Source organism: Lactiplantibacillus sp. DA1, assembly GCF_032681335.1.
In the GTDB taxonomy this organism is placed as follows: Bacteria; Bacillota; Bacilli; order Lactobacillales; family Lactobacillaceae; genus Lactiplantibacillus.
On sequence record NZ_JAWHTQ010000004.1, the window covers coordinates 115,343 to 230,685 of the forward strand.

The 115,343-nt window shown below is 44.6% G+C and carries 100 protein-coding genes, 1 pseudogene, 3 CRISPR repeat arrays, 1 riboswitch and 1 other annotated feature (2 of these 106 running past the window's edge); of the genes and pseudogenes, 69 read left to right on the plus strand and 32 right to left on the minus strand.

The window, feature by feature from the left end; genetic code table 11:
- The 6 genes from RXV91_RS07675 to RXV91_RS07700 form a co-directional block, all read left to right on the plus strand.
- Positions 1–770, plus strand: the final stretch of a protein-coding gene (locus RXV91_RS07675) for a PBP1A family penicillin-binding protein (RefSeq protein ID WP_316439390.1). It extends 1,360 nt beyond the left edge of the window; the window shows 770 of its 2,130 coding nt (coding positions 1,361–2,130); its start codon lies off the left edge, out of view; it ends in the stop codon at positions 768–770.
- A 90-nt stretch (positions 771–860) separates the two neighbouring features.
- Positions 861–1,205, plus strand: a complete 345-nt coding sequence (locus tag RXV91_RS07680; RefSeq protein WP_003643106.1) for a YlbF family regulator — start codon at positions 861–863, stop codon at positions 1,203–1,205.
- 69 nt (positions 1,206–1,274) lie between these two features.
- Complete coding sequence (locus tag RXV91_RS07685; protein WP_316439391.1) at positions 1,275–2,495, plus strand: DNA repair exonuclease; 1,221 nt, start codon at positions 1,275–1,277, stop codon at positions 2,493–2,495.
- Positions 2,485–4,962: an AAA family ATPase gene (locus tag RXV91_RS07690; protein WP_316439392.1), complete on the plus strand. Its 2,478-nt coding sequence runs from the start codon at positions 2,485–2,487 to the stop codon at positions 4,960–4,962. Before RXV91_RS07685 ends, RXV91_RS07690 begins: the two co-directional genes overlap by 11 nt.
- Before the next feature lie 10 nt (positions 4,963–4,972).
- Complete coding sequence (locus RXV91_RS07695) at positions 4,973–5,953, plus strand: 3'-5' exoribonuclease YhaM family protein (protein WP_214417699.1); 981 nt, start codon at positions 4,973–4,975, stop codon at positions 5,951–5,953.
- A 364-nt stretch (positions 5,954–6,317) separates the two neighbouring features.
- Positions 6,318–7,547 (plus strand): hypothetical protein, encoded by a 1,230-nt coding sequence (locus RXV91_RS07700; RefSeq protein WP_316439393.1) that lies wholly within the window; start codon positions 6,318–6,320, stop codon positions 7,545–7,547.
- Between the two features lie 432 nt (positions 7,548–7,979).
- On the opposite strand, the gene RXV91_RS07705 is transcribed toward RXV91_RS07700, so the two are convergent.
- Positions 7,980–8,927, minus strand: coding sequence for a LysR family transcriptional regulator (locus RXV91_RS07705; protein ID WP_316439394.1), 948 nt, complete (start codon positions 8,925–8,927; stop codon positions 7,980–7,982).
- 344 nt (positions 8,928–9,271) lie between these two features.
- Here RXV91_RS07705 and RXV91_RS07710 point away from each other — a divergent pair, with 344 nt between their 5' ends.
- The 3 genes from RXV91_RS07710 (at position 9,272) to RXV91_RS07720 (ending at position 12,973) form a co-directional block, all read left to right on the plus strand.
- Positions 9,272–9,886, plus strand: coding sequence for an NADPH-dependent FMN reductase (locus RXV91_RS07710; protein WP_316439395.1), 615 nt, complete (start codon positions 9,272–9,274; stop codon positions 9,884–9,886).
- A gap of 2 nt (positions 9,887–9,888) precedes the next feature.
- Entirely contained in the window at positions 9,889–12,327 is a 2,439-nt protein-coding gene (locus tag RXV91_RS07715) for a flavocytochrome c (RefSeq protein WP_316439396.1), read from the plus strand.
- A gap of 85 nt (positions 12,328–12,412) precedes the next feature.
- Positions 12,413–12,973 (plus strand): hypothetical protein, encoded by a 561-nt coding sequence (locus tag RXV91_RS07720; RefSeq protein WP_316439397.1) that lies wholly within the window; start codon positions 12,413–12,415, stop codon positions 12,971–12,973.
- Positions 12,974–13,043: 70 nt separating this feature from the next.
- Here RXV91_RS07720 and RXV91_RS07725 read toward each other — a convergent pair whose 3' ends face one another.
- The 3 genes from RXV91_RS07725 to RXV91_RS07735 all read right to left on the minus strand — a co-directional run bounded on the left by RXV91_RS07725 (position 13,044) and on the right by RXV91_RS07735 (position 15,713).
- Positions 13,044–13,484, minus strand: coding sequence for a nucleoside 2-deoxyribosyltransferase (locus RXV91_RS07725; RefSeq protein WP_316439398.1), 441 nt, complete (start codon positions 13,482–13,484; stop codon positions 13,044–13,046).
- Positions 13,485–13,651: 167 nt separating this feature from the next.
- Positions 13,652–15,028, minus strand: a complete 1,377-nt coding sequence (locus RXV91_RS07730; RefSeq protein ID WP_316439399.1) for a HAMP domain-containing sensor histidine kinase — start codon at positions 15,026–15,028, stop codon at positions 13,652–13,654.
- On the minus strand, positions 15,021–15,713 hold the full coding sequence (locus RXV91_RS07735; protein ID WP_316439400.1) for a response regulator transcription factor: 693 nt from the start codon (positions 15,711–15,713) through the stop codon (positions 15,021–15,023). The genes RXV91_RS07730 and RXV91_RS07735 overlap by 8 nt, the downstream gene beginning before the upstream one ends.
- 719 nt (positions 15,714–16,432) lie before the next feature.
- Between RXV91_RS07735 and RXV91_RS07740 the strand changes: the two genes are divergently transcribed.
- Complete coding sequence (locus RXV91_RS07740) at positions 16,433–17,098, plus strand: phosphatase PAP2 family protein (RefSeq protein WP_316439401.1); 666 nt, start codon at positions 16,433–16,435, stop codon at positions 17,096–17,098.
- Between the two features lie 24 nt (positions 17,099–17,122).
- The gene (locus tag RXV91_RS07745) at positions 17,123–18,067 is read left to right on the plus strand and encodes a glycosyltransferase family 2 protein (protein ID WP_316439402.1); all 945 of its coding nucleotides are present in this window, start codon (positions 17,123–17,125) and stop codon (positions 18,065–18,067) included.
- A gap of 655 nt (positions 18,068–18,722) precedes the next feature.
- Here the strand turns inward: RXV91_RS07745 and RXV91_RS07750 are convergent.
- On the minus strand, positions 18,723–19,364 hold the full coding sequence (locus RXV91_RS07750; protein ID WP_316439403.1) for a VTT domain-containing protein: 642 nt from the start codon (positions 19,362–19,364) through the stop codon (positions 18,723–18,725).
- A 717-nt stretch (positions 19,365–20,081) separates the two neighbouring features.
- Between RXV91_RS07750 and RXV91_RS07755 the strand changes: the two genes are divergently transcribed.
- From RXV91_RS07755 to RXV91_RS07765, 3 genes are all read left to right on the plus strand, one after another.
- Positions 20,082–21,077 (plus strand): glycosyltransferase family 2 protein, encoded by a 996-nt coding sequence (locus RXV91_RS07755; protein ID WP_316439404.1) that lies wholly within the window; start codon positions 20,082–20,084, stop codon positions 21,075–21,077.
- Entirely contained in the window at positions 21,074–23,110 is a 2,037-nt protein-coding gene (locus RXV91_RS07760; protein WP_316439405.1) for a hypothetical protein, read from the plus strand. Before RXV91_RS07755 ends, RXV91_RS07760 begins: the two co-directional genes overlap by 4 nt.
- Before the next feature lie 120 nt (positions 23,111–23,230).
- Positions 23,231–23,644: an NUDIX hydrolase gene (locus RXV91_RS07765; protein WP_316439406.1), complete on the plus strand. Its 414-nt coding sequence runs from the start codon at positions 23,231–23,233 to the stop codon at positions 23,642–23,644.
- An 81-nt stretch (positions 23,645–23,725) separates the two neighbouring features.
- On the opposite strand, the gene RXV91_RS07770 is transcribed toward RXV91_RS07765, so the two are convergent.
- Positions 23,726–26,275, minus strand: a complete 2,550-nt coding sequence (locus RXV91_RS07770) for a YfhO family protein (RefSeq protein ID WP_316439407.1) — start codon at positions 26,273–26,275, stop codon at positions 23,726–23,728.
- 228 nt (positions 26,276–26,503) lie between these two features.
- Positions 26,504–26,634, plus strand: a riboswitch (FMN riboswitch).
- Between the two features lie 158 nt (positions 26,635–26,792).
- Between RXV91_RS07770 and ribD the strand changes: the two genes are divergently transcribed.
- From ribD to ribH, 4 genes are read left to right on the plus strand one after another with little or no spacing between them, the layout of a single operon-like run.
- Positions 26,793–27,860 (plus strand): bifunctional diaminohydroxyphosphoribosylaminopyrimidine deaminase/5-amino-6-(5-phosphoribosylamino)uracil reductase RibD, encoded by a 1,068-nt coding sequence (ribD, locus tag RXV91_RS07775; protein ID WP_316439408.1) that lies wholly within the window; start codon positions 26,793–26,795, stop codon positions 27,858–27,860.
- Positions 27,861–28,463, plus strand: a complete 603-nt coding sequence (locus RXV91_RS07780; RefSeq protein WP_316439409.1) for a riboflavin synthase — start codon at positions 27,861–27,863, stop codon at positions 28,461–28,463.
- 1 nt (position 28,464) lies between these two features.
- Positions 28,465–29,676, plus strand: coding sequence for a GTP cyclohydrolase II (gene ribA, locus RXV91_RS07785; RefSeq protein WP_316439410.1), 1,212 nt, complete (start codon positions 28,465–28,467; stop codon positions 29,674–29,676).
- Positions 29,676–30,143: a 6,7-dimethyl-8-ribityllumazine synthase gene (gene ribH / locus RXV91_RS07790; protein ID WP_033610625.1), complete on the plus strand. Its 468-nt coding sequence runs from the start codon at positions 29,676–29,678 to the stop codon at positions 30,141–30,143. The genes ribA and ribH overlap by 1 nt, the downstream gene beginning before the upstream one ends.
- Positions 30,144–30,297: 154 nt before the next feature.
- On the opposite strand, the gene RXV91_RS07795 is transcribed toward ribH, so the two are convergent.
- The 5 genes from RXV91_RS07795 to RXV91_RS07815 are packed head-to-tail and all read right to left on the minus strand — an operon-like array spanning position 30,298 to position 38,205.
- Positions 30,298–31,383: a family 20 glycosylhydrolase gene (locus RXV91_RS07795; RefSeq protein WP_316439411.1), complete on the minus strand. Its 1,086-nt coding sequence runs from the start codon at positions 31,381–31,383 to the stop codon at positions 30,298–30,300.
- 16 nt (positions 31,384–31,399) lie between these two features.
- A complete protein-coding gene (locus RXV91_RS07800; RefSeq protein ID WP_316439412.1) occupies positions 31,400–33,265 on the minus strand; it encodes an ABC transporter permease in 1,866 nt (621 codons plus the stop codon).
- Between the two features lie 22 nt (positions 33,266–33,287).
- The gene (locus RXV91_RS07805; RefSeq protein WP_316439413.1) at positions 33,288–35,126 is read right to left on the minus strand and encodes an ABC transporter permease; all 1,839 of its coding nucleotides are present in this window, start codon (positions 35,124–35,126) and stop codon (positions 33,288–33,290) included.
- 15 nt (positions 35,127–35,141) lie between these two features.
- Positions 35,142–37,127 carry a glycosyltransferase family 2 protein gene (locus tag RXV91_RS07810; protein ID WP_316439414.1) on the minus strand — a complete coding sequence of 662 codons (1,986 nt, stop codon included), beginning with the start codon at positions 37,125–37,127 and terminating at the stop codon, positions 35,142–35,144.
- Positions 37,120–38,205 carry a bifunctional glycosyltransferase family 2/GtrA family protein gene (locus tag RXV91_RS07815; RefSeq protein WP_316439415.1) on the minus strand — a complete coding sequence of 362 codons (1,086 nt, stop codon included), beginning with the start codon at positions 38,203–38,205 and terminating at the stop codon, positions 37,120–37,122. The genes RXV91_RS07810 and RXV91_RS07815 overlap by 8 nt, the downstream gene beginning before the upstream one ends.
- Positions 38,206–38,481: 276 nt before the next feature.
- On the opposite strand from RXV91_RS07815, the gene RXV91_RS07820 reads away from it, so the two are divergent.
- Positions 38,482–40,458: a hypothetical protein gene (locus tag RXV91_RS07820; RefSeq protein WP_316439416.1), complete on the plus strand. Its 1,977-nt coding sequence runs from the start codon at positions 38,482–38,484 to the stop codon at positions 40,456–40,458.
- Between the two features lie 77 nt (positions 40,459–40,535).
- Here RXV91_RS07820 and RXV91_RS07825 read toward each other — a convergent pair whose 3' ends face one another.
- Together RXV91_RS07825 and RXV91_RS07830 are read right to left on the minus strand one after the other, a co-directional pair.
- Positions 40,536–41,096 carry a nucleotidyltransferase family protein gene (locus tag RXV91_RS07825; protein ID WP_316439417.1) on the minus strand — a complete coding sequence of 187 codons (561 nt, stop codon included), beginning with the start codon at positions 41,094–41,096 and terminating at the stop codon, positions 40,536–40,538.
- 180 nt (positions 41,097–41,276) lie between these two features.
- Positions 41,277–41,840, minus strand: a complete 564-nt coding sequence (locus tag RXV91_RS07830; protein WP_316439418.1) for a hypothetical protein — start codon at positions 41,838–41,840, stop codon at positions 41,277–41,279.
- Between the two features lie 88 nt (positions 41,841–41,928).
- On the opposite strand from RXV91_RS07830, the gene RXV91_RS07835 reads away from it, so the two are divergent.
- Positions 41,929–42,570, plus strand: a complete 642-nt coding sequence (locus tag RXV91_RS07835) for a Crp/Fnr family transcriptional regulator (RefSeq protein WP_316439419.1) — start codon at positions 41,929–41,931, stop codon at positions 42,568–42,570.
- 135 nt (positions 42,571–42,705) lie between these two features.
- On the opposite strand, the gene RXV91_RS07840 is transcribed toward RXV91_RS07835, so the two are convergent.
- Positions 42,706–43,332: a TetR family transcriptional regulator gene (locus RXV91_RS07840; protein ID WP_316439420.1), complete on the minus strand. Its 627-nt coding sequence runs from the start codon at positions 43,330–43,332 to the stop codon at positions 42,706–42,708.
- 153 nt (positions 43,333–43,485) lie between these two features.
- Between RXV91_RS07840 and RXV91_RS07845 the strand changes: the two genes are divergently transcribed.
- Positions 43,486–44,802, plus strand: a complete 1,317-nt coding sequence (locus RXV91_RS07845; RefSeq protein ID WP_316439421.1) for an FAD-dependent oxidoreductase — start codon at positions 43,486–43,488, stop codon at positions 44,800–44,802.
- Positions 44,803–45,103: 301 nt separating this feature from the next.
- Here the strand turns inward: RXV91_RS07845 and RXV91_RS07850 are convergent, their stop codons facing one another.
- The 8 genes from RXV91_RS07850 to RXV91_RS07885 form a co-directional block, all read right to left on the minus strand.
- Positions 45,104–48,385 carry a WxL domain-containing protein gene (locus tag RXV91_RS07850; protein WP_316439422.1) on the minus strand — a complete coding sequence of 1,094 codons (3,282 nt, stop codon included), beginning with the start codon at positions 48,383–48,385 and terminating at the stop codon, positions 45,104–45,106.
- 5 nt (positions 48,386–48,390) lie between these two features.
- Positions 48,391–48,762 (minus strand): LPXTG cell wall anchor domain-containing protein, encoded by a 372-nt coding sequence (locus RXV91_RS07855; RefSeq protein WP_316439423.1) that lies wholly within the window; start codon positions 48,760–48,762, stop codon positions 48,391–48,393.
- Positions 48,763–48,821: 59 nt separating this feature from the next.
- Entirely contained in the window at positions 48,822–49,868 is a 1,047-nt protein-coding gene (locus tag RXV91_RS07860) for a DUF916 and DUF3324 domain-containing protein (protein ID WP_316439424.1), read from the minus strand.
- Positions 49,869–49,877: 9 nt separating this feature from the next.
- Complete coding sequence (locus RXV91_RS07865; protein WP_316439425.1) at positions 49,878–50,558, minus strand: WxL domain-containing protein; 681 nt, start codon at positions 50,556–50,558, stop codon at positions 49,878–49,880.
- A 19-nt stretch (positions 50,559–50,577) separates the two neighbouring features.
- The gene (locus RXV91_RS07870; protein WP_316439427.1) at positions 50,578–51,282 is read right to left on the minus strand and encodes a WxL domain-containing protein; all 705 of its coding nucleotides are present in this window, start codon (positions 51,280–51,282) and stop codon (positions 50,578–50,580) included.
- A gap of 630 nt (positions 51,283–51,912) precedes the next feature.
- Entirely contained in the window at positions 51,913–52,809 is an 897-nt protein-coding gene (locus RXV91_RS07875) for a peptidylprolyl isomerase PrsA (protein WP_316439428.1), read from the minus strand.
- 234 nt (positions 52,810–53,043) lie between these two features.
- Entirely contained in the window at positions 53,044–53,385 is a 342-nt protein-coding gene (locus RXV91_RS07880; RefSeq protein ID WP_316439429.1) for a hypothetical protein, read from the minus strand.
- Between the two features lie 10 nt (positions 53,386–53,395).
- Entirely contained in the window at positions 53,396–53,848 is a 453-nt protein-coding gene (locus RXV91_RS07885; protein ID WP_316439430.1) for an HIT family protein, read from the minus strand.
- 197 nt (positions 53,849–54,045) lie between these two features.
- Here RXV91_RS07885 and RXV91_RS07890 point away from each other — a divergent pair, with 197 nt between their 5' ends.
- From RXV91_RS07890 to trmB, 4 genes are all read left to right on the plus strand, one after another.
- Positions 54,046–54,783, plus strand: coding sequence for an ABC transporter ATP-binding protein (locus tag RXV91_RS07890; RefSeq protein ID WP_316439431.1), 738 nt, complete (start codon positions 54,046–54,048; stop codon positions 54,781–54,783).
- Positions 54,776–55,981, plus strand: a complete 1,206-nt coding sequence (locus RXV91_RS07895; RefSeq protein ID WP_316439432.1) for an ABC transporter permease — start codon at positions 54,776–54,778, stop codon at positions 55,979–55,981. The genes RXV91_RS07890 and RXV91_RS07895 overlap by 8 nt, the downstream gene beginning before the upstream one ends.
- Before the next feature lie 118 nt (positions 55,982–56,099).
- A complete protein-coding gene (locus RXV91_RS07900; protein ID WP_316439433.1) occupies positions 56,100–56,885 on the plus strand; it encodes a phosphotransferase family protein in 786 nt (261 codons plus the stop codon).
- Between the two features lie 83 nt (positions 56,886–56,968).
- On the plus strand, positions 56,969–57,613 hold the full coding sequence (trmB, locus tag RXV91_RS07905; protein WP_316439434.1) for a tRNA (guanosine(46)-N7)-methyltransferase TrmB: 645 nt from the start codon (positions 56,969–56,971) through the stop codon (positions 57,611–57,613).
- Between the two features lie 132 nt (positions 57,614–57,745).
- Here trmB and RXV91_RS07910 read toward each other — a convergent pair whose 3' ends face one another.
- Positions 57,746–58,069 carry a PepSY domain-containing protein gene (locus RXV91_RS07910; protein WP_003640256.1) on the minus strand — a complete coding sequence of 108 codons (324 nt, stop codon included), beginning with the start codon at positions 58,067–58,069 and terminating at the stop codon, positions 57,746–57,748.
- A 167-nt stretch (positions 58,070–58,236) separates the two neighbouring features.
- On the opposite strand from RXV91_RS07910, the gene ytpR reads away from it, so the two are divergent.
- From ytpR to murC, 3 genes are all read left to right on the plus strand, one after another.
- On the plus strand, positions 58,237–58,878 hold the full coding sequence (gene ytpR / locus RXV91_RS07915) for a YtpR family tRNA-binding protein (protein WP_316439435.1): 642 nt from the start codon (positions 58,237–58,239) through the stop codon (positions 58,876–58,878).
- Positions 58,879–58,910: 32 nt separating this feature from the next.
- Positions 58,911–61,856, plus strand: a complete 2,946-nt coding sequence (locus RXV91_RS07920; RefSeq protein WP_316439436.1) for a DNA translocase FtsK — start codon at positions 58,911–58,913, stop codon at positions 61,854–61,856.
- Between the two features lie 61 nt (positions 61,857–61,917).
- Positions 61,918–63,228 (plus strand): UDP-N-acetylmuramate--L-alanine ligase, encoded by a 1,311-nt coding sequence (gene murC, locus RXV91_RS07925; RefSeq protein ID WP_316439437.1) that lies wholly within the window; start codon positions 61,918–61,920, stop codon positions 63,226–63,228.
- Positions 63,229–63,513: 285 nt separating this feature from the next.
- Here murC and RXV91_RS07930 read toward each other — a convergent pair whose 3' ends face one another.
- The 3 genes from RXV91_RS07930 to RXV91_RS07940 are packed head-to-tail and all read right to left on the minus strand — an operon-like array spanning position 63,514 to position 65,909.
- Positions 63,514–63,678, minus strand: a complete 165-nt coding sequence (locus RXV91_RS07930; RefSeq protein ID WP_011101416.1) for a FeoB-associated Cys-rich membrane protein — start codon at positions 63,676–63,678, stop codon at positions 63,514–63,516.
- Positions 63,679–63,694: 16 nt separating this feature from the next.
- Positions 63,695–65,683 carry a ferrous iron transport protein B gene (feoB, locus tag RXV91_RS07935; protein ID WP_316439438.1) on the minus strand — a complete coding sequence of 663 codons (1,989 nt, stop codon included), beginning with the start codon at positions 65,681–65,683 and terminating at the stop codon, positions 63,695–63,697.
- 1 nt (position 65,684) lies between these two features.
- A complete protein-coding gene (locus tag RXV91_RS07940) occupies positions 65,685–65,909 on the minus strand; it encodes a FeoA family protein (RefSeq protein WP_316439439.1) in 225 nt (74 codons plus the stop codon).
- Between the two features lie 254 nt (positions 65,910–66,163).
- Between RXV91_RS07940 and sufC the strand changes: the two genes are divergently transcribed.
- The 19 genes from sufC (at position 66,164) to RXV91_RS08035 (ending at position 85,716) form a co-directional block, all read left to right on the plus strand.
- On the plus strand, positions 66,164–66,961 hold the full coding sequence (sufC, locus tag RXV91_RS07945; protein WP_316439440.1) for a Fe-S cluster assembly ATPase SufC: 798 nt from the start codon (positions 66,164–66,166) through the stop codon (positions 66,959–66,961).
- 11 nt (positions 66,962–66,972) lie between these two features.
- The gene (gene sufD / locus RXV91_RS07950; protein WP_316439441.1) at positions 66,973–68,274 is read left to right on the plus strand and encodes a Fe-S cluster assembly protein SufD; all 1,302 of its coding nucleotides are present in this window, start codon (positions 66,973–66,975) and stop codon (positions 68,272–68,274) included.
- Complete coding sequence (locus RXV91_RS07955; protein WP_316439442.1) at positions 68,258–69,496, plus strand: cysteine desulfurase; 1,239 nt, start codon at positions 68,258–68,260, stop codon at positions 69,494–69,496. Before sufD ends, RXV91_RS07955 begins: the two co-directional genes overlap by 17 nt.
- Positions 69,483–69,950, plus strand: a complete 468-nt coding sequence (sufU, locus tag RXV91_RS07960) for a Fe-S cluster assembly sulfur transfer protein SufU (RefSeq protein ID WP_316439443.1) — start codon at positions 69,483–69,485, stop codon at positions 69,948–69,950. Before RXV91_RS07955 ends, sufU begins: the two co-directional genes overlap by 14 nt.
- Positions 69,947–71,353 carry a Fe-S cluster assembly protein SufB gene (gene sufB, locus RXV91_RS07965; protein WP_003640267.1) on the plus strand — a complete coding sequence of 469 codons (1,407 nt, stop codon included), beginning with the start codon at positions 69,947–69,949 and terminating at the stop codon, positions 71,351–71,353. Before sufU ends, sufB begins: the two co-directional genes overlap by 4 nt.
- Before the next feature lie 366 nt (positions 71,354–71,719).
- Positions 71,720–72,058, plus strand: a complete 339-nt coding sequence (locus tag RXV91_RS07970) for a metal-sulfur cluster assembly factor (protein ID WP_316439444.1) — start codon at positions 71,720–71,722, stop codon at positions 72,056–72,058.
- 18 nt (positions 72,059–72,076) lie between these two features.
- On the plus strand, positions 72,077–72,964 hold the full coding sequence (locus tag RXV91_RS07975) for a helix-turn-helix transcriptional regulator (RefSeq protein WP_316439445.1): 888 nt from the start codon (positions 72,077–72,079) through the stop codon (positions 72,962–72,964).
- A 556-nt stretch (positions 72,965–73,520) separates the two neighbouring features.
- Positions 73,521–74,237 (plus strand): Bax inhibitor-1/YccA family protein, encoded by a 717-nt coding sequence (locus RXV91_RS07980; protein ID WP_316439446.1) that lies wholly within the window; start codon positions 73,521–73,523, stop codon positions 74,235–74,237.
- A gap of 263 nt (positions 74,238–74,500) precedes the next feature.
- The gene (gene polA, locus RXV91_RS07985) at positions 74,501–77,149 is read left to right on the plus strand and encodes a DNA polymerase I (protein WP_316439447.1); all 2,649 of its coding nucleotides are present in this window, start codon (positions 74,501–74,503) and stop codon (positions 77,147–77,149) included.
- 11 nt (positions 77,150–77,160) lie between these two features.
- Positions 77,161–77,985 (plus strand): bifunctional DNA-formamidopyrimidine glycosylase/DNA-(apurinic or apyrimidinic site) lyase, encoded by an 825-nt coding sequence (gene mutM, locus RXV91_RS07990; protein ID WP_316439448.1) that lies wholly within the window; start codon positions 77,161–77,163, stop codon positions 77,983–77,985.
- Between the two features lie 9 nt (positions 77,986–77,994).
- Positions 77,995–78,588, plus strand: a complete 594-nt coding sequence (coaE, locus tag RXV91_RS07995; RefSeq protein ID WP_316439449.1) for a dephospho-CoA kinase — start codon at positions 77,995–77,997, stop codon at positions 78,586–78,588.
- 41 nt (positions 78,589–78,629) lie between these two features.
- Positions 78,630–79,145 carry a transcriptional regulator NrdR gene (nrdR, locus tag RXV91_RS08000; protein ID WP_003640274.1) on the plus strand — a complete coding sequence of 172 codons (516 nt, stop codon included), beginning with the start codon at positions 78,630–78,632 and terminating at the stop codon, positions 79,143–79,145.
- A 21-nt stretch (positions 79,146–79,166) separates the two neighbouring features.
- Positions 79,167–80,570: a DnaD domain protein gene (locus tag RXV91_RS08005; RefSeq protein WP_316439450.1), complete on the plus strand. Its 1,404-nt coding sequence runs from the start codon at positions 79,167–79,169 to the stop codon at positions 80,568–80,570.
- 3 nt (positions 80,571–80,573) lie between these two features.
- Positions 80,574–81,509 carry a primosomal protein DnaI gene (dnaI, locus tag RXV91_RS08010; RefSeq protein WP_316439451.1) on the plus strand — a complete coding sequence of 312 codons (936 nt, stop codon included), beginning with the start codon at positions 80,574–80,576 and terminating at the stop codon, positions 81,507–81,509.
- Between the two features lie 332 nt (positions 81,510–81,841).
- Positions 81,842–83,806, plus strand: a complete 1,965-nt coding sequence (thrS, locus tag RXV91_RS08015) for a threonine--tRNA ligase (RefSeq protein WP_003644287.1) — start codon at positions 81,842–81,844, stop codon at positions 83,804–83,806.
- Positions 83,807–83,881: 75 nt separating this feature from the next.
- Positions 83,882–84,005: a sequence feature (ribosomal protein L20 leader region), on the plus strand.
- 44 nt (positions 84,006–84,049) lie between these two features.
- A complete protein-coding gene (infC, locus tag RXV91_RS08020) occupies positions 84,050–84,550 on the plus strand; it encodes a translation initiation factor IF-3 (RefSeq protein WP_003640278.1) in 501 nt (166 codons plus the stop codon).
- Between the two features lie 21 nt (positions 84,551–84,571).
- Positions 84,572–84,766 (plus strand): 50S ribosomal protein L35, encoded by a 195-nt coding sequence (rpmI, locus tag RXV91_RS08025; RefSeq protein WP_003638526.1) that lies wholly within the window; start codon positions 84,572–84,574, stop codon positions 84,764–84,766.
- Between the two features lie 36 nt (positions 84,767–84,802).
- Positions 84,803–85,159: a 50S ribosomal protein L20 gene (gene rplT / locus RXV91_RS08030; protein WP_003640279.1), complete on the plus strand. Its 357-nt coding sequence runs from the start codon at positions 84,803–84,805 to the stop codon at positions 85,157–85,159.
- A gap of 245 nt (positions 85,160–85,404) precedes the next feature.
- The gene (locus RXV91_RS08035; protein WP_316439452.1) at positions 85,405–85,716 is read left to right on the plus strand and encodes a hypothetical protein; all 312 of its coding nucleotides are present in this window, start codon (positions 85,405–85,407) and stop codon (positions 85,714–85,716) included.
- A gap of 171 nt (positions 85,717–85,887) precedes the next feature.
- Here the strand turns inward: RXV91_RS08035 and RXV91_RS08040 are convergent, their stop codons facing one another.
- Positions 85,888–87,150: a replication-associated recombination protein A gene (locus RXV91_RS08040; RefSeq protein ID WP_316439531.1), complete on the minus strand. Its 1,263-nt coding sequence runs from the start codon at positions 87,148–87,150 to the stop codon at positions 85,888–85,890.
- Between the two features lie 175 nt (positions 87,151–87,325).
- Positions 87,326–87,780: direct repeats of the CRISPR family, unit length 28 nt; unit sequence GGATCACCCCCGTATACACGGGGAACAG.
- Between the two features lie 225 nt (positions 87,781–88,005).
- Positions 88,006–89,037, minus strand: a complete 1,032-nt coding sequence (locus RXV91_RS08045) for a zinc-binding alcohol dehydrogenase family protein (RefSeq protein ID WP_316439453.1) — start codon at positions 89,035–89,037, stop codon at positions 88,006–88,008.
- Positions 89,038–89,198: 161 nt separating this feature from the next.
- Here RXV91_RS08045 and RXV91_RS08050 point away from each other — a divergent pair, with 161 nt between their 5' ends.
- Both RXV91_RS08050 and RXV91_RS08055 read left to right on the plus strand, forming a co-directional pair.
- Positions 89,199–89,546 carry a helix-turn-helix domain-containing protein gene (locus tag RXV91_RS08050; protein ID WP_316439454.1) on the plus strand — a complete coding sequence of 116 codons (348 nt, stop codon included), beginning with the start codon at positions 89,199–89,201 and terminating at the stop codon, positions 89,544–89,546.
- 383 nt (positions 89,547–89,929) lie between these two features.
- A complete protein-coding gene (locus tag RXV91_RS08055) occupies positions 89,930–90,679 on the plus strand; it encodes an amino acid racemase (protein WP_316439455.1) in 750 nt (249 codons plus the stop codon).
- A gap of 381 nt (positions 90,680–91,060) precedes the next feature.
- Here RXV91_RS08055 and RXV91_RS08060 read toward each other — a convergent pair whose 3' ends face one another.
- Positions 91,061–91,273, minus strand: a complete 213-nt coding sequence (locus tag RXV91_RS08060) for a hypothetical protein (RefSeq protein ID WP_316439456.1) — start codon at positions 91,271–91,273, stop codon at positions 91,061–91,063.
- A 38-nt stretch (positions 91,274–91,311) separates the two neighbouring features.
- Positions 91,312–91,888: a CRISPR direct-repeat array (repeat unit 28 nt; unit sequence GGATCACCCCCGTATGCACGGGGAATAG).
- 336 nt (positions 91,889–92,224) lie between these two features.
- On the opposite strand from RXV91_RS08060, the pseudogene cas1e reads away from it, so the two are divergent.
- The 8 genes and pseudogenes from cas1e to cas6e all read left to right on the plus strand — a co-directional run bounded on the left by cas1e (position 92,225) and on the right by cas6e (position 102,607).
- Positions 92,225–93,176: pseudogene (cas1e, locus tag RXV91_RS08065) on the plus strand (type I-E CRISPR-associated endonuclease Cas1e).
- Positions 93,173–94,063: a type I-E CRISPR-associated endoribonuclease Cas2e gene (cas2e, locus tag RXV91_RS08070; protein ID WP_316439457.1), complete on the plus strand. Its 891-nt coding sequence runs from the start codon at positions 93,173–93,175 to the stop codon at positions 94,061–94,063. Before cas1e ends, cas2e begins: the two are co-directional and overlap by 4 nt.
- Positions 94,064–94,163: 100 nt before the next feature.
- Positions 94,164–94,557: a CRISPR direct-repeat array (repeat unit 28 nt; unit sequence GGATCACCCCCGTATACACGGGGAATAG).
- Positions 94,558–95,055: 498 nt separating this feature from the next.
- The gene (gene cas3 / locus RXV91_RS08075; RefSeq protein WP_316439458.1) at positions 95,056–97,803 is read left to right on the plus strand and encodes a CRISPR-associated helicase Cas3'; all 2,748 of its coding nucleotides are present in this window, start codon (positions 95,056–95,058) and stop codon (positions 97,801–97,803) included.
- On the plus strand, positions 97,800–99,539 hold the full coding sequence (locus RXV91_RS08080) for a type I-E CRISPR-associated protein Cse1/CasA (RefSeq protein ID WP_396426756.1): 1,740 nt from the start codon (positions 97,800–97,802) through the stop codon (positions 99,537–99,539). Before cas3 ends, RXV91_RS08080 begins: the two co-directional genes overlap by 4 nt.
- A gap of 13 nt (positions 99,540–99,552) precedes the next feature.
- Positions 99,553–100,158 (plus strand): type I-E CRISPR-associated protein Cse2/CasB, encoded by a 606-nt coding sequence (gene casB / locus RXV91_RS08085; RefSeq protein WP_131509756.1) that lies wholly within the window; start codon positions 99,553–99,555, stop codon positions 100,156–100,158.
- The gene (cas7e, locus tag RXV91_RS08090) at positions 100,158–101,237 is read left to right on the plus strand and encodes a type I-E CRISPR-associated protein Cas7/Cse4/CasC (RefSeq protein ID WP_316439460.1); all 1,080 of its coding nucleotides are present in this window, start codon (positions 100,158–100,160) and stop codon (positions 101,235–101,237) included. The genes casB and cas7e overlap by 1 nt, the downstream gene beginning before the upstream one ends.
- Positions 101,218–101,925, plus strand: coding sequence for a type I-E CRISPR-associated protein Cas5/CasD (gene cas5e, locus RXV91_RS08095; protein ID WP_316439461.1), 708 nt, complete (start codon positions 101,218–101,220; stop codon positions 101,923–101,925). The genes cas7e and cas5e overlap by 20 nt, the downstream gene beginning before the upstream one ends.
- 13 nt (positions 101,926–101,938) lie before the next feature.
- Positions 101,939–102,607, plus strand: coding sequence for a type I-E CRISPR-associated protein Cas6/Cse3/CasE (cas6e, locus tag RXV91_RS08100; protein WP_316439462.1), 669 nt, complete (start codon positions 101,939–101,941; stop codon positions 102,605–102,607).
- 808 nt (positions 102,608–103,415) lie between these two features.
- Here cas6e and RXV91_RS08105 read toward each other — a convergent pair.
- Both RXV91_RS08105 and RXV91_RS08110 read right to left on the minus strand, forming a co-directional pair.
- On the minus strand, positions 103,416–104,729 hold the full coding sequence (locus RXV91_RS08105) for a glycosyltransferase (protein WP_316439463.1): 1,314 nt from the start codon (positions 104,727–104,729) through the stop codon (positions 103,416–103,418).
- A gap of 3 nt (positions 104,730–104,732) precedes the next feature.
- Positions 104,733–105,224 (minus strand): hypothetical protein, encoded by a 492-nt coding sequence (locus tag RXV91_RS08110; protein WP_316439464.1) that lies wholly within the window; start codon positions 105,222–105,224, stop codon positions 104,733–104,735.
- Positions 105,225–105,797: 573 nt separating this feature from the next.
- Here RXV91_RS08110 and RXV91_RS08115 point away from each other — a divergent pair.
- The 11 genes from RXV91_RS08115 to RXV91_RS08165 all read left to right on the plus strand — a co-directional run bounded on the left by RXV91_RS08115 (position 105,798) and on the right by RXV91_RS08165 (position 113,177).
- Positions 105,798–106,328, plus strand: a complete 531-nt coding sequence (locus tag RXV91_RS08115; protein ID WP_316439465.1) for a YqeG family HAD IIIA-type phosphatase — start codon at positions 105,798–105,800, stop codon at positions 106,326–106,328.
- Positions 106,325–107,461, plus strand: a complete 1,137-nt coding sequence (yqeH, locus tag RXV91_RS08120; RefSeq protein WP_316439466.1) for a ribosome biogenesis GTPase YqeH — start codon at positions 106,325–106,327, stop codon at positions 107,459–107,461. Before RXV91_RS08115 ends, yqeH begins: the two co-directional genes overlap by 4 nt.
- Positions 107,462–107,541: 80 nt before the next feature.
- Positions 107,542–107,856 carry a ribosome assembly RNA-binding protein YhbY gene (yhbY, locus tag RXV91_RS08125; RefSeq protein WP_316439467.1) on the plus strand — a complete coding sequence of 105 codons (315 nt, stop codon included), beginning with the start codon at positions 107,542–107,544 and terminating at the stop codon, positions 107,854–107,856.
- A gap of 12 nt (positions 107,857–107,868) precedes the next feature.
- Positions 107,869–108,504, plus strand: a complete 636-nt coding sequence (locus RXV91_RS08130; protein WP_316439468.1) for a nicotinate-nucleotide adenylyltransferase — start codon at positions 107,869–107,871, stop codon at positions 108,502–108,504.
- Positions 108,488–109,105 carry a bis(5'-nucleosyl)-tetraphosphatase (symmetrical) YqeK gene (yqeK, locus tag RXV91_RS08135; RefSeq protein WP_316439469.1) on the plus strand — a complete coding sequence of 206 codons (618 nt, stop codon included), beginning with the start codon at positions 108,488–108,490 and terminating at the stop codon, positions 109,103–109,105. Before RXV91_RS08130 ends, yqeK begins: the two co-directional genes overlap by 17 nt.
- 17 nt (positions 109,106–109,122) lie before the next feature.
- Entirely contained in the window at positions 109,123–109,479 is a 357-nt protein-coding gene (rsfS, locus tag RXV91_RS08140) for a ribosome silencing factor (RefSeq protein ID WP_021731716.1), read from the plus strand.
- Positions 109,476–110,210 (plus strand): class I SAM-dependent methyltransferase, encoded by a 735-nt coding sequence (locus tag RXV91_RS08145; protein WP_316439470.1) that lies wholly within the window; start codon positions 109,476–109,478, stop codon positions 110,208–110,210. Before rsfS ends, RXV91_RS08145 begins: the two co-directional genes overlap by 4 nt.
- 18 nt (positions 110,211–110,228) lie before the next feature.
- Positions 110,229–111,380: a nucleotidyltransferase gene (locus RXV91_RS08150; RefSeq protein WP_316439471.1), complete on the plus strand. Its 1,152-nt coding sequence runs from the start codon at positions 110,229–110,231 to the stop codon at positions 111,378–111,380.
- 124 nt (positions 111,381–111,504) lie between these two features.
- A complete protein-coding gene (locus tag RXV91_RS08155; RefSeq protein ID WP_003640295.1) occupies positions 111,505–112,059 on the plus strand; it encodes a DUF177 domain-containing protein in 555 nt (184 codons plus the stop codon).
- 59 nt (positions 112,060–112,118) lie between these two features.
- On the plus strand, positions 112,119–112,298 hold the full coding sequence (gene rpmF, locus RXV91_RS08160) for a 50S ribosomal protein L32 (protein WP_003638547.1): 180 nt from the start codon (positions 112,119–112,121) through the stop codon (positions 112,296–112,298).
- Positions 112,299–112,592: 294 nt separating this feature from the next.
- Positions 112,593–113,177: a PepSY domain-containing protein gene (locus RXV91_RS08165; protein WP_316439472.1), complete on the plus strand. Its 585-nt coding sequence runs from the start codon at positions 112,593–112,595 to the stop codon at positions 113,175–113,177.
- 125 nt (positions 113,178–113,302) lie between these two features.
- On the opposite strand, the gene RXV91_RS08170 is transcribed toward RXV91_RS08165, so the two are convergent.
- Entirely contained in the window at positions 113,303–114,277 is a 975-nt protein-coding gene (locus tag RXV91_RS08170; RefSeq protein WP_316439473.1) for a cation transporter, read from the minus strand.
- A gap of 370 nt (positions 114,278–114,647) precedes the next feature.
- Between RXV91_RS08170 and gndA the strand changes: the two genes are divergently transcribed.
- On the plus strand, positions 114,648–115,343 hold the 5' portion of the coding sequence (gene gndA, locus RXV91_RS08175; RefSeq protein ID WP_316439474.1) for an NADP-dependent phosphogluconate dehydrogenase. The gene runs 741 nt beyond the window's last position; only the first 696 of its 1,437 coding nucleotides appear in the window; the start codon lies at positions 114,648–114,650; its stop codon lies off the right edge, out of view.

Sequence of the window (115,343 nt, forward strand, 5' to 3'; positions counted from 1 at the left end):
TATCTCAAAGTATGAACATTCCAGCGGTCTGGTTATTGAACAAAATTGGTGTTAATAAAGGGTATCAATCCGTGAAAAAGTTTGGCTTACCCGTTACCAAGTCGGATGATAACCTGGCACTTGCCTTAGGTGGTTTGACGACGGGGGTATCACCCGCTCAAATGACCAGTGCCTATACAGCATTTGCGAATGGTGGTAAGAAAACGACGGCCCACTTTATTACGAAAATTGTCGATGCTAGTGGCAATGTCGTTGTCGATAATACGAAGACTAAGACGAAGAAAATCATGTCCGCCAGCGTTGCTAAAGAAATGACCAGTATGATGCTTGGTACGTACAATAGTGGGACCGGAGCTGCGGCCAAGCCGTATGGATACTCGGTTGCTGGTAAGACTGGGAGTACGCAGGCTGATTACAGTACGGGTTCCGGAACGAAGGATCAGTGGATGATTGCTTATACCCCGGACATTGTGGTCACGACTTGGATCGGATTTGATACGACGAATAGTACTCATTATTTGAAGAGTTTATCTGAAAATCAACTTTCCTCGTTATTCAAGAATGAATTACAAAATATTTTGCCTAATACGAATAATACGAGCTTTGGGACGAAGGATGCCGCCACTTTGGCAACTGAATCTGATAGTAACGATTCGGATAGCTCAGACAGTGGCTCATCAGTTTGGGATAACGTTGAGAAGGGTGCTAACGCAGTCAAAGACAAGGCTAAAGATTGGTTCTCCAAGGCGAAGAGCTTCCTTGGCAACTAGTAAAGCTAGCTTCTGAACGTACTAATGCTATTCAAGTTCAGTTAAAAATGCTAAAATAATGACGACACATACTTCGAGGAGGAACTCACGATGGCCGTAAACATTTACGATACTGCAAATCAGTTAGAACAAGAATTACGTCAGACTAAAGAATTCAAGGAATTGAAGGTCGCCTATGACACGATGAAGACCAATGACAGTGCCTTTTCACTGTTTAAAGATTTTCAAGAAGTGCAGATGCAATTATCACAAAAGCAAATGAATGGCGAAGAATTGACGGATGACGAAGTTCAAAAAGCCCATGATTTAGCCGATAAGGTTGGTAACGTTGACGAAATTAAGTCGTTAATGGGTAAAGAACGTAACCTGAACCAATTGATGAATGATTTAAATCAAATTATCACTAAACCAGTTCAAGAATTATACCAGAACTAAGTAAATTAAAAGTCGAGGGGCAATGACGGAATCTGTTCCGTGATTGCCCCTTTTTGGGTGGAGGATGTTATGAAATTTCTACACGCGGCAGATTTACATTTAGATACACCGTTTCAAGGCTTAAGCGGTTTAACGCCAGCGTTAAGAGAACAATTAGTGACGGCACCATTAAGGGTACTCACGCGATTAGTTGATTTAGCGGTAGCTGAGCGGGTCGATTTTGTTTTGCTGGTTGGCGATTTGTTTGATCAGCAGGGTCAAAGTGTTCAGGCCCAAGCTGCACTGATGGCAGCGCTCGAACGATTAAATACGGTGGCAATTCCCGTAATCTTATCGTTTGGTAATCATGACTTTCAAGCTGATCTGGGACGGTGGCACTTCCCAGCTAACGTGCACGTGTTTGGTTCGCAGGTAACCACGGTCACATTAACGACGGCAGCGCAAGAACGTGTGGCTATCAGTGGTTTTAGTTATGCACAACGATGGGTGACGACTGATCCGATCGCTGATTATCCGAATAAGGCGGCTACCGTCGATTATGAAATTGGCACTTTACATGGTCAGATTGGTGTGGCTGGCGACCACTACGCCCCGTTCAACGTTAGTGAACTACTAACGAAGCATTATGATTATTGGGCGCTCGGACATATTCATCAGCGCCAAACGCTCAATTCGCAGCCACCAGTCGTGTATCCCGGCAACTTACAAGGCCGCCATCGCGGTGAAACTGGGGCCAAGGGTTGCCTGATTGTGGATAGTCAGGCCGATCAGACGTTACAACCGGTATTTCATTCTTTAACTGATATTGAATGGACAGACTGGACGCCGAATATCACTAGTCGGGAAACCATCACTCGTTCAGATCTAGTTCACCAGTTGGCAGATCAGCTAACATTGTCCATGAATACGGGCTTAAAATTAGTAACGATTACTTTGCCGGCGAGTCTCCGCTTGAATGCGACGGTAGAATTGGCTCTAAATCAAGGTGCCATCCTAGCCCAATTACAGGAACAAGCGGGCGAACATTGGTGGCCCGTGGCGATTGAACAAGCGACGACCACTGAAGTGACACCATTGTTTGGGATTAACGCGGCGACTTGGCAACAAGTTGGCGATAAGGTCGTGACTGATCAAGCAGTTGCCGAACTTGCGGGGAAGCTGTTGGACGAAGACTTTTTGAATACAGCCTTACTAGAAGATATGTCATCCGCTGCTTGGCAGCAACAAGTGGTGCGGCTCTTAAATGATCAGTATCACCTAACGATGGGGGTGAGCGACGATGCAGATTAAACGGCTTGAAATTGCGGGTTTTGGTAAGTTTCAACAACGCCAATTTGAGTTTGGTGACGGCCTACAAGTGATTTATGGGTTAAATGAAAGTGGCAAATCGACGTTGCGAGCTTTTATTCTTGGGATGTTATTTGGTTTTCCATCCCGTCGCTATCCGCTTGAGCGTCGTGAGCCACAAGGCACTAATCAGTATGGTGGCACGATGGACTTAATTGTTGACGAGACAAATTACCGGTTGACCCGTTTAGGTGATGAACCCGCTACCTTGATGAATGTGGGAACGCAGGCGATGCAGCCACTGACATTACTTGATAAGTGGTTGGCACCTTATGATCGTGATCAGTATTTACGATTATTTACGTTTAACCAAGCCGAACTGACGGAACTTAAAACATTACGAGCCAGTGATTTAAACGTACAGTTGCAACAAGTCGGGTTAGTGGGCAGTGCACCGTGGCGAGAAACGGCGGCAACGTTACGGGCGGATGCGGAGACGCTTTATAAACCGCGGGGACGTAAACCAACGTTAAATCAAGCCTTGCAACGTTACCGGTTGTTGACGACACAAGTCAAGACGGCCAAACAACGCTATCCAGAATATGAGGCGTTACAAAATCAATTGCTAGATTTGCAGGCACAGCAGATGAGTAGTCAACGTGATTTAACTAAGTTGGATCAACAACAACAGCGGCTGGCTAATTTACGTAATCAGTGGCCAGTTTATCAGCAGTTGCAACAATTGCAGGCAACTGTTGCAAACAGCACGTTGACAGTGCCAGTCATGACACAGTACCGACAGTTAATCCAAAAACGGACCGAATTACAACACACGTTGGCTAGCGCCCGCCAGCAACTCAGTCAGCAGCCAGTTGATACACAGTCCCAAGGGCTAGTTGGTTTTTACGTTCAACATCAGGAGCAGTTTGACCAATTAGAAGCACAGTTGCCCACGTTACAGCGGGACCTAGGTCGGTATCAAACGTTAGCCCAGCAGGGGACGACCCTCAAAGCTGATTTTCAGGCACAAAGTAATGCGCATCCTGAACTTTTAGGTTGCTTATCGCCGCACAAACAAGCAGCAATCGTCACTTTAAAACAAACCTTGGCAACGACGGCAAACACGCGCAGCCAACGACCAGCATCCATGAGTTCAACGCTTGATTGGCGACTAGTCGGTGGTGCGGTGGGAATCATAGCCGGACTGTTGTTACCGTTAGGCGGTTTTAAGTGGGGCCTAGTTTTAGTGGGAGCAGCCCTATTCGGTTGGTTTGGTCTGACACGCGGTCAGGCAAAGCCGGCCCAGGAAAGCAATCAATTATCGGAGCAGCTAGTCGCAGCTGGCTTAGCACCGGATTTAACCGCCAGTGAAGCCCTACAACAGTTGGAACTCGTGGCGGCGCTACAACGAGCACAAGCAGCGGTAACAACTGCTGACCAGTCGCTCGCAACGCAGGCGACCAAACTCTGGCAAATGATTCAAGCTTATCAGTTTGCGGCGGGGTGGATTCCCGTTGATCAGGATCATTTGACGACGAGTGTTACCCGCATTGCCCAATTCTATGAGCAAGTTCATCAAGTGATGCAAAAGCAAACTATGGCGGGCCCTGATTTTGCCTTTGTTCAGCGCCAAGTGCAGCAATTGACGACGCAAGTTCGGGACCTAAGTGAACAGTTGCAGACGCTAGCGACAACGAATGGTTTAGCGGATGTGGCGGCGCTAACACAGGCTGTTAGTGATTCTGAAACACAAATAGCGAATGCTACGAGTGCGGAACAGTTGCAGCGTCAACTTAGCACAGCTGAGTTGACGGCGTTGAAGCAGTATGCAACGCTGGAAACACTGCAAGCAGCGATTGCCGAATTGCGCCAGCAACGCAGCCAAGCAGCTCAGCGGCTCACTCAATTAGCGGCGGATATTGTCACGGCGCAAACGCAGCTTCAACGATTAACGGCTGATGGCCAGTATGCGACTTTGCGTCAACAACAGGCAGATTTGCAAACGGAAATCACAGTTATGGCGCGCCAGTGGGTGACTCGGCAGCTGGGTGCGAACTGGATTGATATGGCGCTGCAGGCATTGACGCAACAGCAGTTACCGACTGTTTTAGCCGCGGCAACCACGATTTTCGCGCAATTAACGGCACAGCGGTATAATAAGATTGATTTAGACGGTGATGAAATGGTTGTGAAGACGACGACCACGCAGTTCATGGTTGCTGAGCTTTCCACGGCAACTAAGGAACAATTATACTTAGCTTTGCGATTGGCGTTAATCAATCATTTGGGTGCCGAAGCGCAATTACCATTAATGATTGATGATGGTTTAGTAAACTTTGATGATCAACGTAAACAGGCCACTTGGCAAGTCTTAACTCAGGTTGCACGTCACCACCAAGTACTCTATTTTACAAATGAGACAGCAGCACTGACCCAACTGAAGACAGCGACTGTACAGCAGTTAACCTAGGGGGGATAATATGGCAAAGAAATTATTTGATTATCAACTGGATGAAACCGTGGATGGGTATTTTTTGTTGAAAGATTCGGAAGTTCGCATCGCCAAGAACGGCAAGAAGTTTTTAGCTATTAATTTTCAGGATACTTCCGGCGAGATTTCCGGCAAGTTTTGGGATGCAAGCGACACAGATGTCGAAAACTTTCAGGCTGGTCGGGTCGTTCATCTGAAAGGTAAACGCGAAAACTATCAGGGTAATCCGCAAATCAAGATTCAACAAATGCGGCTCACTCATAGTGGCGAACCGCAAGAAGTGCAACAGTTTGTGGAACACGCACCACTAAAGACCGACACGATGGCAGACGAGATCAATCAGTTTGTCTTTGAAATTACTGAACCTAATTGGAATCGGATCGTTCGCCACATGTTAACGACATTTCATGACCGGTTCTTTAGCTATCCCGCGGCGAAAAAAAATCACCACGCGTTTGCCGGTGGCTTGGCTTATCACACGTTATCAATTTTGCGCTTAGCCAAGGCGGTTGCCGATCAGTATTCCCACGTTAACCGAGCCCTACTATACGCCGGCGCGATTCTGCACGATATGGGTAAGACGATTGAAATGTCGGGGCCGGTCTCAACGACTTATACGTTGGCAGGGAACTTGGTCGGTCACATTGTCCTGATCGATGAACAAATCGTGGAAACTTGTCAACAGTTGAAAATTGACGAGCAGTCGGAATCGGTTTTAGTCTTGCGGCATACGATTCTTGCGCACCATGGTTTGTTAGAATATGGGTCACCCGTTCGGCCCCATATTATGGAGGCTGAAATCTTACATGACCTGGACGAGTTGGACGCGTCAATTCAAATGATGCAAACTTCACTTGGCCACGCCGAACCGGGCACGTATACGGAGCGAATCTTTGCTATGGATGGTCGTAACTTTTACCGGCCAACTGGTGATCAAACGAAGGGCGAATTGCCAGACGAACAAAACTAACTTAATCGTCATCGCTGACGGGCAACCGTTGATGGGGATCACGGTTGTCTAAATTGATACGGTGTTTGAAAGAACTGTTGAAATCAATGATTTTAACAGTTTTTTTGTGACCTTTATTTTTGATGACGGATTCCATTGGGATGGGTGAGACGTTGCACCATTAATTAGCGTGGGCCGTCATTAAAGATTAAATAAAAATTTTAATTGCAATTAATATCCTGACATGATAAGTTACTACGAGTGATTAGTTGTTATCGTTGACCATTGCATACGTGTCGAATTAGGGCACGTTGAGCGGTATTGGCGTGCACGATGCGCGTAATCTAGCGGCCAGACTGATTGATTAAACGATAATCCGGCAACTGTGGCACGTGACGGGACCGTCACAGAGACAAATGATTTAAAATTGCACGCATTAGGGGAGATTATCGGGATGAACGAACACGAAGCATATGTAACGACATTTTATTGGCTCGCGGATTGTTGGTTGGAAACTAGCTATCTGGGACTTGAGGATGAATTTGACGACGATGAAATCGATGACGCCGTCAAGTCACTACTAAATCGAATGCAAGCCGGGGCAATTTATGAGGTAACGGCGGATGATACAATGTGGCAAGCATGGAAGCGGGCAGTTAGGGCCGTACTTACGCCCAATGATCATGCTGAACATGAAGCTGATGAGACCGACGGAGACGACGAATTAGTGCTGCCAGCTGGGGTACGACCAGAACGTCAATTAGAAGAAGTTCAAGCCTATGCAGCGATGAACGCGTTTTTGCAGGCACAAGATCAGGAATATCTGCAAGAAATTGGTAAACGGGCGGCCACTCAGGTCAGTGGTGCCGGGTGGCAAGTGTGGCGTGCACATCGTCAGAGTATGCATCCGGAGTCTGCCACCCCGCTGACGTTGACTGCTGAACAATTACCAGCCGTGATGTGGGCCTTTTTCGATAAGTATCAGGATACTGAGGACTCTTTTGAGATTTTTGAATTGGTTAACCAACTTGAACAGTGGCAAAAAAGTGCTGATCGAGATTTGGACGCGCAATGGTCACAGCTTGTGGTGAAAAGCCAGATTGATCCGGCCGCAATTACGCCCATGCAGGGCTTGTCGTTAGCTATTGAGTTCTTCAATCAGCTTGAGTGGGACGGTGATTTGACTGCCAAGGCAACTTTGCAGAATAAATTGATGCAACGCACGCTCGATGATACGCTCAATGATGAGACGACAGCCAACTGGGCGGATGCCTGGCAACACTGGGATTTAGCAGATCCGTTGACAACTGAACAGTGGGCTCGACGGTTTGATCCGGCGGACGACTATGAAGAAGAGAGCGAAGAAGATGATGCGGCTCGGCCAGCTTGGAAACTTGGTGCGAGTTATAGTACTGTTTTGATTGCAATGCGCTTAGTCGCTTACGGTGTGCTGCGGCCTGAGAGTGTACCTGGTATGGCAACTGTGAAGATGGCAAACCGCGCGCTGGCAGCCACCGTCAGTATTAGTATCGTGTTAGTTGCTTGGTTGGTCACAGCTATTCTGATTACAATTGTGATTTGGGGATGGCGGTGGCTGCGTAAGTTGATTTTTTAGTTCAGTTGAGTCGTTAGCTGTATGATGAGGTCGATATTCGTTGTATTGGTCAGACGGATGTAACGTTCGACCTGGTGAAGATTGGCGATGGTAAATGAATACGGATTTGTGGCATAAAGAATCTGATTCAGTTGAGCCAGTGACGTAATTTGATGGTCATGAATAGTCGGATGCAAAAAGACTAAATGCTAGGACTAGGAGAGCTAGGGACAACCGTCCGTAGTGGTATTTATTCGTCATTATGACAAGCCTTTCTTGCTTTTTCGTAATTAAGTTGGTACTTATCGGATACCGAAGTGCAATCGCAACACTGATATTTCACAACCAAAAGAGTATCATAACCGATAATTCTTTGAAATAATGGTTCACTGAAAAAATGCCCATCTACTTAGTCGTTCGCTTTAAGGTGACCAAGTAGATGGGCGTTTTTTGTTATGAAATCGTTGATGATTGTGCCAGATCGGCTTCTAACTGGGTTAAGAAGATCGTTACCAAGTCCTTTTCCACCTTATTCAGTGAATGCTCGGCTGGAAACGCAATGAAGTAATTCAGCGACATTAGCGCTTGGGGCAGGGGTAAGATGTTATAACGCTCCGGATCAGGTGGCGTATGGACACTGTCTGGTAAAAAGGTAACACCCAGTCCAGCGGTGGCGAGTTTGGTGATGGTGGCGGTATTCGTGCTCTCAATCACGATATTCGGTGTCACGTTGTGCTTTTGTAATAAGTAGTCAACTTGGCGTCGAATCGATGACCCGTGGGGAGACAAGACTAGAGGCGCTTGTAGCAGGTCGTTAAGGGGCAGCGCTCCCGGATTAATGAAGGCCTGATGGGGTTGATACCAGTTGACGGTGTTCGGGATAATCGCGTAGTACCCGTCCCGACCGCGGTCATAACTTTCAAGCCCCGGCGCGATGGTTTCCGGATTTTGACCAATTAAGAAGTCCAGCTCACCGTGGAGCACGCGCTGTTCGTTGCGACTAGCGATATCTTCGGTTAATTCGATCTTAGTGGCCGGGTGGGCTTTCAAAAAAGCAGGTAAGAATAGGGGCAATAAGTAATAGCCGAGGCTAGATAAGACGCCCAGCCGAATTACTTGCTGGTTGGCATGTGTGTATTGTCTAATTTGCTTATTAAAGTAATCCTTCTCGTTTTCGAGCGCCGTCAAATATTGATAATAAGTCCGCCCAGCCGTGGTCAGTCGCAGTGGCGTGACTTCACGATTGATGATGGTGACGCCCAATTCTTTTTCAACATTACGGATGCTTTGGGTGAGGTAAGGTTGTGAAATGTAGAGATCTTTAGCCGCCCGGGTAAAATTGCCGTGCTTGAGCAACACATCTAAAAACCGTCGCATTTCGCTGGAATCTGATTTTGGCATAAAGCGCCTTCCTCTCGCATTGTGATTAGGTGAGTATTCGTTTGATTGCTGATTTGGTCATGTTGAGTTAGTTGCCTAGCCATAAGGAGGTTCAAAACGTGTTCAGCAAGTTCTGTCAACGTCCTGACGATAGTAGCTAAATAAGCATTATGACTAATCATTTTAACATGCTTAATTTTAACGCGAATCATCGACATAGTAAATTTGTTATCGGAATATAGATAAATAAATATTTCACAAGTAGAACGCTTTCACGTACACTAATCAGTATTAAGAGTGGTCAATCATTCAGTAGCTACTCGTCGAAAACGACTGTTTAAATCATCCTGAAAGGATCTGAAATTATGAAATTTGTTGGGATTGTTGGGACGAATGCAACTAAATCGACCAACCGGCAGTTACTGCAATATATGCAACAGCATTTTCAGCAACAAGCCACGATTGAAATTTGTGAAATAAAAGATTTACCGGCTTTTAATGAACCGGAAGACCGAACGGCACCAGCGGCGATTCAACAGCTCAGTGATAAGATCAACGCAGCAGATGGCGTGATCTTTGCCACGCCGGAGTATGATCATTCAATTCCAGCCGTACTGAAAAGCACGATCGAATGGCTGTCATATACCACGCGGCCGTTAATTAATAAACCAGTGATGATTGTTGGGGCCTCTAACGGCTCACTGGGAACCTCACGCGCTCAAGCGCACTTACGTCAGATTTTAGAGGCACCGGAATTAAAAGCACTGGTGATGCCAAATATTGAATACTTACTAGGCCGTTCACTACAAGCTTTTGATGATCAGGGCGACCTGACCTATCCGGATAAAGTTCAGGAATTAGACAATGCGTTTGGCGAATTTGTTGATTTTGTGGATTTAACGAATAAGATCATGCCGTCGAGTCAGTTTTTCGAAAAGAGTAAGCAGTTCTCGTGGCGGCAAGTGACTGGGGAGGAATAAACATGAAATTTGTTGGAATTGTTGGGACGAATGCTCAGCATTCGTATAATCGGATGTTGCTGGAATTTATGCAACGACATTTTGCGGCGCAGGCCGAAATCGAAATCTTAGAATTGACTGATGTCCCAATGTTTGATGAATCGAACGATCAAACTGACAGTACCATCATTCAAAACTTTGCCACCAAAATTGCGGCCGCTGACGGGGTTATCATTGCCTCACCGGAACACAATCATTCCGTACCATCTGCATTGAAAAGCATTATTGAGTGGTTATCATTCAAAATTCACCCATTAGATGGTCAAGCGGTGATGATTGTTGGCGCTTCATACAGCGTTCAAGGCTCATCGCGCGCGCAACTACATCTGCGCCAAATTTTGGATGCTCCCGGCGTTAACGCCAGTGTTATGCCTGGTTCGGAATTCTTATTAGGTCGGGCTCAAACGGCTTTTGATGATCAGGGTAACTTAAAGGTTCAGGGTACTGTCGATTTCCTTGATAGTTGTTTTGCAAAATTTCAGAAATTTGCAACTATTGTGGCCGAGATGCGCGCACCAGAAGCCTTGAGCTTTGCCCCTGGAACGTATCAAGTAACGGCCACTGGTCATAATGGTGAATTGCCAATGCGGGTGACCCTCTCCGCTGACCGGATTGAAAATATCGAAATTGATACCAGTAGTGAAACGCAGGGGATTGCCGATGTTGCCTTTGAACGCATTCCTAAGGAAATTATCGCGGGGCAAACGCTAGCTGTTGATGCGATTTCTGGGGCATCAATTACTAGTCATGGGGTTATCGACGGGGTCGCCCGTGCGGTTAAAGAAGCTGGCGCCAATCCCGATGATTTGAAGAAACGGCGTGCGACTAAGCAAACAGTCCAATCAGCGGTCAAAGAAGTGACGACTGATGTTATAGTGGTCGGTGCTGGTGGGGCTGGTTTGACGGCAGCGGCCAAAGTGTTACAGGCTGGTCATCAAACCGTTGTCCTAGAAAAATTTCCAGCTGTCGGTGGTAATACCGTTCGTGCTGGTGGGCCGATGAATGCGGCTGATCCAGACTGGCAACGGCAGTTTGCAGCTTTGCCAGGTGAAAAGCAAACGTTGAAGGATCTGAGTGAGCGTGATGAAAGGACGATTGCACCTGAATATCGGGCTGATTTCCGTAAATTGAAACAGCAGATTGAAGCATACTTGACTGCCAACACCGATCAAAAGGGCACCTTATTTGATTCAACCTTGTTACATCGGATTCAAACTTATTTAGGTGGTCAACGGACTGATTTGAATGGTCAAGAGATTTACGGTCAGTATGATTTGGTAAAAGAATTGACGGATAACGCCCTGGACTCAGTCAAGTGGTTACAATCGATTGGTGTGAAATTTGATGAAAGTCAAGTGACAATGCCAGTTGGAGCCATCTGGCGGCGCGGGCATAAGCCAATGGGCGATTTAGGTTTTGCTTACATTAAGACTTTACGAGCCTTTGTTGAACAACAGGGTGGTACGATTATGATGGAAACGCCGGTGCAAGAATTACTGGTGACGGATGGGCAAGTTCGTGGCGTCATTGCGACTAATGCGGCTCATGAGAAAGTTATTGTCCATGCTGATGCGGTGATTTTAGCTTCTGGTGGTTTCGCGGCGAATACTAAAATGTTACAAAAGTACAATACGTACTGGACGGCCATCGACGATGATGTCAAGACGACTAATTCACCCGCAATGACTGGTGATGGAATTCGGCTAGGAACTAGTGTTGGTGCAGCATTAGTTGGGATGGGCTTCTCACAAATGATGCCGGTATCTGATCCGGAGACCGGCGAATTATTCAGTGGGCTCCAAGTGCCACCGGCTAACTTTGTGATGGTAAACCAGCAAGGAAAACGGTTCGTCAATGAGTACGGCAGTCGTGATGAGTTAACTCAGGCGGCCATTGATAATGGGAGTCTCTTCTATCTAATTGCCGATAATGAAATCAAAAAGACGGCTTACAACACGACACAAGCTAAAATTGACCAGCAGGTGGCGAATGGGACCTTATTCCGTGCTGATACGTTGACCGATTTAGCGCTACAAATTGGCATGGACCCGGCGGCCTTAACAAAGACGATTGCGGACTACAATCGTTATGTTGATGCCGGCGAGGATCCTGAATTCCATAAGACGGCCTTTGATTTGAAAGTTGCCGTGGCACCATTTTACGCAACGCCGCGTAAACCAGCAACCCACCACACGATGGGGGGCTTGAAGATTGATCCGGATGCTCACGTTTTAAATACGGACGGTCAGATTATCGACGGTCTATACGCGGCGGGGGAAGTAGCTGGCGGAATTCATGCGGGTAACCGGCTAGGTGGTAACTCGCTTAGTGATATCTTTACGTTTGGTCGAATCGCGGCTGCTCAGGCCGTTGCTGAGCACGTGGATTCAGTGACGGTCTAAGGCGATTATTAAGTCGCTACGTTGGTTGAGTCGTTAGTGTATAATCGACCGTAGAGAGAAGCAGATCAACAAGGGAGATCATCACATGCAAAGACCAATGCCAGTTGCAGTGACGAACATTGCAGAAAATATTACGCACCAACCAGCTTATATGACGATTGTTTTAAATGATCACAAGTATTCGACCGCGCGCAAAAAGACGCCGTTTATCTTGAAAGCGTTGAATGAGGGCGCGGCTGCTCATGGGCGTTTGACGATCACGCCTAGTCGGCTGAGTTTGGCCGATGAGCGCGGCACAGTCTTTCAAACCTTGGCGCCAATACCCACAGTCATCACGGACGTCGAGCTGGGATTGTATCGCTCAATCGTGCGGCAACTTGGTAATGGCGTACGAATGAAGGCCCGTTACACATTGGCGGTGACGTTGACCAGCGATACCGCTACTTATCAGATGTTAAATACTGATTTGTCAGTGTTGAAACCGCTGTTGGCTTGGATCACCGACTTTCATCTTCACTTAACCGATTCGTTACAATTGGCAACCAGTGACATCGACTGGCCCAATTTGACGGCTGATCAATTTGAAGCATTGACAAAGGGCACCTCGTACTTTGCTTGGCAACAGACGATTGGGGCCCGCTGGTAAGCAAAGTTAAGAACTACAAAATATGAAGCCAGACTTTCGATAGTAGTCGAAAGTCTGGCTTCGTTTTTTATTATAAAATTTCACCGACAAAGTCGCCTTGGGGCAATTGTTGGAAGTCGTAAGTTTCAAAATCACTCACTTGTTTGGTATACCAGTGTAAACTTTCGGTAATCATCAGGTTGACGGCCTCATCTTTTTCTTGCAAGGCGATGATGGGCAAGTCGCGCATGGTGGCCACACCTAGCTCGTAGGCGGTACCAGAATCTAAGTTTTTGGCTTCAAAGTCTAAGACAGTCACGATGACTTGCGCGGCTGCGATTTGGGCCATGTCACGGTGAAAAATTTCGGTCGCCCAAGTCTTGGTAAACTGTTCGGCCTGCGCATCTTGGTGCAAGCGGGGAGAGTAAAAATCAGTAACAGTTGGGTTTTGAACGAGGGCTTCTTCTAATTGTTTGACCCGAGTGACTTGTTCCGGACTAAAAAAGGGACTAGCAATATAAATTTGTGCCATGTGCATTCTCCTCATTGTAAATCATAAAATAATCGATTAGTTGGTTCGTAAAAGTGACCGTTATTTTATTTTAAAGATTATTTGAGCAACCGTCAATTTACTTTTCCAGGGAGCGTGTCATAACTGGTATCTTTATTAGGCCTATCAACTGGTTGTAAGTGATGTTTTTATGCTGGTGACTTGAGTTGTCGTGCTAAATGAATCGTAAAAATCGTACCATGGGGCTGGTTGTCACTAACGCTAATTTGGGCTTGGTTAAGTTCAGTGAGCCGGGCAACGATTGCTAGACCCAAGCCGGTTCCAGGAATTGCTTGTGAGCGTGCTTGATCAACGCGATAAAAGCGTTCAAAAACGTGATTTTTATCCACATCACTGATACCAATGCCTTGATCAGCGATAGTAATCGTCGGTTGGTCGTTTTGTTCTAAAACAGTTACTTGAATTGTGCCACTTTGCGGTGAGTACTTACTAGCATTACTGAGTAAGGCAATTAAAATCTGTTGTAAATTGGCACTATTGAAGTAGGCGCTCGTTGGAGTCAATGCCATGTCGATGGTTTGTGGCAAGCTTGTTTCATAATTAGTAACCGTTTCACGGATAACTGTGTCAACGCTTTGATAACTTAGGGTCGCCTCGGCATGATCCATGCGAGATAGTTGTAATAGATTTTCAACAAGCCCCTGCATTCGAGCCGATTCGTGATCAATGAATTCTAATGATCGGGAAATAATTTCTGGGTGTTGTTCTCCACGTCGATTAATCAAACTAATATGTCCCCGAATGGCTGTAAGGGGGGTTCGTAACTCGTGTGATGCGTCTGCTACAAATTGGTGATCACGTAAGACTTGTTCATTGAGTGATTGTAACAATTGATTGATCTCAACACCGAGATCATGAACCTCTGCTGGTTCGATAGGAACGGGCAATGCCTCATGATAGGAGACGTTTTCAGTATGATTAATTTGGGCGGCAGCGTGGGTCAGCGCTGCTAACGGTCGGTTGAGTCGGTGAGCCAGCCAGGCGGTAATCAGATAGCCCAGAATACTACCAGTAATAATAACCAGTAATAAGTCTTCTAATATCAAACGAAAAATATGAATGACGTCGTGAAGACTTGTCCAGGTCTCATAGTAAATATGACGACTTTCAGCTCCAGAACGGTAAAAGAAACCAAAGCCATCACGGTAACGAATATTCCTGAAGCCGGGAGCCTGCCATTCTTTGGCATCTAAGAATTTGCGTGTATTCGGTGAATAGAAGATTTGATGTTTTTGATTGGGAATTTTAGTACTGACTTTAACGTAAGTATCTTTAGTATCAATTGGACTATTCATTTTCCATTGGTGCCAGTCGGGTGCATCATCAATAAACGAACGTTTTAAACTGGATATGAGAATTTCAGCATCATTCATCCGATTTTTAGTTAAACGGTAACCGACGACACCCGCAATTGAAATACCTGTCAAGAGAATAATCAGTAAAATCATGCCGCTAAATGTTCGGGTAATCTGGGCAGCATTGGAATGACCGCTAAAATTACGCATGAGCATCATCTCGCAGACAGTAGCCAACTCCGCGGACAGTATGAATCAATTTTCGGCGGGCGTCTGTATCAACTTTATGACATAAATAGCGAATATAGACATCGACGATATTGGGTTGACCTTCAAAATTAACGCCCCAAACTTGGTCTAACAATTCATCACGGGTAAACGTAGTGGGTGCATTTTTAATCAACGTTAGTAAGAGTTCATATTCACGCTGAGTGAGTTGAACGAGTTGGTGGTTACGTTTAACTTGGCGGGACTTAGTATTTAACTCTAAATCGGCAAATTTGTATACAGCCTGTAAGTTTTGTTGTTGGTCAGCGTGCCGTAAAACAACGCGTACTCGGGCAAGCAATTCTTCAGTATCAAAGGGCTTCGTAATGTAATCATCGGCACCACCGTCCAAACCGGCAACTTTATCGCTGACGTAATCTCGGGCAGTCATCATAATGACCGGAATTGTATCATGTTTGCGTATGCGCCGGAGTACTTCCAAACCATCCATTTTAGGTAGCATCCAATCTAAAATAATTAAATCGAGCTCATCTTGGTTTTGCTGATAGATCGCAAAAGCTGCTTGTCCATCCATGGCAGTTAGGACGGTGTAGCCTTCAAAGGCCAGTTCTTGTTGTAGAAAGTCAATGACACTCGCTTCATCATCAACCAATAAAATTTTTGGCATATAAAGGGCTCCTTGAAATGATGTATTTTATAAATTCATTGTTTTATTAATGTTCAATCTTTAGTATAAGCAATTTTGTGAAAAAATGGACCTTAGTGAACCTGAAAGCCTTCTGAAAGTTTCTCAGAATAGTTGTCAGATGATTAATGAGAAAAACTAAGAAAGTTCTGATTTGCTAGTACTTTTTCGAGCATCGTTGACTGTGTACAATTTGAACTAATGAAGATTGGGGTGATTAACATATTAACTTTTATTAGTCAGTTGGCGATTCTTGCAACAACTAACATTGTCAAGTTAGGCCTGGTAGTTGGATGGGTTATTCTAGTTATCTCGGGATGCGGTTACTTAGCATTAATAGTGCACTACAAACGACCACATTAAGGTCGGCAGTTCAGCAATGAGCACTGTAAGCAATGCTCGATTTCTAGACCAATTTCTGAGGAAAATCCAAGGTAGCTTCATTTCAGTTGGGGATCGTTTGTCAAAAGTATTATAAGGTCGCGTCAATTAATTGATGATGAGTTGGCTGCTTATCATACGATAACCATAATCTGGTGCCAAATAAATTAGGTTGGGCATTTAGTTTAATGGCGGATAATGATTTGGCCGTCAAAGCGTTAAACCAGTTAGGAAGATTGACCGATTTTTAGTAAGAAAAAATGAGCTTTAAATCAAAATAGACATTAATGTTTATATTTAATATAAGAGGAGTGAAGAATGTGTTAGCGCGAAATAAGAATGAAACCATAATTGCTTGGTCCTATTGGGGTGCTTTTGGTTTCTTGGCAATTTTAGTAGGATTAAATGCGGCTGTCATTCAAAATATAGATAACGCTATTTTTCATAGTTGGGTGTGCACAGATACGTCAAGTTTAACGCGTGTTTTTAAAATAGTCGCATTAATGGCTAGTCCAGCAGTCTCAGTAGTAATCATTGTCATATTCAGTGGTTGGTTATATCTGAGTCATCATCGTACCTTAGGTTTATTAGCCCTCAGCACATTGCTTGGCGGTGATGTGTTAGCGTTAGGGCTCAAATGTTTAGTTCATCGGCCACGACCAGCCCAACCACTAGTGATAGATAGTGGTTATAGTTTCCCAAGTGGACATGTATTTGGCACTATCTTGTTAGTAACGATTTTATTAGCGATTGGGTTGCAATTCGTAACCTCAAATTTTAAACGAATTAGTCTGATTGGATTGGGTATAGTTTGGATACTAATTGTGATGATTTCACGCGTCTATCTACGAGATCACTATGCTTCAGACACAATTGGTAGTTGGTTATTAGCAAGTGGTTGCTGGTATCAAGCAAAGGCGTGGTATGGCCGGTGGCATGTTTACGTACAAGATTATTTGATGCGGTTATCCCAGTGGCATCATTGAGGTATATAAAGGAGTATCCAGTAAATGAAAAAGATTTCAATTATTGTTCCCTGTTATAATGAACAAACAACGATCCCCTTATTTTACAAGGCTGTTCAGCAAGTTTATCTAACCAAAATTCAGCCGCTTTGGCCCCAGTACCAGTTAGAATATTGGTTCATTGACGATGGTGCAACGGACGAAACATTAATGACATTACAACAACTCGTTCATGAAGATTCAGACCATGTTCATTACGTCTCGTTTTCGCGGAACTTCGGTAAGAAAGCCGCACTATATGCTGGTTTGCAACACGCTACGGGCGATCTAGTGGTCGTTATGGATGTTGATTTACAAGATCCACCAGCATTGTTACCGCAGATGATGAGTGGCGTGTTAACGGAACAGTATGATGTTATTGGCACTAAACGACTAAATCGTCAGGGCGAGCCCCTAATCCGTTCGTTGTGTTCACGGTTGTTTTACTGGTTTATCAACCAAATTTCAACGACTAAGATTGAACAAGGCGCTCGAGATTACCGCATGATGACGCGACAGGTTGTGGATGCAGTACTAGATATGCCAGAGTATAATCGCTTTTCAAAAGGTTTGTTCAGTTGGATTGGATTTCGGACGAAGTATTTAAGTTATGAAAATCAGGAACGTGTGGCCGGCGCGACTCACTGGTCATTTTGGAATTTGATCAATTATTCAATTGACGGCGTAATTGATTTTTCAGATAAGCCGCTAGTCATGGCATCGTTGTTAGGTATCGTTTCATTTATAATAGCTATTAGTGCATTAGTTTTTATTGTGGGGCGTGCCTGGTTATTTGGTGATCGAACCGGTGGCTGGCCGTCATTAGTCGCAATTATTTTGATGCTAGGAGGCTTGCAACTCTTCTGCCTAGGGATTGTTGGTAAATATATTAGTAAAAGCTATTTGGAATCAAAAAGGCGGCCAATTTATATTAGTAAGGATGAACGGTAATTTAATGGCCAATTGTATAGGCGAGAATCATGTTTTTGAAAATTAATTATAGCAATTTAATTCAGAACAATTGAATGCGTTCTCGGATGATGAAATTCGAAAATGACGTTTGATTGTTTTTACTTGTTGATGTGTTGATGAATATCTCGGGTCTATTATTGTCTAGTCGAAGTTTCAGTTTGTTGTAATCAGTACGAAGATTGTTGAGCTAGCGGTCCATTTGGATGAATTGTATGCCGAATGAGGTTGACGCAGCCGCCAAAATTAGGACTGGATTTATAGTTGTCAATAGATGTTTTGCTGTGAGGACAGGCAATTGAATTTTGTGGGTTTGTCATCGGGTTCAAGAATAATCGGTGGGTGCAAAAAAGAACTTAATTTTTTAAAAATTAAATAAATATTACATAGTGTGCTTCTGGTATTGTCTGATTAGGTCCGTTGTAGCGATGAGCTAGTCAAAATTAAACGATGTAACAAGAGTGGATATGATACAACTAATAGCATGGTATAGACTAATGAACCTATTTTGGTATAGAACAGGCAGCACATGTAAAAAGGCATTCCGACACGGAATGCCTTTTTACAATGATTAATGAATTAGAATGGTTGAAACTAAGTTATTTTAAGTAGCCTAACGTTTCAGAATAAGCCGTTTTTATGATTCGACTGAACGCCGTTTTAGTAAACCAATCCCAACAGGAGCCAAAGAAATTATGACGATTAACAGCATCATTAGTTCGAAATTTTGTTGTACAATGCTGATGTTACCGAAAAGAAAACCGGTACCGATTGCGATTGAAATCCAAGCAATACCACCTAGTAGATTATATCGGACAAAGGTGGGGTAATGCATTGCACTTATTCCCGCAGTAAATGGAATCAATGTCCGAATGATTGGTACAAAGCGCCCAAGGAAAATTGCAAGACTACCATGACGGGCAAAAAAGGTTTGTGATTCTTGGAGGTACTTTGGCTTGATCCAACGACTGAGACGCGGACTGCTTAAGACATGAGTGCCAAAACGCTTGCCAATTTCAAAGTTACAGCTATCGCCGAGCACGGCTGCAGCAATTAGGGTACTAGTCAGAACCCAGAAATTGAGTGGGTGGGTTGGCAAGGCTGCCAAGGATCCGCAGAGAAAGAGGATGGAATCCCCGGGTAAAAACGGGAAAATAACGAGGCCAGTCTCAATAAAAATAATGAGAAATAGACCACCGTAGATCCATTGGCCCATACTATTAATAAGCTGCGGCAATACAGTATTGAGATGGAACAGAATTGTCATGATTAATGTCATATTAATTACCTCACTTTCCTTATTATCATATCGAATCGTTGGGAAGCCTACCCCTTAGACTAATTGAAAACCTCCTGAATAATTCTCAGAAATAGTAATAATTTTGATTTATAGCAGTTGCGATTTGCTGGCGGATAAATGACTGCAAAAAAATTCTAGTGAGGAGAATGGATTCGAAATTATGGTTGAGAGTGGTGCGGTTATTCATTAATTTAGTGTTGTAATCGTAAGAGCAGATAAAATTGTTGGCAATTTTTGTTTTAATCAGCGCTAACACTAACGATTCTTTTAAGTATTAAAGTTAATTATGAGTTCGGACAATTGGTTAATGATCTCCGTCAAAACTGTTGATTTGTTTGAACTGCGAGGAAGATATTGGTACTATCAATTTAATCATTAGATCGCTCAATTACTAACCATTGTTTGAGCTAATCGTATGTTGATGAACCTAAAATGATTATTAACCGATAAATTGAAAAGGATTAGATTTTGACATTGTTTGTTCGGGTTTTTAGCAGATTTTTCAAGTCATCATAGGTGCAAGTATATGGGGAGACTGTAAGATAACCAAGTAGTATTAATGAAAATAAGCTGAATTTTTTTCAGATGTTGTTTCATTGAAGCAACTACTGTTGAGATTAAGCGATGACTATACTGAATAACGAGTATTAAATATCTTATTTTGTGAAATTATTTGAACCACATGGGGGAATTAGCATGCAAAATCCACGGTTAACCATTATTGTGCCTTGCTACAATGAAGAAGCGATGTTACCTAAGTCTGCGCAAGTCTTGGATGGTATCTTGACGAAGTTGATTCAGCACAAACAGGTCAGTGAAGAGAGTAAGTTATTATTTGTTGACGATGGTAGTCAAGATAAGACTTGGAAACTGATTAAGTCGTTGGAAAAACAGTACTCAACCGTGACGGGTCTTAAGTTTAGTCGTAATTTCGGTCACCAAAACGCGTTGATGGCTGGGATGCAGGTCGCCAGTCCGACTGCTGAGATGGTCATTACGATTGATGCTGATTTGCAAGATGATCCACAGGTGATCCCAGAAATGGTGGCACGCTATCGTGCTGGTAGTGATATTGTATTAGGTGTCCGCAATGATCGTAGTAGTGATTCAGCTTTCAAACGATGGACCGCGGACGGCTTTTATCGGCTAATGAAGCGTATTGGTGTGCAATTAGTACCTAATCACGCCGATTTTCGATTGCTAAGTCAACGGGCAGTTCAGGCACTGTTAACCTATGAGGAAACCAATTTATTCTTGCGTGGAATCGTACCACGACTAGGTTTTCCAACAACTAAACTTTATTATCATCGCCAACCACGTTTTGCGGGTGTTTCAAAGTATCCATTACGTAAGATGGTGGCTTTTGCTTTTGATGGGATTACGTCATTTTCAATCGCACCAATTAAAGTAATTTTATTGTTCGGCATGGTGATTAGTGGCGGTAGCTTGATGATGATGCTATATGCGTTAATACAAGGATTACTAGGGACCGCAACGAGTGGCTGGTCCTCACTCATGACAAGTCTATGGTTTTTAGGTGGGATGCAATTGATTGGTATTAGTATTGTTGGCGAGTATGTAGGAAAAATTTTTGCGGAAGTCAAGCACCGGCCCCGCTATATTATTGAAACGGATGATTATACAGCAACTCAACAGCCAGCTATTGTAAATTCGCAACGGGTGCACGGATGAAGGCCGTGGTTAAGAGCGTCAATTGGCTGGCGGCCGCGGTATTGGTCGTCGCAGTCGGTATGGCGTGGTTGCAACCGATTCACTTCTTCGGCAACCCGGACTGGGCGTCACCGATCGTTCAATTAGCCATGGTTCTGGGATTATTGGTCATGACGATGGCTGGCCGGCAGGTGCTCAAACAGTTATCATCTCGTCAGTATCGTTGGCTGTTGATTGGGCTGGTCGGCTTAATCGCCATCGTGCAAATGCTGATTGCCACTAGTTTTGTGGACGTGGCGCGGGCCGACCCGTTTTTCGTTCGGCAGCAGGCACTGTTATTAGCGCGGGGCAGCCATCATTGGCAACATTATTTTATGATTTATCCCAATAATGTGAATTTTACGTTATTAGTTGCGAATCTGCTCAAGCCATTATTGAAACTGACGCAGACGCCCTGGGTATTATTAAATGTCATCCGATTTATCTGGATCGATACCGGACTAATCAGTGGGTTATATTTACTAAACCGTTGGCGTTACTGGCAACCGGGGGCGGTCTCATTTAGTTTGTTGTGGCTCGTCAGTGTTCCCGTGGCCGCATTTGGACTATTTGCATACACGGACGCCCTCGTTTTGCCACTACTTCCAGACAGCTTGGCCTTGCTCACACTCGGACTAAGCTTAACCGGCTGGCGTCGTTGGGGCGTTTTGATTGGTGATGGGTTATTGGTGGCCGTGGGCGTGGTGATGAAGACTAATCTAATTGTGCTCTGGCTCACTCTCGTATTGATGGGAGTCATCTTGTGGAGGCAACGACAATTCAGTGGTCGGCAAATGTTAGGCTGGCTCGTCAGTTTAGTGATGACACTCGGGGTGATGGTTGCGGTGATGCGGACTGCCCAACAGCAAGCGAGTTATACGCGCCAAGCTGATGCCGCCTTACCGGCAACCAGCTGGATTGCGATGAGCTTGAACCCTCAAAGCTCGGGTGAGTACCGACATGACGATTTTGCGCGCGTTAACCAGATGCCAACTGCGGCGGCCAAGCGACAACAGACCCAGCAAATGATTCAACAGCGGTTACATCAGATGGGTGTTACGGGGACCCTCGTACATTTACTCAAAAAGATGCGGGTCTTCTGGGCGACTGGCGATTTTGATAGCTTTAAGTTGACCACCCAGTGGATTCGTGCGCCCCGCTGGTATTTGAATCATCAGCGCCAGCTTCAATTCTGGCTGGTTCTAATGACGCAAACGATTTATTTAACGATGTTAGTGCAAGCAATCGTGGCTTTGATGAAGCGGCGCGAGTGGATTGTGACGTTCGTTGCTCTGGCAATTCTCGGTTTAACGGCTTTTCATGTCGGACTTTGGGAAGTAGAAGGGCGCTATGCGTTGCCACTATTACCGGGATTGATGTTCCTCAGTATTGTGGGTGGCCGTGAGTTACCGGTGTGGCACCTTAACCGAGTAATGCGGCGCCAACTGACGTGGTTGGTCGTCGTATTGGCGGCAATCAGTGTGGTCAGTTTGTGGCAGACGAGTCAGGCGACGCGGATTACTGATGTAGTACGTGGCAATCAGGGCAATGGGCGTTATGTTGTGTCCACGGTTCAAAAAATTAGACCGGGTCATACTGTTACTACGCCGTTAGCCGTTAGTGGTAAGAGTAATGTTTTACGATTGAAGCCAGTTGCGACGCATGGGCGCGTAACAATTACCTTGACTAAGGGGGCGCATATTGTCAAACGGTGGCGGGGCTCGGCAAATGAGCTGACCACTTTGAATTATCCATTGATAGCGGCGGGTAAACTACGATTAGCGATTAAAAACACTGGTCAGACGTCCGTCCAGTACGGTGTCATGGCGGCCAATTACAGTCCGTTAACAGGCCGGGTGACGGCTAAGCGGCACGCGTACTTACAAGTCGTGATAAAACAGCATTTTATTAAGCCGCACGCGCTAACGACGGGTGCCGCCAGTCTAACAGTTGTCGGCTGTGTGGCGCTGGCGACTATTTTGTCGTTAAGTCGGTTACGGCCAGAAACTGAATAATGAAACTTGAATTGAAAGTCTTAATAACTGGTGTTGCCAGTGTTAAGACTTTTTATTTGTGGTTAAACGAAATATAATAGCTGTTAATTCGTACGACTTATCAAGGTGAGGTGAATTCAAATGGTTCAAATTATTGCGCATACTTTAGTGACTGCTGGGCACGACGTTTTAATTTTAAAACGCAATCAGTTCGAGCGTGGGCGGCCGAATGTTGATGCCAGCTATTGGGATCTGCCCGGTGGGTGTGCATTAGCTAATGAATTACCGCAAGTAGCGGCCAAACGCGAGTGTTGGGAAGAGACTGGTTTGAAAGTTCAAACTGAGCGCGTTATTTGGGAAGATGCCACCTTTGACAAGGCTAAAAATCAGGTGTACACGCGTTTAGTGTATAGCACACAGGCATTCGTTACTAGACCGGCAATCAGCTTAGATTTTACTGAACATATGGCCTTTCTTTGGATGAAACCTGAATTAATTTTGACTAATATAAGAATTGTGTCCTATCTAAGACCGATATTAACGCGACTGGTTTAGCAGTTATGGCGACCGTTAAAACAACAATCGGGCTGCCTAGCAGAATAGCTTGGCAGTCCGATTATTTTGATTGACACGATTCTAATGGTGGCGATATCGCTGACGCCAAAGGATGAAGCTAAGTCCACTTATGATGGAAATCAGTAGTCCGCCCAGCAATCCCGGAACGTGGTAAGTTAGCTGAATCTGATTCTTACCGGACTGAATCGGTAGGGCTAACATCCCGCCAATGACCGTTTTAGGAGTAACTTTGACACCGTTGACCGTTGCGCGCCACCCCTTATCGGCTGGAATAGCAACGTAGAGCCATTTTTGCTTGGAGCGATTGGTGACTTGACCACTGACCACAGTATGAATACCCGAGACGTGGTAAGTCGGTGTAAAGCGCGTGGATAGCAGTTGCTGTTTGATGTGGTTGAACCGGGCTTGATCCAGGCTGGCGATGTGGACATGGGTGCCAAGCGTTGGTTGGGTACGTTTGACCGTTAACGTGACGACAGTGCCTTTGTCAAAATAACCTAGCGATTGGAGCACTAACTCACCGTTGGCATTGAACTTAGTCGGGACTAAGTGGCCGTTGACTCGCATCGTGGTGTACTTTGTTTGACGATTTGTGTCGTTATAATACAGCGTCCCGGTGCGCGTCATCCTTAATTTAACCGTATGCAAATACGGATAGCGTTTGGCCTGTGAATCTTGGACGACGTGATCTGAGAGTGTCGTGGCGTTACCGAAATAGGCGCGATTCGAAGGCTGCAAACTTTGTAAGAGGCGTTCTTGATTGATGATGGCACTATTCTGACGAAGTTTTAATTGGCTAAACGCGGTTGGCACGGCAAAACCTAACCCATTCTGACTGCGAAGCTGAATTGTGGATTGACCAACGGCGTTTAATTGTACAGCGTATTTTACATCTAAGAGTAAATCAGTGACCGGATTTAGGCCTTCTGAACTGACACGCCGAGCGTTTTTAGAAAATAGTCCAAGTGATTTCAACATGAGCCGTGTTTGGTTTGCAAAAGTTGAACTGTAATAGGTAATATCGTGAAAGTTAAATAGCATCGGGTCGTTGTAATTACGATACTTGCTATCATAATTGTAGGCCTGATTGATTAGCGTATTTTGATTTTCAACGCGATATAATTGGCCATCAGGATCGTTGACGGCTTGCATTTGCCGGTATTCAGTCTGATAGGCGGTTACGAATTTGGACTGATTGCCAAGTGGTGACTTCGCCATCATGAGAGTACTGTTAGTCCCTAATTCTAAGGCGACGATACCTGCCAAGCTGAGCGTTTGCCACCGCTTAGCCGTTGCGAATAAGGCAATTGCGGTTAAGATGACAGCGACTAAGCTGAGCGCCAGCGTTGAAGTTGTTAAGGGGTGCTTAGCAGTTCGTTGGGCGAACCAGCCTAATATCAGCGCACTGACCATGAGTGTCGGTAACAACCATTGCCAGCGCAAGGCAATCCGCCGGGGGCCTGCTAACCAGGCTTCAAAAGCGATCATAATCAAGACAAAGCTAAAGAAAAAGGCATTGCGGTATGGAAAACCAGCTGGCGTTTGAAACATGTGCCAAACCGTATCTAAGGTACGAATGTCCATACTCAAGAAGAGTGCAAGTAATAGTCCAAAGCCATGCCATTTGTGAGCTTTAGTCAAGTTGGGCTGCACCCAGAAACTTAGGGCCAGCAAGACGACCAGACTACTGCTGAAAACGGTCGGTGCGTGTGCGAGCCGAGTCGTAAAATTGGCGGCACCTAGGCCAAATTGGCTCAAAACAGCTAAGCCGAATTGTGGTACTGGTAAGTAGCTCGATAATTTGACCGCAGATTTAGCCGTGGTCAGCATGCCTAAACCAGTGGGAATCAGGACAAACATCGTGCTTAATCCACTGAGTAGCATGGTGACCACGACGCGCCGAATTAACGAAAATTGATGACGAATGGTTTGCCAAAAACTGTCCTGAGGGTGTTTGCGTTCAAATAGTTGATAAATAAAATAGTAAATCACAAATAGGCAAGTCATATAGCCTAAGTAGTAATTGGTGACGATACTGACCCATAGCCAGCCGAAAAAGTGCCCGGGATGACCAGTTGCAATTAAGTGGTCGAGTCCTTGAATGACCAGTGGTAACCAAATTAATGCATCCAACCACATGATCGTAAAATAGTTGAGGGCAACGAAGCCAGAGAGGCTGAAAGCAACACCGAAAATGGCAGTCGACCACCGCTTTGTGTGAAAATGCGTTTGTAAAAAAGCCGTCATAGTGACCGCAATCAAGCTGATTTTTAACATGATGAGTAGACTAAGTCCGGTTGGCAAATTGGCCGCCGGAAACAACAACATCAAAATGTTAAATGGGCTTAATAAATAGTAAGCAATCGTGGGTAGCGCGTTACCGCCTAATGACTGTGAAAATGAATATAATTGAAAACTATGGGTTAAAACGGCATGCCGATACGCAGTGAAAAATGATAAGTATTGGCCACCCATATCACTAATTAATAAGTTATGGTTACCGAAGGGCGTGATTCCCCGAATTGCGAAGACAATCCCCATGATAGCAAAGGCCAGTAATCCAGCTGTCACTGCCACTTGCCAGCGCCTTGTTTGATAATTAGGCCACATTTTATTCAACTCCGATATTATGAATGATTTCATTGTACCGTACTGAAACTTGAAAACTAGTTAAGAAAAGCGAACAATTTTCTGAAAAAAGTTAAGAATTAGTGTTAGTAATTATCATTTTTATTAAAGTTTGTAAGCAGTTTAACACAGCAGTTAATGGGGTTGAAATAAAATGACTGTTTGACAATTAATTAAGAAAGTGGTTTTATTAAGACTGAAAACTGAATACGATTTCTTCGGGGCAGGGTGCAATTCCCGACCGACGGTAACAACGTAAGTTGAAGTCCGTGACCCGCGTGAGCGGTGGACCCAGTGCAAGTCTGGGACCGACAGTATAGTCTGGATGGGAGAAGAAAATTATTGCTTGAATTTTACTAGGCAGTAGTGGCTATTGGCGACCTTTAAGTAGGTTTATTTAGCTGGATCCTACTGGTGAAATCTATTTGGCGAACACTTCACACCCGATTATCGATGATTTGATAATTGGGTGTTTTTTTATCTTGTTGGAGGTGAACCAATGTTAACTGATTTTATGCAAATGGCTGTCGATCAAGCCAAATTGGCGGGGGTGGCGACGTACCAAAACCCCCAGGTCGGTGCGGTATTAGTCAAAGACGGCCACGTGTTAGCTCAAGGTTATCATCATTATTTTGGCGGTGACCATGCTGAGGTGGATGTGTTGCGGCAGGCCACACCAGAACAGGCGCGTGGGGCCACGTTATTTGTCACACTGGAACCTTGTTCACACTATGGGAAGACGCCGCCGTGTAGTGCGCGAATCGTCGCGGCTGGAATTCGGCAAGTCGTGATTGGTCAATTAGATCCCCATCCAATCGTGGGTGGTAAGGGACGTCAGTATCTTTTGAACCACGGAGTTGATGTGGTGACGGGCTGTTTAACGGACAAAGTTCGCGCGTTGAACCCCCACTACAATCATTTTTATGTGCAGCAGCGGCCATGGATCACCCTGAAAATGGCGATAACGCTTGATGGCAAAATTAATACTGAAACGCCGACTCGGACGCTGGTTTCCAATCATGCTAGTTATATCGATAGTCAGTGCTTACGGTCACAGTTTCAAGCGATTCTGATTGGTGAACGGACGCTAACGATTGATGATCCGCAATTAACCGTCCGACTGACGGCAATGGTGCAGCCACCGGTTCGATTGGTGGTGTTGAATGCGAGTACCGTGGCGTTAAACCACCGGCTTGTTCAGGACGATCAGGCACCAACCTGGTTACTTTGTCGTCAGGCTGCGGCTAGTGACGACCAACTTCGAAACAGTCCTAATGTACACGTCCTGATTGGCAACTGGACACCCGCTGCAATCGGCCAACTATGTGTCGAACAAGGCTGGCAGTCACTCTTAGTTGAAGGTGGGGCTCATCTGCAAGCTGAATTTGTTGCGGCTGAATTGATTGACGAATGGGTCAGCTACATCGCACCAATGATGATTGGTGGGACGGGTTTGCCAGCCGTCACCGGGGCCGCTGCGATGACGCCGTTGGCATTTGAACAACCAACGGTAACTTGTTTAGGGACGAATATCCGGCTACGGGCCGTTCGAAAGGAAGTTAAGTAAATGTTTTCTGGAATTATTCAAACCAAGGGCCGCATCAGCCAAGTGCACCAACAAGGGTTGGAAATGACCCTTACGATTACTGCACCGTCGCTGATGACCCCGAGCCTTAAGATTGGTGACAGTATTGCGGTGAACGGTATTTGTTTAACGGTAACGACCCGACAAGCGGATGCTTTCAGTGTAGTGGTGATGCCTGAAACGATGCGTCGAACGAACTTAATGACGCTGGTGGTTGGTTCACAAGTGAATTTGGAACGGGCCTTGCAAGTTAACGATCATTTAGATGGTCATATTGTTCAGGGACATATTGACTACTGCGGTCGGGTGCAACAGCGTATTCCCGATGCGCACGCACTTCGCTTGCTGATTAGTTTACCAACAGCGTATCGAGCGCTAGTCGTGACTAAGGGGTCGATTACCATCGATGGGGTTAGTTTGACGGTCGTGACCGCCACGGATACGGCGTTTGAAGTGGATTTAATTCCACATTCGCAAGTGGTCACGACGTTAAGCGATTTGCAAGTTGGCGATGTGGTCAATGTTGAAACGGATATTTTGGGCAAGTACTTAGCCCGACAATTAGCTTTAGAGGGGAGCCATTAAGATGGATACAATGAAAAAAGTGGAGCAGGCACTAGCTGCTTTGAAACGTGGTGAATTAATTATCGTTGCGGATGATGAGACACGGGAAGCGGAAGGTGACATGGTTGGTTTAGCTGCTAAAGCAACCACTGCGACAGTGAATCGGATGATTACATCAGCGCGGGGACTGCTCTGCGTTCCGATGGCACCAAGTATCGCCAGTAGACTGCATTTGACGCCGATGACTAGTGAACACGATGCGTTTGGGACGGCATTTACAGTTTCAACGGATCACCAGACGACGTCCACGGGAATCTCGGCAGCCGATCGGGCGACCACGATTCAAGCGTTAGCCGATCCAGATAGCAAAGCCACTGATTTTTACCATCCCGGGCATGTATTTCCGCTGATTGCACGGTCTGGTGGTTTGTTAGCTCGACGGGGGCATACTGAGGCGGCAGTAACGTTGGCTCAACTGGCAGGCGGGACCCCTGCGGCCTATATTTGTGAAGTAATCAAAAAGAATGGTTTAATGGCTCGTCGTCGTGATCTGAAAGCTTTGGCAGAGGGGCTACAGTTGCCACTGATCACCATTGAAGATATTACCACTTATGTTATCCAGACGGGGGCTCTTCAGTTAACAACGACACCAACTGTTAAGTTACCAACTGAGGACGGCCAATTTGTAATGACTGGTTTTGAAGTTCCTGGTCATGAAGCGTTACCAGTGGTACTACAGACTGGTGATATCAGTGGTGATGAACCAGTGTTGGTACGGTTACATTCGGAGTGTTTTACAGGCGACGTTTTAGGATCGCAACGGTGTGACTGTGGGGAACAATTACATGGCGCGCTTCAAAAAATTGGTCAGGCTCAGCGTGGCATTTTCCTCTATTTACGGCAAGAAGGTCGTGGAATTGGTCTAGCTAATAAATTGGCGGCTTACGCATTACAAGAACAGGGTGTTGATACGTATGATGCAAACGTGCAGTTAGGCTTTCGGCCTGATGAGCGGCGTTATGATATTGCGGCGTTAATTTTGCGACAAATGGGTGTTAGTCGGGTACGGTTGCTCACTAATAATCCCGATAAGGTTGATCAATTGCGTGCAGCCGGTATTGACGTGGTCGAACGGGTGCCGTTAGAAGTTCCGGCAAATCAGTATGATCAGGCTTATTTAAAGACGAAACGTGATCGGTTTCATCATCAACTCACACTTAGGGAGGCCAACTAATGACTACTTTTAATGGTAAAATCGGCGGTAATGAGTTCAAAGTCGGGATTGTCGTGGCCCGCTTCAATGCGTTTGTGACGCAGCAATTACTAGCTGGGGCGCAAGCAAGCTTGGAACAGCACGGCGTTAACGCGAAAGATATTGATGTGGCCTGGGTGCCAGGTGCGTTTGAGATACCATTGACGGTTCAAAAAATGATTGCAACCAAGCGCTATGACGGCGTGATTGCACTTGGCGCAGTTATCCGCGGAGCAACTGCCCACTTTGACTATGTCTGTAGCGGCGTAACGACGGGGGTGATGACCGTTAGTTTAGCAACTGATACCCCAGTGATGTTCGGTGTTTTAACGACTGATACGATCGAACAAGCAATGGACCGCGCTGGTTTTAAGAGTGGCAATAAGGGGGCTGATTGTGCGGTCAGCTTGTTAGAAACACTGGACGTGCAGCGGTCATTGGAAGCTTAAAGAATGCGAGTTAAGTGATTATCAGGGTCATGATGGCCGCCAACTGGCAGTTTAACGCAAAATAGCGCGACTAGTCTCGATCGTTGGTACGACGAGGACTAATTGTGTTATTTTTATTGTATAGGTCGATCTCTCGAGAAAACGTCACTAAACGTTAAAATGACCGTGGAATCGTCATGCATTTAATGAAATTGACAATGGCAGTTGGCGTAACACGCTCTGAATCGGCCCCCCACAAGCTAACTAAGATACCGTTAGTTGTGACGCCATCTTCAATGGTCCAATCCTGATTATGCCCATTGGTGTCAATTTCGTTAAAGATATTCGGGCGAAAGGTGTGATTAAGATAATTAATAAAGTAATTGTCATCATTGACATTACCAATATTTTTGATTTGATAATAGGTCGCATAACTATTACAGTTCACGATTGAATGCCCAGAGGCCAAAATGTCGGGAACGGATACACGGTTGGCATAGCGGTCGGCAATGATAGCCGCATCGGTATTGTTACCAGATTGTGACCAGTAATTGATTGTAATGTTTGAATCCAGACGATTGAGTTCATTTTTTAATAGCGAATCATTCCAAATACTAGTGTTGAAGCCGTTTTGATTTTGAAATCGACTGACCTGATTGATAAAGGTGGTCAGTTCGATATAGGCGCTAGCGCTGCCAGGAACCTCATCAGCGCCGAGCATCAAATCGTGCTGGCTTTGATTGTTAAAACTAGCATCGAGCTCGCCATAAAGTGTGGTAGCGAGATTGACTGCTGCCGGTTTAGTATAGTCGATGGTTTCGTCATCCAACTTAACGGTATTGTAAATATCGGGATGAGTTTGTTGCAATTGGCGTAAAATGGCTCCCGCGTGCGAGGGAAGGTCAACATCAGGAACTAGTTCAATGTTCAACTGATTGGCATAAGCAACTAGCTGTTCTAAAGTCGTCGCCGATAATATGGTCGCAGATGCGGTATTACCTAAATAAGTCGATTGAAAGCATAGATGTTCGTTATCTGATAAGTGTAGTTCGACGTATTGCATGTGTTGTTCGGCAGCAGTACTAATGACGGCTTTAATTGCAGTTTCATCTAACGGATGGCGGCCTAAATCTAACATGACCCCTTGACTAGTATTCAATGTTGATGAATTGGCAGTTGCCGTACGGGGCTGGCTGAAGCAAAGAAGAATCAGCGGGCTAATAAATATTAATAGTTGTGTAAAGTAATGTCGGTACTTCATAAAATAACCGCCTCGATTATTGATAAGGTAGCGTTTGTTGATACTGAATCTGAATTAAACGACCTGGAGTAATGCGGTAAAAACCCGTGCGAATGTGTTGATGATAAGCTCGACGAATACCGCGGGTGAAGCTACGATCATATTTGGGAATCACCACGTAGTCATACTGGGACAACTTTTTACGGAACGTGTGAACTGATTTACTAAAGCGAGCTTGACCGCTGGCATTGTTAGTGAAAAAATAATAATTTGCTAAGTAGCCCGCGTAATAGGTGGCAACCTCGACTTTTTGGGGGTCAACAATCAGAAGCTTGGTGTTATTGGGCTTGGTCCACGGTCGGGCTACATCAGTCAGGGTAACTGGCAGTGAATGCCGATTATAGTGATTCGTGAACGTTGTCCCATTGATTTCAGAGTACATCATAATAATGGCGAAAAACATCACTAAAAACGTCGCGAGCTGATAGCCATTCTTAGTCCAAATCGAGCGAAACGTCCGTGGGCTTCGGTCTGCCAAGTTTTGCTCATAAAGTGTCTCGTCAATGACACGAACCAGAACCATCATACCAATAAATAAGTTTAAAATGACGACGGTCGACATGTACCGTTCAAAACCATCTAAGGTAATTGCTTCGGCGTAAGGCATGGACAGAACGTACATACCTAATAAACTACCATAATATAATCCGGTAATTAGATCGAGCACGCCTAAAAATTTGACTAATGGATTGGGGTGGTGGCAGCCATACTTAATGATTGCCCATGCACTGATCAAACCAATGTTTAGTACTAAAAGTCCCTGTGTTGATAAGGAGGTCCAATTGAAAATTTGTTGCAAGAAAGCCTGACCAATCTTTAAGAATCCACTGATACCATCATGGGCAAGTTGATTTTGATAGGCAGTGGCGCTGATTTCATGTTTGGAAGTTGTAAATGTTGAGTGAACATGGATTTCCCACCAAATAAACGGCAGGATTGCGACGAACAGTGTTCCTAAAAACTGACCCGTGATTGTTAAAATCTGCCGAAACCAGTGCTTGTGTACCCGTTGCTGGGTCATTGTGACTAGGTAGTCGATGGCCAAAATGGCAACGAAGAAAGCTGCTGAATTTTTGACGAGTAGTAAGGTGCCACAAAACAAAGCCACGTGCGCTGCCAACATTTTTGGCCGGCATCGGTAGGTAAAAATACCCACAATACCAGCAACCGTCAAAATGGCCAGAACGTAATCAACCAATAGATTATTAAGACGAATATTAATATTAAAGACATATGAAATGGCGATCGTTAAACATAGTAGCATTGAGTTTAGGCCCCTAGTACGGTCACGTAGGGTGGCGAACACGGCGTAACTCGCTGCCCAAATCAAGATAAATTGACCGACGAGCATCGTCCCGGCACTGAACCCAGTAAAGGTTACCAGTTGCGTGAGCCAGAGTGCCGTTGCGGGTGGGTAGGAGTTGAATGAAATAATTGTATCGGTGGCTCCTGGTAAGTGTCCAGTATATGTCAAGAATTTGACGATGATTGCCCAGTGCGAAAAGTTGTCATAATGAATGAGCGGACTCTTGAAGAGTACGATGGCCATTACAATTCCTAAAAAAATCATCCAAATATCAAAGAGATGGATACCTTCATAATGAATGCTAACTTTACCTAAGTAACCAAGTATGAGGCGAAGCAATAAGAGGATAACGCCCAAACTGGTAACAACCCAGATTCCAAGTCGTAAGAGTTTGACCATCGCAAAGCCATACAATAACATGATCTGGACTAAAGTACCGGTGATCCAAGTTAAGTAAGGATTGACGTGGCAAAGACGGAGAGTGCTACTATAACCGACTAATGCTAAACTAAAGAAAATGAAGCCGAAGATTGCCAAAATAAAACCTACTTTCGTATTTTTAGTGCATGCGAATTAACCGCTTCTTCGTGACTTTAAAGAGTCCGGTCACCACGTGTTGATGGAAGACTTTCTTAGTCAGCACCGTGAAAGTTCGGTGGGTCTCTGGGATTGCAACGTACTGGTAACTTTCAATCGTTTGTTTGAAGACTTTAGGGGTCATCATGAAGTTTTCTTGGCCGACAGCTTTATCGGTGAAATACCAGTAACGTCCCACATAACCGGCATAGTAGTCATTGACATCTACAACCTCGGGATCAACGATGAGGACTTTACGATGATTTAAGTGGTGCCATTGTTTAGAGACGCGGGTCATCTGAAGCGGTAACGTATTATGATTCATTTCATTAGTAAATTTAGTTCCTGTAATCTCTGAATACATCATAGTAATGGCAAAGAAGCCGGTAACCAATGTCGCCATTTGGTAAATATTTTTAGTTGTGGCACTCTTAAAGGCTTGTGTGTTGCGTTTTTGAAAATTCTGCTCAAATTGTTGACGATCAAGAACACGGACTAATGCAATGGCACCGATAAATAGATTCAGGATAACAATACTGGCCATATAGCGTTCGAAGCCATCAAGTAAAATGGCTTCAGCATAAGGCATGGATAAGATGTACATACCAAATAAGCTACCGTAATAAACAATGAAAATAAGGTCTAGTAGTAGGGCCATTCCTAGCAAGTTATTACGCTGGTGTTGGCGAAGGCGAATAAATAGCCACGTTAAAATCAAAACAATGTTGATCAGTAGAATTCCTTTAGTTGAAAGCGAGTTCAAACTGAAAATTTGTGTTAAGAACTTGTGCCCAATTTTGAGTAAGGCTTGCTGGCTTTCACCATGTAATTGTTTGGCATAGGCCTGGGTACTGATTTGATGCTTAGAAACGGTAAATGTGTGTTTAACATGCCATTCCCACCAGATGAATGGTAAAACGCCCGTGCCCAATGTGACGGCAAATTGAACGGGAACGGTGAGCAGTCGCCGCCATTGCCAGTGATGATTGGTGATTAGGGTGTACAAGAAATACCCACCAATCATGATGACGAAGAACGTGGCCGAATTTTTAACAAGTAGCAGGGCTGCGATAAAAATTGCAACGTGGGAACACAATAAGATGGGGCGCTGGCGATAGACGAAGATGCCAACCAGTGCTGCAATCGTGATGATGGGTAGGACGTAATCGACCAACAGGTTATTGAGACGAATCGCGACATTGAAAACGAATGAAATCGCTAACGTAAAACATAATGCAAAACTTGTTAAAGCACGGGAGCGGTCTCGGAGACCAGCAAAAATGGCATAAGCGGCACCCCAAATTAAGATAAATTGGGCAACCAGCATAGCTCCGTCGCTAAAACCAATCCAATGAACAAACTGGGTGATAAAAAGGGCTGTTGCTGGCGGATAGGATGTAAATGAAATTAAGTGGTCACTAGTGCCAGGTAGACGGCCAGTGAAAACCATGAACTTAACCATGACCGCCCAGTGAGAAAAGTTATCGTAGTGTACGAGGGGGCTGTGCCACAGTGTCTGACCGGTCGCAATACCCAGGCCAATCATCCAAAAGTCAAATAAATGAATTCCTTCAAACCTTAATTGTGCTCGCCGTAGAAAACTTAAGCCCAGCCAAAGTAGTGCCAAGCCAATTCCTAAGTAAGTTACAATTTGAATCCCAATCGTTAACCACCCCATCATGGCGAAACCATATAAGATTAAAATCTGGACTAGCATCGCAGTAATCCACGCTAAGTACGGACTGACACCGAGACGTCGTAGTGTCCCATTGTAACCTAATAAGCCAATGGCATATAAAATAAGCCCAATCCAAGCAGACATTCTGATTGATTCCTCCTAAAAGCGGTTAAACCGTCGACTGAGTTTACGTTCATAGGTACGTGCGCGCACTACTAAGTTCATGTAGAGCTCGTCAAACGGGGTGACCCAAGTATCTTGAACACTAGGCAGTGTTTTGTTAGCACCATCGTAAATTAATTGTAAATAATGATCCCGATTTTTACCAGGAGCCACGGTCACTTGGACACTGTAGATAGTCGTATTATCTCGATGACTGATGCGGGCAACTTTACCACTTAGTTGGACATCAAAATCTTGATGTTTAACCGTTAATTTGATTGTGTCGCCTTCCGCAATAGCTTTAACGGGGCTATCGGTGGTTTGAAATGCAACCCCGCCTTCAGAAACATCTTCTGTCAAGATGGGATGCCATTGACCGTCACTCGATTGAACGGAACCAGTTACTTGACGAATAAAACGTTCGTTTTTGCGGTAAACGGGGCGCCCCATGGAAATAAATAAACACATGCTGAGATTAACAAAGTGCATTAAAAGCCAGAAGGTTATCACGCTACCAACCAAAATTTCGGAACCATATTTACCATAATTGAACTTAACAATGGCGACTAAGGTGATGGTCCATAATGTTAGGTACGGTAAGATGTACAATTTATCTTTAAGTGAGTAAGTCACGTTCTTGGCCGTGACCTTGAATTTTTTGGCTTTAATACCAAGACTTTCAAGAATGACAGGAATAAATAGGTATGGTGCGAAAAAAGTCTCTTGAACTTCACCCCAGCGTTCGTTACGAATCTTAGCTGTGTCACCCATACCAGAAGTGTCACCCATGACATAGTGTAATAGGAAGTAACCGGGTGCCCAAATTACCATTAAGATCCAAAAATTGGCATTCACAACTTGAATTTTAAATAACGCATATAAGATAGGTGCAATCATATAAATCATTCGACGGAAAAAAGCCCACCAATAAAAGTAAGTGTTGAGCAGAATAATCCGATTGATAAATGATAGGTGCCGATTGGTGAAAATGTGCAAGTTGCGACAGCTCTGAATAACGCCCCGAGCCCACCGTGTCCGTTGCTTGATGACGCCTTTCATATCAATTGGCGTGATCCCACTGGACTGTGGAATCTTGGTGGCTAGACTGATATAACCAGCCATGTTCAACATGGTTCCTAGCTCGAAATCTTCGGTGATTGTATCAGTGGGGAAACCACCGACTTCATCTACAGCTTGGCGCAGAAAGACGGCGTTGGAACCAGTAAAAAGTGCGCGCTGATTACCACCATTTAAAATATTAACGTCGCGTGAGAAAAAGTCCTGTTCGTTTGGAATAATCTTCTCAGAAAATAAATTAAATTGAAAAATGTCCGCGTTGTAAAAGCTTTGTGGGGTTTGAACAAAACCTAGGGGATCGGTATGGTCAGGATCGTCCATTAGCTGCTGGAAATTTTCTGTAAATAACGGTACCGTGTTACGTAGAAACCCCGAGAACGGAATCATGTCGGTATCAAAGATAGCAAACAGTGGTGAGTGCAATTTTGCCAACGTGTGGTTAATATTACCGGATTTGGCCTGCTGGTTATTTTCCATCCCAGAATAACCAACGTGATAGTGCTTCGCGAGCGCCATAACCTCAGGACGGTTCCCGTCATCTGCTACGACGATGTGAACCTTACTTTTATCGGGGTAGTCGATATAAGTCGCGGCATTGATGGTCTTTCGCAATAAATCAACGTCTTCATTATGTGTAACGATGATTAGATCAACATCTGGGAGTGGCTGACTAGTGGAGTAGTCTGGAATGACTAAATTCCATTTTTTCTTAGTTGACAACATACGAAAGAAAATTAGAATAAAGCCGGTCAGATTCGAGAGAATCTCACTAATCACGAGTAACAGGGCGAAAATCAATGTAAAAATATTAGCCTGCCATGGGATAGTAAAGAAAATTCGCCATAATAAATAAATAATCGATAGCGCAATAGCTAGAAAATAAAGAAAACGCCGTTTATTAGACATGTTGAGGCCTCTCTTTAAAGATGAAATCTCGTTGAATCTGATAGCTAATCATAAATAAGATAAAATCAACAATCATTTTGGCAATGGTCGGCATGAGTTGACCATTTGATGCTGGTAATATCGCAGTTAAGGCATTTGTTAAAAAACCAGATGCGAACATTTGCACGATAAATAAACAAACATATTTGATAAATGTTTGGTGGCCAGCTCGGTTAAAGACTACGTGATGATTGATGGCGTAGTTAACAATCGAAGAAAGCACTCGCGACATTACTGTGGCTATTAGGATACTGTTTAAGATATGGTTGCCTATTAAGAATAGGACAATATAAAACAAGCTGATATCAATAGCAAAGGAAATCAATCCACTGGCCGCAAACTTAAAGAAGCGGGCATAGATCGCAATTGAATCACGAATGACCCGAAAGTGTGAAGATGAATTGCCATCGAGATAAATTGTCGGAATTGGCTGTTCGACAACTTGAATACGGTATTTTTTTGCCTGGAGGAGCATATCGAATTCAAACTCAAAACGGTCTCCAGGAAATTGAATCAGGGTTGCAAGGTATCTCATGGGAATAATGCGTAGTCCTGTTTGGGTGTCAGAGATGTTCTGGTGAGTTAGCAGTCGTACCAAGCTACTCGTCAGTACGTTTCCAAACTGACTACGAAACGGAATCTTATTAGTAAAGTGTCGGACACCAATCACGAGTCGTTGCGGGTTATCGGTGAATTTATTCAGACAACTATTAAGTGCTGCGATGGTGTGTTGCCCATCAGCGTCCATCGTGGCAACACCAGCCAACATTGGGAAGTGAGCTTGAACATAACTAAAACCAGTCTTTAAAGCGGCACCCTTACCACGATTGGTTGAATGGTGGAGGATGGTTAAATTTGCTAGTGGCAGTGACGCTAGCTGGGTGAAGATTGACTGATGAGCGCAATCACTACCGTCATCCACGATAATTAATTCTTTTATATTTGCCATCAAAGTGGGCGCGTTAATAAAATCCCGAATTAAAGCAATAAGCTTGTCATCTGGATTGAGCGCCGGAATGATAATTCCAATTTGTAACATGATTCCTCCGTTAATTGAATGCTGATTGATTAAGTTTATATATTTTAACTTATCATATTATCAACGAGAAGTATATACTGTTGATAACGACTCTTGTTAATTGCGAATGGTAGTAACTATAAAATATTGGATGAGAGATGCTCGGTGTTTTACGTGGACAAGCCATTTAGCTAAAAATAGTTCCGACTGCATCGCACCAAACTATACTACTATACATGGAAATTTATATATAACATTATTAATTATAATAATATTATTTTTTTGGAGGACGTTTTGATGAATAAACTTCTGCGTTTGTTTGGAATTATGCTCGTTTTGATAACGGTCGTTAGTATTGGAGGAAGGAGAGCATCACAGCCGGTATCTGCTGATGCACTACGATATTCAACTAGTGAAGTAAATATCGATCAATGGATGCCGGATGAAAATTTACAGAAAGTTGTTTTTTCAGCACTACATGATTTGGGGCAATCGATTAATACAAAGGGTGGCTATGAGACAACCAGTGTAAGTCAATTAAAGCCAGAAATGTTGGCAGATTTACGCTATTTACACGTGGATACTACGGATATTAGTGATTTGGATGGATTACAGTATGCTACGGGATTGATACAAGCAGACTTTAGTAATAATACAATTGTTAAATTGCCGAGCCAAATGCCAGGTGGTGACAATCTGTATTCTCTGAACATTGGTAATTATGCGTTGAAGACCAGTAGCCCAGATTGGGTATTATCATCAAAAGTCAATTTTAAAAATATAACGATCACGTATACAGATTTAAATTATGGCTTTGCGGGACAAAGTATCAGTGGGACTTATAGACCATCTGAGGAGCTAGTTAACTATAGCAATGATAAGAAAAGAGCCACTATACAATTTAGTGACATCTTTAAGGGATTTAAACAGACTGATGGCAAATACAAAGTGGTGAAACCAATCATAAGTATCAAATATTCTAGTACTGATAATTTAACCCCAGTAGTTAATTCCGATGATCAAGTGATTGAATTAGATTTGAGCAAGGTAACACCGGCAACAAGTGTTCAGATCCAATTTACAGTGAGCGCTTCAGATAATGGTGCTTCTTATTCGACTTGGGACACGCTTAATTTTAAGGTGCCAGAAAATGATGGAGCCATCACTGATCCAGTAGCATCCATTGATCCCAGTCAAATCAATGACATTACGCCTTTGAGCAAGAACAATACGAATGTAGTAGCTAGTAAAGTGGATGCGTTAAATAATTTTATGGTTAATACCATGATGACGGATACCGGTATCTATTCTGGGTATATGACACAAGCACAGAAAGATAGTGCTAATACTAATAACGAGATGTTTAATCAGATTACTGAATCTGCAGGATTATACCTTGAAACATTAGCAATGCGTGGTGACGCAACTGTATTTGATAATTATTATACACAAGTAAAAAAAACTTTTTCAAACGGTGATGGGGTGTTTTACTGGATGTATAATTCCCGAACCCGAACTTACAAGCAAGGAAATGCATCACTAGATGATCTTAGAATTATACGGGCATTGACCATGATGCAAGCACAGTCACCGTCGACAGCCCGAGCATCAGAAATTAAGGAATTAGTTGCAGGATTTAAAAAATATTCATTATTAGATGGAAAAATGATTGACGGTACTAGTTTTACGGATGGCACTAAAGAGCCAGCGATCCGCCTCGATTACCTGGACATGCAGGAACTGAAATATATTTATGGAGAAGGTGGCTGGAGTCAAAAAGATTATAATGATCAGTTGAAAATATTAGAAGATGCGTATTTGGGTGATAATTTTCCTTGGTACCAAACTTATTACTATTATGGTGATATGAATGGTTATAAAGCTGGTCAATACTCGACATTACCGGAATCTAAGGGTGAGGTTAATTCAATTGACAGCTTACTAGTTATTTTGCATTTAGCTCAAATTGGAGAAGCTCAACCAGCAAGTATTAGTTGGATTAAGAGTCATGTCCATAGTCGCACCTTATATAATAATTATTATACTGATGGAACTCCTGTTGAGAAAAATTCGGCTGCTTCATCATATGCGATTGCGGCCATGATTGCGTCAACGATTGGAGACAAAGATATGTATAATGATTGTGTCCAGGATTTAAATGATTCACAAGTTCCTGCCGGATATGGTGATTTTTCGGGATGCCTCGGGGATATTCCAAGTAAACAGTCGGCTACTTATAATAATTTGACCGGTTTATTGGCTTATCATTATTAGACAAGGCAAACATAAATTGCAAACTTGAACTGAATTTACAAGGTAATTCATACTTGTCTTACGAGATGATCGGCGATTTAAATAGCGTCTATTTGTAGCAAGGGCCATTGGTGCTGCCATTGTTTTTGAGCCATTCGTCGTTGATAGACTGCTAGATGCTTGGAATCTTGGCAATAATAGGGGATCGGTCGACAACGAAAGTTTACTAAGTCATCCACGCCGTGTGGAGCGATCAATTGGACTTGATTCCCATCTAAGAAAGCACCAATACAAGTTGGTGTTTCGACAAAGTGGCCAATTGCATCCGTGACGGAAGTGAATTCAGGATTATCAGCAAAATTGTAATGGGCCATGTAGACTTCGTTTTTCACTTGCCACTGATACTCAGGGGCTTTACTAGTGAGGTGTTGGTAGATCTGTAAATCATCACTGGCTGGTCGTTCGGGATCAAAAAAGACGACGTCAATATCACTGCCGAGTTGTACTGGCTGCCCGCTAAGCACTTGCCAAACCGTATTGCGAATGCTACCGGCTGCCAATGCGCCTTGCTTTAGATGGCAGTCTTGAATTAGATGAAGAATGGTCATTAAAGCGGGAGTCGTTTGAATAATATGAATAATCTGTTGTTCGTTAGTCATGAAAAAGACCTCATTTTTATTTTATTATTCAAAATAGCTTACCACATTAATGATGTTAGTCACCGGCAATTATGAATTTAATTTGGTTTAACAAAATACTAAGACCGAGGGTAACCATCTAATTAATACTTGTCCTCGGTCTTAGTATTTGTTGTGATTTTGAGTGAAAGGTCGTCACGCTTAGTCTTCCGCAACTTCAATCTTACCGACTGCGATTGGTAAAGTCACGTGAGCATCATACCTGCCTACGTGACCAGCGACTGATGCAGGCAAGGGCAGATCCTGTGGGACGCCATGAATATAAATAACCCGATTGTCTAGTTCCAAGTCGTCGGTCCCAAATATTTCTTTGAATTTAGCCTGTAGGTCGGCTAAGGGCACATCGATTTCATAAGCGAAGTGGCCCTGCGCGTCGGCAACTGGGTAATTATCATTTGGGACGTCCATATGATGGGGCGCATTATCAAATGGGACCATCGTCGTTCCAGAAACGGGTTCAGTTTCAGGCAAGTCTACAAAGCCGTCGTGATTGACATCTTGGGCCATAGTAGCAATCTGTGCCGCTTTGCCATCTGGAAAGCCGTGGAAATGTTCCCAGTGTTGCGTGTTGGCCGGGGTATCGAACATTTCAATGGTGACGTGTAATTGGTTACCAGTTTCAGTGAAAGTCGCTGTGCCGTGGGAGGCAGTACCGATTCCTTCGGCGTTCAGCGGGACGATGTTAGCAACGTATTTTTTAGTCATGAATAATTCCTCCAGTTCTTCATTATATGGTCAGTATATGCTAGTCTAATCATATAAAAATTGACATAGATCAAGAAAAGGAGAAATTATGCATTCAAAAATGGATTGTGTGAGTCGTTCACCATTATTTTCACCGCTAGCGCCAGCGGTGAAAGCCAAATTAATCACGGTGACCCATCACCGGAAGTTTTATCAAAAAGGGCAGTTGATTCGTCAGCCACTCGACCATCAGGAAGGCATGCTCATCTTAGATGAGGGAACGGCTAAAATTTATGCCTTAGCTGCTAATGGTAAGGAGAAAATTATTGAGTTGTTGCGTAGTGGTGATGTCGTCGGACAACACTGGCTATTTGCACCGCATGAGAATCAGGGATTTATTCAAGCCACGAGTGATGCGTGGGTCTGTTCCATTCAATATGATGATTTTCAGCGGTTATTAGGTGAATCAGCCAGCTTGTCGTTAGCAATGATTAATAATTTTGGCAACCAATTGATTGAAGCTGAGAAAAATCGAACTCGCCGTGATCTGTTAGATGCCAAAGAACGCTTGATGGCGTATTTGCGAGATTGTGCCGTTGAATCCGGACAAGTCGAGTTTGAATTGTCGTTGAAGAAGAAGGAATTGGCGAATATTTTGGGGATTACTCCCGAAACCCTGAGTCGTCAGTTCAGACAATTGGCGGCTGAAGGGCAGATTATCGTCAATAAGCGCCAGATTACAATTTGTTAGACGGGTAAAGGGGGGCGTCGCCTGGTTTTGGCTAGTTAAGGGTGACGCTGGTTCAATATTAAAAATAAAGTCTGATTTCCAGCGTAGTATGGGCTAGAAAATCAGACTTTATTTGACTTGTGAGGAAGCCGTTCCTTAATGATGAAAATGCCGGTTAGCAACACCACTTGCGCGCAATGCTGGCAAAACGACTTGATCAATGAGATTGGTGAGTTGCTGATCAGTGTTCATCGGTTGGTTGATGATGTCGCAGTACCGTAATTGTTGAAACAATACTAATTGTGCGGCTTGGTTAGGCCAAATCTGAAGTTCACCGTGGTTTTGTGCATTCGTCAGAAGTGGCTCGATCAAGGTCAAGTTGGCATGATCAATTTGAGTCACTAACTGCGTGAGATCGCGCTGATTCTGCGCGTTCAAGGCTGTGGCAAACAATAGCCGAAAATAGCGGAAGGGCCCCGTACTAGTTTGTTGGATAAAGCGTTGCGCTAACAGAATGAGATCGGTACGAAGACCGCCAGTATCTAATGGCGTGGTCGTAAGTGCAATGGGAGTCTTTTGTATTTGATGAATAATAGTATGAAAGATGAGGTCAAAGGTCGAATCCCAGTAGCGATAAAGAACACTGCGGCTGGTAGCGGCCGCAGTGGCTACTCGTGAAAAAGTGACTTGGTCGAGGCCGTATTGACTAAGCAGGGTATAGGTGGTGTCATAAATCGCGTTTTCCAGTCGGTTGCCACGTCGACGTTGATTGAGTTGGGTCACAAAAAGATCTCCTAATTGGTTTTAGAAACAGTTTACTGCTTTTTGTGCCTTAATAATAGTGATTTCCGTAGCCAAACGATTGTTGTAGTTAAAGACAACGTGTATCTTAAATAGCGTTGTTAACAATAATTTAAGTAATCAGAGGCGGAAAATATGGCAAAAATTATTATTGTCGGGGCTGCACATGGCGGCCGCGAAACGGTCAATGGCTTATTAGCAGCTAATACGGATAATGAGATTCATTGGTACGAGCACGGGCAATTCGCGACGGCTTTGGATTGGGCTCCGGCGGATGCTGAAAAAGAGCGGTTGGCCTTGTCCCAGCAGGTGACTCTATTCGACCAAACGACGGTCACAAAAATTACCCCAGCGACCCACACGATCACTGCTCGTAATCAACGGGGGCAATTACAGACTGATCATTACGATCGATTGGTATTGAGCGTTGGATCGTTACCAATCCAGTTACCGATTCCCGGAGCCGAATTATCTGGTGTTCGATCGATTCAAAACCGTGCCAGCATCAATGAGTTAAAATTGGCCGCTAAGTCAGCAGCAATTAAAAACGTGGTCGTGATTGGAGGCGGCTATATTGGGATGAATTTTGCAGCCTTATTTAAACAAACCGGCAAGCAAGTAACTGTTATTGATGTGAACGCTCGGCCATTCAGTCACAATCTTGATTCAGAATTTACGCAAATTTTAGCTGCAGCTAGTGTTGAGAATGGGCTGCAATTAAAGATGGAAGAGCGGGTGACGGCCATATTAGGTTCAACACACGTGACAGCGGTACAAACGAATCGTGGTCAGTATGCTGCCGACTTAGTCCTTGTCGCAGTCGGCAATCGACCGAATACTGCATGGCTACGGGGAACTTTGGCGCTAGATTCTGAGGGATTAATTGAGACGGATGATTATTTTCAAACAAGTGTTCCAGATATTTACGCGATTGGCGATGCGACTAAAGTTCGGTTTACGCCCACGGGTACTAAAGAGCGGATCACTTTAGGCAGCGCGGCCAGTCATGCCGGTCGGTTATTAGCGCATAACTTGTTAACGAATCAGCGAATTGTGTTTCCCGGCGTTCAGGCAACGTCCGCGCTTAATGCGGCGGGATATTACTTTGCTGCTACGGGTCTAAACACGCAACTAGCTGTCCGTATGCAACAACCAGTGTTAGCAACTTACATCGCGGTTTCCCGATTGGTGGCATCCGCACCAGCTCGATTGAATGCGACCGTTCATTTTAAGTTGTTTTATGATAAAACTCATCGGATACTAGGTGCACAAATAATGTCTACAGCAGAATTAACGGCGGTCATCAATACCGTTTCGCTCGCAATCCAGATGGGAACAACGCTAGAGCAATTAGCTTATGGTGACTTTTTCTTTCAACCGGGATTAAGCCAACCGGTGGATGTACTCAGTACGGCTAGTTTACAGGCGTTACAAACTTTAGCCACTAACTAGGTTGATTATTGCCAAGCCCATTATACGGACTTGGCAATTTTAAGTTGATGTGTTGTTTAAGCTCAGTATATGACATGGAAAACTAGTGGTTACTGATGATTAGCTAATTAGAAACTCACAGGAAAAAACCGTCGCGTCATCAATAATGATGGGTAATCCAGCGACGGTCAAATTTAAGTGATGAAATCGACAATTATTGTGGTGGTCTAATGGTGCTTTGAAGTCGCGCTTCCAATTGCTAGAGTTGGGGCCAGTACTTAAGGTGTACGGCCGAGGAGCCTCAGTTTGGCATATTTAATCGTTAGTTCGTCACGTTAGCCGTTAGTGTCCAAGTTACGGTTGTGTTATAGGTTTGGCCCGCTTGGGCGGTGTTGCCAGGAACGGTCAATTGAACTTGGGTGGGTTGCCAGACGTTGGTTGAAAGGTCTTTCCCCACGTTGGCCGTTGCTGGGGCTGCAAAGACGGGTTGTTCGGCGGTTGTGAGATCGACCGCGTAGCTTTTGAGCTGGCCCGTAGCGCGTTCATTATAGGTCTGCCCGGCAGGAATGTGTAACTTCGCGCCGGTGAGTTGGGCGCCACTAGTACTAGTAAAAGGACTGTTCTGACGGGCAGTGACGGTCCAACCGTGAGTTGCTAACCGATTATCGGAAACTTGGAGCCACTGTTTCGCGACACCGTTGATTGTCTGGGCGGCGTAAGTTTTAGGCTGCATACTTGTTGTGACACTGCCAAAGTTAAATTGGCTGGGCGCGTAGTCTAAACGAAGTTCGCCCGTATTACCGGTCCCAGTGTTTTCGCTCCCACTGGTATTGGTCGTACCAGGGTGCTCGGGCTCAGTTGGTGCTGTCGGGCCGATTGCCGGTGCGACGGTGTATTGGGTAGCGGCGGCAAACGTGGCATCATGATAAGTTGTACTGGTGACCGGATTCTCGTTCCCCGCACTATCTTTCACAAAAATCTGAATGACGTCGTTAGCTTTTAATTTAGTGGCTGGCATCGCAAGGGACCAACTCCCATCACTGGCAGCGGTTGCTGTGATGGCATTGCCGTTGCTATCAGCTGCGGAGGTTCCGTTAACCGTGTAACGAAGTGTGTTACCAGCCGTTGTCGTGGAACCGCTGGCAATCGTTTTTTGGTCGGCAACGATTTTTCCATCTTTAACGGTTACCGGTGTCGGCGGCGTTTTATCTTGGACGGTTATGGCGACGGGATCTGAAGTATAGGTGGTCGTTGCTTGAGCTGTCATAGTCGCGCCGGCCGTTGGAAAATGATCTAAGGTGAAATTAACGTAACCGCTACTGTCAGTCGTGCCACTTTGCGTTGCGCCCTGATCATCCGTCAACTTGACGGTTGCCGTACCCATTCCGGCGTAAATCGGCGTTTGTGTGCCATTAGATTCTGTATAACCGGTGATAACACGAACGCGGACCTTCTTGTCGGCATTGGTGACTAGCTGGGCGTTCAAGTCACTCGTATACGGTGAGCTGAATTGCACAGTCGGCAGTGAGAGGGTGTTCGCAATTCGTCGCGCAGCCGAGAAGGTGAGTAGTCCCGGCAAGACGCTACCACTGTTGGTAATCAGGACCCCGTTCTGTTCGACGGCGGTGATCCCTTGATAGGTCACACTGGCGCTCAGCAGGTTCAATAAGGACAATGACCACATACTCAGGTTACTGTTCGTGATTTTGAAACTTTTAATGGTCGTCTCGACGATTGAACCCGTTTGAACGAGAAGCGCAAAGTCCGTATTTTTAATGTCGTAGGCCTTAGGGGAATCTAGCAAGACGCTCAAACCGGACATGTAGCCACCAAAAATGGGGGCTGAGCCACTACTGGTGATATACAACTCGCCACCCGTCACGGTAAACGTACTGTTGTTGCCAAGCGGAATCAACGGGGTAACGTAGTAGAGCGCATTACTACTAGTTGTGGCTAAGTTCTCAAACGTGACCTTACTGCCAGCGTTGGCGGTAAACGTGTTGGCTGTTTCTGCCCGATAGACGTTACCGTACATCTTGGCGGTTAGGATAGCGTTGGTACCCACCGTGACGGCATCATACTGGTCATAGAAAATACCCCGAGTCGCGTCTGATGCGCTACCTAGCAAGTTAACATTAGCTGCGCTGCCAATGGTGACTTTACGGTCTCCAGTCCCGACTGTACTAGTTGCCGTGAAGTTGAAGAAAGCTTTGTTGGCGGTACTACTATTAGCCTTGCGACCGATGTACGTGCTGTTGGCGGCAAAGGTCATTCCACCAGTAATCATGTTTTCAGCGACAGTTGTTGCGGTGACGGCGCCACTGACATTGACTTGATTACCAGGAGCGTTGACTAGGCGGTACACGTCGCTGGTAGTGATTAAATCGGTTACTGTAATCGTCCAACGGGCACCACCAGCATTAGCCCCACCATCGGTCCCGCTTTGAATGATTCCGGCGGCACCACCACTACTTGTTCCACTCGCAATTGCGCCACGAATACTACTGAAGTTTTTTACTGTCATTGTCTGGGCCGTGGTTGTGGAACCCAATGTGAAGTTGCCGATGCCGAGATCGAGGCTGTGATTTTGCCCGTCTATTGTCAGGCTGGTGGTACGAGTGCCTAATTCTGTGGCACTTGTTGACGTGTGGGTGATGTTGGCCCCCAATTTAATCGTCGTGACGGCGGTATTGGTATACGCTGATTTTAAATCATCGTAAGATGAAACGGTCGTACTACCATCTGGATTGATCACGATTGCGGCGGTCGTGATGTCACTGGCGGCTTTGGTGGCGGTCGCTTTAGTCGCTTTCGGTGTACGTTCTGCTTCCGAATCAGCCTGCGCTGTGCGACTAGTAGCAGTGTCGTTGCTAGCAGTCTTGTCCGATGTTGCGGTTATACTAGAAGACTCTTCGGCGGCCGTACTTGAGGTGCGGTCTCCATCACGTTCCGGGGTAGTGGCTTGGGTTACTGCCGAATCGTCAGTGGTCAGATCATTACTGGCCGAAGAGGTGCTTTTAGCATCATTGCCGACTTCACGTGCTGATTCAGTGGCGGTTACCGCAGGAGTCGATGCAGTTGAGGGGGGTGCGGCCACGGTAAAAGTTAGTGGTTCAGCCGTTATGGTTTGCGTTGTCGGTCTTTCACTATTGGTGACGGCCGAATCCGTGGTGGTCGCTAACGCCGGTCCAGTAATCAGTGCTTCTGCGGTCAACTTGTATGTTTTCGCCTCACTGGCCGTTAACACCAACTTGAACGTGGTAGCGGATGCTGAATTGGAGGGTGTCAAGATCAGCTTTCGTTTGTCAGTATCAAAAACTAGTTCAGAAAGGTTTTCTTTGTTGGTCTGGCGTGTTTTATCTTGGTCAACGGTGAGTGCTTCAGGAATTGTTACCACAACTTGGTGCTCGGAGGAACCTTGCAGGGTCAACTGCAGTGTAAAGGGTTGCTCGATCACTAATTCTGTGGGTGGTTCCTCGAATTTAATTGGGGTGGCCGTGGTGGTTGCTGTCGCGTAAACGGCACCACCGTTGACAACGAGAAGACTCATCAGGAGCACGAGTAACCCGAGCCAAGCAACTATTAATCTTCGTGGTCGTTGCAAATTGATCACTCCCTTCGGCGTTGCATGAGCCACACGAACCAACCAGTCAAGCCAGCTGTCAACAGACCTAACCAGGCTAAAAGTTGGCGGGCTTCATTTGTTTGTGGCAACGCTGATTGATTCTGCCGTGTCGCCGTGGCTGGTGGCGTCTGAGTCGAAGTTTGTTGACTAGCAGTGGCGATGACATTAGGTACTGCTAGATATTGATGGGGACGGGGGTGTTGAAAATTTGTTAAATCCGTCCCGGCTTGCCAGTCGGTCAATGTCACACTAGTGTCAGTAGGGGTGGCCGCTAGGGCGTCGGGACTCCGACAGCCACCAGCGAGGGCTAGTCCTAGGCTCAATGATAGTAAAACTAGCCGTCTGAATTTAGTCATAACGATAACCTCCTTGTTTGAGTACCAAGTTTAGAAGATAATCTAAAATTACCGCTTATTTAGGATCTGCGATTGTGTCGTTTCATAATCAGGTAGACGATGCCAGCGGATAAACCGGCAATCACGATAACGATTAAGACGTACCACCAGATACTGATTGGAGCGGCCGGGTCATTTTTGGCGTCCTGATTATTTTGACGTGCCTGTTCAGTCGTAATTTTAAAGTCCCGGGACCAATGCCAAGCCTTTTTTGTCCATTTTGAGTCGTTAGTTGTTGCGGTGACGGATAAAGTGTAATTGCCCGCCCGCATGATTTGATCGTCTAAGAAAGTGGGGTAAGTGAAGTTCGAATTGGGCGCCATGATCAAGTTGTCACTGTTGTTCTGATAGAGTACCTTGGAACTGCCTTTTTTCGTGACCTTAGTTGTCAGTTTTAATTGCGAGACCACTGCCGGTTCTGGATTCCGAATGGTGGCAAGAACGACTTTGCGATAGTTGCGTAATCCGGGGGTGACTGCCGCTAAAGTTAGTTTAGGCTGTGCGATTTCTTTGGCTGTCAATTTAACTGCTAACGCATAACTGTATTTTTGGTTAATGTTGACGCCCTTAGTCGCTTTTTTTGCACCTTGTCCCATCTTTTCGAAGTACCATGAGCCTAAGATTACACCAGTATCGAATCCTTTGGGAATGTTGATCGTGGCGCTGACGATTCGATTGCTTTTGGCAGGGACGGTGACTTTATCGGAACCGGTTGCCAAAGTCGCAATTTGGTCAAAACGATACTTCAAACTGGGGTCGTATCGCTTGGCTGTTTGAGTGTAAGCAATTTGACCTGAATCGTTCGTAAAAGTCGTGAGTAGCTGTGTCTTGACCTTAATTGCTTGGTTAGTCGGGTTATAGACCCGTGCTTGGATTTTGCGAGTGGTGCCCGCCTTAGCTTTTAGGTCGAAAAATGAGCTGCTAGCATCGACTTCTTGGCCCGGACTGATTTTATTGACACTGTATTGAACTTCGGCATTGGTCGCGGTGGCCTGGATGCTTGGTGAGGTCAAACTCATGAAAACCAAGCCACCAATTACGCCGAATAAGCACATCAATTTTTTCATGATTACCTCCTAGTTGGTGGTTGCGGCAACTAACGTCCAAACCAAGTTGTTCGTATAGTTACCGACTTGGGCCGTCAGTTTTGGTATTGAAAGGGTCACGGCACCCGCATTCCAAGTGTTCGTGGAAGTGGCTTTACCGACGCCTGCTTGGTTGGGAGCGTTAAAAACGATCTGATCGGCAGTGGTAACGCTTACACCTGGTGCGACAACTAGCTTGGGGTCGGCCATTGAGGCTGGTTCGTTTAGCGAATTACGAGCAGTTCCCTGTGGTAGGTGAATGACCGCACCAGTCAATACGTGATTATTAGCGTTGTTAGTTAACGTTCGATCTTGCTTAACATTGACTTGCCAACCGTTGGCAGTGGTACGTTTGTCAGAAACTTGCAAATATTGATTAAAGTTACCAGTTGCAGTATAAGTTTTAGCAGCATTGGATGTTGTGACGGTGCCGAAATCAATGCTCTTAGGAGCCACGTCGAGTGTCAATGTGCCAGTATTATTAGTAGCCGGGTTATTTGAATCAGGGGGCGTTAACGGAACGTTGGGACTGGTCGGATCGACTGGTGCAGTGGCACTAGTATCATCTTGAAAAGTCACAGCACCATTAGTTGTGGCCCCGGTGGCTGTCAAACTGGTTGCCATTAACCCTAAGATCACTAACCCGGTGCTAAGACTAAAACGGGTAAGCATGCAGAATCCCTCCTTATGATTAGCTAGGGGTAGCAGCGGTTAAGGTCCAAGTCAAATTATTGGCATAAGTTCCTGGTTTGGCCGTGTTTTTGGGAATCGTTAATGTTACTTCAGTTGGGTCCCAAACCTTAACTGATGTTCCTTTACCAGCCCCCATAGTGGCCGTCGTACTAAAGACGGTGACGGCACCACTCGTGTTGGTTACATTGGCAACGGTGGCATTCAGGTTGTTGTCAACAGCGGTCGGATCAGTTGCCAGACTGTTGCGCGCAATTCCGACCGGAACATGAATGGTGGTTCCCGTCAAGATGTGTGGGGAAGTTCCACTAGTTTCAGTCAGGTCTCGATCTTGTTCGACGGTGACGACCCAGCCCTGCTCGTCAGCTCCGCGGTTATCGGTAACCTGCAAGTATTGATGAACATTAGTTGTCGTCATGGCCTGATAAGTGTGCTTGTCGGCATAAGTTTGAACGGATCCAAAGTTAAAGGTTTTAGGGGCGACGTCTAACGTTAAGGCCCCTGTATTACCAGTAGCCGGGTTTTCTGGATCGTCTGGATCTTGTGGGTTAGCTGGGTTGGTTGGGTCAACTGGGACTGTCGGTCCAGTGTTTTCTGTCAATTTCAAATCAGTAGTTGTTTTTGCAGTTGAATTAGCCGTTGCTACAACGGCGGGCATTCCCAGTAAGCTTAACAACATGGTTGCAGTAATCACTGTTTTTTTCATGATGGATCGCTCCTTTTTGGTTGTGCGTGCCTGCAGTAATCAACAAACATTAGGTAACGATAATAAATTTCCGGCCGGAATATTGATTTTTACATATCGTTATTATAAGGTTATCATGAGATCCCGATATTCGGCTAATTTTATGCATACATTGTATATACAATGTAATTTTTGAATATGGATTATGATAAGGTTGATGGTTGCTTTTAATGACTAGCTGTTATGCAGTGAATATGAAATGCTCGGTATCATCAAACTATTAACTATTGTTTATATCAATTTTTGAGATTTGTTTTTTTGCGAGAATTAGGCTGAGAGGTGAGGGACAATATAGTGATAAACCATTATTATTGAATGTTAGTATTAACAGAAAATTATGAGCGTTACTACCAGAGGTATCAGTAGTTGTTCATAGGGTTGTCTGATTTTATCCTAGCCGACCTAATTTCAGAAATTGGGCCAGAATGGAGCGTCTTCTGATAATTAGAAACCGAAATGCAAACTATTTTGTCGATAATACCAATTTGCAATTACTGAAATTTTAGAATTTATAAATGAAGTTAAGATAGTCTGGCATAAAAAAACACCCAAGCTTCTTACATAGAAGCCGGAGTGTTTTTAAAAACTTAATTAGTTAGAACTTGATGAAGATGATGTTGAAAGGTAGGTTGATAAAATATCCTTCATGTCTTTATCCTTGATAGAGACATTCCCACCCTTAAGCACTTTAGAAACAACGTTTTGTAAGACAGTGGAGTCGCTCATATCATTGTCCCAAATTTGTTTCTTCAAATCAGCAGTGTGATCAGACATCTTGCCCTTACCAGGGTTCTTGATCATCCGGATGATTTCGTAACCGTTGCTTGTTTTAACAGCAGAAGTGGTGTATTCACCGTTCTTCAACTTGAAAGCAGCTGTCAAGAATTTAGATGAGTAGCTGGTGTTAGTGTTATCGAAGGCTGATAACTTGCCACCGTCGTTCTTAGTTGTTGTATCAGTTGAATACTTCTTGGCTAACTTAGTAAAGTTAGCTTGGCTAGAATCCTTCTTCAAAGCGTCTAAGACTTTGTCAGCAGTATCTGACTTGGCAACTAAGATATGTTGAACTGTGACTTTAGGTTCGTAAGACTTCCATTGCTTTTTCAAAGCACTGTCAGTAATTTTAACCTTGTCTTTAACGGCTTCCTTCAATAGTAAGTTAGAACGTAATTGTTCCTTGAAGGTCTTGGTCGTCAAACCATTTTGTGATAAGACAGTTGAGAAGGAACTACCATATTGTGACTTGTAAGTATTGTATTGCTTCGTCACTTGTTTAGTAGAAACCTTTGAGCCGTAATCTTTTTCGAGTACCTTGTTCAGAATCATCTGTTGTAAGACTTGCTTACCTGAAGAGGTTCCCTTCATACTACTGTAATATTCGCTTTCGGTAATCTTACCGCCGGAAGTTGATGCAACGGTCTTGCTACCGCAACCAGCTAAGGTGAAGGTTAGTAAGACACCAGCAAGGGCAATGAGCCATTTCTTCATTCCTAAAACACATCCTATTCTTGAAATCGTTCTGCATTCGCAGACTTCACAGACTACTATACCATATCTATGAAAGCTTCTGCAGGCATATAGAAATCTTTACAAAATTTTCAGAGATTTCACAGCCTCTTCATAAATTCTACCGAATGGGTCAGCAGATTTAAATGAAATGAGCTTGTAAAGATAGCAAACAAAAGAATCGCATGCCTGCATGACAGACACACGATTACGTTATTAATTCGGCGTATTAGTTAAGTGATCTAAAGTTGCCTGTAAATGGTCGGCTCGAGTCTTCATGATTGCCATGTGAGGCTCAATCTTGAATTGGAACTTGTCCAGTTCAGTTTGAATATCATCAAAGACTTCGGCTGCGTGAGCCATCTGAACACTCAGGTTACGTTGCGCATCACTAAATTCTTCCCGTGCATCCTGTAAATCGTCAGCAGCGTCTAAAACCTCTTGAACATAATTTTTAATGTCAATGTAGAGCGCTTTTGGTGTTTTCTGGTTGATCAACATGTAAGCCGTGGCACTGAGACCTAAGCCGATCAGACCGTTACGAATAAACTTTGCCATGTTAAGCCTCCTAGTGTGCTAATTCAGTTTTGATGGCGTTTTGTAAACGGGTGTAGTCGGTTTCATCATACTTTTTGGCATTATCCTTAAAAATCATGCGAAAATCATCCTTGTCGCTGTAACGTGGGATGAGGTGGAAATGAGAGTGGAAGACGGACTGATAAGCTACCGCACCATTGTTGTTAACGATGTTCATGCCGATAATATTGTCGTCAGAAGCTTTAATGGCCCGAGCAATTGCAGGAATCCGGGCGAACACAACACTAGCCAGATCGCGGTCGTAGCCAAAGATATCAGCAACGTGCGTCTTTGGCACCACAAGGGTGTGACCAGGAGTGCCTTGAGAAATGTCGAGAAAGGCTTTGACCATGTCGTCTTCATAAACGGTATAGCTCGGAATATCGCCCTTAATAATTTTACAAAAGATACAATCGTCATCGAGTTTTGGTTCAAAAGCTGTCATGTGATAACCTTCTTTATTTATTAGTTAACTTCATTATACACTATCGATGTTACCGCAATCAAAGCGTGAGAGACGCTGAATAGCAATAGTGGCCGTTTCGGTAAAGCCGGCGTGTAACGAGATGAGCCGATAGTTGGGGAAGCAGTTGCTATGCTATAATAGGAACACTTATACCAACACAGAAAGAGGTTAACGTTATGGCATTAGCGGTACAGCACTTAGTTGGTGGGTATTCGCAAATTCCCGTCCTAAAAGATATTAGTTTTCAAGTTGAACCCGGTGAGTTAGTTGGCTTGATTGGACTTAATGGGGCTGGTAAGTCAACGACCATTAATCATATTATTGGGCTGCTGACTCCCATGAAAGGCACGATCGCGCTTAACGGCGTGACGTTGGCACAAGCTCCTCAAAGTTATAAGAGTCAGATTGCGTACATTCCAGAGACACCAATATTATATGAAGAATTGACTTTAAAAGAACATTTAGAAATGACGATGCTAGCCTATGGTTTAGATCAGGATCAGGCTTGGCAACGCGCACATGACTTATTAAAAACTTTCCGATTAGATAATAAGTTGGATTGGTTTCCTGCTAATTTTTCAAAGGGCATGAAACAAAAAGTGATGATTGTTTGTGCGTTCATCACTAACGCTAAGTTGTTTATTATTGATGAACCGTTCTTAGGGCTTGATCCGTTAGCGGTACACGATTTATTGGCGTTAATTGCAACGGTTAAAGCGCAAGGGGCTGCCGTGTTGATGTCGACGCACGTCTTAGACACAGCTGAAAAAGCTTGCGATAAGTTTGTGTTATTGCACGCTGGTGAAGTGCAGACACAGGGAACTTTTGCCGAAATCAAAGCGAATTATCCGGATGCCGGTGAGTCGTTAAATGATATTTATCTTTCATTGACCGGGGTGACCCGTGATGAATGAGTTGTTTCAAACGCGGCTACAGCGCCATTTACGCCGGATGCTACGTTATTTACGGTTGGTTTTTAATGATCATTTTGTGATTGCGTTGATGTTTTTTGTCGGTGGCCTTGGTCTAGCTTATTCGAATTGGTTGAAGACTCTCGGTCCCCAGCAGACGTGGATTATTGTGTTCCTGGGCCTCTTACTTTGGGTTGGACTAAGTGTTAGTCATATCGCGACGTTATTAGAGCCGGCCGATGCTGTTTTCTTATTGCCACGAGAACGTGATGTTCACGATTACTTTGTCAAAGCATGGCGGTATAGTTGGTGGTTGGCGCAAGTCGTTCAAGTGATTTTCGTGGGTCTGACCGTGCCGTTACTCATGATTGTTGATCAAATGACAGGATGGTCACTGCTAGCGTTATTAATTACCCAATTAGCATTAAAAGATGCCCAGTTAACCTTGAGTGTGACGAGCTTATATCAAGTGTCGCCAACGATTAAGCACTGGTTGCGGTCCCTAAACTGGGTTGTCGCGTTAGCAACGTTAGCGCTGGGCTTAATAGTGACGCCGTGGTTAAGTGCCGTGATTGCCGTAGCAGTCGCAATTAGCCAACGTTATTTACACCAGCGAATTTGGCCAACAACGGTGGTAGCTTGGCGTGATGATATTAAAGCTGAGGCGAACCGTATGTTAGGCATTTACCGGTTCTTTAATTTATTTACTGATGTGCCGATGGTTCAAGGAAGCGTCAAACGGCGTCGCTATTTGGACTGGTTATTACGGTGGTTGCCTAAAGATCAGCAACATGCATTTGGTTATTTATACACGCGTGGCATGTTGCGTGGAACCGAATTTAGTGGGTTAGTTGCCCGCTTGACATTGATTGGTGCGGTATTGTTGTACTTTAGTGGTCATGGCTGGTTGGCGATAGCGTTGGATGTCTTGTTTATTTACTTGATTGGGTTCCAACTGTTGCCGTTTTATAAACAATACGATAATATAGTTTTTACGCACATTTATCCGTTGACGACCCAACAACGGTTGCGGAATTTTCAACGGTTATTACGAAATGTGCTGAGTGTGACCGGTGTTATTTTTTTAATTGCCTTTTGGTTAAGCAACGCACCGTTAGCTCAAGTCGGAATTTTGCTTGTGGTTAACGTGATCGAAATCTATCTCTTAGTTACTTGGTATCTTAAATTACGATTAGCCTAAAACCTTGTTGTATCAAGGGTTAAAAAGGACTTGACGGATGCAACTTTCGTCTATAAAATGTGATTGTTAAGTCAAATAATAATGAGTCATTAAATAAATTTTGAGAGGAGTGGGGCTGATGGATTTCGAACTTGATGATGGCTGGGACGTCTACCCAATCTATGGGAATACGAACAAAGCTTTCATGGGCAAAAAAAATCACCAACGATTGTTCTTAAAACGAAACGCCTCGCCGTTTTTAGCGGCGCTGTCGATGGAAGAAATTACCCCGCGGTTGATCTGGACAAAGCGTATCTCTAGTGGTGATACGCTGACTGCCCAAGAGTGGTTGAATGGTCAAACTTTAACGAAGCAACAAATGCGGCTGCCTGAAGTGGCGCATTTATTGGCACGTGTGCACAATTCCGAGTTGCTTCATCGGATGTTAAGAAAAGTCGGTGGTCAGAGTGTTCAGCCACAAGACTTTATTCAGCAATATTTACAAGATTTACCAGATGATTTACGGCACCACCCGTTAATGGCCCGGGTACTTAGTGAATTAAAAGGAACTGCGCCAACTTTACCAGTCACTGATTATCGTGTTTGTCATGGTGATCTTAACCATAAGAATTGGTTATTATCTGATCGGCAACAACTGTACTTAGTTGATTGGGACTCTGCACGGTTTGCAGATCCAGCTTCAGATATTAGTATGTTGCTATGCGAGTATGTGCCATTGAAAGATTGGCAACAGTGGTTTAGTGAGTATGGTGAGACTATGACGACTGCCTTACGAACACGGGTCGTTTGGTATGCAAAGATTAATTTACTATTGAATATTAAGGATAATTATTATCGGAATCAGTATCATCAGATGAACCATGAAATTATCTTTTTGGAAGAACTATCGCAATACGAAGTTTAATAACAAGCAACCGATAGCCGCGAGTCCCAGTCGGAATTCGCGGCTATTTTATTGAGTCAGCCGATGAAGAAGGAGTCAACAAGATGCGTGTGAGAAATAAACCGTGGGCGCCTAAGTTAATTGCCGCCCACCCAGAACTAATTACCGAAGATCCAACACAATTTAAAGGACGTTGGCAAAGTCGTTTTGCCAAATCGCAACCGCTCCAGATTGAAGTTGGTAGTGGCAAAGGTCAATTCATTATTGAGATGGCCAAGCGCCATCCCGAAATTAATTATGTGGCGATTGAGATTCAAACCTCAGTGATTGCCATTATTTTAAAGAAACTAGTGGAATCTCCGTTACCTAATTTGCAATTAGCACACGCAGACGGGCAGGCGGTGACAGCTTTTTTTGAGCCGCACGAAGTTGACCGTTTGTACTTGAACTTTTCTGATCCCTGGCCCAAATCTCGTCATGAAAAGCGGCGGTTGACGTACAAGTCGTTTTTGAGTAGTTATCGAGAAGTCTTAAAGTCTAACGGTCAGATTGAATTCAAAACTGATAATCGTGGCTTGTTTGAATTTTCGTTAACGAGTATGAATAATTTCGGCATGCGGTTTGAACAAATCTGGCTAGATTTACACGCCGTTGCGACGCCTGAAGATAACGTCGAAACGGAATATGAACAAAAATTCAGTGCGGCGGGGCCAATTTACAAGATTATTGCAACTTTCCCAGCTGAATAGATTAAATAAGAACGGTGAGCGCTGATACGCTCGCTGTTTTTTGTTTTAGATATAATTATCGCGGAACATAAAAATTGAGCTGCGGAATTCCGATTCCGCAGCTCAATTTTATGTTATGTTGGTTGCTAGTTATTAAAGTCGATAAATGTCTAAAATACTACCAGTATTCGCATCTGCTAAAAATTCGTATTGTACCAGCTGACCATCCTCGTAACGGGTAATACCGCCATAGTAGACGTCTGTACGTAACGCGAATTTTTGTAGTGGGGATTTTTTCATTTCAATCCATGAGCCTTCAATCGGTGCTTCCTTCAAGAATGCGCGCTTGACTTGGCTAAGGATCTGGTTAGGGGTGGGGCGGCGCAACCGCTTGAACAGCCCACCAACGGAAAAGCCCCCGGCGATGCCAGCCATCCCAACTGCTAACAAGCCGCCATATTGTAATTGTTTATTCATGATGTTGCGTCTCCTTTCAGTTAACTTGACTAGGAAATGTTTTATTTAAATTTAGTATACCAATGATTGACGAGAATACAAAGAAAAGTCATAATTAATCAGTATGATCTAAGAAAAATACGATATAATATAATTTGAACGCTAAAATGAGAGTAAAGGGGTTTCACATGTTAATTACAAGTTATAATCTATCAGAATTAGGTGACACGTTAATCACCATTTTACGACCAGATACGGCCACCCAAACGATTGAAACACATGCCAATGTGACGCGCATTAGTGACGCTGACAGTGGGGAAACCTTAGGCTATAATTTCTTTGACGTTTCCAAGACGTTAGGTGACTTAGACGCTAATGGTCAAGTTCACTTAACGGCCGAACAAGTTGAGCAATTAAATAACTTATTAAAAACCAATGATTTTGAACCCGAATTAGTTTTAGATACTGATCCTAAGTTTGTGGTCGGCTACGTGGAATCAGCCGAAGCCCATCCCAAATCGGATCATTTGCAAATTACCAAGACCAATATTGGCTTAGATCAGCCGCTTCAGATTGTGAGTGGTTCTCCTAATATGCAGGCAGGCATTTTAGTCGTCGTGGCTAAAGTCGGTGCAATGATGCCCAGCGGTTTAATTATTTGGCCAGGCGAATTACGGGGCGTTGAGAGTGATGGCATGATTGTTTCAGGCCGAGAATTGCATTTACCGAATGCACCACAACGGCCAGGGGCTTTGATTTTGCCCGCCGATTATCAGCCAGTGGGTGCGCCATTTGATTTTAAACGCGCTCAGACGTTATTTACCGCTTAATTTGCAGATATTAAAAACTAGGATGATTGAAAATGAACCATTATGATGGCCCGGCATTTTTCCGGAAATATCGATTTAACAAACCACAAGTGAATAATTCAGCGGCCAGTCAATCAACTCCTGTAGCGGCATCGGCTAGTCCACAATCGACTGCTGGTGCACCTAGTGCGGCGCCAAAACGGCCAGCCAGTCAAACTAGCGCCAAGCAGGTGACGAGCCAGGCAACTACTTCTAGTAGCAGTGCTGCAACTAGTGCGACCCTCTTTAACGGTGGCACCCATGGGACTTTTCACCCATCCCGGGTACCGGCCCAGCTTAGTGCGGCGCTGACAAATGGCGGTATCATTCAGGATCACGATGACCGTAATTATTTAGAAATTGAAGCGAGCTTGCATAAGCGGCCCGAGACCTTCTTATTGTTTGCGGATGCAGCAGCTAATGATTTACCGGCTGTTGATTTGCAACAACCGCTTTCTGATAGTGGGACGGACACGAGTCAAGTTGAACACCCGAGTGATTCGGCAGTTCTTAGTCAAGCGGAACGGAAGATGGCTTCAAGTGTTGACCCGACAACGGTAACTAGTCAGGCAGCATCGAGCGGGGCTGCTCAAACGGTCGTGGCTAACACGTCACAGACCGGCAGTGATTCCACGGTGTCCGCAGCTTCGGCGACGGTTGTGCGACCAACGGAAGTGTTTGAACCTACTACTCCTGAATTAGCTGTGTCGGCTGCGGCAATTAATACGCCTAAAGCCGATGATTCAGTGGTAGTGACGGTTCCCACGGAAGTATTTGAGCCCACTGACCCAAGCTTAGCAGCGTCGGCGGCCGCCGTAAATGCGCCTAGCGCGGTAAGTTCGGCAATATCGGTAGGCCCCACGGAAGTATTTGAGCCCACTGACCCAAGTTTAGCAGCGTCTGCAGCCGCCATAAATGCGCCTAGCGTGGTAAGTTCGGCAGTATCGGCAGGCCCCACGGAAGTATTTGAGCCCACTGACCCAAGCTTAGCAGCGTCTGCAGCCGCCATAAATGCGCCTAGCGCGGTAAGTTTGGCAGTATCGGCAGGGCCGACAGAAGTGTTTGAACCAACTGATCCCGCGCTTGCTGAATCTGCTGCAACTAGTGCGACACCCAAGTCAGCACATGGGCTAGGACTATCCTTAGGGGATATTATGACCGCTGAGCACGATGCCCAGGCGGACTTAGCGTTATTTAAGGATCAGCCAACAACGGCGGCTTCTGCAGCACCACAGTCAAGTACTGCGCAGACTCGTTCACACGTTAACGAAGAACCTTATCAACCGGTTGGCATGCGGCCAACTAGCACAAGTCCTGCTGTGACGTCGGCAACGGCCACGCCAGTCAGCGTTGTGGCATCCACGGTACCTTCACAGGAAAGTGGGGGAGCGGCTAGTGTGACTATGGCACCGTCACAGGCGGCTACTTCTGCAGTTACAACTAGTCCCGCTTTGTCAGAGACATCTGCAGTGGATTCGCAACCTGAGTTAGTTCACAGTGGGGGATCAGCTGCACCGGTCCTTGAGGATAAGGAATTAGCGGCATACCATTTACCACCGTTGAATTTACTAAAAGCCCCAATCGTTGCGAATGAATCGGAAATGGATGATTGGATTGAACAGAAGGCCAGTGCGTTAGACGAATCACTTGACGCATTTGGTGTCAACGCTAACGTGGTCGACTGGACGATTGGTCCAACTGTTACCCAGTTCCAAGTAAAACCGGCTCGAGGCGTCAAGGTCAGCAAAATCACCAACTTAAATGATGACTTGAAGCTGGCCTTGGCTGCGAAGGATATTCGAATTGAAGCGCCGATACCAGGTCGTAATACAATTGGTATCGAAATTCCAAACAAGAAGTCCCGACCAGTTATGTTGTCTGAGGTATTGGATTCGGATAAATTCCGTGATAGTCAATCACCACTGACTGTAGCACTCGGTGTCGATTTGTTTGGTCAACCGCAAGTCACTGACTTGCGGAAAATGCCCCACGGACTGATTGCTGGAGCAACTGGTTCTGGTAAATCAGTTTTTATCAATAGTATTTTGGTTTCAATCTTATATAAGGCTAATCCGCAACAGGTCAAATTATTGTTAATTGATCCAAAAGCGGTTGAATTAGCACCATATAACGAGATTCCACACTTATTAGCGCCTGTCATTTCAGAACCTAAAGCGGCTTCAGCAGCGCTAAAATGGGTCGTTGATGAGATGGACAACCGATACGATAAATTAGCGGCTGGTGGTGCTCGTAATATTGAACAATTCAATAAACTAGCTGATGAACATGGGGAACCTGCCCTAAAAATGCCTTATATTGTGATTGTCATTGACGAGTTAGCTGACTTAATGATGGTTGCCTCTAGTGAAGTCCAAGACTACATTGCCCGGATTACCCAGAAAGCCCGAGCGGCAGGGATTCATTTACTAGTTGCAACCCAGCGGCCAAGTGTTGATGTGGTCACTGGTTTGATCAAGAATAATATTCCAACCCGGGTGGCCTTCATGGTTGCCAGCCAGATCGATTCGCGGACGATTCTGGACGCGAGTGGGGCGGAACGCCTGTTAGGACGCGGGGATATGTTGTATCTGGGTAACGGCCAACCCGCGCCGCTTCGGTTGCAGGGGACGTTTGTGGATAGTGAAATTGATAGTATTACCCAGTTTGTTCGTGATCAGGCGGCGCCGCACTATGAATTCCAGCCAGACAGCTTAATGAAACATGAGGAAGCAGCACGCAATGAAGATGATCTAATGCCTGAAGCCTTGGCTTATATCGCCGATGAAGATACCATGTCGACATCGAAGTTGCAACGGAATTTCTCAATCGGGTACAATCGAGCGGCCAATATTATTGATGATTTGGAAAGTCGCGGCTATGTTTCAGCAGCTAAGGGGTCCAAACCACGCGATGTATATTTTACGGCAGCAGATTTAACTAAATTACAAGCCAATTCATAATTAAAAATAAACGATTCACCGCATGGTTGATGAATTGTGAATATGGGAGATTATTAATATAATGGATAAAGCAACGGTTTATTATTTTGTTGGGATCAAGGGCTCTGGGATGAGCTCACTAGCCTTGATTTTACATGACAAGGGTTACCAAGTTGAAGGCTCAGATATTGAACAATATACGTTTACGCAAAAAGGTCTAGCTGCAGCTGGCATTAAGATGCTACCGTTTTCCGAAGATAACATTCGCGAAGGCCTCACAGTGATTGCGGGAAACTCATTTACTGATGACCATCCTGAAATCAAAAAGGCGCGTGAAATGGGGTTGCCCGTTTATCGCTATCATGAATTTCTTGGGAAATTAATGGAAGGCTTCACGAGTATTGGTGTGGCCGGGACTCACGGGAAGACGTCGACAACTGGTTTGTTGTCACACGTTTTGAGTCATATCGCTCCCACCAGTTACTTGATTGGTGATGGGACGGGTAAAGGCACCCCCGATGCGCGTTTCTTCGTCTTTGAAGCGGACGAATATCGGCGACACTTTGTCGCTTACCATCCCGACTATGCGATCATGACGAACGTTGACTTTGACCATCCAGATTATTACAAGGATTTGGCTGACGTTCAAGCCGCTTTCCAACAATTTGGTAATCAAGTAAAGAAGGGCATCTTTGCTTGGGGTGACGACGAAAGTCTACGGAATCTTGACGTTGATACCCCAATTTATTATTACGGGACGAATGACCGTGACGACTTTCAAGCGGTGAATATCAAACGGACGACTAAGGGGTCTTCATTCGAAGTGAAGTACCATGATGAGTCGTTAGGGGAATTCGAGATTCCGTTGTTTGGTGAACACAACGTCTTAAACAGCACGGCTGTCATTGCGGTATCCTATTTTGAAAAAGTAAACTTGGACGAAATTCGGCGGGAACTCCTCGATTTTAGTGGGGTTAAACGACGTTTCTCAGAACATCAAGTTGGCGATATGGTTATGATCGACGACTACGCACATCATCCATCAGAAATTAAAGCAACATTGGATGCTGCACGCCAAAAGTATCCGGATAAGGAGATCTTGGCCGTATTCCAACCACATACGTTCTCACGGACGAAAGCATTGATGGATGGCTTTGCAGCCAGCTTAAGCAAGGCCGATCACGTCTTTTTGACCAATATCTTCAGTTCTGCCCGTGAAAAATCTGGTGATGTTTCCTCCAAAGACTTAGCTGCTAAGTTACCCAATGGTGGTGAAATTATCACGACCGATGACATGTCTGCTCTAACGGCTTATCACAATGCCGTCGCTGTCTTTATGGGTGCTGGTGATATTCAAAAGTACGAAAAGATTTATAAAGATCAAATGAAATAATGCTTAAAAAGCGTTCCTGGTGGGGGGACGCTTTTTTAGTCCGTCTTTAAATTGATTTGTCATTAACCAGCGTTAGCATCCAAGATGACATCTTAATGGGGAAGATTATTGGTAAACAGCATTTGCGCGTCCTATTTCGACCTTACAAGTTTTAATGAAAATTATGCAGTCGATAAATAAAGCACCAATGAGGATAATTCACTGGAATCTCCGTCATTGGTGTTTTATTAGTGTGTATTATTTTCAGGTGTTAACCACGTGGCTAGTGGGGCAGGTGTCGCAATCTTAGTTTTGTTGTTTCTGGGCCTTGTTTAACATTTTTTTAGCTTCACAATCATAGTCACAGGCCGCGCACTTGCCTTTTTTAGCACGTTTGACCACGCGATAAATCTGATAGCCAGCAGCCCCAATAATTAGTGCGATAATTAAGAAATTAATGAATAATGCCATGTGAATCAAACTCCTTTCAGATAAATAATTGGCCAACTTGGTAAATAACGAAGGCCAAGGTATAGGCAATGACTAAACTCGAGAAGACGGCGTAAACGGCCCACTTGGTTGACCCAGTCTCGGACTTAATGGTCCCAATCGTGGCGAAGCACGGGACATATAGCAGGATGAAGACGAGCATCGCGTATGCGGATAGGGGTGTAAAGAAACGCCCCATCATGGCAATCAAGCCGGCCTGATTAGCGCTATGGAACATCACCATCATACTAGAGCTGATGACTTCTTTGGCTAGAATCCCAGTAAAGAGGGCTGAGATAACTTGCCAAGCAGTCACACCGAGTGGCGCGAACAGCGGCAATAGTGTTTTACCAAGTGTCGCAGCAAAGCTGTTGTCGATATCGCTGACTAAGCCACTGGTGCCAAATGAGGAAAGTAACCAGATCAAGACCGTACCGGCAAAAATGATCGTACCAGCCTTTTTAATGAAACCCTTGCCCTTGTCCCAGGTGCCACGCCAAATAATGTCGACCCGTGGAATGTGATATTGCGGTAACTCAACGATGAAGACGGAACTATCATCGACGTTGAAAATCAGTTGATAAAATTTAGCCATAGCGAGGGCGACGGCAATTCCTAAGAAGTAAATCGATAAGACGATCAAGGCCTGATTTTTGGGAAAGAAGGCCGCTACGAATAGGCTGTAGATTGGCAGGCGGGCGGAGCAACTCATGAATGGTGAAATTAAAGTGGTAATCAAGCGTTCTTTAGGCTGCTCAATCGTTCGGGCAGCCATGATACCAGTAACGTTACATCCAAAACCAATAATCAGTGGGATAAAGGCTTTCCCATTGAGTCCAATCATTTGCATCAAACGGTCGGTGACTAATGCCGCCCGCGCCATATAACCTGAGTCTTCTAAGATGGAAATGCAGGCAAATAGAACGAAAATTTGGGGAATAAAGACCAGCACGCCACCAACGCCCGCAATCAAGCCATTCACAATTAATGAGCGCAAAACTGGAATAGCACCAGCCATTGTCAACCAATGACTCACGGTGCTGGACAGTGGGCCGGAGACAAAGCTGTCTAACAAATCTGACAGGGGCGTACCGACCCAGTCAAAGGATAACTTGAACATCAAGTAGAAGATTCCCACGAAGACGGGTAGCCCTAAGAACGGATTGGTGACCCATTTGTCAATTTTAGCGGTCATTTCAACGTGACTGGTGCTCGCCAAATTTTGACTAGCGCTGGCTAAGGTTTGCTCAATAAAATCTAGCCGGGTTTGGAAAATCTGCTCATCGAACTTTTGAGCATCGTAGTAAGCGGATTGGCTAGTCAGTGGTGTTAGATCCATGTGTTTCGCGTAGGCTCGAATTGGCTTATTTTGGTTAATAAACTGAATCGTCAGCCATCGTGCGAAGTCTGCTGTCAAATCAAACTTTTTGATGAGCTGTTGGCTAGCCTGACGAATGGCTTGCTCAATCATGAAAGGATAGTTGAGTTTGAGCGGTGTCGCGGCCGGATGGGGACCTGCCAATAAGCCTTCGCGTAGCTGATTCAGCCCTTCTTTATTGCGGGCGTTAGTCGCTTTGATCTGACAGCCAAGTTGTTCAGCTAGCGTGTCAAAATCATAATAATGGCCCGTCCGTTTGAGGTCATCAATCATATTGAGTGCGATAATCACCGGTGCGCCAAATTCCAACACTTCGATCGACAGCAACAAGTTACGCTTGAGCTGACTCGCGTTGGTCACGTTCAGAATTAGATCAGGGTGGTTATGTAGCAGATAGTTGGTGACGACTGCTTCATCTTTGGTGATTGGATTAAGTGAATAGACCCCGGGTAAATCGACCATTTCAACTTCAGAGTGCCGAATCCGGCCCATCTTCTTCTCAACGGTCACGCCGGTCCAGTTACCGACGTACGCGTATTTATCCGTCAGTTCATTGAATAGCGTGGTCTTACCAGTGTTGGGATTTCCGAGCAATGCAACCGTCGTCATCTTAATGGCCTCCAATCAACGTTTGAAATACGGTGTACCGAATCCCAATCCGTTGTTGATCAATCTGAACAATTACGGGTCCGTGAAACGGATAGTAGCGAATAACGGCCAGCGGACTGCCGACATGTAGCCCTAAGCTGTGCAATCGTTGAACGGTCTGATTATCCAGGCCTGTGAATTGTTGAATATGTAATGGTGATGTATTAGTAACGGATTGACTTAGCATCAGGCTCAGTCCTTTCTGAATATTCCAATAGTGAATAATTCATCAAAAATATTATACCTACATCATAGCATGAAAGGGCTTTTATTAATATGGGAAAAAGCCTTATTTTCTTTTGAAATGAAAACGGTTATACTCTAAGTATAGAATACAAAAAGGCCGATGTTACGCTATTTTTGTTGAAGCCGTTGACTAATCATTATATACGGAAGGAATAACGGCTTGGTCATAAATTCAATTGTTGGAGGATGATTTAAATGGCAACCTTGGAAGTTAAAGATTTACACGTTGAAGTGACGGATGATGAGCAACAAAAGTCTCGCGAGATTTTAAAAGGCGTCAATTTATCCATGAAAACTGGTGAAATTCACGCCATTATGGGACCAAATGGGACTGGTAAGTCCACTTTATCACAAACTATTATGGGCCAACCGGCTTACCACGTCACTCAAGGCGATATCTTATTGAACGGCGAAAGTATTGTCAACATGCCAGTTGATGAACGTGCACGTAAGGGACTCTTCCTCGGCATGCAGTATCCAGCTGAAATTCAAGGGGTCACTAATGCTGAATTTTTACGGGCAGCAATGAACGCACGCCGACCTGCCGATGATCAGATCTCGGTGATGACCTTTCTTAAAGAACTCGACAAGAACTTGGCGCTACTTAATATGAGCGAATCCATGACGGAACGTTACCTAAACGAAGGTTTCTCCGGTGGTGAAAAGAAGCGTAACGAGATTTTGCAATTATTGATGATCAAGCCATCATTCGCTTTACTGGACGAAATTGATTCCGGGCTTGATATCGATGCATTGCAAGTGGTTTCCAAGGGTGTTAATTCGATGCGCGGCGATAACTTTGGTTCATTAATCATCACGCATTATCAACGGCTGTTGAACTACATTGTGCCCGATGTCGTTCACGTGATGATGGGTGGCCGGATCGTGAAGACTGGCAATGCCGACTTAGCAAAGACCCTTGAAAAAGAAGGTTATGCTGGGTTGCGTGATGATTTGAATATCGACGTCAAACTTGTTGACGACGAAGACTAGGGGGTGCAGTGATGGAAGCAACTGCTGATTATGAAACTATCAAGACAACGCTAGCCGCGGCTGCTAACGAACATGGTGAACCGCACTGGCTCGTTGAACGCCGTTTAGCGGCTTTAGATGCGATGCAAGGTCTGACGGTTCCCAAAGCTGATCGCTTTAGTATTCGCGACTGGCCGCTGACGCCCACTGACCAACCACTAAAGTTCAGTCGTTCGGATCGGACCTTAGCAACTGATATAACGGCTGAAACTGGTCATATCCAAATCGTACAAGTTGGGCAGACAACGGTGACCGTCAATTTGCCTGATGAACTAGATGATCAAGGCGTCATTTTGACCGATATGTTCACGGCTTTTCGCGAACATCCACAGCTAACTGAAAAACATTTTATGGGCAAAGTCGTCAAAACTGACGAGGACCGGTTGACTAGCTACCATACTGCGTTTTTGAACGCCGGAGTCTTCCTCTATGTTCCTAAAGGGGTTACTGTCAAAGAACCAATTGAGATCACCACGATTCAGGATAGTACCCGAGTGCAACCGTTAATTAGTCACGTCTTGATTGTGGCTGAACAAGACAGTCATTTCGCAGTAACTCAGCACCTGACAACGAAGGGTGACGTCGATAATATCGCCAACTGTGTTGTAGAAATTTTGGCACGGGCTGACAGTGAAGTGCATTTTTCAGCGTTCGATGAACTCGGAGCCAACACGACTGCTTATTTGAATCGGCGGGCCGCAATCAGTCGGGGAGCCAAAGTCGATTGGGCGATTGGCATGATGAATAACGGTAACACTTTCGGGGACTTTGACTCGGAACTGATCGGTGAAGGCGCCAAATCCGATGCCAAGGTCATCACAGTGACGACCAAGGCCCAGGATGTCTGTGTTAATACGCGGGTCACCAACCGTGGTAAGAAGACTGACGGCAATATCGTACAACGTGGGGTCATTATGGAAAAGTCTAACCTGATCTTTAACGGAATCGGTCACATTATTCACGGGGCCTCCGGTGCACATGCTGAACAGGAAAATCGGGTTTTGATGATGTCTGATGATGCCCATGGTGACGCGAACCCGATTCTATTGATCGATGAAAATGACGTGTTAGCTGGACATGCAGCCAGTGTTGGTCAAATTGATCAAAATCAAATGTACTATTTGATGAGTCGCGGGATTGATAAACCACAGGCCCAACGGTTGGTTATTCGGGGCTTCTTAAGTACCGTGATTGGTGCGATCCCATCGAAGACTGTCCGGACTCGCTTAACGAACACGATTGAAAGGAAGCTTGAAGATGGCATCCAATTTTGAGACGTTACGGTCAGATTTTCCCATTCTAGACCAACCAGTGAATGATGAACGACTTGTCTACCTGGATAATGCGGCGACTGCGCAGCGCCCCAACCAAGTCGTGGATGCGCTCGTTCACTTTTATCAACACGATAATGCCAATGTTCATCGCGGTGTGCACACCTTAGCAGAGCGGGCCACTAGTCAATACGAAGCTGCGCGCGCCAAGGTGCAACGGTTCATCAATGCTGCAAAAACGGATGAAATCGTCTTCACTAAAGGGACGACGGATAGTCTCAATCTGATTGCCAGTACTTATGGCGAAGCCAATATTCAAGCGGGTGATGAGATCGTCATTTCCGTTATGGAGCATCATAGTAATTTAATTCCGTGGCAACAGTTAGCATTGCGTAAGCACGCCACCTTGAAATATATTGAGTTAACGGCGACTGGTGAATTGGACATGGCCGATGCTGCCAACAAGATTACGGATCGAACAAAAATCGTTTCAGTGACCCATGCTAGTAATGTATTGGGAACGGTCAATCCAATCAAGACGTTAGCACGATTGGCGCATCAACACGGTGCCGTGATGATCGCGGATGGGGCGCAAGCAGCCCCTCATATGCCGGTCGATGTCCAGGCACTCGATGTTGATTTTTACGCATTTTCGGGGCATAAGATGCTGGGACCAACCGGTATTGGCGTTCTATATGGTCGTGAGAATTTATTAGCTACGATGCCACCGTATCAATTTGGTGGTGAGATGATTGGCTTTGTTCACCGCGACGACAGTACCTGGGCGGAATTACCGTGGAAGTTTGAAGCGGGCACTCAGAACATTGCCGGTGCGATTGGCTTGGGCGCAGCGGTTGATTATTTGACACAACTCGGTATGGATCAGGTTCAGCAACACGAACAGCAATTAGTCAATTACTTATTGCCTAAGTTGATTGCAATGCCTGGTGTCACAGTCTACGGTCCCCAAGATCCACAACGTCATACGGGCGTCATCGCCTTTAATATCGACGGTTTGCATCCGCACGACGCGGCCACCGCGTTGGATATGGAAGGTGTCGCCGTGCGCGCGGGTCATCACTGTGCCCAGCCTCTGATGGCAGCGCTCGGCTTAGTGGCGACTGCACGGGCCAGTTTTTACATTTACAATACGCAAGCGGACGCTGATCAATTATTAACGTCACTCCAAGCAACAAAGGAGTTTTTCGAACATGGGACTGTCTAAGTTAAGTGGCTTGTATCGCGAAGTAATTTTAGATCACGGTGATCATCCGCATCACAAAAATGCGTTGCCAAACGCGACCCATGCCATTACGTTGAAAAATCCAACTTGTGGCGACGTCATCAATTTGGCCATCCAATTGGATGATCATGATCAAATCGAAGATATTGGATTTACGGGTGAGGGCTGTACCATCAGTCAAGCTTCAGCCAGCATGATGACGGATGCGGTGATGGGGAAGTCTAAGGAACAGGCATTGGCGATGGCCAAGACGTTTTCAGATATGGCGATTGGCAAGCAACACCCGCAGGCCGATATGGATGCCTTAGAAGACGCCGCAATTTTATCGAATATTATGCAATTTCCGGCACGAATCAAATGTGCCACGCTAGCTTGGTGGGCTTTGCAACGGGCATTGCTTGCTGAAAATGGCAATGAGGAGGAATCAGAAGTATGAGTGAAGTACCTGACGTGGTCAAAAATGACCGTGATTATGAATATGGATTTCATGACGATGTCAAACCAGCATATTCAACTGGGCGAGGATTAACGGAAGCCACGGTGCGCGAAATTTCCGCGGCCAAACATGAGCCACAATGGATGTTGGATTATCGGTTAAATGCCTATCATGAGTATTTAAAGATGCCGATGCCTAAGTTTGGCCCGGATCTCACGAAACTCGACTTGAAGGACATGCTGTATTATCAGAAGATGACCGATAAGAAGTTCCGGGACTGGAAAGAAGTCCCAGCTGACTTGAAGCGGACGTTTGACCGGTTAGGCGTGCCCGAAGCTGAACGGAAATACTTGGCTGGTTCATCGGCGCAGTATGAATCTGAAGTCGTTTATCACAATATGCGTAAAGATTTTGAAAAGTTAGGGATTATTTTTACCGATACCGATACGGCACTCCACGATTATCCGGAATTGTTCAAGAAGTGGTTTGGTAAACTCGTCAAACCAACCGACAATAAGTTTGCGGCTTTAAACGCAGCCGTCTGGTCGGGTGGCTCCTTCATCTACGTGCCGAAAGGTGTTCAGACGAAAACACCGATTCAGTCGTATTTCCGGTTAAACGCTGAAAATTCGGGTCAGTTTGAGCGGACCTTGATTATCGTGGAAGATGGGGCCAGTGTCGACTATGTTGAGGGTTGTACGGCCCCTAATTATTCTTCGGACAGTTTGCACGCGGCCGTCGTTGAGGTTAATGTTGAACCGAACGCTTACTGCCGTTATACGACGATCCAAAACTGGTCCGATAACGTTTATAGTCTAGAAACTAAGCGGGCTGCAGCAGCCGAAAATGCCACGATGGAATGGGTCGATGGGAATTTAGGTTCGAAGGTTACGATGAAGTACCCAAGCGTTTATTTGAATGGTGAAGGTGCCCGCGGGACCATGTTATCAATCGCGGTTGCCAGCAATGGCATCCACCAAGATTCTGGTGCTCGGATGATTCATAATGCTAAGAATACCTCCAGTTCGATTGTTTCGAAGTCGATTGCCAAGACTGGTGGTGCGACTGATTACCGTGGGACCGTGCGTTTTGCCAAGCATTCAGACGGTTCCAAAGCGCATGTTGAGTGTGACACGATCATCATGGATGATCAGTCGTCTTCCAATACGATTCCGTATAACGAAATTGACAGTGCTAATGTGGCGATGGAACACGAAGCCAAAGTTTCTAAAATTTCAGAGGAACAACTTTACTACTTGATGAGCCGAGGAATTTCAGAAGCTAAGGCCACCGAAATGATTATCATGGGATTCGTAGAACCATTTACGAAGCAATTACCGATGGAATATGCTGTTGAATTAAACCGGTTAATCAGCTTTGAGATGGAAGGATCGATTGGGTAGTTTTAATATGGTAAGTCCAGAACTGATTTGATGATTGGACAATGATGAAACTGTGATTACAATCGTCTCAAGTTTACAAGCCGATGTTTAATCAAAACTTGAGTTGCAATCGAGATTGTGACTCAAGTTTTTTAGGTTAAAGGATTGCTGATGAATGCAATTGATCATACCAGCCAGGTAAGTTGATGATTTCAACAGTGGGTTTGAAAATTGTACCCAGCTTGTGTTTTTATCATGCTAGTCGATTTTCTCGATAGCAGTAATGACAGGACTTGTTATAAATTGGAATTATTAATAATTAACATAAAGTTTATTTTAAGAATGGTATAATTAGAAATAGGTCAAAATAGACAGGAGTGTGGCAGAATGGCAGACGAACTTGACGAGGATCAGACACTCTCACCCGTTGAAGACGCGGTCATGAAGTCGTTAGAGCAGGTAATTGATCCAGAACTGGGTGTTGACATGGTTAACCTTGGTTTGATCTATGGTGTTGACGTGGACGATAATGGTAGTTGTACGGTAACGATGACGTTGACGACTATGGGATGCCCATTAGGAAACTTATTGGCGAGTCAAATCAATCAAGCAATCATGAGTGTAGATGGTGTTAAGGATTGTGAACTTGATTTGGTCTGGGAACCAGCCTGGGGGATTGATAAAATGAGCCGTTTTGCTAAGGTTGCCCTTGGCATTCATGGTTAACTGGTGAGGTGGTGCGAGATGGATATTGAAAAGTTTGTGGCCCGGCGAAAAGCTCTAAAAATTTCACAAGTCAAATTATCAAATGGAATTTGTACTCAGGCGACTTTAAGTAAATTTGAACGACGTGGACGAGTACCGGCGTTAGCGATTCTAAGTCAACTTTGTGCCCGGCTGGGATTGACGGTTGATGACTTAAGTGAAAATCAGACTAATTCAATAACGCAAATTCGACAACAACTCGATGAGATTGAACGGCGATTGATGATGGAAGACTATCAATCAGTTTTGCAATCATTGGTAGGTCTGTCAGCTGAACAAATTGATGCGGCACCTTTACGGATGCAATATTACTACTTATGTGGCATGCTGAGTTCGTTAATTAATGGGACGGCCAATGATATTTGTTTTTCCTTCTCGCAAATTATTGATGATTTGGACGATGATCATCAAACAATTTTTACACCACTAGCTTATGTCGGTCTGGGGGTCATGTATGGTCGCCTAGCCGAGCATGAAAAAGCCCAGTTTTATTTTGAGAAAGTACGATACTATGTTGAGCATGCTGACTCACTAGGATATGCTAATGATTATTTGCGACTATTAACTTTGATTTTTTATACGGCTGAATATTATGCGATCAGTGAAGACTTTATCACTAGTGATCATTTGATTGATGATGGGATAACGCTTTGTTCGGATGAACATGTCACGTATTATTTACCGCGATTGAAATATTTAGCCGCTGAGAATGCTGTTAAGCAAAAACATTCAGATACGTTGATTAGGCAGTTAATAAGTGAAACCGAAGCTTTTGCACGGATCAATCATAATCAGGTTGTTGAGGTCAAGGTCGCTGCGTTGCGACAACGATATTTGCAGGGTGCTTTTGATTCAGAAAATAATTAACAAGTCAATGGCTAGGGCTAACTTTTTATTGTAATTTTCAACGTGTTAAAACTAATCAATGCTTTATACATTAAATAATGTTGAGCTCTACACCAGCGAATAAATGTTTGCTAGTGTGGGACTTTATAGTTAGAAAGCTATGTATGACGCCGCCCGCGCCTTAAAAAATTTCCCGCAAAGCTCCCATAGATATCCCACAAAAAGTCCCACAGATTGATGTTCTATTATGAATGTTTATAGTTGTCCACAATCAAGAAAATCCTAATGTACTGGTAATCCATTAAAGACAATGATTGAATAGGATTCGATTAAACATAAGAAATTCTTATTAAATTCACAGGCACAAACTATTTTACCTTCTTTGACTAATTTGATAGACTTAGGTTAAGAAAGTTGAGGTGACTGATTGAGATGGCTAGTCATAGGCAAATGATTGACAAACTAGTGTGGCGTTGTTACTGGCGCACCCTGCGTTAGTAACAATTCACTAACTCAATTTTAATCTTAACTCGGAAAAAGTAACGAGTAGTCAATTTTTAGGTGAAAGAGGGATTTTATGAACAATTTTCAAAATGATCCACAACCACGGACCATCAATACACAAGTTGGGCTCCGTAGTTTCTTAACTAAAATGTATGGGTTTATGACAATCGCTGTGCTAGTATCGGCCTTTACCGTTTACTTAGCGATGAACACGTTCCAAACACAAATTAATACTGCTTTTGCTCAACACCCATTCATCTTCTTGATGATTTTCATTGTTAGCATGTTTGTAATGATTGGTGGCATTCAAGTCAATGCGACGCGTAACCCAGCGATGAGTTTCACCTTACTGATGCTCTTTGCAGTTATTTTTGGCGTTGAAATGTCGATTACATTGTCCTTGTATACGGGTGCGGTGATTACTGGGGCCTTTGTTGCGGCTGGCGCTGTCTTTGCGACGATGGCAGTGATTGGGACGACAACCAAGCGTGATATTTCGCGGTTAGGCACGCATCTATTTGCGGCTCTGATTGGGTTGATCGTCGCTTCATTGGTTAACTTGTTCTTACAAAGTGCCATGATTAGTTATATTTTTTCATTTATTGGTGTACTGATCTTTGCCGGCTTATCCATGTGGGATGCTAACCGGATGCGGGACATGTATTTACAATATGGTGACCGGGTTTCATCGACTGGTTTGGCCGTTACCGGAGCCTTACAGTTATACTTGGACTTCGTTAACTTGTTCCTCTACTTCGTCCAAATCTTCGGTGGTTCAAGCCGCGACTAATCATTAAGATAATTATTAAGGATTATGACCAAGGTGTCATAATCCTTTTAATTTACCAAAAATGAGTTATTTCACGGGTTTTCGGTGGGCCGAACTCCCGTTTTGGTTAATTGTTTGGTACAATTATAAGAGTAAATAACTTATCATTCGGCTTACGCTGGCGGCTGTTCAATATCAATCAGTCAGCTTAAAGATGTTATTGATTTGAATAACGAGTTTTTCATAAAAGTGATGATTTAAATTAAGAGATGGGGAGCAAACTAATGGCAAAAAAATTATTATTGATTGATGGTAACAGTGTGGCATTTCGAGCGTTCTTTGCGTTGCATAACCAATTGGAACGGTTCGTAAATCCAGACGGCCTGCATACCAACGCCATTTATGGCTTCAACACAATGCTTGACCACATGATCAAAGCAGTCGAACCAACGGATATGTTAGTGGCTTTTGATGCAGGCAAGACGACGTTTCGAACGACTATGTACGACAATTACAAGGGCGGCCGGGCCAAGACCCCCAGTGAGTTTTCTGAACAAATTCCGTACATCAAGCAACTTTTGGATGCGTACGGTATCAAACATTATGAATTAAAAGATTACGAAGCCGATGACATTATCGGTACACTGGCTGGTCAAGCGGATCAAGCCGGTTACACGACGACCGTGGTCACTGGTGATCGGGATTTGACCCAGTTGACGACCGAGCATACCACGGTGGCCGTGACCGTTAAAGGTGTTTCTGAAGTGGAACGCTATACGCCGGCCCATGTTGAAGAAAAGCTGGGCATTACACCGGCACAAATCATTGACATGAAGGGGTTGACTGGTGATACCTCGGATAACTATCCGGGTGTTACTAAGGTTGGTGAGAAGACCGCCCTTAAATTACTCAAACAGTATGGTACGATGGAAGGCATTTATGAAAACATCGATGCCATGAAGCAGAGCAAGATGAAGGAACATCTGATTGAGGATCGCGAACAAGCGGCGCAAGCTAAGGTGTTAGCCACAATCAAGCGGGATGCGCCGATTGATGTTCAATTGGCTGATTTATCCTATGATGGCCCGGATCTTGACCAGCTGGCCGCGTTTTATCAGAAGATGGACTTTCAATCATTTTTGAAGAAATTACACCTACAGTCGGACGAACCAGCAACGCCCATTGATTATACCGTCTTGACGAAAGCTAACCTGACGGAATTGCAACAATTTACCGACCACGTGGACTTTTATTTGGAGATGCCAACACCGAATTATCATACGTCAGCTTTGGCCGGCTTTGCGATTGGGGCGGATGGCCATTGGTACATCAGTCGTGACGTGGAATTACTAATGCAACCAGTCATTGCTGATATTTTGAGTAGTACAACAATTGCCAAGGACGTTTTTGATATGAAACGTACGACGGTCGGTTTAAATCGTTTGGGAATTCAATTAGGCAAAGTTGGCTTTGATCTCCTACTTGTCTCCTACTTATTAGATACTAATGATAATAGCAACGACCTTGGTAGTTTAGCCGAACAACATGGTTATACTGACTTGCCGAGTGACGAGACCGTTTATGGTAAGGGTGTTAAGCGTGCTATTCCTGAAGATGATGACGTCTTCTTTAGTCATCTCGCCCGGAAATTGGCCGCGATCGCTAGCTTGAAGCCACAGTTATTAAAGGAATTGGCAGCCAATGAGCAGGATCAACTTTACGATGATATCGAAAAACCGATGGCCAATGTCTTAGCTCAGATGGAAATCGCCGGCATTACGGTCGACAGCAGTCGACTTAAAGCCATGGGCAGTCAGTTTACAGAACGCTTGAGTGAAATTGAACAGACAATTTATCAAGAAGCCGGTGAAGAGTTTAATATTAATTCACCTAAGCAACTAGGTCACATCTTGTTTGAAGAGATGAAACTGCCTGTGATCAAGAAAACCAAGACAGGGTATTCTACGGCCGTGGACGTTCTGGAAAAGTTAGCACCGGAAGCCCCAATCGTGGCTAATATTTTACAGTATCGTCAGATTTCGAAGATTCAATCAACCTACGTTGTTGGTTTGCTAGATGCCATTCATTCTACGGATCAAAAGGTGCATACGCGCTACTTGCAAACGTTGACCCAAACGGGCCGGTTATCGTCTGTTGATCCAAACTTACAAAATATTCCGGTGCGCTTGGAAGAAGGCCGTAAGATTCGGCAAGCCTTTGTCCCTAGTCATGAAGGTTGGCAGATTTTCTCGTCTGATTATTCGCAAATCGAATTACGGGTGCTCGCGCATATTACTAATGACGAAAATATGCAGGCCGCCTTTAAAGCGGGCGATGATATTCACGCCGCAACGGCCATGCGGATCTTTAACTTGAAGTCAGCCGAAGATGTGACGCCCAATATTCGGCGGCAAGCCAAGGCCGTTAACTTTGGAATTGTCTATGGAATTAGTGATTACGGCTTGTCACAAAATATTGGTATCAGTCGCAAGCAGGCGCGTAGCTTTATTGACGCTTACTTCAAAGAATATCCGGGTGTCAAAAAATATATGGATGAAATCGTGCAAACGGCGAAAGAACAAGGTTATGTGGAAACTATCTCACATCGGCGCCGGTACTTGCCAGATATTAACTCCAAGAGCTTCAATCAGCGTTCATTTGCAGAACGGACGGCCATGAACACGCCTATCCAAGGGAGTGCGGCTGACATCATCAAGATTGCGATGATTAAGATGCAAGATAAGTTACAAGCAGCGGGTTTGAAAGCAACCATGTTGCTACAAGTGCACGATGAATTGATTTTTGAAGCACCAAAAGAAGAAATTCCAGTTTTAGAAAAATTAGTGCCAAGCGTGATGGATTCCGCCGTACAGTTAGCCGTTCCGTTGAAGGTTGAGAGCCACTACGGTGATACTTGGTACGATGCAAAATAGGGGGAACCACCATGCCTGAATTACCTGAAGTTGAAACTGTTCGTCGCGGTTTGAACCGCCTAGTTAAAGGGGCGACGATTGCTAACATTGATGTGTTTTGGCCAAAAATTATTAATAATGATGTCGACAGTTTCAAACAGCGTTTAGCCAACCAAACGATCCAGACCATTGATCGGCGGGGGAAGTATTTATTGTTTCGCTTTAGCAATGGTCTGACGATGGTGTCGCATTTGCGGATGGAAGGCAAGTATAATGTTGTACCGCGTGGTGAAGATCAAGGTAAACACACGCACGTGATCTTCCATCTGACCGATGATCGTGATTTGCTGTACAACGATACGCGTAAGTTCGGGCGAATGACGCTCGTGCCGACCGGTGAAGAAAACACGGTGGCGGGATTGCGGACAATTGGCCCGGAACCCGTTGCTGAACAGTTAACACTGGCTTATATGACGACCACTTTTGGCAAGTCGAACAAGATGATCAAACCATTATTATTGGATCAAAGTAAGCTTGCGGGCATCGGGAATATTTATGCGGACGAAACGCTATGGATGAGCAAGATTCATCCAATGCGGCCCGCTAATTCGCTAACCGCCGATGAGATTGCAACGTTGCGCCAAAACATTATTGATGAAATGGCGATGGCAATCAAAGGCCATGGGACCACCGTTCATTCGTTTTCAACGGTGTTTGGTGAGGCTGGTCAGTTTCAAAATCACTTACACGTCTATGGCCGTGAGGGTGAGCCTTGTGAGCGGTGTGGCACGATTATTAAGAAAATCAAAGTGGCGCAGCGGGGAACGCATTTTTGTCCGCTAGAACAGCAGTTGTAGGTGGTTGGGATGACAAAATTGATTGGATTGACTGGTGGTATTGCGACTGGCAAGTCGACCGTTTCAAAATTATTAGCGGCCAGGTTGCCAATTGTCGATGCTGATAAAATCGCGTGGCAGGTTGAAGGACCAGGCCAACCGACGACCCAAAAGATTGTGGCGCACTTTGGTCACCAAGCAGTGCTGGCAGACGGGCGGCTGAATCGGCCATGGCTTGGCCAGTTGGTTTTTAACGATGCTCAAGCTTTACAAGCCTTAACCGCAATTACACGGTTACCGATTCAGTACGCGATGTTCGAAGCGATTGTCGCGGCAAACCAGCAACAGCCCGACGCAATTATTTTAGATGTGCCGTTGTTATTTGAAAGTGGCTGGCAACATGTTTGTGATCAAGTGTTGGTTGTGACGGCACCACCAGCCGTAGTATTGCAGCGGTTAATGGCACGTAACCACTTATCGCAACAGGCGGCTCAGGCACGAATTGACAGCCAAATGCCACTCGCACAGAAGGTCGCAAGGGCTGACGTTGTCATTGATAACGGGGCCAACATTGATAAAACTAAAGCTGCCGTGTTAAAATGGCTGAAAACTATTACTAATTAAATGAAAACTGATTATTAGTTGTTACAAGGGGTGAGAAGTCTATGCAATGTCCACATTGTCATCATAATGGCTCCCGCGTGGTTGACAGTCGACCAACTGATGATGGTCGCGTGATTCGACGGCGCCGGGAATGCGAAAACTGTGGGTTCCGGTTCACAACATTTGAACGGGTCGAAGCCACGCCGTTATTAGTCATTAAGAAAAATGGTGCCCGCGAAGAATTCAATCGTGAAAAAGTCTTGCGCGGAATTATTCGCTCGGCCGAGAAACGGCCCGTTAGCATGGAAACGATGACCGGGGTCGTTGATGATGTTGAAAATAAGGTCCGGTCACTGGGTGAAAATGAAATTTCAAGCCAAGTTATCGGTGAGTATGTCATGGAACAATTGGCAGATATTGACGAAATTTCGTACATTCGTTTTGCCAGTGTTTACCGGCAATTCAAGGATATGCACGTCTTCTTGAATGAACTCCAAGATATGATGGAGCGTGATAAGGTCAAACTGGCAAAACCGTCAGCGAAGACGACCCACGCACCTAAACGAAAAAAAGATTAGTGAAAAAGAATGGTGAACAACATGCCAAATGATGAACCCTTAACACCCAAAACTGGGTTAGTGGTCCCGCAAGCACCAGCGCTTAGTGCGGCGCAACAAGCTGTATTGGCGGAATTATACTTGCCACTGATGGGGCCATTGGCATATAGCTTGTATGCGGCGTTACGTAGCTTACAGAGTAGCGAGAATGAGCTGAGCAATCGACGCAGTCACGCGGAACTACTTGGCATCCTAAATGTGGACTTGCCGACGGTGTTAGCGGCTCGGCGTAAACTTGAAGCAACTGGCTTGTTGCGCAGCTATTATCAACAAGATGAATTGGGTGCCATGTACATTTATCAATTACAAGCACCATTACTGGCGTTACAATTCTTTGCGGATGATCTATTGAGTGTCCTATTGTTAGATACGGTCGGTGAGTTACGTTATCAACAACTTGCTGGCAGCTTTGCAGCACAGCCGATTGACTTGACGGCTGCCAAAGACGTGACGGCAAATATCTTAGATGTGTTTCACGTTGATAGTCAAAAAGTTACGACGCCACCTCTTTCAGTGCAAAAGGTGCGCGCCCAATTGGCGGCCAATGAACCGGCCGAGGATCACTCGCCCGTGCTCAGTGACGATGACTTTGACTGGCAATTGCTAGGACAAATCTTGAAGCAGAACTATGTTGATCTTAAGCAAGTCGCGAGTTCACGGCAACTGATCATTACGGAAAGTCGAGTCTACGGCATCAGTGAGATTGAGATGGCTAAGTTAATCAGCGAAGTGGCTAGTTTGACAACGGGTCAGTTTGATGAAAACCAATTAAAACTATTGATTGCGCGACGCTATGAACGGCCGGCAGTTCCGAGTCAACAGGTCGCAACGGAAGTACCGGCTGCAACGTCGGCCACTAAGGATACCAAGACTTCAGCGCAACTCTCAACGGCTGAGCAGCAACTCGTGACGTATGCTAAGCAGACAGCACCGTATGAGTTTTTGACGGCTTTGAAACAGGAGAAACACGGTTTTGTGACGAGCGGTGAGAATCGATTAGTTCATGATTTAATTGGTCGGGGGGTATTACCCAATGCCGTCATCAACATGGTGATCTACTACTTATTGCAAAATCGGGAGTTAGCTGCCCTTAATCGTAATTTGCTAGAAACAGTCGCCAATGATTGGCAACAACACGACATTACGACGCCGGAAGCGGCTTTGGTGTACTTGAAGCAACGTAAACAGCCGAAATCAACACCGACGCGGCGCAAGAACAAGCGACCGACGCGTAAGGAGATTATGCCAAAGTGGGCCCAACAACAGCAACAGACTGAGCGTGGTAAGCAACCAGCTCAGACCGGCAAACAAATTACTGCTGCCCAACGCAAACAGCTTGCTGATCGACTAGCAAAGCTTGAGACAAATTCGGAAAAGGAGGACTAAAACATGGAGAATATCTCAGAAACACTCCGGATGTTAATGAATCGGAAAAACTTGAATCATCGGTATGAGGCGTTAATGACAGCTGTGTACCAAGATCCAGATGTTCGCCAGTTTTTAGCTGCTCATCAAAACGAATTATCTTCGGATGCGCTAGAACGTTCAGCGGCTAAATTATATGAATTTTGTGAAGAGAAACGTAAAATTGCGCGCCATGAACCGACACAAGCGCCGGGTTATCAGCCCGCATTAGTGATGAGCAATCATTTGATTGATATTGCTTATCAGCCAACGCCACAACTCCAAGAGCAGCAGGCTGCTCATGAATTGCAGCAACGAGTTCGCTCGATTAGTATGCCGAAAAATATTCAAAACGCTGACTTAAAGACGTATGATCAAGATGGTGACCGGGCGACAGCATTAATGGCAGCACTTGATTTTATTGATGCCTATACCCAAGCGCCCAAGCGTTTTCACCGGGGCTTATATCTCTACGGCTCATTTGGTGTCGGTAAAACTTATTTACTCGGTGGGATGGCGAACGCGTTGGCTGCTAAGGGTTTCAATACGACCTTGATTCATTTTCCGAGTTTTGCGGTCGAGATGAAGCGCTCAATTAGTAACAATACGTCGGCGGATAAGGTCGATGCGATTAAACGGGCACCGATTCTCATGATTGATGATATCGGGGCGGATGCTTCGTCGACTTGGATTCGGGATGATGTGCTCGGGGTTATTCTGGAGTATCGAATGCAGGAGGAACTGCCAACTTGTTTTTCGTCCAATTTTTCGATGCAAGAATTGCAAGATGGTTATTTGACGCTCTCACAAAAGGGTGATGAAGAACCAGTCAAAGCGCAGCGAATCATGCAACGGGTACGTTACCTTGCGAGTGAGATTGAGATGGTCGGTCGTAATCGACGACTCAATCCCGATGCTTAAAATCAAGAGTTGACTTTTAGTTTAAAAGTGGTTTAATGAAAACAGATGCAAAAGACACGCTTTGTTTACCATGGATTACAGAGACCAAGACCTTGTTCTGGAAGTCTTGGACCGAGTTTACGAAGATACCACTTTTGTGAATATGCTCAATTGAGCCGGAACGCTTCCGTTATTAGCGCTAATGAGTCAGTGTCTTTGATGACACTGAAAAATCGGGTGGAACCACGTCAATGACGTCCCTAATGCTAGTTTATTCTGGCATTAGGGACTTTTTTGTCGTCCCGGCGCGGTGTTTTGGTGAGTGGGTAAATTTTAAGGAGAGTGTCAAGTATATGGCAAGTATTAATGTTAAGTTCCCAGATGGTGCTGAAAAGCAATTTGATGCCGGCGTAACGACGGAAGCAATTGCAAAGTCAATTAGTCCTTCATTGGCTAAACGGTCGGTTGCTGGTAAGTTCAACGATCAGATCGTGGACTACCGCCAACCACTGACAACCGATGGTAGTATCGAAATTATCGCTGCTGATAGTGAAGACGGCCTCAATGTTTTACGGCAAACGGCTGCCCAAGTATTAGCTAACGCGGTTAAACAATTATTTCCTAACATTCATTTTGGGAGTGGTGAAGGGAATGCCAACGGTTTCTTCTTTGATACCGACAATCCTGACGAAGATGGTAAACAAGTCAGTGAAGATGATTTGGAAGCCATCAGTGATAAGATGGCTGCAATTATCAAACAAGATTTACCAATCGAACGCGAAGTCTTATCAAAGGCTGACGCTTTAGCTTTAGTTGGTGACAACCCTTACCAACAAGACTTAGTTAACGAACGTGCCGCTGCCAACAATGATCAAGTCGTTGTTTACAAGCAAGGGGACTTCGTTGATTTATCTGACGGTGCCCAATTAGCTTCAACGGGGAAAGTCAAGGTCTTCAAGTTATTATCCGTTGCCGGTGCATACTGGCAAGGTAAGTCCAGCAATCCAATGTTACAACGGATTTACGGGACGGCCTTCTTAAAGCAAAAAGACTTAGATGCTGACCTCAAGCGGCGTCAAGAAGCCCGCGAACGTGATCACCGGGTCATCGGTAACGAATTAGACTTATTCTTCGTTGATCCTAAGGTCGGCAATGGCTTGCCTTACTGGATGCCAAATGGTGCAACGATTCGTCGTCAAATCGAACGTTACATTATCGATAAGGAAGTCGCAAATGGTTACCAACATGTGTACACGCCAGTCTTAGCTAACTTGGACGTTTACAAGCAATCTGGTCACTGGGATCACTACCGTGAGGACATGTTCCCACCAATGGACATGGGTGACGGCGAACAATTGGAATTACGGCCAATGAACTGCCCATCACATATCCAGATTTACAACCATCACATTCGCTCATACCGTGAATTACCATTGCGGATCGCTGAACTCGGCATGATGCACCGTTACGAAAAGTCTGGCGCCTTAACTGGATTATCACGGGTTCGTGAAATGACTTTGAACGATGGTCATACCTTCGTTGCGTTGGATCAAATTGAAGAAGAATTCAAAAAGATCTTGAGTTTGATGGTTGAAGTATACGAAGACTTTGACATTTCTGATTACCGGTTCCGTTTGAGCTACCGTGATCCTGAAAACAAGGAAAAGTACTTCGATGATGACGCTATGTGGGAACGCAGTCAAAAGATGTTGAAGTCCGCTATGGATGATATGGGCTTGGATTACTTCGAAGCTGAAGGTGAAGCTGCTTTCTACGGTCCTAAGTTGGATGTTCAAACTAAGACGGCCCTTGGTGGTGAAGAAACCTTATCAACTATCCAATTGGACTTCTTGTTACCAGAACGCTTTGACTTGAAGTACGTTGGTGCTGATGGTGAAGAACATCGTCCAGTGATGATTCACCGTGGCCTTGTTTCAACGATGGAACGGTTCGTCGCTTACTTGACTGAAATTTACAAGGGTGCCTTCCCAACTTGGTTAGCACCTAAACAAGTAACGATCATCCCAGTTAACAATGGTGCACACGGTGCCTATGCTGAAACCGTTCGTCGTCGTTTGGCGGCTGAAGGTGTGCGGGTAAGTATCGATGATCGTAACGAAAAGATGGGTTACAAGATTCGCGAATCACAAACGAAGAAGGTGCCATACTTGTTAGTTGTCGGTGACCAAGAAGTTGCTAACGGGAGTGTTTCAGTTCGGAAGTACGGTGAAGAACGGACTGAATCCGAAGCCGTTGACATGTTCATTGGTGCCATTACGCAGGAAATCAAGCATTACAGTCGTGGTGCTAGCAAATAAATTAACGACCAATCCGATCAATTAAGATTGATGGGTTGACAAGGGCCGTGGTTCTTGTTAATATATTGGAGTTGAGAAAAAAAGCAGAAGCACCCGCTTCTCGCCTTGGTGACCAGAGTCATCGGGCAGATGAACGATGAATTGATTCCCATTAACGGGGTTGAGCGGGCGTACTATGCGCCCGCTCTTTTTGTGAATTTCTCTAAAATATTTCGGAGGTGAATTACCATAGCTAAAGATTCAATGGTTAATGACGGCATCCGTGCTCGCGAAGTACGTTTGATCGCCAGCGATGGTGAACAATTAGGTGTCAAGTCACGACAAGAAGCAATGCAGATTGCTGAAGACGCTAGTTTAGATCTAGTATTGGTTGCGCCGAAAGCGAAACCACCCGTTGCCAGAATTATGGATTATGGGAAGTACCGTTTCGAGCAACAAAAGAAGGATCGGGAAGCCCGTAAGAAGCAAAAAGTGGTCAGCATCAAAGAGGTCCGCTTGAGCCCAGCTATCGACACCAATGACTTTAACACGAAGCTGAAACATGCTGAAAAGTTCTTGTCAAAAGGTGACAAGGTTCGCGTCTCCATCCGGTTTAAGGGCCGCGCTATTACCCATAAGGATATTGGTCGCCAAGTCTTAAATCGAATGATTGAAGCTACTAAGGAATTTTCTACGGTCGAAGCCTATCCTAAGATGGATGGCCGGAGTATGTTCCTAGTACTAGCACCAAAAACAGATAAGTAATTTCTAGGAGGATTATTGATTATGCCAAAACAAAAGACAAACCGCGCTGCTGCAAAGCGTTTCAAGGTAACTGCTAAGGGTAAGATTAAGAGCGCCAACGCTTTTACTAGTCATCGTTTCCATGGTAAGACTAAGAAACAACGTCGCCAATTACGTGGTACGGCTATTATCGAAAAGCCAATGGTCAAGACATACCACAAGTTATTACAAAAATAATTCACAACGTTTTAGTTAAATCTAGGAGGAAATAACATGGCTCGAGTAAAAGGTGGAACTGTAACACGCAAACGTCGCAAACGGATTTTAAAATTAGCTAAAGGTTACCGTGGTGCTAAGCACATTCAATTTAAGGTTGCTAAGGACCAAGTAATGAAGTCATACCTATACGCCTTCCGCGATCGTCGCCGGCGTAAGAGTGACTTCCGTCGTCTTTGGATTGCCCGGATCAACGCGGCAGCCCGGATCAACGACATCAGCTACAGTCAATTAATGCACGGTTTGAAGTTAGCTAACGTTGACGTTAACCGTAAGATGTTAGCTGATTTAGCTGTTAATGATGCTGATGCTTTCAAGGCATTGGTTGACACTGCTAAAAAGGCACTTGCTTAATTTAAAACTTAATTAGGGCGTTGGCTCTAATGTTTGAACGATCGTCATCCTGTATGGGTGGCGGTCGTTTTGTTTTGACGCTTAATTAAGTGACACGATTCCTGGACAAGGTGGTTCGGTGTTTTGACGTCCTTACTGAATCTTGAGATTGATTTGACACACTATTGTGATATAGTAACAATGTAAGCGATTACTTATGTGCTGATTAATTATTTGCTGAGGAGCTTTGGAGAAGGGGGGTCACCATGGCAACAGTTTTACCTAAAGCAGTTAAGGTCTGGATGGGCGCCAACATCTTGCAGATTGAGTTTGATAATGGGGAGTTTCGATACATGCGTACACATTTCATTGATGACTATGCTTCTGCGTGGTCACCCAAAAAGGGTAAGGGGAAGCGGCGCAATTTGTGGTTAATGCCATCTTGGGAATGGTTGGGTGCCAATGCTCGGATTGAACCGGATGGCACTGTCGTGTTGTTCGAAAAGGATGTTTATACGGCCCAAGAACTTTGGCATAATAGTGTGACGCGAATTGACTTGGTCTCCGGTGTGCACTGATTCATAAAAGCTGATGCCAAATAAAAATGGACTTGGTTATTTGACTGAGTCCATTTTTTGATGCCGCTTGGAGTATACGTGGATAACGGCCTAAGTGAGCCATTTAGTGCGCGATTCTGATTTGTGAAAAGCGAGTGTGATTTCTGATTGGTTAAGCCAGTCTGCCATTGTCTATTCGTGATAATCTTCGTTATAAATAAAGCGATGCAGTTTTAGGTATTGTGCACCGAGTTTGCGTTCATTTTCATTATCTTTAGGGTAATAATAACGACGACCAGCCAATCCTTTAGGCATGTAGTTTTGTTGGGCAATCTGATGTGGCATTTGGAATGGATTATCGATCAGACCACCACCTGTAATTTCCTCGGAGTGCTTGTAGTGCATATCGCGCAATCCACGGGGCATGGGGTGCTGGCTTGGATTTTGTGTGTCCTGGTCTAGTTTTTCCCAGGACTGGTCAAACGAACCAGACTTGGGTGAAATGCACATCAGCATGGTGGCAAACATTAGTGGATATTTTGCTTTGGGCATGCCAATCTTTTCGGCTTGGTTGACGGCGACCACAATTTGTGTGACCTGTTCCGGGTTAGCTAAGCCGATATAAGTGTATGGAATTTCACGTAACCGGCGGACCACTGAGGGTAAGTCATCATTTTTTAACAAAATGGTTAAGTAGTAGAGCGCCGCGTCAGTATCTGAGCCAGCCATCGAATCCGAATAAGCCGACAGATAGTCATAATGCTTAGTTGCCTTCCGGTCGTAGCTAAAATGTTGTTGCTGGGCAAAGTGTTGTACTGCAGCAACAGTGATTTGCTTCTGGTCAATAGCGTGGAGTGTTTCCAAGATGTTTAACGCAATTCGCAGATCCCCTTCGGCAGAAATAGCGATCAGGTTAAGGGCTTTAGCGTCCACCTGATCGTCGGTTAGGTTGTAAATGTCGGTTACCGCACGGCGTAACGCGATTTCGATATCTGTGTCGCTCAATGGTTGAAACTCAAAAATTTGACAGCGCGAACGAATGGCAGGAACGATTGACATAATCGGATTTTCGGTCGTTGAGCCAATTAGCATCACGTGCCCATTCTCTAAGTAGGGCAACAAAAAATCCTGCAATGTTTTAGTCATGCGGTGAATTTCGTCAATCAATAGAACAAACGATTGATCGGGATATTGCGCGATGGCTTTAGTTAACTGAGCCTTATTTTCGGTCGAAGCATTAAAAGCCACGAAGGGATAGTCATTTTGACTAGCGATGATTTGTGCCAAGCTGGTTTTGCCAGTTCCCGGCGGCCCCCACAGAATGAGGGGAATATTAACGTGCTGATCAATAATCTGGCGTAGTGGCTGGCCCGACTTCAACAAGTCCTGTTGTCCGACCATCTGATCCAGTGATTGTGGCCGCATTTGATCAGCCAACGGTGTTTTAAATGCCAATTTCAAAGTCCTTTCCGATAAAAAAATTTAGTCAAAATTATGCTATTATCATAGCACTAATATTTTGGAAGCTTAAAAAGAAAGTTTGGCAGTTTTAGCGGGGAACGGCGCTGAAGTGAGCGAGTCTGATGCCACAGGTTTGACGTTGGTTCGGACTGGAAAGCTTAATAGTTTAGGATCACCCCCGTATACACGGGGAACAGAGTTTCAGCTGCAGAATATTGAAGGTAAGTTAGGGATCACCCCCGTATACACGGGAAACAGTTGGTTCTGCAGTTACGCTTGCCCGTACCCATGGGATCACCCCCGTATACACGGGGAACAGTCTTTAAGCGTGCCACCGTGCCGAAGCTCATCAGGATCACCCCCGTATACACAGGGAACAGCGACATTCTTGTAACAATGGATACGGCGCTCTAGGATCACCCCCGTATACACGGGGAACAGTCTTTCTGTCCTTGGATTACTTTGGCCAAACTAGGATCACCCCCGTATACACGGGGAACAGGGAAATTAGTAACGTGGAGTTACGAGGGAACTGGGATCACCCCCGTATACACGGGGAACAGCTTGCCGGTGCATATTCGCAGTATATTTATTCGGGATCACCCCCGTATACACGGGGAACAGACTAAATAAATCCCGGTAAATCAACAATCCAAAATAACCAAACAGCGAATTTTAGTTAACTTGCAACATCACCGCTACTTTGACTATAAGGTATGATGCCAAGAATATCAATAATTTCTCCATTGGAGTGCAACATCAGTTGTAAGCACCAAAAGACAGAAAAGGACAGTGTATTTGGCGAGTTAAAGTTGACCATTATTGCGCGAACCGTAATCCGACGTCAACTCATTCCCATCCTTCAATAACTACCTTGCCAATCATATGATGCTGCTCGATAAGTTGATGGGCCTGCTGTAAATTAAGTGCGTTGATGGGCCGTAGTGTCTGCGATAGCGTGCTTTGAAGCAAGCCACGGTCAAGTAAATCCGCAATAGTTTCTAGGATATAGTGTTGACTAATCATGTCGGCCGTGTGGTAGTAGGACTTTGAGTACATCCATTCCCATGCAAACGTCCCGCGTTTTTTAGTTAGTTTTTTAAGGTCGATTGGGCGCCGATTTTCGGTAATTGATGCGATGTGGCCACCGGGTTTAATGAGCGTGCACATCTCATTCCAGTGGCTGTCAAGATCGCTTAATCCGAGTATATAATCGACATCTTTAATACCTAAAGCATGTACTTCACTAACCAAATCATGACGATGATTGACGACTAAATCGGCGCCGTGCTGCTGCGTCCAGGCGATGCTTTCAGGTCGGGAAGCACTACTAATAACCGTGAGCCCCGCCAATTTAGCTAACTGAGTGGCAATTGAACCGACACCACCAGCGCCATTGATGATGAGAATGGTTTGATTGCGTTTTTCGGAATTAGGTTTAGCAGGGTCAAAAGGAATGTGAAGTTGTTCAAATAATGCCTCGTATGCGGTCAGCGAAGTAAGTGGTATGGCCGCACGAGCAGCGGTTGTTAATGTTGTGGGGGCGTGACCGACGAGGCGTTCATCAACCAAGTGATAAGCACTGTCGCAGCCGGGACGTCTAAATGAGCCAGCATAAAAGACGTGGTCGCCGGGTTGAAACAGGGTGACAGCTTCTCCAACGGCGGTCACAATACCAGTGGCGTCCCAACCGAGGATCTTGGGTCGCATGAGGTGCTCATGTCCTGTTTTGCGAACGCCGACGTCGACTGGATTGACAGCGACGGCTTGAATTTGAACAAGTATGTCGTGGCCGTGGGGAGTGGGGTCGGCGACTGTCACTTCTTGTAAACTAGCAGGATTTTCAATAGGTAAGTGGTCGGTAAAACCAATTGCATGCATAATAATCGAACTCCTTTCATGACATTACTATAGGTTGTCGATTAATGATATACAAGACGTGAATTAATTGTCACATAGGGACGATTTTGTAACGTGCAAGTCCGATTTAGTCGGAGAAATTGTGCTACAATCAAAGCACTTAATTGGAGTGGGGTGAGATAATGCAACGACAAATATACGATTGTGCGGCAGGTTGTCCAGTTGAAAGTACCTTGCAAGTCATTGCGGGTAAGTGGAAAAGTGTTATTTTATACCATTTGTTAACAACTGGTACGTGTCGTTTTAGTACCTTGCAAAAGCGACTACCAGGATGTTCACGACGAATGTTGGCACGCCAACTACAGGAAATGGTCCAAGATGGCGTGATTGCAAAACGTGTTTATCCGGTTGTACCACCGAAAACTGAGTACTGGGTCACGCCATTTGGTCAGACTTTGAAACCAGTGATTATGGCCATGGAAGCATGGGGGCGGCAGTATAATTCAGTTAGTGGGAATATCATTAGTTAGTAGTGATTTGAGGGCGGTCCCACATTGCTTGCAGAAAATTTTGATAACGATTATTGAACTAGGCTTACTAAGAATCGATGTGATTCTTAGTAAGCCTAGTTATTTGTTTACATTCGCTTTTTTTGTGAGGTGGCAAACTGGTAACATTAGAAGCCCCTTATTTAGCCTGAAAACTGTTTGCTGAGTAATAACTAAATAAAAAATAATCGTAGTGGTAAGCAATGATACCGTATTAAGTTGGGGAGGGATTGCAAATTAGTTGCTTGTAGTTGAACACTTGTTAGATAATAAGCAACAACCTAATTAAACACGATTCGTTATATCAGTTATTGCTGAGTTGTAAGTCTCAATTAGTTTTTCGTCTGCTAAATGGGGGTGCTGTTATGGAAAATTGTTTTGGAATCATTGGTGGGATGGGAACGATGGCAACCGAGGATTTTGTGCATACCGTTAATCGGCTGACTGTCACGCATCGTGATCAAGATTATTTGAATTATGTGGTTTTAAATGATGCGCAGATTCCTGACCGTACTGCCTATATCTTGGATCAGAGTTGTGCGAACCCACTACCATCATTGAAAGCGGATGTGCAGTTACTCAATCGGTTAGGGGCCAATTTTATCGTGATGACGTGTAACACGGCACATTATTTTATACCGGCGTTAACAGCGATTACCAACGTGCCGATTTTGAATATGCCAGCACTTGCAGTCGAAGCGGCTTGTCAATTGCAGCAACCGCGACCGTTACGAATCGGTATTTTGGCGACGACTGGAACACTGAAGTCACAACTTTATCAGCAACTCATTCGAACTAATGGTCATATACCGGTCGTGCCAACTGAGCAGCAACAAGCTCAAGTGATGGCCTTAATTTATGAAGATATCAAGCAGCATGACTATGTGGACCAGATTAAGTTTCATGGGATAATTGCTCAACTGTTGGGCCCTGCTCATTGTGATGTCGTTATCTTAGGGTGCACGGAATTGTCAGTGGCTCAGGATGCGGCACCGTACGGTTCTAAACGGGTTATTGATGCACAGTACGAATTGGCCAGAGTAACAGTCCAATGTGCACAGGCCGCTAAGCCAACAATGATACTTCGGCGGCAACAGTCAATGAATGGTTACTAGAGGTGTACAGGTAGTCGGCAGTGATGTTATCAGCAAGTTTATAGTAGCCTAAATAGCCATCCTCGTTAATTAATCTTTAATTAGCGAAGGTGGCCGTTTAAGCTGCTAGATTGTGATCATGAATTGGTAGTCCAATTTGATTGACTGATGACGTAAAAATCGAAGGGAATGTTGCGATAATCAAGCTGAATTAAAATATAAAACGAAATAGGTAGGCTAAAAAATAAATTCAAGCAAGTTAGTTTGAATTTATTTTGCATGTATCTATATTTCGTCAATACTTTTTTATTAATATGAAGGATTAAATTAAAGAATCGTTAAGTACAAAGTGTGCCATATAGTAACTGAAGATTCCATTTTATGCTATGGAAAGTAGTGTATCTAATTCATCGTAAATACGCCGATCATTATATAAATTAGAGCATCCGCTAAAAGTCCGAATACAATTGCCATTCCAAGATATTTGATGATGTTAATAATGACTTCGAGTAGTTCAAATGTTTTTTCACCTTCTTCAATATAAATTTTATAGCTGGTAACGTCTTCAATATATGCTGCAAATGTTTCACCGGGCTCAGCCAGATTTGCGTCCAACAGTGCGATTAAAGGCTGACCAGATTCTTTATTGAAATATGGGTCGCCCGTGTACACGGGGAATAGACAAAAGAGAAAGGTAACCTTTCGATTAAACGAGGATCATCCTCGTATGCACGGGGAATAGATATTGATTATCAATTGTTAAGGAGTGATTTAAGGATCACCCCCGTATATACGGGGAATAGTAGCGTGTTTGCGTGATCTTCTTTAACTCAGTAGGATCACCCCCGTATGCACGGGGAATAGAACACATCATCTGCAATCGGCCAATGTTCTCCGGGATCACCCCCGTATGCACGAGGAATAGTAACATTCCTTAAAGCATTAACGGATCATGATAGGATCACCCCCGTATGCACGGGGAATAGACAGTGAGTAAGCACAGAGTTATTGTTGGTTCAGGATCACCCCCGTATGCACGGGGAATAGCTGTTCAGCCGTCCAGTGCTCACTTGTACCTGGGGATCACCCCCGTATGCACGGGGAATAGTGAAGGATGCACACCGTATCGCTAGAATGATTGGGATCACCCCCGTATGCACGGGGAATAGTTCTAGTGTAGGCGATATTACCAGCTTAATCAAGGATCACCCCCGTATGCACGGGGAATAGACTATAGAAATGCTGATATATCAACAATACGGAAGCACCGATGAGCAATTTTTAGTTAACTTTGTATCTGATATCTGACAATAAGTATACATATATGTGTTTTTTCTGGCAAATGAATTATGCTATTATAATTATGAAGCTGCAATGATTTTGATGAATATAGATATTCAGAAGTTTTTTGAATATATGAGTTACAGTGCAATGTAAGCGCTTTTTTGTTTGGTCAATACCTATCCTATATTTAAAAGTTCATTATGTTCTTTATCCATGGAAAAATTGCTTTTTGAGAATCAACTGTGTGAACTTGAGGCTAGTCATCTTGGAGGTGCAGTACTAATGGAAAAATCTGGAGCAAAAAAACCAGAATTGTCAGAGTTGAGTCGAATTCATGATCGATTAACATTTTTATATTTGGAACATGCCAAACTCGATCGCCAAGATAGTGCGATTCGAGTCAGTGATGCTCGTGGTGTTGTCTTTGTACCGGCAGCAATTATTAGTGTGTTAATGCTGGGGCCAGGTGTGGATGTTACGCACCGAGCGATGGAACTAATGGGGGGACGCGGGAATGGCAGTTGTGTGGGTCGGTGAGTGGGGTGTGCGGCAGTATGCACATGGTCGAGCATTGAATCACTCGTCGCGATTGCTTGAAGCCCAGGCAAGATTATTTTCAAATCAACGTTCACGTTTGACAGTTGCACGTAAGATGTATCAAATGCGTTTTCCGAATGATGACGTGACAACTTTATCAATGCAAAAGCTACGCGGTAAGGAAGGTGCACGTGTTCGCCAAGTTTATCGATTGGAGTCTGAACGTACGGGGGTCAGTTGGACACGGCGTGAATACAATCCTGACAATTTTGAAGCGAGTTCACCAATTAATCAGGCGTTGACTGCAGCGCACCAAGCATTATATGGGTTGAGTTATAGCGTGATTATGGCGATGGGGGCTTCGGCGGGGCTTGGATTTGTACATACTGGTCATGACCTATCTTTTGTTTATGATTTCGCTGACTTGTATAAGGCTGAAACTTCAATTCCAGTTGCTTTTGATATCGTGGCTGCTTCGATGGCCGATGAAGATATTGCTAGAAGTACGCGTTTGGCAATGCGGGACGCCTTTGTTGATGGCAAACTAGTGCGACGAATGGTTTCAGACTTGAAGGCAATTCTCGGTGTCACTGAGACTACTACGGAAGTTAGCAATCTTAGCCTTTGGGACGATCAGTTGGGATTACAAGAATTTGGTGTTCAATATCACGAGACTGAAGTGGGTGAAATAAAATGATTGTAATTACACTAACGAAGGTGCCAAGTGCCTTGCGCGGTGACCTGACCAAATGGTATCAAGAGATTCAGACAGGGGTCTATGTGGGTAATGTTAGTGCCCGTGTCCGTGATTCATTGTGGTTGCGAATTGTTGAGAATATCGGTCGGGGTGAAGCAACCATGGTCTACAATGCCAATAACGAACTCGGCTATCAATTCAAGACGACTCGCCATGATCATCAAGTGGTAGATTTTGATGGGATTCCGCTAATGATGCACCTTGTAGCGAGTCAATCGGTGGAAAAAAATGGCTATAGTAACGCTGCTAAGTTTCATAAGGCCCGGATGATGACGCGAAAAGTTCAACGACAACAGTCCCACTACAGTGATGAACCGGTCGTGGCAGTAGATATTGAAACGACGGGACTGGATCCAAGTAAAGATGTTATTATTTCAATCGCAGCAGTTAAAAGTATTTCCGATGGTCAAACGAGTGAGTTTAGCCGACTAATAAAAATTGATCGATTGTTGCCCCCAAAAATTGTTGAACTTACTGGGATTACACGTGACATGCTTAATGAGCAAGGCGTTTCGATAGCTATGGCGTTGAGTGAAATGAAGGTCTTTATCGGTAACAGTGTAATCGTAGGCTATAATTTTCATTTTGACGAAATGTTCTTGAAGCAAGCATTTATAGAAAAAGACATAGAAGGATTGACCAATCAGACAACAGATCTCATGCCCATTGTGAAACGCACAAATGTCTTCCTAGATAATTATCGCTTGTCAACGGTGTTAGCGGCTTATCAAATTGTGAACTTAAGGCCACATAACGCGTTTTCAGATGCTAAGGCAACACTGGCGTTAGCCCACAAGTTGATTAAAGATGGTTCTTTAAATGTTTAGTGAGACTTTGTAGCATGCTGACGTGTGAAACATGCACTTTTATATTTGTGGAGTTGTATTTGTTTGAAAGTGATTTGTTGTTGTTTATATGGCTTTGTTTGGGTTACCCCCGTATACACGGGGAATAGTTGACCCATTTAGCTGAACTAGCTGGCTTACTAGGATCACCCCCGTATACACAGGGAATAGGCTCACGATCACTCATAAACGGCTTGGTACCCAGGATCACCCCCGTATACACGGGGAATAGTTAGTCTCACGAATTTTAGGGAATAAAAACTTAGGATCACCCCCGTATACACGGGGAATAGCAGAAAAAGTACAAGCATTATTAGATAGCGATAGGATCACCCCCGTATACACGGGGAATAGGTTTTCAGCATAAATTATAACGAAGTTGGCGAAGGATCACCCCCGTATACACGGGGAATAGAACATGAATATAAACGGTCAAGAAGAAGCTATGGGATCACCCCCGTATACACGGGGAATAGACTAAACAAAGCCTATTATAGCAGCAATATCAAATCAGTACTTGAGAGATTTAAGCCAACTTGCTTAATTGATGTCATTAACATTGACCATACAAGCAAGTGCAAATTGTGTGATACAAAAATTTTAAGCGATAAATTTATGAATAACAATAACTATGTGGTGGACAATAAGCACTAGGCTTACAAAATACATATCTCATCTATAAAGCAAAATCATTTACCGTTTCAACGATTTTTATTCACATAAATAGTTTAGATAAAGATAACCATATTTTATTAAGTATGAAGCTGAATCTTTAAAAGTTAAATGTTAATATAAGATATAGTTAATTTTTGAAATTATTTTACAGACAGCTAGAAACTTAAAATAAATATCCAATGAGAGTAAGTTCAGTGAACGGAGATTACACGGTACAATGATTATCTTTCGTATATAACTACCAGCATTGATCGTCTAAAAGTGCTAATAGTAATACTAATGTTAGGGGCGAAAAATCAATGACAGAATTTTCACGGTTAGCACAGAGCCTATGGGCCAAGAAGCGCTCAGATGATGGTCAGCGGCTTTGGCTGCCACTGATTGTTCATCTAAAGGATTGCGAAAACACCATTAATTGGTTATTCAATCACTGGTTGAGCGATGGTCAGCGGCAACAATTATCAGAAGTGACCTCGGAGGAAGATGTACAGAGATTAGTGAAGTTTTTGGGATTTACCCACGATATTGGAAAAGCCACCCCGGCATTTCAGACTAAGCCAGCTTATAATGGCGATCATCAATTAGATCAATTATTAATTGAACAACTGATGCAAAATGGATTTCAAGATTTAGCTAGTTTAAACTTGTCATCCGCACGTGAATCACCTCACGCACTTGCTGGTGAAGCCATTCTAGAATCATTCGGAGTGAATCCAACGGTGGGGGCAATTATTGGTGGACATCATGGCAAAACTGCAAGCGCTTCACCAAAACGACAGATTAAAGACTACACGGCTAATTACTATCAGAATGATAACCAACCTGGTCTCCAAATAGCATGGCAACAGGTTCAACGTGAACTAGTGGCATATGGGTTACATACTGCCGGCTATCAGACTACTGCCGAAATTCCTACTTTAAATCAGCCTGAAGCCGTGATTTTAACTGGGCTATTAATTATGGCAGATTGGTTGGCTTCGAGCGAGTACTTAAATGAAAATCCTGATAAACCACTATTCCCATTAGTGACAACAATGCAGTCGGTGACAGATATTGATTTACAGGCTCGTTTTCGCGACGCAATCACAACTTGGCAGTCAGATGATGAATGGGTGCCGGCACCGCTTGCTCACGATCGGGACCCATATCAGGTGCGTTTTGGCTTTCACGCGCGACCGGTTCAAGCAGCCATTACGAACGCACTCGGGGCGACTAGTGATCCTGGAATGGCCATCGTTGAGGCACCAATGGGACTGGGCAAGACCGAGATTGCGTTAATTGCTGTTGAACAGCTTGCAAGAATGACCGGTCGTGACGGGGTGTATATGGGGCTCCCTACCCAGGCAACCACTAACGCGATGTTTGCACGTGTGAATGACTGGCTGGAGCGTGTTGCAGATGAACAATCAGCCCGACTCTCAATTAAATTGATGCATGGCAAGGCACAGTTTAATCAGATGTATAAGCGTCTACCGAATGCCAGCAATGTTAATTCAACAGATGAGCATGGTGGTGCCGTGACTGTCAATAGTTGGTTTGGCGGAAAAAAGTCGATTTTAACCAAATTTACAGTGGGGACTATCGATAACTTGTTACTAATGGGATTGAAACAAAAGCATCTTTTTTTGCGCCACCTTGGTTTTTCTGGAAAAGTTGTTGTGATTGATGAAGTGCACGCCTATGATGCGTACATGAATAAGTATCTGCTCAGAGCAATCGAATGGTTAGGCGCATATCACGTGCCCGTTGTTATTTTATCGGCAACTTTACCCAAAACAAAACGAAATCAGCTATTAAAAGCGTATTTAAAGGGAAAGTATGGTCGGCGTTATCATCAAATATTGAAAGTCGCTCCGACTGGCTGGGAAGACACGCAGGCGTATCCGTTGTTAAGCATATTGGACGGTCCGGACATCAAACAATTGACTAAGTTTGAAGGCCAAAGTGATCAAACTGCACTTACACTTGAAGTTCAGCGTAACAACCAGGATGATCAGGAATTGATTATGACGTTGTTGAAGCAATTGAGTCAGGGGGGCATTGCTGGAATTATTGTCAATACTGTCAAGCGAGCGCAGGACTTAGCGGCACTGATTCCCACAGATGTGCCATTAATGGTGTTACATTCGGCATTTTTAGCGCCAGATCGTGCTCAACAGGAAATGAAATTACAAGCGGCGATTGGGAAACACGGCGAGCGGCCTGCTAAATTAGTCGTGATTGGCACCCAGGTGTTGGAACAGTCCTTAGATATCGATTTTGATATCTTGTATACGGACATCGCCCCGATGGATTTGATCTTACAGCGGGCCGGTCGTTTGCATCGACATCAAATGATCCAACGTCCCCGTAGGTTTCAACAACCACAGTTGAAAATTATGGGTATCAAGGGTTTCGGCGACTATGGTGCAGGCAATGAGGCCGTCTACGGCAAGTATTTATTGATGAAGACCGATTATTTTCTCAAGAATCAGATTAAGTTGCCTGACGATATTTCCACCCTCGTTCAGCAGGTATATGATTCGGCGACGGATACACAAGTTCCTGAGATTACGACTGCTGCGGAAGATTTTGCGACGGATTTAAAGACCGAGCAACAGAAAGCTCAAGTTTTTCAAATTAGTGCGCCACAACTAAAGCATGGTAAATCAATTCATGGGTGGCTGGATCGCAATCATCGCGATATTGTCACTGATCAGCAGGCCAGTGCAGCTGTACGTGATATTCAAGAAACATTAGAAGTTATCTTGATCCAGCACGTGAATCAAGATGATTTTCTACTGGATGGTCGTCAACTAGATGAGGTCGCTTCCACAGAAATTGCACAGCAGACGTTACGCTTGCCGGTAGCGGTAACACCTAATATTACCAAAGCAATCAATCAGCTAGAAGATTTGACGCGACCTTACCATGCGCGTTGGCAGGACGATATTTGGCTACGTGGTGTGCTGGTATTACCACTTGATCAGAAGCTGACTGCTGAGTTTGGTAAGTGGCGGCTCAGTTACTCATCACAATTAGGATTGAGTTATTCGAAGGAGGAATGAAGACGGTGACAAGACAAACTTTTAATTTGACGACGGATCCGTGGATTGTAGTGATCGATGCCCGTACGAATCAAGAGGTCACAGTTTCACTAATTGAGTTGTTTCAAAATGCCCAGTATTATCGACAACTCGCTGGTGATATGCGTGCACAAGACTTAGCAATTTTACGACTGTTATTGGCAATTCTGACGACAATCTATACGCGGTACAACGCTGATAATCAAGCCTATGAGTGGTTGACCGTCGATGATATGGACAAAGTCGAGCACGTTGATGAGGACTACGGGATTGATGAGATTCACGATGATTTAAAGCAAACTTGGGCAGACTTGTTTGCAAGTGGTCATTTTTCCACAATTGTGACAGATTATTTGCAACGTCATGCGAGGCAGTTCGATTTGTTTGGCGATCAACCGTTTTATCAAGTAACAGCGTCGGCATATGATGAATTTGTCCCTGAGACGAAGAGTGTCGCACGTAGTAAACGGACGGGCAAACCTACCGGCCAAGTTGCTGTGCGACAAATGAATCGACGCATCTCTGAGAGTGGTAATTCAGTAGCGTTGTTCGCTCCCAAAGTTAATGAAACTAAAAATGATTTGACACTAGCCGAGTTAGTACGCTGGCTGATTATGTACCAAAATTATACTGGGGTTACTGACAAGACAAAGATTAATAGTGACGAAAAATTCTCTAACGGGGCTGGCTGGCTGTATCGACTCAATCCGGTTTATGCGAGTGGGCACTCCCTATTTGAATTTTTAATGTTGAATTTAATCTTAATCCCAACTGTTTCAGATGAACAGTACATCGTACAGCAACCCGTCTGGGAATATGCGACCTTGACCGCATACTTGCAAGAACGTCAGCGTCAACAAGTCCCGGATAACTTAGCAGCATTGTATACCACTTGGTCACGACTATTGCATCTTGAGTGGGATGATCAACAACGGCCGACAATCTATAGTGCGGGTATTCCAATGTTTGATACTGAAGATGCCCTGATTGAACCGATGACTTTGTGGCGCCAAGATAAAAAGACCAGTCGTTTTCGGCCAGCAGTCAATGGAATTAAATATATGGGTAAAGCGATGTGGCGTAATTTTGGTCAATATGTCAACGTCAATCATAGTGATGACATTCATGAAGCGGGAATTGTTGCATGGCTACATTACTTAAAGACGGAGGGCTTAGTAGCAGATGACCAGCAATTGTGGTTAGCTTCTACGGTATTGATCAGTGATGGTAACATGTCTTCACAGATGCCGGCAACTGAGGTCTATGATGACATGCAAATTCAAGCAGACGTGCTGTTCGATGAGGCAACGGCCGATTATTGGCCCGTTCGGATTGAAGATGTCATCGAATTGACACAAAAAATTGGTGATGGGTACTATCACTTTGCTGCAACGGTCGGCCAAATCCGGAATATCGACGCTAAGCAATTTGCTCAACGCCATAGTGTTCAGTTCTATGCGAGCTTAAATCGACCATTTAAGGAGTGGCTGGCTAGCTTGACTGGCGACGATGATCGGGATGCTAAGATTGATGAGTGGCGGCAGACTTTGCAACAAATAACGCTACAAGCGGCCAGTGCAATGATGGCGACTAGTTCATCACGTGATGTTCGGGGTATTGTTGAACGCGATAAAAATAACGTGCTTCGACAAGTCAATATTTTTACGGCTAATAATCAATTGCGTCGACTCGTGTTTACACAACTAAGTGGAAAGTAGGCGAAAATTGCAGATGGAAAGTAAAATTCAATCGGCAACTATCAGTATTATTCGACAGTTATACAACAATGGTAATCTTAACAAGGGTGTGTTAGCTAATGTCCGACACGCAACGGCACTGACTAGTCCGCAAGCCCAGACGCTATGGCCGGTGATGATGGCCCATTTAGAACGTAACATGTTGAGTCAAGATGGCCAGCCCACTAAGGCGGAAGTGGCCGTTTATACCGCCATTCGATTTTATGCGATTCAGCAGCAGGGAACTGAATCCTTGGTGTATGGTCCAGCTAACCCACATGCAGATGTAAAAGACCAAGGCATGCCGTTATTCAGAGCCCTCGCGAGTTTACGGCGTAACGAAGAGACCAGGGTTGCGCTAGACCGCCGGATGCAACCATTATTGGCAACGACTAACGTTGCTAGTATCATCAATGCGCTGACACACTTAGTAAGTATGCTAAAAGCCAACAATCAATTGCAAAAAATTGACTATGCACGTTTAGCGCAAGACCTCTACTGGTTTCAGCAAGATTATGAGCATGCGAGCCAGGTTCGATTGCAATGGGGGCAGCAATATTATCGTCCACTAACGGTGACAACTGAAGGGAAGAAAAACTAATGACGACCAATAACTTATATCTTGATATACATGTGATTCAAACGGTGCCATCTTCAAATATTAACCGGGATGATACTGGGGCACCCAAAACGGCCTTATATGGTGGTGTTACACGAGCACGAGTCTCATCTCAAAGTTGGAAGCGGGCGGTACGCCAAAGCTTTAAGGATGATACGGTGACGGTGGGCTTCAGAACTAAAGCGGCGGCTCAACTCTTGAAGCAGGCGCTTCAAAAGTTGACCTTCGAATTGGATGACGATGATGCCTGGGAACAAGTTAATGCTGTTTTCAAGCTAGCTGGCGTTAAGCTGGATAAAGATGAAGAGACAAGTGCGTTATTACTCGTTAGTCCCGGTCAAATTGACCAACTGGCACAGTATGTGACGGATAATGCGGATGGAGAACTTGATAAAAAGGCGATTAAAGCCGTATTGAAAGGCAATCAGTCGATTGATTTAGCATTGTTTGGCCGAATGGTTGCAGATAATCCTGAATTGAATGTTGACGCCGCCGCGCAGGTTGCGCATGCTATCTCAACGCATGAAGTGGTTCCTGAATTTGATTATTTCACGGCCCTAGACGATTTGCAGCCAGAAGATAGTACTGGAGCGGCCATGTTAGGAACCTTAGAATTTAACTCGGCGACTTTGTACCGGTATGCCAATGTCAATGTCAACGAGCTAATTGCTAACCTCGGTGAAACCGCCGCTATTGATGGTATTCGTGAATTTGTGAAAGCTTTTGTCTTATCAATGCCGACTGGCAAACAAAATACGTTTGCCAACAAAACGCTACCGAATTATGTAATGGTGACCTTGCGACCTGATACGCCAGTCAATCTGGTTTCTGGTTTCGAAGATCCAGTATCTTCTAAGACGGGTTACGTCAAGCAATCGGTTCAACAATTGACGGCCGCCTATCAAGCAGCGTTGTCATTTGTTGAGAAGCCGTTACTGAATGTTGATCTGGGCGCTAATGAGTCACAGGTTGCGACATCTGCTGATAATTTGACAGACTTACTAGAACAGCTCGCAACGGAATTAACAAAGGTGGTCAAGGATGAAAACGGTAACGATTAGACTGACAGCACCATTGCAATCGTATGGTAATGAAGCGAATTTTGATCGTCGGACTAGTTATGATTATCCTTCTAAGAGTGCCGTTATTGGCTTGATTGCCGCAGCTCTTGGCTATCCGAGACGTGATTCACGAATTCAAACGTTGAATCAGCTAGCCTATGCCGTTCGAGTCGATCAACCGGCGGAACCGCTCACTGACTTTCAAATTGTCGAGTGGAAACATGGTCGCCGTAAGCTGACTTATCGAGACTACTTGCAGGATGCTGTCTTTATGGTTGCGGTAGGGAGTGAAGATGACGCATTGATCGACCAAATTGATTGGGCCCTACATCATCCCCATTTTCAACTAGCATTAGGTCGACGCGCGAATGTCTTAGCTGGTGCAATAATGACAGAAATTGGTTTGAATAGTAATCCAGCCCAAACGCTGCAAACCTTAAGCTGGCACGCAGCTCGTTTTTACATGAAAAAGACCCGGCGTAGCACTTTTGTGGCTGAACTCATTGCAGATGCGGAATTGTTACCTGATCGTCCTAATTCGATGGTGAAGGATATGGCGGTTTCATTCGACCAACGACATCGGCAGTATGGGTTCCGAGCGATAGCGGTTGACCGCGTACCGCTTGAAAATCCGTATTTTAAAGCCAACAATGCTGATACCAATCATGATATGATGAATTATCTATAGAAGGGAGTCGCCGATGTACTTATCAAGAGTTGAAATTGATATCAATAATCGCTATAAAATAAAGGATCTCAGCCATTTAGGTGCTTATCATAATTGGGTAGAACAAAGTTTTCCTGAGGAAATTGATAGTAGCCAGCGGAATCGTCATCTTTGGCGGATCGACCGTTTAAATGGTAAAAACTATTTATTGTTGCTGAGCGCGGAACGACCTGTGCTTGAAGAGTTTGAGCAGTACGGTGTCGCGAAAACAGCGGTGACTAAGTCATATGATGCCTGGTTAGATCATATAAAAGTCGGGATGGTGTTGCGCTTTCGACTTACGGCTAATCCAACTCACTCGATTACTGATCCCAAGCATCCAAAGGGACGGGTGGTCCCACATGTCACCATTGAACAGCAGAAACAATGGCTCGAAGACCGAGCACTTAGCGCAGGTTTTGAACTAGTCAGTCGGACAGAATCATTGCCTGATATGGATCACCAATTAGCGTTTGACGTGGTAGATCATGATTGGCCAATGCTCCATCGTCGAAAGGGCCGTGGTGTGCGTCTAAGCAGAGTGACATTTGAGGGCGTCTTACGTGTATTGGATGTCGCGGCCTTTAAGCAAACTTTAACGAAAGGGTTGGGGCGTGAAAAAGCGTTTGGCATGGGCTTGATGACGGTTATTCCTGAGGTGTAATAATAACGAGTTTGATTGGGTAGCGCTAAATTAATCAGCAGTGATTATTCGTTGTTGTGCTGGTTGTTCTGTCATGAATCATGATTAAGACATGCCGAATTGTTAAAGTCAAAAGCAGCCAGCTTAGGCCCGCTGGAAAAAGTTCGAATCAACGTAAACCTTTTTAGTGGACTCATCCTAGGCCGACTTCCAGGCATTTCTGCCAATTGCTGGAACGCGATGGACACAGATTTAAGCCGAAGTCCACGTCTTAAATACTGGTCTTCCACTAACCAAGCCAAAATCGCTTGCTAAGTGGAATTTCACTGCTGAGCATTGTCAGAAACGCCTTCCAGTCGGGATAGTGTTCGAATGGCTGACATGTGCGTACTCAACTTTTGACGGATTAGTCGTTATTTTTTAGAGATAGTAACTTTAGCATGTAACTGTCAGTTTGATGAGAAAATTATAACTGTTCCACTATTTCTAAATCACCATACTAGTATTGTGGTATCGAAAGTAACCGATGGCCCATTAATATTTATTCAAATTTTCAAGTAGTAAATAATTTAGCGATAAATTACACCAAGGTAAGAAGCTGTTCATCGACCATTCGAGCGGCTTACCGACCGCAGGGGCTGGGTAGGACGCGCATACACTGACGAACAGCAATCCAACTAACCAGCATGTCTTAATCATGATTCATACCAAATGACAACTAACACGGTTAAAGTTATCTTCAGATCTTATAATATCTCTTGTTACTTTATATAGAACATAAAAGCGAGCCTTCGGTTGAGGGCTCGCTTTGTGTTGTTAGTATTGTAAGTCATTCCATATGATGCTTCCGTACCGGACTGACCCACGTCCCACTCCCATAACCAAGAATGGTTTTAACGGCTGGAATCAGCGTCATGACTAGAGCAAGGGCATTAACTTGCCAGTAAACTAGCATGTAAAGTGGCATGAAAATTAAGTATTTGAATTTCTTACCACGGTCATCCACGATTAACGCCGAAAGCAGTTGTAGGATGCCCGCAAACATTTCAAAGGTGACAAAGATGAAGGCCATACAGAACATATGGTAGACCCGCTCGTAGTTACCGGTGAAGAAGAAACTAATCAATGAAATTAAGAAAATCAGGGTAGAAACGAAGAAGAACAGTGACCAAATAATACTTAATGTCTGGTCCGTAATGAATGCCCATTGTTTCAAATATTTGCCTGGGTGACTCATGACTCGTCTGAAGTTAGTCAATAAGACTTCGGTACCACCCTTAGCCCAACGCTTACGCTGGTGGTAGAGGGCTTTTAAAGTTTCAGGAACATTCATATAGAATAAGATATCAGGTGAGAAGACCGTCGTCCAACCATTTAATTGATGATCCCAAGCAATACTAATGTCTTCAGTAGCACGGTCTTGACGGAATAAGCCAACATCGATCAAGGCATCGCGTCGATACATGGTATTGGCGCCACTATAGGCGTACATGTTGCCAAGGGCACTGACCTGACTACGCTTGATAACCCCAACAATACTGGAAAATTCCACTGTCTGGGATTTGGCGATGGTTGTGCTACGATTTTGAACATCCATATTAGCAGTAACGGCCGCCGTATTAGCATGTTCTTCACCAGTGAAATAACTCATGTATTTCCAAAGTGCATCGGGCTCTGGAATTGAATCGGCATCGTTACTTAAAATAAATTCGCCGCGGGCAAAGCCGACACCAACGTTAAAGGCGTGAGCCTTACCTTGGTTTTTACGAATGGTGACGACTCGTAACTTGGCATATTTATCTTGCAAACGTGCCAAAATTACAGGGGTTTCATCCGTAGACCCGTCATCGGTAACCAACACTTCGTAGTTTGTGTAGTTCAAGCTTGTCATTAAGTAATCAATCGTGTGTTCAATCATGATTTCTTCATTGTGGGCTGGAATCATGATGGTGATCAAAGGTTGTTCTGCAGGTGTTAGTTCCTTGAATTCGACATCGTCGGTATGCCGGTGCCGATAGATTAATTGATAGCATAAGACCCCGACAAACCAGGCAAATGCCCCTAAAATCGGGTAGGAAACTAGTAGTAGCAGGACAAAGTTCCAGATGCTTTCAAAAGGTTTTAATACTTGCATTATTTCCATAGCTTAGTCCTCGTACAATTTGTGAATTTCGTGAACGTCGAGATTTTGTTCAGGGTCAACCGTGTAATGTTTAACGTGTTGGCGAAAAGTTTCTTGACCAAAGCGCGTTGTATAAAAATTATTTAAACGCCGTTTGCGAATGGCGAGTTGCTCTTCGTCATATTGACGTTCCTTACTAATGTGTTGCTTAACTCGGTGATTATTGTGAATCGTTGAGATAATAACAATAATAGCAATTAAAATAAATGCGAAAATGAAAAAACGATCGAAAAAGTAAAATAGTGTCTTACCTTCTTCGTACTTCCAAGCGTGAATAAAGCGTGGATTGTTCGCGAGTAATGTTGAAGAAATTGTCCAATAGACTGGAATTGCAACACAGATCCAGCCAATAATGGCAACGAGGGTCTGCCAAATCTTAGTCCACCAATGTCCCTTAGCGAAATACTTGTCGGTCACGTATTGTTGCATGACGTCCTTTTTTTCAATTTTTTCCAAAATATAACCTCCATTCTGCTGAGTTTTATTGAGATGACACCCGTAAGTGAGATGTGCGACAGTCAAAGATTACTGTTAATGTTAATCAGTAGAAATGTGACTAACTGTTAGACACAGTTTTAACAGTCAACGACCTATTAGCATCGAATTTAGTAGTCACACGTTGAAGCATCACGGATTAGTTGAAGTAATGAAGACTATTTGATGGATTACATCAGAATAAGTGCGATTACTCACTCAGATAGGTGCCGGGGTTAATACTGAGCCCTTGAATTCAATATACGCTCCTCAACGAAGATTGTGAACGCTATTTGGCAAAATATTGTGATTTAATTAACTAATGGCCATAAGTCAATCTTAATGTCATTTAAGATTAAGACCCAGGGTGATTTTGATTGCTTATTTCCATAAAACAAATTATTATATAATGATGACTAAAATTAGTGTCATATTCTGTGAAATCCGGTGCGCATGGCGATTTGTACCGGTATTTCAGTAACCAGTATGATAAAATGGGCTAGTGGGGTTATGCAAATAACCTAAATAATCCAGCGAGAAGCGAAGGGGATAACGATGATTAAGCAATTTAAACCAACTTGGATGATACCAGCAATCTATAATGTGACACCGGCGCAATTACGTGCCCAAGGAATTAAGGCCGTATTTACGGATCTTGATAACACGTTGATTGCGTGGAATAATCCAGATGGCACCCCGGAACTGAAGAAGTGGTTGCATGCTTTACAGGACGCTGGTATTCCTTTGGTAGTTGTGTCTAATAATTCAGAAGACCGAATTGCGAAAGCCTTAACGAGTCTGGAATTGCCATTTGTGTCGCGGTCGCTGAAGCCGTTACCGATTGGCATTACTAAGGCTCGGCGCGATTTGGGCTTGCATCCAAGCGAAGTTGTGATGGTTGGGGATCAGTACATCACGGATATGTGGGCAGCTCATCTTGCGGGCGTATCAAGTATTCTAGTGAAACCAATCGTGAAGACTGACGCGTGGAATACCCGTATCAATCGCTTCTTTGAACGATTTATCAAATTACGATTAGCACATGTTTATCCAGAAATGCATTTTCAGGAGGACCTTAATAAGTGAGTGAAACATCAAAAGAAACTTTATACTGTATTGGTTGTGGGGCGGCCATTCAAACGACTGATCCCAAGGCAGCGGGTTATACCCCCAACAGTGCGTTACAAAAATCATTAGCTAGTGATGCCCAAGATTTGTATTGTCAGCGCTGTTTTCGCTTACGGCATTATAACGAAATTGTTCCGGTTGGTTTGACCGATGATGATTTCCGTCATTTATTAGCCACGATTCGCGACGCTAACGCACTGGTCGTGTACGTGGTCGATATTTTTGATTTAAACGGGAGTATCATTCCTGGTCTTCAACGGTTTGTTGGCGATAATCCAGTTCTGTTAGTCGGTAATAAAGAAGACGTGTTGCCACGTCAGTTACGCCGGACAAAATTGCGGGAATGGATGAATCAACAAGTTCGTGCACAGGGAATTAAACCGGTTGACGTTGCGCTAACGAGTGCCAAGAAGGGTCATTCCATTGATGAGCTCTTGGCGATGATTGAAAAGTATCGTCGTGGCCGCGATGTTTATGTCGTGGGGGTCACGAACGTTGGTAAGTCAACGTTGATCAATCGGATTATTGCCAACAATACCGGTTTGAAGGACTTGATCACGACATCCCGGTTCCCGGGAACCACGTTAGACAAGATTGAAATTCCGTTGGATGATGGTCATATGATGGTTGATACTCCAGGAATTATTCATCCAGAACAGATGGCCCACGTGCTATCTGGCGATGATCTCAAGTTAGTGTCACCACAACGTGAGATTCGGCCCAAGGGATTCCAACTAGGTAACGGTCAGACCTTGTTCTTAGGTGGTGTCGCGCGCTTAGATATTGTTGATACAATGAAACCAACCGGAACAGTTTACGTTGACAATAATTTGACGTTGCACCGAACTCGAACTGAGAACGCCGATAATTTTTACACCAAACACGTTGGTGAGTTGATTACACCGCCAACGGGTGATGCGGTGGCGGACTTTCCGGCACTAGTGCGTCATGAGTTCAAGGTGACTGAAATCAGTGACATCGTGTTTGAAGGGTTGGGCTGGGTCACGGTTGCTGCGGATACGCGGGTTGCTGCATGGGCACCGCAGGGCGTTGCCGTCTTAACACGTCCAGCGATGATCAACAAACGGTGATTTTAGTTTGGTTTAATCTGAACATGCAACTGACTATTTTGAATTAAGAAACAACTATATATAGGAGTAAATTAAACTTAATGGAAAACTTACGCGGAAAACAAAAACATTATTTACGTGGCGAAGCTCACCACATGCGACCACTCTTCGCCGTGGGAAAAAATGGTTTGACGGATGATTGGCTAACACAATTAACGGGTGCGCTCGATAAGCGTGAATTAATCAAAGTTAATATTTTGCAAAATGCCGATGTGACAACAGCCGAAGTGAAAGCAGCTATTGAGCAGCATACTGCGATCACGGTCGTTCAAACAATTGGCCGGGTGCTAGTTTTGTACTTACCAGCGAGTCATGAAGAAGATCGGCACTATTCATTAGAAGTTGCAAAGCTATAGGAGGAATGACGGGTGCAGACGGTTAATCAAACAGCGACAAAAGTTCTGACGGAAACGGTGGCGGCTATTCCGCATCGTCGGGTTGGTATTTTAGGTGGCACGTTTAACCCACCGCATTTAGGACACTTGATTATGGCCCAGCAAGTTGGTGATCAGTTAGGCTTGGATGAAGTTCGGTTTATGCCGGACGCCCAGCCGCCACATGTCGATGAAAAAAAGACAATTGCGGTAGAAGATCGGGCCAACATGGTTCAAGAAGCGATTGTCGATAACCCGCTATTTCGGTTGGAAACGGCTGAGATAGCGCGGGGGGGCAAAAGCTATACGTATGAGACAATGAAACTGTTAAAGGCGCAACATCCTGATACGCAGTACTATTTCATCATTGGCGGTGACATGGTCGATTATTTGCATACCTGGTATCACATTGATGATTTAGTGAAATTAGTCACCTTTGTCGGTATTAAACGAACTGGGTACCCAACGACGAGTCAGTACCCGGTTATCTGGGTCGATGCACCGTTGATCGATATTAGTTCGACGCAGATTCGTCAAAAAATCAGTCATGGTCATTCGGTTCGTTACTTAGTGCCGGAGACCGTGGCCGCTTATATTAAGGAGCATCATTTGTATGAGCAAAACGATTGAGTATACTGAAGGAATTGTCCCATATCGTCACGAGGAATTAATGGCCAAAGTGGCGGCCCAATTGACCGACAAACGGTACCAGCACTGTTTGCGCGTCGAACTGACTGCGCGAAAGTTAGCAGCTGCAAATGACGTGGATGTCGAGTTAGCCGGGATTGCCGGCCTCTTACACGACTATGCCAAGCAACGTGATGATCAGACCTTTATTGATCTCATTAAGAGCCGTGGCATGGATCCTAACTTGGTTGCTTATGGGAATGGGGTTTGGCACGGTTACGTCGGTGCCGAATTGATCAAAGATGAGCTGCATATTTACAATGAACCCATTCTTGATGCCGTACGATTGCACACGGTCGGTGCGCCATACATGACCAAACTAGCACAGATTATTTTTATGGCTGATTTTATTGAACCGGCTCGTGATTTTCCTGGCGTCGATGAAGCGCGTCAAGTAACCGCCCACTCTTTAGCGGCGGGTGTTCGGTTCCAGATTCAACATACGTTAGATTATCTTATTCAGAAGGGCGCGCCAGTTTACCCACAAACGTTAGCAACTTATAACGCGTGGGTTGGTGGTGTGGCGCCTCAATTTGCCAATTAAATTTAAGGGAGAGTTTTATGGATAGCAAAGAACTTTTACAATTAACTGTTGAGGCCGCCGATGACAAGCGGGCGGATGATATTGTGGCATTAGACGTTGCCGAAGTAAGCTTAATGGCGGACTACTTTGTTGTTTTATCCGCTGATTCGAAGCGGCAGGTGCAAGCAATCGCTGATAACGTTGTCGATTTTATTCGTAAAGCCGGTTCGGACGTGAAGAGCGTCGAAGGTCGGACGGCTGGTGAATGGGTCTTGATTGACGCTGGTGACGTCATCGTGCATGTTTTCCAAAAGGATGCACGAGCACACTATAATTTAGAGAAATTATGGTCAGATGCTCCTATCGTGGATGTCGCCCAATGGGTTAACGCATGATCTACCAGACGTTTGCCGAACTTTATGACGAACTTTTTGATCCAGCCATGTACCAGCAATGGCTGGATTTTGTCCGTCGAGAGTTACCCAGCCAGGATGGTCAATTACTTGAATTAGCTTGTGGAACGGGTCGCTTAGGCGTCTTATTAGCGCAGGCCGGTTATCAGGTGACGGGTTTAGATCTATCAGAAAATATGCTGGCACTCGCTCAGGAGCACGCGGATGAAGCCGCTGTAACGTTACCATTATTACAAGGTGACATGCTTGATTTGTCAGAAATTGGGACGTTTGACGCGGTGACCTGTTTTGCAGATTCATTTTGTTATTTACCGGACATTACGACGGTTCAACGGGCATTTGAACAAGTCGCACAACACTTGACAGCGACTGGTGAATTCTTGTTCGACGTGATTACGCCTTACCAAACTGATGAAGTTTATCCAGGATATATGTATAATTACCGGGATGAAACGCGGGCTTTTATGTGGACGAGTTATGCTGGTGAACAGCCGCATAGTGCGGAACATGATTTAACTTTCTTTATTTATAATGATGATAAGCAAGCTTTTGATGAAGTCAGTGAGCTACATCAGGAACAAACCTATGTGTTGGCCGACTACCAACAGGCTTTACAGGCTGCTGGTTTTAGTCAGGTGACAGTTAGTGCCGATTTTGGTCAGCAGCAACCTGATGAGCATACGACGCGGTGGTTCTTTAAGTGTCGTAAATAACGGGAGGGAGCAGTGGAGATGCAAGCGGTAGGGCTCATAACAGAATACAATCCGTTGCATAATGGTCATCGCTATCACCTGCAACGAGCCCAACAGCTGACTGGCGCAGACTGTGTGGTCGTTGTAATGAGTGGTAATTGGTTACAACGTGGTGAACCGGCAATTTTGGATAAGTGGACGCGTGCCAAATTAGCATTGGCCAATGGGGCGGACTTAGTTATTGAACTTCCCGTTTTTTTTGCAACCCAACCTGCACACTTGTTTGCACGGGGCGGCATTGAACTGCTAAGTGCGTTGAACTGTACGAGCGTGGTTTTTGGTGCTGAGCACCCTGAGTTAGATTTTCAACGGCTAACAGCCGCTATCGCTGCTAATCAGGGCGACTTTAGTCATTATAACGCCACCTATGCGACACAGTTCAACACTGCCTTACAGACGGCTACTGGTGTTACGTTAACGGCGGCCAATGATATGCTGAGCTTTTGCTATTATACGGCTAATCGGGCGCTGGCCCACCCGATGCGGCTAGTGCCAATCAAGCGTCAGCAAGCGGATCATGCGACAACTGCTATCGCAACGGGAAGTTCATATGCTAGTGGGACGGCGGTTCGTCAGGCCGCTTTTGATCAGAATTGGGGCAGTCTCAAATCAGTGGTTCCCACGGATACGTTGACTGCCTTGACGACGCAGCGCTTGCAGCGGTGGGCTGACTTTTGGCCTTTCTTACAATATCAATTGCTAACAGTTGATATTGCTCACAGTGGTCAGTATGATCAGATGGCGGAAGGCTTGGAGTACCGGATGCAAGCAATGGCGCAACGGGCGACGTCTTTTGATGATTTTATTCATCAGGTGAAGTCTAAGCGGTATACGTACACGCGGCTGCAGCGGGTTGCGACGGCCGCGTTGTTGCAATTAACTCAGGCGGAAGTCCAAGCGGCCCAAGCCCATAATTATTTGCGTGTTCTAGGATTTACCCCTAAAGGTCAGGCTTACTTACATCAAGTCAAAAAACAGTTACCATTACCGTTATACACAAAAATCAATCAAAAACTGCGACAACATGCGCTGAATCTGGACTACCGGGCCGGTCGCGTTTACCAATTAATTAATGGGCAGTCCCAAGATTTGTATCGCCAACCGTGGCAATTACCGGCAATTATTGGTTGACCGAGGCGGACTTTCCTGATATGGTTAGGTCTATTGGCGGGCATTTTGGCCTGTCAAGGAAAAAACATTGACAAAGGATTTTTACACAGGTATAATTTATCACGTTGCATTAGGAGGTTTTTAAATGAAATGGTCACTTTCACAACTTAAAACGTACCGTGAAACGCCACTTCAGTTTGATGAAGCATTGGATTTAAAACACTCCTTGATGAGCCGTTATCCAGAAATCATCGATGTTAAGTCAGTTCATGCAACTGGTTTAGCTAGTTACGATAAGGATAATGTGTTGATCACTGCGAAGATTGACGCAATGTTAACGTTGCCGTCCAGTCGATCGCTGACGCCAGTGGATGTGCCATTGGCTTTTCAGATGACAGAATATTATGTTCCCCAGGGAACGGATCTCAGTCGTTTTGACGAGGAGACCGATACGGTAATTATTTTACCTGAAGATGATATTTTAGACTTTGATGTCGCTGTGGAGGATAATATTTTAATTCACATCCCCATGCAGATTCTTTCTGAAGCTGAGCAAGACGGGGCCCCAATGCCGACTGGTAAGGGCTGGGAAGTCCTCTCTGAGGATGACCAAGCGTTGCAAGCTGCAGAACTTAAAACTGTTGATCCGCGTTTAGCTAAGTTAAAAAACCTGTTCCCTGATCAGGAAGACAAGGATTAAGTTAGTTGAGCGTATCAAAAAACACATTATGTGAATTCACTTGAAGGAGGTGTAGGTTGATGGCTGTACCAGCAAGAAGAACATCTAAGATGCGTAAACGCAACCGTCGTGGTCATATTAAATTGGCTACACCAAATTTGGCACCATGCCCAAATTGTGGCGAATTACGTGTATCACACCGTGTTTGCCCAAGTTGTGGATATTACAACGGCAAGCAAGTCGTAAAAGTAAACAACTAAATTGTTAGTTGGTGAAAAGTTGCATTGCGGCCATGGCGCATGGAACTTTTCGTTACCAGAATACGATCTAAAAGTCCGCTTAGGCGGGCTTTTTTGTTGTCCTCACTAATGTCTTTGGTAGCACTATTCGCCGATTAACAAAGGTGGGTCCTTAATTGGCGTTGAGCATGGTTAAACTAGTTCTGTTTGTATATTGATTGCGACTAGAGGGCAGGCTTGCGTATACTAAAGCTATCAATATGCGAAGGGACACATGACAGCTTTTGCCAGGGCAGTGATGAGGAGGTTATGGAGATGACTATCAAAGGTTATGGACTTGGAATTATGCTACTGAGTGTTGTATTATTAGCCGGATGCACCTCAAATCAGTCTGCGAAAAATAATGAGAGCCGGCAACAATCGAGCAGCCAAAACAGTTCGGTCAAAAGTGTGACGGCTACGACCAAAATTTCGCTAACAGCGGCCATCAAAACCTTTCAGCAGCAATATCCAGATGCAAGTATCACGAGTATCGAGTTAGAAACTAAACTTGGCCGACCCGTCTATACACTAGAAGGGATTGGTGGTACTCAGGAACATGAACTACAGCTCAATGGTCGTACTGGAAAAGTAATCAGTAAAAAATCCGAGCAACTGGACCAAGAAGATCAAGCTGATCATAAGGCCAATCAACTGAATCTAAGTAAAGTGATTAGTCCTAGCAAGGCCGTCGCAATTGCGGTCCATGATCGAAACGGTGGCCACGCAACGGAACTCAAGTTAGATAAGGAGACCGGGATTACTTATTGGGAGGTTCAGGTTCGTCAGGGCCAACGGCAAGTTGACGTTAAGGTCGACGCTCATAAAGGTAGTATATTGGAAACAGAACATGATGATTAAGTTCAGGTGGGCAGTGTAAGCATGCGGCTGTGAAGCGTAATGCTGTGACATAAATTAATGGTAAAACGGGTGGTCTTAAATGAGACGGCCTTTTTTAGTAAGATGGGGCTTCATCGCTCGGCTGGTTAGTTATATTCAACGTTGTTGGTTGTGATCATCACATCGGTTTCCATCACGCCAAACTCTTGCCACATGATTTGATTAATAGTTTGAATGAGATGCGTGATTTCTATGGCAGTCATTTGCGATGGCACGCTGATTGTGACACGTAACATAATCAAATTGCCGTCATAATGGGCTTTGAGGAATATGACTTTACGGACGACACTTAAACTAGCAATTCGGTGTTGGTAACGATTTTCAAGGTAGGGGTCGAAATAGTCAACTAGGTTCAGACTGCTTTCACGGAAAATTTTGGAACCAGTGTTAAGAATGTATAACCCTAAGCCAATGCTGATGACGTTATCAAGCCAGCGGAGATGTAAGCTAACGGTGACTAGGATCGTGAGAATCGTTGTTAGGCTGGTCAGAGCATCGGTAAAAGTATCACGGCTTGCGGCGGTCAGGGCGGCATTGTTGAATTTACGACTCCAGTAATGATTGAAGCCCCATAAAATCAGTAACACAATAAAGGAGAAACTTGCGGCTAGACCAGCTATGGTTCCTGGGCTTTTTAATGGAGTATGGGTGGCAAACATCATAATACCTTTAATAATGATTTCGAGCCCAATAGCTGCCATAATGGTGCCAGCAAGTAAATTGAAAATGGTCTCAAAACGAAAGCGGGATTGCTGAATTCGGGGCCCTAATTGGTACTGCTCTTTGAGAGCGATAGGGGCGCCAAACAGATCGTTATCGTGAGTTCGACTAGCGATAAACAATCCGGTCATGAGTAAGCCAGTCGAAAAAATTCCTGACAGATTATTGAAAGCATCCGCTCGTAAGGCTTGTGAGTGGCCCCAGTGGGCACCTAGGAGCTCAATGATAAATAGGCCTAAGTAAACGGCCACGTTGCCCCAAAGATGGTGACGGGCCGTTTTGAGCGAGATAACCATGGGGTGTTCAATTTGATGCCAGTTAGGTGGTGTATTGTTGGGCATGGTTGGCTCCTCCTTACAGGTCTTGACGCAAATATCATGAACTAGTTGCTAGGCGTAGCGATACTAATGTTTCTTAAAGTATGGCTACAGCGTTGTGGCGGACGAACAAAATAACAGCAAGATCCGCATCATTAAACGACGATAGAAATTAGTAAGCATCATTTTAACGCCAGCGTAGCATGGTTTGTTAAGGATTACCAGATGTCATGATTTGAAAGGAAAGTGGCTTTTTGAATATTACTGTGAAAATTAATTTCTTCCTTAATCGAATGTTATGAAATTAATTTTATTATTTGCGATCATTTACTTTATTAACTGCATTTTTTTTGGTACGATAGTTGCGTAATAAAATTTGGGAGGCAATAAACTAATGAGTAATGAAAAACCACAAATTGGTGTCATTGGGATGGCCGTCATGGGTAAAAACCTGGCGTTGAACATCGAAAGCCGCGGCTACAAGGTTGCGATTTTTAATCGGACCGGTGCTAAAACTGAAAAGGTCGTTAAGGACCATGCTGATAAACAATTAGTACCAAGTTATAAGATTGAAGATTTCGTGGCATCACTTGAAACGCCACGTCGGATTATCATGATGGTTAAGGCTGGAAAACCAACTGATGCCGTGATTGATGAATTATTACCATTATTGGATAAGGGTGATGTCTTAATTGATGGTGGCAACACCAACTTTAATGACACGATGGCCCGTAACGCTCGGTTAGACAAATCCGGTATCAACTTTATCGGCATGGGCGTTTCTGGTGGTGAATTAGGTGCCTTACAAGGACCTTCATTGATGCCTGGTGGTCAAAAGGAAGCTTACGATTTAGTTGCCCCAATCTTAGAAAAGATTTCCGCAAAAGCGCCTCAAGACGGGGCACCTTGTGTCACTTACATCGGCCCTAACGGTGCTGGTCACTATGTTAAGATGGTTCACAATGGGATCGAATATGGTGATGAAGAGTTAATCGATGAATCATACAATATTATGCGTAACGTGGCTGGTTTATCCGTTGATGAAATGGCTGACATTTTCACTGACTGGAACAAGGGCGAATTAAGTAGC

What these genes read in the sequence shown, in the direction of transcription:
- RXV91_RS07720 (WP_316439397.1), top strand. Translation starts at nt 12,413, where the DNA reads ATGCAAAGACCAATGCCAGTTGCAGTGACGAACATTGCAGAAAATATT.
- RXV91_RS07780 (WP_316439409.1), top strand. Translation starts at nt 27,861, where the DNA reads ATGTTTTCTGGAATTATTCAAACCAAGGGCCGCATCAGCCAAGTGCAC.
- RXV91_RS07710 (WP_316439395.1), top strand. Translation starts at nt 9,272, where the DNA reads ATGAAATTTGTTGGGATTGTTGGGACGAATGCAACTAAATCGACCAAC.
- cas5e (WP_316439461.1), top strand. Translation starts at nt 101,218, where the DNA reads ATGAAAACGGTAACGATTAGACTGACAGCACCATTGCAATCGTATGGT.
- RXV91_RS07865 (WP_316439425.1), bottom strand. Translation starts at nt 50,558, where the DNA reads ATGCTTACCCGTTTTAGTCTTAGCACCGGGTTAGTGATCTTAGGGTTA.
- RXV91_RS08050 (WP_316439454.1), top strand. Translation starts at nt 89,199, where the DNA reads ATGCAACGACAAATATACGATTGTGCGGCAGGTTGTCCAGTTGAAAGT.
- nrdR (WP_003640274.1), top strand. Translation starts at nt 78,630, where the DNA reads ATGCAATGTCCACATTGTCATCATAATGGCTCCCGCGTGGTTGACAGT.
- RXV91_RS07830 (WP_316439418.1), bottom strand. Translation starts at nt 41,840, where the DNA reads ATGACTAAAAAATACGTTGCTAACATCGTCCCGCTGAACGCCGAAGGA.
- ribA (WP_316439410.1), top strand. Translation starts at nt 28,465, where the DNA reads ATGGATACAATGAAAAAAGTGGAGCAGGCACTAGCTGCTTTGAAACGT.
- RXV91_RS07755 (WP_316439404.1), top strand. Translation starts at nt 20,082, where the DNA reads ATGCAAAATCCACGGTTAACCATTATTGTGCCTTGCTACAATGAAGAA.
- RXV91_RS08080 (WP_396426756.1), top strand. Translation starts at nt 97,800, where the DNA reads ATGAAGACGGTGACAAGACAAACTTTTAATTTGACGACGGATCCGTGG.
- RXV91_RS07715 (WP_316439396.1), top strand. Translation starts at nt 9,889, where the DNA reads ATGAAATTTGTTGGAATTGTTGGGACGAATGCTCAGCATTCGTATAAT.
- RXV91_RS08165 (WP_316439472.1), top strand. Translation starts at nt 112,593, where the DNA reads ATGACTATCAAAGGTTATGGACTTGGAATTATGCTACTGAGTGTTGTA.
- RXV91_RS08105 (WP_316439463.1), bottom strand. Translation starts at nt 104,729, where the DNA reads ATGGAAATAATGCAAGTATTAAAACCTTTTGAAAGCATCTGGAACTTT.
- RXV91_RS07930 (WP_011101416.1), bottom strand. Translation starts at nt 63,678, where the DNA reads ATGGCATTATTCATTAATTTCTTAATTATCGCACTAATTATTGGGGCT.
- RXV91_RS07735 (WP_316439400.1), bottom strand. Translation starts at nt 15,713, where the DNA reads ATGCCAAAAATTTTATTGGTTGATGATGAAGCGAGTGTCATTGACTTT.
- RXV91_RS07860 (WP_316439424.1), bottom strand. Translation starts at nt 49,868, where the DNA reads ATGAAAAAATTGATGTGCTTATTCGGCGTAATTGGTGGCTTGGTTTTC.
- RXV91_RS07690 (WP_316439392.1), top strand. Translation starts at nt 2,485, where the DNA reads ATGCAGATTAAACGGCTTGAAATTGCGGGTTTTGGTAAGTTTCAACAA.
- RXV91_RS07815 (WP_316439415.1), bottom strand. Translation starts at nt 38,205, where the DNA reads ATGTTACAAATTGGAATTATCATTCCGGCGCTCAATCCAGATGACAAG.
- mutM (WP_316439448.1), top strand. Translation starts at nt 77,161, where the DNA reads ATGCCTGAATTACCTGAAGTTGAAACTGTTCGTCGCGGTTTGAACCGC.
- RXV91_RS07750 (WP_316439403.1), bottom strand. Translation starts at nt 19,364, where the DNA reads ATGACATTAATCATGACAATTCTGTTCCATCTCAATACTGTATTGCCG.
- RXV91_RS07825 (WP_316439417.1), bottom strand. Translation starts at nt 41,096, where the DNA reads ATGACTAACGAACAACAGATTATTCATATTATTCAAACGACTCCCGCT.
- RXV91_RS07770 (WP_316439407.1), bottom strand. Translation starts at nt 26,275, where the DNA reads ATGTGGCCTAATTATCAAACAAGGCGCTGGCAAGTGGCAGTGACAGCT.
- polA (WP_316439447.1), top strand. Translation starts at nt 74,501, where the DNA reads ATGGCAAAAAAATTATTATTGATTGATGGTAACAGTGTGGCATTTCGA.
- RXV91_RS08055 (WP_316439455.1), top strand. Translation starts at nt 89,930, where the DNA reads ATGGAAAATTGTTTTGGAATCATTGGTGGGATGGGAACGATGGCAACC.
- RXV91_RS07730 (WP_316439399.1), bottom strand. Translation starts at nt 15,028, where the DNA reads ATGCGTAATTTTAGCGGTCATTCCAATGCTGCCCAGATTACCCGAACA.
- dnaI (WP_316439451.1), top strand. Translation starts at nt 80,574, where the DNA reads ATGGAGAATATCTCAGAAACACTCCGGATGTTAATGAATCGGAAAAAC.
- RXV91_RS08150 (WP_316439471.1), top strand. Translation starts at nt 110,229, where the DNA reads ATGCAAGCGGTAGGGCTCATAACAGAATACAATCCGTTGCATAATGGT.
- RXV91_RS07810 (WP_316439414.1), bottom strand. Translation starts at nt 37,127, where the DNA reads ATGTCTAATAAACGGCGTTTTCTTTATTTTCTAGCTATTGCGCTATCG.
- sufD (WP_316439441.1), top strand. Translation starts at nt 66,973, where the DNA reads ATGGAAGCAACTGCTGATTATGAAACTATCAAGACAACGCTAGCCGCG.
- sufU (WP_316439443.1), top strand. Translation starts at nt 69,483, where the DNA reads ATGGGACTGTCTAAGTTAAGTGGCTTGTATCGCGAAGTAATTTTAGAT.
- sufC (WP_316439440.1), top strand. Translation starts at nt 66,164, where the DNA reads ATGGCAACCTTGGAAGTTAAAGATTTACACGTTGAAGTGACGGATGAT.
- RXV91_RS08045 (WP_316439453.1), bottom strand. Translation starts at nt 89,037, where the DNA reads ATGCATGCAATTGGTTTTACCGACCACTTACCTATTGAAAATCCTGCT.
- RXV91_RS07890 (WP_316439431.1), top strand. Translation starts at nt 54,046, where the DNA reads ATGGCATTAGCGGTACAGCACTTAGTTGGTGGGTATTCGCAAATTCCC.
- RXV91_RS08145 (WP_316439470.1), top strand. Translation starts at nt 109,476, where the DNA reads ATGATCTACCAGACGTTTGCCGAACTTTATGACGAACTTTTTGATCCA.
- cas7e (WP_316439460.1), top strand. Translation starts at nt 100,158, where the DNA reads ATGACGACCAATAACTTATATCTTGATATACATGTGATTCAAACGGTG.
- trmB (WP_316439434.1), top strand. Translation starts at nt 56,969, where the DNA reads ATGCGTGTGAGAAATAAACCGTGGGCGCCTAAGTTAATTGCCGCCCAC.
- RXV91_RS07835 (WP_316439419.1), top strand. Translation starts at nt 41,929, where the DNA reads ATGCATTCAAAAATGGATTGTGTGAGTCGTTCACCATTATTTTCACCG.
- RXV91_RS07695 (WP_214417699.1), top strand. Translation starts at nt 4,973, where the DNA reads ATGGCAAAGAAATTATTTGATTATCAACTGGATGAAACCGTGGATGGG.
- rpmI (WP_003638526.1), top strand. Translation starts at nt 84,572, where the DNA reads ATGCCAAAACAAAAGACAAACCGCGCTGCTGCAAAGCGTTTCAAGGTA.
- RXV91_RS07705 (WP_316439394.1), bottom strand. Translation starts at nt 8,927, where the DNA reads ATGCCAAAATCAGATTCCAGCGAAATGCGACGGTTTTTAGATGTGTTG.
- RXV91_RS07805 (WP_316439413.1), bottom strand. Translation starts at nt 35,126, where the DNA reads ATGTCTGCTTGGATTGGGCTTATTTTATATGCCATTGGCTTATTAGGT.
- RXV91_RS08005 (WP_316439450.1), top strand. Translation starts at nt 79,167, where the DNA reads ATGCCAAATGATGAACCCTTAACACCCAAAACTGGGTTAGTGGTCCCG.
- cas6e (WP_316439462.1), top strand. Translation starts at nt 101,939, where the DNA reads ATGTACTTATCAAGAGTTGAAATTGATATCAATAATCGCTATAAAATA.
- RXV91_RS07685 (WP_316439391.1), top strand. Translation starts at nt 1,275, where the DNA reads ATGAAATTTCTACACGCGGCAGATTTACATTTAGATACACCGTTTCAA.
- casB (WP_131509756.1), top strand. Translation starts at nt 99,553, where the DNA reads ATGGAAAGTAAAATTCAATCGGCAACTATCAGTATTATTCGACAGTTA.
- sufB (WP_003640267.1), top strand. Translation starts at nt 69,947, where the DNA reads ATGAGTGAAGTACCTGACGTGGTCAAAAATGACCGTGATTATGAATAT.
- RXV91_RS07855 (WP_316439423.1), bottom strand. Translation starts at nt 48,762, where the DNA reads ATGACTAAATTCAGACGGCTAGTTTTACTATCATTGAGCCTAGGACTA.
- RXV91_RS07885 (WP_316439430.1), bottom strand. Translation starts at nt 53,848, where the DNA reads ATGACAGCTTTTGAACCAAAACTCGATGACGATTGTATCTTTTGTAAA.
- RXV91_RS07820 (WP_316439416.1), top strand. Translation starts at nt 38,482, where the DNA reads ATGAATAAACTTCTGCGTTTGTTTGGAATTATGCTCGTTTTGATAACG.
- RXV91_RS08170 (WP_316439473.1), bottom strand. Translation starts at nt 114,277, where the DNA reads ATGCCCAACAATACACCACCTAACTGGCATCAAATTGAACACCCCATG.
- RXV91_RS07745 (WP_316439402.1), top strand. Translation starts at nt 17,123, where the DNA reads ATGAAAAAGATTTCAATTATTGTTCCCTGTTATAATGAACAAACAACG.
- RXV91_RS07870 (WP_316439427.1), bottom strand. Translation starts at nt 51,282, where the DNA reads ATGAAAAAAACAGTGATTACTGCAACCATGTTGTTAAGCTTACTGGGA.
- murC (WP_316439437.1), top strand. Translation starts at nt 61,918, where the DNA reads ATGGATAAAGCAACGGTTTATTATTTTGTTGGGATCAAGGGCTCTGGG.
- rpmF (WP_003638547.1), top strand. Translation starts at nt 112,119, where the DNA reads ATGGCTGTACCAGCAAGAAGAACATCTAAGATGCGTAAACGCAACCGT.
- feoB (WP_316439438.1), bottom strand. Translation starts at nt 65,683, where the DNA reads ATGACGACGGTTGCATTGCTCGGAAATCCCAACACTGGTAAGACCACG.
- RXV91_RS07940 (WP_316439439.1), bottom strand. Translation starts at nt 65,909, where the DNA reads ATGCTAAGTCAATCCGTTACTAATACATCACCATTACATATTCAACAA.
- yqeK (WP_316439469.1), top strand. Translation starts at nt 108,488, where the DNA reads ATGAGCAAAACGATTGAGTATACTGAAGGAATTGTCCCATATCGTCAC.
- yhbY (WP_316439467.1), top strand. Translation starts at nt 107,542, where the DNA reads ATGGAAAACTTACGCGGAAAACAAAAACATTATTTACGTGGCGAAGCT.
- RXV91_RS07680 (WP_003643106.1), top strand. Translation starts at nt 861, where the DNA reads ATGGCCGTAAACATTTACGATACTGCAAATCAGTTAGAACAAGAATTA.
- RXV91_RS07955 (WP_316439442.1), top strand. Translation starts at nt 68,258, where the DNA reads ATGGCATCCAATTTTGAGACGTTACGGTCAGATTTTCCCATTCTAGAC.
- RXV91_RS08115 (WP_316439465.1), top strand. Translation starts at nt 105,798, where the DNA reads ATGATTAAGCAATTTAAACCAACTTGGATGATACCAGCAATCTATAAT.
- RXV91_RS08035 (WP_316439452.1), top strand. Translation starts at nt 85,405, where the DNA reads ATGGCAACAGTTTTACCTAAAGCAGTTAAGGTCTGGATGGGCGCCAAC.
- RXV91_RS07920 (WP_316439436.1), top strand. Translation starts at nt 58,911, where the DNA reads ATGAACCATTATGATGGCCCGGCATTTTTCCGGAAATATCGATTTAAC.
- RXV91_RS07875 (WP_316439428.1), bottom strand. Translation starts at nt 52,809, where the DNA reads ATGAAGAAATGGCTCATTGCCCTTGCTGGTGTCTTACTAACCTTCACC.
- RXV91_RS07900 (WP_316439433.1), top strand. Translation starts at nt 56,100, where the DNA reads ATGGATTTCGAACTTGATGATGGCTGGGACGTCTACCCAATCTATGGG.
- infC (WP_003640278.1), top strand. Translation starts at nt 84,050, where the DNA reads ATGGTTAATGACGGCATCCGTGCTCGCGAAGTACGTTTGATCGCCAGC.
- RXV91_RS07970 (WP_316439444.1), top strand. Translation starts at nt 71,720, where the DNA reads ATGGCAGACGAACTTGACGAGGATCAGACACTCTCACCCGTTGAAGAC.
- rplT (WP_003640279.1), top strand. Translation starts at nt 84,803, where the DNA reads ATGGCTCGAGTAAAAGGTGGAACTGTAACACGCAAACGTCGCAAACGG.
- RXV91_RS07975 (WP_316439445.1), top strand. Translation starts at nt 72,077, where the DNA reads ATGGATATTGAAAAGTTTGTGGCCCGGCGAAAAGCTCTAAAAATTTCA.
- RXV91_RS07895 (WP_316439432.1), top strand. Translation starts at nt 54,776, where the DNA reads ATGAATGAGTTGTTTCAAACGCGGCTACAGCGCCATTTACGCCGGATG.
- thrS (WP_003644287.1), top strand. Translation starts at nt 81,842, where the DNA reads ATGGCAAGTATTAATGTTAAGTTCCCAGATGGTGCTGAAAAGCAATTT.
- ytpR (WP_316439435.1), top strand. Translation starts at nt 58,237, where the DNA reads ATGTTAATTACAAGTTATAATCTATCAGAATTAGGTGACACGTTAATC.
- RXV91_RS07910 (WP_003640256.1), bottom strand. Translation starts at nt 58,069, where the DNA reads ATGAATAAACAATTACAATATGGCGGCTTGTTAGCAGTTGGGATGGCT.
- RXV91_RS07760 (WP_316439405.1), top strand. Translation starts at nt 21,074, where the DNA reads ATGAAGGCCGTGGTTAAGAGCGTCAATTGGCTGGCGGCCGCGGTATTG.
- cas2e (WP_316439457.1), top strand. Translation starts at nt 93,173, where the DNA reads ATGATTGTAATTACACTAACGAAGGTGCCAAGTGCCTTGCGCGGTGAC.
- RXV91_RS07795 (WP_316439411.1), bottom strand. Translation starts at nt 31,383, where the DNA reads ATGAAGTACCGACATTACTTTACACAACTATTAATATTTATTAGCCCG.
- RXV91_RS07980 (WP_316439446.1), top strand. Translation starts at nt 73,521, where the DNA reads ATGAACAATTTTCAAAATGATCCACAACCACGGACCATCAATACACAA.
- RXV91_RS07725 (WP_316439398.1), bottom strand. Translation starts at nt 13,484, where the DNA reads ATGGCACAAATTTATATTGCTAGTCCCTTTTTTAGTCCGGAACAAGTC.
- RXV91_RS07765 (WP_316439406.1), top strand. Translation starts at nt 23,231, where the DNA reads ATGGTTCAAATTATTGCGCATACTTTAGTGACTGCTGGGCACGACGTT.
- RXV91_RS07880 (WP_316439429.1), bottom strand. Translation starts at nt 53,385, where the DNA reads ATGGCAAAGTTTATTCGTAACGGTCTGATCGGCTTAGGTCTCAGTGCC.
- cas3 (WP_316439458.1), top strand. Translation starts at nt 95,056, where the DNA reads ATGACAGAATTTTCACGGTTAGCACAGAGCCTATGGGCCAAGAAGCGC.
- ribH (WP_033610625.1), top strand. Translation starts at nt 29,676, where the DNA reads ATGACTACTTTTAATGGTAAAATCGGCGGTAATGAGTTCAAAGTCGGG.
- ribD (WP_316439408.1), top strand. Translation starts at nt 26,793, where the DNA reads ATGTTAACTGATTTTATGCAAATGGCTGTCGATCAAGCCAAATTGGCG.
- RXV91_RS07845 (WP_316439421.1), top strand. Translation starts at nt 43,486, where the DNA reads ATGGCAAAAATTATTATTGTCGGGGCTGCACATGGCGGCCGCGAAACG.
- rsfS (WP_021731716.1), top strand. Translation starts at nt 109,123, where the DNA reads ATGGATAGCAAAGAACTTTTACAATTAACTGTTGAGGCCGCCGATGAC.
- RXV91_RS08155 (WP_003640295.1), top strand. Translation starts at nt 111,505, where the DNA reads ATGAAATGGTCACTTTCACAACTTAAAACGTACCGTGAAACGCCACTT.
- coaE (WP_316439449.1), top strand. Translation starts at nt 77,995, where the DNA reads ATGACAAAATTGATTGGATTGACTGGTGGTATTGCGACTGGCAAGTCG.